83 protein-coding genes, 1 tRNA gene and 1 pseudogene (2 of these 85 only partly in view) are annotated in these 115,343 nt (G+C 67.9%); 55 read left to right on the top strand and 30 right to left on the bottom strand.

Annotated features, from left to right (window positions below; genetic code table 11):
* From AC3IMC_RS10095 to AC3IMC_RS10080, 4 genes are all read left to right on the top strand, one after another.
* Positions 1-348, top strand: the end of a protein-coding gene (locus AC3IMC_RS10095; protein ID WP_490918391.1) for a resuscitation-promoting factor. Its footprint begins 813 nt before the window's first position; only the last 348 of its 1,161 coding nucleotides appear in the window; the start codon falls outside the window, past its left edge; its stop codon occupies positions 346-348.
* A gap of 108 nt (positions 349-456) precedes the next feature.
* Positions 457-1,329, top strand: coding sequence for a 16S rRNA (adenine(1518)-N(6)/adenine(1519)-N(6))-dimethyltransferase RsmA (gene rsmA, locus AC3IMC_RS10090; protein ID WP_490918390.1), 873 nt, complete (start codon positions 457-459; stop codon positions 1,327-1,329).
* Positions 1,326-2,303: a 4-(cytidine 5'-diphospho)-2-C-methyl-D-erythritol kinase gene (locus tag AC3IMC_RS10085; protein ID WP_490918388.1), complete on the top strand. Its 978-nt coding sequence runs from the start codon at positions 1,326-1,328 to the stop codon at positions 2,301-2,303. The genes rsmA and AC3IMC_RS10085 overlap by 4 nt, the downstream gene beginning before the upstream one ends.
* Positions 2,304-2,337: 34 nt before the next feature.
* Positions 2,338-4,167 carry an ABC-F family ATP-binding cassette domain-containing protein gene (locus AC3IMC_RS10080; protein WP_490918387.1) on the top strand — a complete coding sequence of 610 codons (1,830 nt, stop codon included), beginning with the start codon at positions 2,338-2,340 and terminating at the stop codon, positions 4,165-4,167.
* Here AC3IMC_RS10080 and AC3IMC_RS10075 read toward each other — a convergent pair.
* Complete coding sequence (locus tag AC3IMC_RS10075) at positions 4,164-4,790, bottom strand: TetR/AcrR family transcriptional regulator (protein WP_490918385.1); 627 nt, start codon at positions 4,788-4,790, stop codon at positions 4,164-4,166. The genes AC3IMC_RS10080 and AC3IMC_RS10075 overlap by 4 nt on opposite strands.
* 135 nt (positions 4,791-4,925) lie before the next feature.
* Between AC3IMC_RS10075 and AC3IMC_RS10070 the strand changes: the two genes are divergently transcribed.
* The 9 genes from AC3IMC_RS10070 to sufU all read left to right on the top strand — a co-directional run bounded on the left by AC3IMC_RS10070 (position 4,926) and on the right by sufU (position 16,924).
* Positions 4,926-4,997 (top strand) — tRNA-Gln (locus AC3IMC_RS10070).
* A gap of 103 nt (positions 4,998-5,100) precedes the next feature.
* The gene (gene glmU / locus AC3IMC_RS10065; RefSeq protein WP_490918384.1) at positions 5,101-6,579 is read left to right on the top strand and encodes a bifunctional UDP-N-acetylglucosamine diphosphorylase/glucosamine-1-phosphate N-acetyltransferase GlmU; all 1,479 of its coding nucleotides are present in this window, start codon (positions 5,101-5,103) and stop codon (positions 6,577-6,579) included.
* Positions 6,580-6,582: 3 nt separating this feature from the next.
* Positions 6,583-7,563, top strand: coding sequence for a ribose-phosphate diphosphokinase (locus AC3IMC_RS10060; RefSeq protein ID WP_221383946.1), 981 nt, complete (start codon positions 6,583-6,585; stop codon positions 7,561-7,563).
* A 230-nt stretch (positions 7,564-7,793) separates the two neighbouring features.
* On the top strand, positions 7,794-8,417 hold the full coding sequence (locus AC3IMC_RS10055; protein ID WP_490918382.1) for a 50S ribosomal protein L25/general stress protein Ctc: 624 nt from the start codon (positions 7,794-7,796) through the stop codon (positions 8,415-8,417).
* 116 nt (positions 8,418-8,533) lie between these two features.
* The gene (gene pth / locus AC3IMC_RS10050; protein ID WP_490918381.1) at positions 8,534-9,130 is read left to right on the top strand and encodes an aminoacyl-tRNA hydrolase; all 597 of its coding nucleotides are present in this window, start codon (positions 8,534-8,536) and stop codon (positions 9,128-9,130) included.
* 115 nt (positions 9,131-9,245) lie between these two features.
* Positions 9,246-11,978, top strand: a complete 2,733-nt coding sequence (locus AC3IMC_RS10045; RefSeq protein ID WP_490918380.1) for a helix-turn-helix transcriptional regulator — start codon at positions 9,246-9,248, stop codon at positions 11,976-11,978.
* A 106-nt stretch (positions 11,979-12,084) separates the two neighbouring features.
* Positions 12,085-14,625 (top strand): LuxR C-terminal-related transcriptional regulator, encoded by a 2,541-nt coding sequence (locus AC3IMC_RS10040; protein WP_490918407.1) that lies wholly within the window; start codon positions 12,085-12,087, stop codon positions 14,623-14,625.
* A gap of 505 nt (positions 14,626-15,130) precedes the next feature.
* Positions 15,131-16,456: a SufS family cysteine desulfurase gene (locus AC3IMC_RS10035; RefSeq protein WP_490918378.1), complete on the top strand. Its 1,326-nt coding sequence runs from the start codon at positions 15,131-15,133 to the stop codon at positions 16,454-16,456.
* An 18-nt stretch (positions 16,457-16,474) separates the two neighbouring features.
* Positions 16,475-16,924: a Fe-S cluster assembly sulfur transfer protein SufU gene (gene sufU / locus AC3IMC_RS10030; protein WP_490918377.1), complete on the top strand. Its 450-nt coding sequence runs from the start codon at positions 16,475-16,477 to the stop codon at positions 16,922-16,924.
* 75 nt (positions 16,925-16,999) lie between these two features.
* On the opposite strand, the gene AC3IMC_RS10025 is transcribed toward sufU, so the two are convergent.
* From AC3IMC_RS10025 to AC3IMC_RS10015, 3 genes are read right to left on the bottom strand one after another with little or no spacing between them, the layout of a single operon-like run.
* A complete protein-coding gene (locus AC3IMC_RS10025) occupies positions 17,000-17,221 on the bottom strand; it encodes an SCO4848 family membrane protein (RefSeq protein ID WP_490918375.1) in 222 nt (73 codons plus the stop codon).
* Positions 17,222-17,224: 3 nt separating this feature from the next.
* On the bottom strand, positions 17,225-17,722 hold the full coding sequence (locus AC3IMC_RS10020) for a DUF2505 domain-containing protein (protein WP_490918374.1): 498 nt from the start codon (positions 17,720-17,722) through the stop codon (positions 17,225-17,227).
* Between the two features lie 43 nt (positions 17,723-17,765).
* Positions 17,766-19,271 carry an SDR family oxidoreductase gene (locus AC3IMC_RS10015; RefSeq protein ID WP_490918373.1) on the bottom strand — a complete coding sequence of 502 codons (1,506 nt, stop codon included), beginning with the start codon at positions 19,269-19,271 and terminating at the stop codon, positions 17,766-17,768.
* Positions 19,272-19,534: 263 nt separating this feature from the next.
* Between AC3IMC_RS10015 and mfd the strand changes: the two genes are divergently transcribed.
* Together mfd and AC3IMC_RS10005 are read left to right on the top strand one after the other, a co-directional pair.
* Complete coding sequence (gene mfd / locus AC3IMC_RS10010; RefSeq protein ID WP_490918372.1) at positions 19,535-23,179, top strand: transcription-repair coupling factor; 3,645 nt, start codon at positions 19,535-19,537, stop codon at positions 23,177-23,179.
* 6 nt (positions 23,180-23,185) lie between these two features.
* Positions 23,186-23,998, top strand: a complete 813-nt coding sequence (locus AC3IMC_RS10005) for a metal-dependent hydrolase (protein WP_490918371.1) — start codon at positions 23,186-23,188, stop codon at positions 23,996-23,998.
* A 76-nt stretch (positions 23,999-24,074) separates the two neighbouring features.
* On the opposite strand, the gene AC3IMC_RS10000 is transcribed toward AC3IMC_RS10005, so the two are convergent.
* The 6 genes from AC3IMC_RS10000 to nirB form a co-directional block, all read right to left on the bottom strand.
* The gene (locus AC3IMC_RS10000; RefSeq protein ID WP_221383935.1) at positions 24,075-24,338 is read right to left on the bottom strand and encodes a hypothetical protein; all 264 of its coding nucleotides are present in this window, start codon (positions 24,336-24,338) and stop codon (positions 24,075-24,077) included.
* A gap of 52 nt (positions 24,339-24,390) precedes the next feature.
* On the bottom strand, positions 24,391-25,116 hold the full coding sequence (gene deoC / locus AC3IMC_RS09995) for a deoxyribose-phosphate aldolase (RefSeq protein ID WP_490918370.1): 726 nt from the start codon (positions 25,114-25,116) through the stop codon (positions 24,391-24,393).
* A 115-nt stretch (positions 25,117-25,231) separates the two neighbouring features.
* A complete protein-coding gene (locus tag AC3IMC_RS09990) occupies positions 25,232-26,113 on the bottom strand; it encodes an FAD-dependent oxidoreductase (protein WP_490918369.1) in 882 nt (293 codons plus the stop codon).
* A 217-nt stretch (positions 26,114-26,330) separates the two neighbouring features.
* Positions 26,331-27,479, bottom strand: a complete 1,149-nt coding sequence (locus AC3IMC_RS09985; protein ID WP_490918368.1) for a uroporphyrinogen-III synthase — start codon at positions 27,477-27,479, stop codon at positions 26,331-26,333.
* Positions 27,480-27,493: 14 nt separating this feature from the next.
* Positions 27,494-28,528 carry a uroporphyrinogen-III C-methyltransferase gene (gene cobA / locus AC3IMC_RS09980; protein ID WP_490918367.1) on the bottom strand — a complete coding sequence of 345 codons (1,035 nt, stop codon included), beginning with the start codon at positions 28,526-28,528 and terminating at the stop codon, positions 27,494-27,496.
* A 2-nt stretch (positions 28,529-28,530) separates the two neighbouring features.
* The gene (gene nirB, locus AC3IMC_RS09975) at positions 28,531-31,173 is read right to left on the bottom strand and encodes a nitrite reductase large subunit NirB (protein WP_490918366.1); all 2,643 of its coding nucleotides are present in this window, start codon (positions 31,171-31,173) and stop codon (positions 28,531-28,533) included.
* A gap of 280 nt (positions 31,174-31,453) precedes the next feature.
* Here nirB and nirD point away from each other — a divergent pair, with 280 nt between their 5' ends.
* Positions 31,454-31,834 (top strand): nitrite reductase small subunit NirD, encoded by a 381-nt coding sequence (nirD, locus tag AC3IMC_RS09970; protein WP_490918365.1) that lies wholly within the window; start codon positions 31,454-31,456, stop codon positions 31,832-31,834.
* 77 nt (positions 31,835-31,911) lie between these two features.
* Here nirD and AC3IMC_RS09965 read toward each other — a convergent pair whose 3' ends face one another.
* Both AC3IMC_RS09965 and AC3IMC_RS09960 read right to left on the bottom strand, forming a co-directional pair.
* Positions 31,912-33,672 carry a phospho-sugar mutase gene (locus AC3IMC_RS09965; RefSeq protein ID WP_490918364.1) on the bottom strand — a complete coding sequence of 587 codons (1,761 nt, stop codon included), beginning with the start codon at positions 33,670-33,672 and terminating at the stop codon, positions 31,912-31,914.
* A gap of 59 nt (positions 33,673-33,731) precedes the next feature.
* Positions 33,732-34,550: a purine-nucleoside phosphorylase gene (locus AC3IMC_RS09960; RefSeq protein WP_490918363.1), complete on the bottom strand. Its 819-nt coding sequence runs from the start codon at positions 34,548-34,550 to the stop codon at positions 33,732-33,734.
* A gap of 105 nt (positions 34,551-34,655) precedes the next feature.
* On the opposite strand from AC3IMC_RS09960, the gene AC3IMC_RS09955 reads away from it, so the two are divergent.
* Positions 34,656-36,071, top strand: a complete 1,416-nt coding sequence (locus AC3IMC_RS09955) for an NAD(P)H-quinone dehydrogenase (protein ID WP_490918362.1) — start codon at positions 34,656-34,658, stop codon at positions 36,069-36,071.
* Between the two features lie 101 nt (positions 36,072-36,172).
* Here AC3IMC_RS09955 and AC3IMC_RS09950 read toward each other — a convergent pair whose 3' ends face one another.
* Positions 36,173-36,460, bottom strand: coding sequence for a hypothetical protein (locus AC3IMC_RS09950; protein WP_490918361.1), 288 nt, complete (start codon positions 36,458-36,460; stop codon positions 36,173-36,175).
* Positions 36,461-36,628: 168 nt separating this feature from the next.
* On the opposite strand from AC3IMC_RS09950, the gene AC3IMC_RS09945 reads away from it, so the two are divergent.
* Genes AC3IMC_RS09945 through AC3IMC_RS09925 form a run of 5 tightly spaced genes read left to right on the top strand, consistent with a single transcriptional unit; the run spans position 36,629 to position 40,087 of the window.
* Positions 36,629-37,387, top strand: coding sequence for a prolipoprotein diacylglyceryl transferase (locus AC3IMC_RS09945; RefSeq protein ID WP_490918360.1), 759 nt, complete (start codon positions 36,629-36,631; stop codon positions 37,385-37,387).
* Positions 37,384-37,737: a hypothetical protein gene (locus AC3IMC_RS09940; protein WP_490918359.1), complete on the top strand. Its 354-nt coding sequence runs from the start codon at positions 37,384-37,386 to the stop codon at positions 37,735-37,737. The genes AC3IMC_RS09945 and AC3IMC_RS09940 overlap by 4 nt, the downstream gene beginning before the upstream one ends.
* Before the next feature lies 1 nt (position 37,738).
* On the top strand, positions 37,739-38,092 hold the full coding sequence (locus AC3IMC_RS09935) for a hypothetical protein (protein WP_490918358.1): 354 nt from the start codon (positions 37,739-37,741) through the stop codon (positions 38,090-38,092).
* A 16-nt stretch (positions 38,093-38,108) separates the two neighbouring features.
* Entirely contained in the window at positions 38,109-39,695 is a 1,587-nt protein-coding gene (locus tag AC3IMC_RS09930; protein ID WP_490918356.1) for a radical SAM protein, read from the top strand.
* An 8-nt stretch (positions 39,696-39,703) separates the two neighbouring features.
* Positions 39,704-40,087 (top strand): hypothetical protein, encoded by a 384-nt coding sequence (locus AC3IMC_RS09925; protein ID WP_490918355.1) that lies wholly within the window; start codon positions 39,704-39,706, stop codon positions 40,085-40,087.
* 18 nt (positions 40,088-40,105) lie between these two features.
* On the opposite strand, the gene AC3IMC_RS09920 is transcribed toward AC3IMC_RS09925, so the two are convergent.
* The 3 genes from AC3IMC_RS09920 to AC3IMC_RS09910 are packed head-to-tail and all read right to left on the bottom strand — an operon-like array spanning position 40,106 to position 45,358.
* The gene (locus AC3IMC_RS09920; protein WP_490918354.1) at positions 40,106-41,668 is read right to left on the bottom strand and encodes an FAD-dependent oxidoreductase; all 1,563 of its coding nucleotides are present in this window, start codon (positions 41,666-41,668) and stop codon (positions 40,106-40,108) included.
* Positions 41,665-43,881, bottom strand: coding sequence for a molybdopterin oxidoreductase family protein (locus tag AC3IMC_RS09915; RefSeq protein WP_490918353.1), 2,217 nt, complete (start codon positions 43,879-43,881; stop codon positions 41,665-41,667). Before AC3IMC_RS09915 ends, AC3IMC_RS09920 begins: the two co-directional genes overlap by 4 nt.
* Before the next feature lies 1 nt (position 43,882).
* Positions 43,883-45,358, bottom strand: coding sequence for an MFS transporter (locus AC3IMC_RS09910; RefSeq protein WP_490918351.1), 1,476 nt, complete (start codon positions 45,356-45,358; stop codon positions 43,883-43,885).
* A gap of 279 nt (positions 45,359-45,637) precedes the next feature.
* Between AC3IMC_RS09910 and AC3IMC_RS09905 the strand changes: the two genes are divergently transcribed.
* Positions 45,638-47,044 carry an MFS transporter gene (locus tag AC3IMC_RS09905; protein ID WP_490918350.1) on the top strand — a complete coding sequence of 469 codons (1,407 nt, stop codon included), beginning with the start codon at positions 45,638-45,640 and terminating at the stop codon, positions 47,042-47,044.
* A gap of 134 nt (positions 47,045-47,178) precedes the next feature.
* Here the strand turns inward: AC3IMC_RS09905 and AC3IMC_RS09900 are convergent, their stop codons facing one another.
* The 6 genes from AC3IMC_RS09900 to AC3IMC_RS09875 form a co-directional block, all read right to left on the bottom strand.
* Positions 47,179-47,910 (bottom strand): glutamine amidotransferase, encoded by a 732-nt coding sequence (locus tag AC3IMC_RS09900; protein WP_490918349.1) that lies wholly within the window; start codon positions 47,908-47,910, stop codon positions 47,179-47,181.
* Between the two features lie 44 nt (positions 47,911-47,954).
* Positions 47,955-48,395, bottom strand: coding sequence for a YybH family protein (locus AC3IMC_RS09895; RefSeq protein WP_490918347.1), 441 nt, complete (start codon positions 48,393-48,395; stop codon positions 47,955-47,957).
* 14 nt (positions 48,396-48,409) lie between these two features.
* Positions 48,410-50,218 (bottom strand): acetyl/propionyl/methylcrotonyl-CoA carboxylase subunit alpha, encoded by a 1,809-nt coding sequence (locus tag AC3IMC_RS09890; RefSeq protein ID WP_490918346.1) that lies wholly within the window; start codon positions 50,216-50,218, stop codon positions 48,410-48,412.
* A 130-nt stretch (positions 50,219-50,348) separates the two neighbouring features.
* Positions 50,349-50,996, bottom strand: coding sequence for a Maf family protein (locus tag AC3IMC_RS09885; protein ID WP_490918345.1), 648 nt, complete (start codon positions 50,994-50,996; stop codon positions 50,349-50,351).
* Between the two features lie 9 nt (positions 50,997-51,005).
* The gene (locus AC3IMC_RS09880; protein ID WP_490918343.1) at positions 51,006-53,528 is read right to left on the bottom strand and encodes an MMPL family transporter; all 2,523 of its coding nucleotides are present in this window, start codon (positions 53,526-53,528) and stop codon (positions 51,006-51,008) included.
* A gap of 17 nt (positions 53,529-53,545) precedes the next feature.
* Positions 53,546-54,223, bottom strand: a complete 678-nt coding sequence (locus AC3IMC_RS09875; RefSeq protein WP_490918342.1) for a TetR/AcrR family transcriptional regulator — start codon at positions 54,221-54,223, stop codon at positions 53,546-53,548.
* 163 nt (positions 54,224-54,386) lie between these two features.
* On the opposite strand from AC3IMC_RS09875, the gene AC3IMC_RS09870 reads away from it, so the two are divergent.
* Positions 54,387-54,944, top strand: coding sequence for a hypothetical protein (locus tag AC3IMC_RS09870; protein WP_490918341.1), 558 nt, complete (start codon positions 54,387-54,389; stop codon positions 54,942-54,944).
* A 77-nt stretch (positions 54,945-55,021) separates the two neighbouring features.
* On the opposite strand, the gene AC3IMC_RS09865 is transcribed toward AC3IMC_RS09870, so the two are convergent.
* From AC3IMC_RS09865 to AC3IMC_RS09850, 4 genes are all read right to left on the bottom strand, one after another.
* Complete coding sequence (locus tag AC3IMC_RS09865) at positions 55,022-56,461, bottom strand: dicarboxylate/amino acid:cation symporter (RefSeq protein ID WP_490918340.1); 1,440 nt, start codon at positions 56,459-56,461, stop codon at positions 55,022-55,024.
* Positions 56,462-56,630: 169 nt separating this feature from the next.
* Positions 56,631-58,316, bottom strand: a complete 1,686-nt coding sequence (locus AC3IMC_RS09860; RefSeq protein ID WP_490918339.1) for a DUF885 domain-containing protein — start codon at positions 58,314-58,316, stop codon at positions 56,631-56,633.
* A gap of 36 nt (positions 58,317-58,352) precedes the next feature.
* Positions 58,353-58,583, bottom strand: a complete 231-nt coding sequence (locus tag AC3IMC_RS09855) for an acyl-CoA carboxylase subunit epsilon (RefSeq protein WP_490918406.1) — start codon at positions 58,581-58,583, stop codon at positions 58,353-58,355.
* A gap of 17 nt (positions 58,584-58,600) precedes the next feature.
* Positions 58,601-60,184 carry an acyl-CoA carboxylase subunit beta gene (locus AC3IMC_RS09850; protein WP_490918338.1) on the bottom strand — a complete coding sequence of 528 codons (1,584 nt, stop codon included), beginning with the start codon at positions 60,182-60,184 and terminating at the stop codon, positions 58,601-58,603.
* Positions 60,185-60,398: 214 nt separating this feature from the next.
* On the opposite strand from AC3IMC_RS09850, the gene AC3IMC_RS09845 reads away from it, so the two are divergent.
* The 20 genes and pseudogenes from AC3IMC_RS09845 to AC3IMC_RS09750 all read left to right on the top strand — a co-directional run bounded on the left by AC3IMC_RS09845 (position 60,399) and on the right by AC3IMC_RS09750 (position 97,923).
* Positions 60,399-61,286, top strand: a complete 888-nt coding sequence (locus tag AC3IMC_RS09845; RefSeq protein ID WP_490918337.1) for an SDR family oxidoreductase — start codon at positions 60,399-60,401, stop codon at positions 61,284-61,286.
* A 69-nt stretch (positions 61,287-61,355) separates the two neighbouring features.
* Entirely contained in the window at positions 61,356-62,264 is a 909-nt protein-coding gene (locus AC3IMC_RS09840) for a biotin--[acetyl-CoA-carboxylase] ligase (RefSeq protein ID WP_490918336.1), read from the top strand.
* Positions 62,257-62,853, top strand: coding sequence for a PH domain-containing protein (locus tag AC3IMC_RS09835; protein ID WP_490918335.1), 597 nt, complete (start codon positions 62,257-62,259; stop codon positions 62,851-62,853). Before AC3IMC_RS09840 ends, AC3IMC_RS09835 begins: the two co-directional genes overlap by 8 nt.
* Positions 62,843-64,030 (top strand): adenylate/guanylate cyclase domain-containing protein, encoded by a 1,188-nt coding sequence (locus AC3IMC_RS09830; protein WP_490918334.1) that lies wholly within the window; start codon positions 62,843-62,845, stop codon positions 64,028-64,030. Before AC3IMC_RS09835 ends, AC3IMC_RS09830 begins: the two co-directional genes overlap by 11 nt.
* A 589-nt stretch (positions 64,031-64,619) precedes the next feature.
* Complete coding sequence (locus tag AC3IMC_RS09825) at positions 64,620-70,373, top strand: Ig-like domain-containing protein (protein ID WP_490918333.1); 5,754 nt, start codon at positions 64,620-64,622, stop codon at positions 70,371-70,373.
* A 156-nt stretch (positions 70,374-70,529) separates the two neighbouring features.
* Positions 70,530-76,640 (top strand): Ig-like domain-containing protein, encoded by a 6,111-nt coding sequence (locus AC3IMC_RS09820; RefSeq protein WP_490918331.1) that lies wholly within the window; start codon positions 70,530-70,532, stop codon positions 76,638-76,640.
* 74 nt (positions 76,641-76,714) lie between these two features.
* Complete coding sequence (locus tag AC3IMC_RS09815) at positions 76,715-77,686, top strand: AAA family ATPase (RefSeq protein ID WP_490918330.1); 972 nt, start codon at positions 76,715-76,717, stop codon at positions 77,684-77,686.
* Positions 77,687-77,745: 59 nt separating this feature from the next.
* Positions 77,746-79,089, top strand: a complete 1,344-nt coding sequence (locus AC3IMC_RS09810; RefSeq protein WP_490918328.1) for a DUF58 domain-containing protein — start codon at positions 77,746-77,748, stop codon at positions 79,087-79,089.
* Positions 79,086-81,620, top strand: coding sequence for a transglutaminase-like domain-containing protein (locus AC3IMC_RS09805; protein ID WP_490918326.1), 2,535 nt, complete (start codon positions 79,086-79,088; stop codon positions 81,618-81,620). The genes AC3IMC_RS09810 and AC3IMC_RS09805 overlap by 4 nt, the downstream gene beginning before the upstream one ends.
* Positions 81,617-83,116: an RDD family protein gene (locus tag AC3IMC_RS09800; RefSeq protein ID WP_490918324.1), complete on the top strand. Its 1,500-nt coding sequence runs from the start codon at positions 81,617-81,619 to the stop codon at positions 83,114-83,116. Before AC3IMC_RS09805 ends, AC3IMC_RS09800 begins: the two co-directional genes overlap by 4 nt.
* Complete coding sequence (locus AC3IMC_RS09795; protein WP_490918323.1) at positions 83,113-84,045, top strand: PP2C family protein-serine/threonine phosphatase; 933 nt, start codon at positions 83,113-83,115, stop codon at positions 84,043-84,045. The genes AC3IMC_RS09800 and AC3IMC_RS09795 overlap by 4 nt, the downstream gene beginning before the upstream one ends.
* Positions 84,032-86,047: an FHA domain-containing protein gene (locus AC3IMC_RS09790; protein ID WP_490918321.1), complete on the top strand. Its 2,016-nt coding sequence runs from the start codon at positions 84,032-84,034 to the stop codon at positions 86,045-86,047. The genes AC3IMC_RS09795 and AC3IMC_RS09790 overlap by 14 nt, the downstream gene beginning before the upstream one ends.
* A complete protein-coding gene (locus AC3IMC_RS09785; protein ID WP_490918320.1) occupies positions 86,044-87,750 on the top strand; it encodes a serine/threonine-protein kinase in 1,707 nt (568 codons plus the stop codon). Before AC3IMC_RS09790 ends, AC3IMC_RS09785 begins: the two co-directional genes overlap by 4 nt.
* A 73-nt stretch (positions 87,751-87,823) precedes the next feature.
* Positions 87,824-88,527, top strand: a pseudogene (locus AC3IMC_RS09780) (hypothetical protein).
* Entirely contained in the window at positions 88,524-92,969 is a 4,446-nt protein-coding gene (locus AC3IMC_RS09775; RefSeq protein WP_490918319.1) for a type VII secretion EssC family protein, read from the top strand. The pseudogene AC3IMC_RS09780 and the gene AC3IMC_RS09775 overlap by 4 nt, the downstream one beginning before the upstream one ends.
* 121 nt (positions 92,970-93,090) lie before the next feature.
* A complete protein-coding gene (locus tag AC3IMC_RS09770; protein ID WP_490918317.1) occupies positions 93,091-93,693 on the top strand; it encodes a hypothetical protein in 603 nt (200 codons plus the stop codon).
* An 81-nt stretch (positions 93,694-93,774) separates the two neighbouring features.
* Complete coding sequence (gene ligA / locus AC3IMC_RS09765) at positions 93,775-96,084, top strand: NAD-dependent DNA ligase LigA (RefSeq protein ID WP_490918316.1); 2,310 nt, start codon at positions 93,775-93,777, stop codon at positions 96,082-96,084.
* The gene (locus AC3IMC_RS09760; RefSeq protein ID WP_490918315.1) at positions 96,081-96,890 is read left to right on the top strand and encodes an inositol monophosphatase family protein; all 810 of its coding nucleotides are present in this window, start codon (positions 96,081-96,083) and stop codon (positions 96,888-96,890) included. Before ligA ends, AC3IMC_RS09760 begins: the two co-directional genes overlap by 4 nt.
* A gap of 101 nt (positions 96,891-96,991) precedes the next feature.
* Complete coding sequence (locus AC3IMC_RS09755) at positions 96,992-97,495, top strand: GNAT family N-acetyltransferase (protein WP_490918314.1); 504 nt, start codon at positions 96,992-96,994, stop codon at positions 97,493-97,495.
* Positions 97,496-97,542: 47 nt separating this feature from the next.
* Positions 97,543-97,923 carry a RidA family protein gene (locus tag AC3IMC_RS09750; RefSeq protein WP_490918313.1) on the top strand — a complete coding sequence of 127 codons (381 nt, stop codon included), beginning with the start codon at positions 97,543-97,545 and terminating at the stop codon, positions 97,921-97,923.
* A gap of 11 nt (positions 97,924-97,934) precedes the next feature.
* On the opposite strand, the gene AC3IMC_RS09745 is transcribed toward AC3IMC_RS09750, so the two are convergent.
* Both AC3IMC_RS09745 and AC3IMC_RS09740 read right to left on the bottom strand, forming a co-directional pair.
* Positions 97,935-98,597: a response regulator gene (locus AC3IMC_RS09745; protein ID WP_490918312.1), complete on the bottom strand. Its 663-nt coding sequence runs from the start codon at positions 98,595-98,597 to the stop codon at positions 97,935-97,937.
* A complete protein-coding gene (locus tag AC3IMC_RS09740) occupies positions 98,590-100,362 on the bottom strand; it encodes a sensor histidine kinase (RefSeq protein WP_490918311.1) in 1,773 nt (590 codons plus the stop codon). The genes AC3IMC_RS09745 and AC3IMC_RS09740 overlap by 8 nt, the downstream gene beginning before the upstream one ends.
* 231 nt (positions 100,363-100,593) lie before the next feature.
* On the opposite strand from AC3IMC_RS09740, the gene AC3IMC_RS09735 reads away from it, so the two are divergent.
* The 5 genes from AC3IMC_RS09735 to AC3IMC_RS09715 all read left to right on the top strand — a co-directional run bounded on the left by AC3IMC_RS09735 (position 100,594) and on the right by AC3IMC_RS09715 (position 106,426).
* A complete protein-coding gene (locus AC3IMC_RS09735) occupies positions 100,594-102,063 on the top strand; it encodes a CitMHS family transporter (RefSeq protein WP_490918310.1) in 1,470 nt (489 codons plus the stop codon).
* 147 nt (positions 102,064-102,210) lie between these two features.
* Entirely contained in the window at positions 102,211-102,507 is a 297-nt protein-coding gene (gene gatC, locus AC3IMC_RS09730; RefSeq protein ID WP_490918309.1) for an Asp-tRNA(Asn)/Glu-tRNA(Gln) amidotransferase subunit GatC, read from the top strand.
* Between the two features lie 2 nt (positions 102,508-102,509).
* Complete coding sequence (gatA, locus tag AC3IMC_RS09725) at positions 102,510-104,093, top strand: Asp-tRNA(Asn)/Glu-tRNA(Gln) amidotransferase subunit GatA (protein WP_490918308.1); 1,584 nt, start codon at positions 102,510-102,512, stop codon at positions 104,091-104,093.
* Positions 104,093-105,601, top strand: a complete 1,509-nt coding sequence (gene gatB, locus AC3IMC_RS09720; protein WP_490918307.1) for an Asp-tRNA(Asn)/Glu-tRNA(Gln) amidotransferase subunit GatB — start codon at positions 104,093-104,095, stop codon at positions 105,599-105,601. Before gatA ends, gatB begins: the two co-directional genes overlap by 1 nt.
* A gap of 192 nt (positions 105,602-105,793) precedes the next feature.
* Positions 105,794-106,426 (top strand): hypothetical protein, encoded by a 633-nt coding sequence (locus AC3IMC_RS09715; RefSeq protein WP_490918306.1) that lies wholly within the window; start codon positions 105,794-105,796, stop codon positions 106,424-106,426.
* A gap of 57 nt (positions 106,427-106,483) precedes the next feature.
* On the opposite strand, the gene AC3IMC_RS09710 is transcribed toward AC3IMC_RS09715, so the two are convergent.
* Positions 106,484-107,395 (bottom strand): LysR family transcriptional regulator, encoded by a 912-nt coding sequence (locus tag AC3IMC_RS09710; protein ID WP_490918305.1) that lies wholly within the window; start codon positions 107,393-107,395, stop codon positions 106,484-106,486.
* Positions 107,396-107,537: 142 nt separating this feature from the next.
* Here AC3IMC_RS09710 and tdh point away from each other — a divergent pair, with 142 nt between their 5' ends.
* The 6 genes from tdh to AC3IMC_RS09680 all read left to right on the top strand — a co-directional run bounded on the left by tdh (position 107,538) and on the right by AC3IMC_RS09680 (position 113,966).
* Positions 107,538-108,584 carry an L-threonine 3-dehydrogenase gene (tdh, locus tag AC3IMC_RS09705; protein ID WP_490918304.1) on the top strand — a complete coding sequence of 349 codons (1,047 nt, stop codon included), beginning with the start codon at positions 107,538-107,540 and terminating at the stop codon, positions 108,582-108,584.
* Between the two features lie 9 nt (positions 108,585-108,593).
* Entirely contained in the window at positions 108,594-109,790 is a 1,197-nt protein-coding gene (locus tag AC3IMC_RS09700) for a glycine C-acetyltransferase (protein WP_490918303.1), read from the top strand.
* A gap of 54 nt (positions 109,791-109,844) precedes the next feature.
* Positions 109,845-110,990, top strand: coding sequence for an NAD(P)/FAD-dependent oxidoreductase (locus AC3IMC_RS09695; RefSeq protein WP_490918301.1), 1,146 nt, complete (start codon positions 109,845-109,847; stop codon positions 110,988-110,990).
* An 11-nt stretch (positions 110,991-111,001) separates the two neighbouring features.
* Positions 111,002-112,213, top strand: coding sequence for an imidazolonepropionase (hutI, locus tag AC3IMC_RS09690; protein ID WP_490918300.1), 1,212 nt, complete (start codon positions 111,002-111,004; stop codon positions 112,211-112,213).
* 99 nt (positions 112,214-112,312) lie between these two features.
* Entirely contained in the window at positions 112,313-113,101 is a 789-nt protein-coding gene (locus tag AC3IMC_RS09685) for a DeoR/GlpR family DNA-binding transcription regulator (protein ID WP_490918299.1), read from the top strand.
* An 85-nt stretch (positions 113,102-113,186) separates the two neighbouring features.
* Positions 113,187-113,966 carry a CPBP family intramembrane glutamic endopeptidase gene (locus tag AC3IMC_RS09680; RefSeq protein ID WP_490918298.1) on the top strand — a complete coding sequence of 260 codons (780 nt, stop codon included), beginning with the start codon at positions 113,187-113,189 and terminating at the stop codon, positions 113,964-113,966.
* A gap of 133 nt (positions 113,967-114,099) precedes the next feature.
* Here the strand turns inward: AC3IMC_RS09680 and AC3IMC_RS09675 are convergent, their stop codons facing one another.
* Positions 114,100-115,343, bottom strand: the 3' portion of a protein-coding gene (locus AC3IMC_RS09675; protein WP_490918297.1) for an HNH endonuclease signature motif containing protein. It continues 385 nt past the right edge of the window; the window shows 1,244 of its 1,629 coding nt (coding positions 386-1,629); its start codon lies beyond the right edge, outside the window; it ends in the stop codon at positions 114,100-114,102.

The raw sequence follows: 115,343 nt of genomic DNA, 5'->3' as shown, positions 1-115,343 counted from the left end.
GCTCAGCCCGTGACGGAAAAGGTCACCGTGGGCACCAAGGCCAAGCCGGCCGCGGAAGCTGCCCCGGCAGGCACCAACACCGGAGCCGCAGCGCCTGCCATGATGAACGAAGCCATGTGGGACAAGATTGCCCAGTGTGAATCCGGCGGCAACTGGAGCATCAACACCGGCAACGGTTACTACGGCGGCCTCCAGTTCGATATCCGCACCTGGATCGGATCCGGCGGCGGTGCCTATGCTCCGAACGCCAGCCTGGCCACCAAGGCCCAGCAGATTGACATCGCCAACCGGGTGTACGCCCAGCGCGGGCTGCAGCCCTGGGGCTGCGGCTGGGCAGCAAGCAGCTGATCCCTTCGGCATAGACCTTTAGACGGCAGTGGCCGGGCCCGTGGTTGCGGGCCCGGCCACTGCCGTTAAGCGGGCGGGCGGTGGCGCCGCGCGGGATAGGATACCTAGGTGACTGAACCCATCCCCGCCACGCCCGCCCCGCTGTTCGGTGCATCCGACATACGACGGCTGGCAGAGGAAATTGGGGTCAGGCCCACCAAGACACTGGGCCAGAACTTCGTCATCGACGGCAACACCATCCGCAGGATCGTCGCCGCTGCCGGCGTTCAGCCGCACGAAACCGTCCTCGAAGTCGGCCCCGGCCTCGGCTCGCTGACGCTCGGGCTGCTCGACGCGGCTGCCGCCGTCGTCGCCGTCGAAATCGATCCCGTGCTGGCTGCAAAGCTCCCGGAAACCGTTAGGGAATGGCGCCCGGCCGCGGCAGGATCCTTCCACCTGGTCCACGCCGACGCCATGAAAGTCACCGAGCTGCCCGTGGAGCCCACCGCGCTGGTGGCGAACCTGCCGTACAACGTGGCGGTGCCCGTGGTGCTGCATCTCCTGCAGCATTTCCCCAGCCTGCAGCACGGCCTGGTCATGGTGCAGGACGAAGTGGCGGACCGGCTGGCAGCAGGCCCCGGTTCCAAAACCTACGGCGTTCCGTCCGTCAAAGCCGCCTGGTACAGCCAGATGCGCAAGGCCGGCGTCATCGGAATGAACGTCTTTTGGCCCGCGCCGAAGATCCACTCCGGGCTCGTGGCCTTCACCCGGCGGGAGCCGCCGGCAACCAAGGCCACCCGGGAACAGGTCTTCGCAGTGGTCGACGCCGCCTTTGCCCAGCGCCGCAAGACACTCCGGGCCGCCCTTGCCGGATGGGCGGGCGGAGCGCCGGAAGCTGAGCGCTGCCTGCTCGCCGCCGGTGTCGACCCCACAGCCCGTGGCGAGGTCATCGACATCGCGGCGTTCGCAAGGATCGCGGAAGCCAAGGAAAACCGCCCGTGAGCGCGGGACGTGAAAGGGCGGGCACAGGGCGCTTCGCCGCCAGGACCGTCCGGGTCAAAGCCCCCGGCAAGGTCAACGTCTCGCTCTCCGTCGGCCCGCTCCGGCCGGACGGCTACCATTCGGTGGCCAGCGTGTACCTTGCCGTTTCCCTCTACGAAGAGGTCGCAGCGACCAGTACCGCCGCTCCCGGAATCACCATCAGCCTCAGCCCTGCGAGCACGCTGGACCTCGACGCCGTCGACATCCCCCTGGACAGCAACAACCTGGCCTACAAGGCGGCCGCCATCATGGCCGACGTCTCCGAGCATGCCACCGGCGTGCATTTGGAGATCACCAAACGGGTCCCGGTGGCCGGCGGGATGGGCGGGGGATCCGCGGACGCCGCAGCCACGCTCCTGGCCTGCGATGCCCTGTGGAACAGCGGACTGTCCCGGGAGGAACTTGCGCACCTGGCAGCGGAATTGGGCGCCGATGTGCCCTTCTCCCTCCTGGGCGGCACCGCCGTCGGCCTTGGCCTCGGTGACGAACTGTCCCCGGCGCTGGCCAAGGCACAGACCCACTGGGTGCTCGTGGTGGCCGACTACGGCCTCTCCACGCCGGAGGTTTACCGGACGCTGGACCGGTTGCGCGATGCCGAAGGGATCGGCGCCATGGAACCCACGGGCGTGGACCCCCAGCTCCTGACCGCCCTCCGCAGCGGCGACGCCGACTCCCTGAGCCGTGTCCTGGTCAACGACCTCCAGCGGGCCTCCATCGAACTGTCCCCGGCGCTGCGGGATACGCTGGGAATCGGCGAGTCCCACGGCGCCGTGGCGGGCATCGTGTCCGGTTCCGGCCCCACCGTGGCCCTGCTGGCTGACGGCTCCGCCGCGGCCGAAGCGCTGGCCGAGGACCTGCGGCACCACGGCCTGACGGCCCTTCCCGTCCATGGCCCGGTCCCCGGCGCACGCATCATCTCCGACACTCTCCTTTAGTTTCTTCCGGCCCGGCAGCAGAAAGCAGTTCCCTTTGGCACACCTTCTTGGCGGCGAAAACCTCACGGTCTCCTACGCAACCCGAACCGTCCTGGACGGCATCACCCTGGGGCTCGAAGAGGGTGACCGGATCGGCATGGTGGGCCGCAACGGCGACGGCAAGTCCACCCTGATGAGGCTGCTGGCCCTGCGCTCCACCCCGGATTCGGGCCGCGTCACCAAACGTGGAGACGTGAACGTGGGGTACCTGGACCAAAGCGATGTGCTCGACGGCGACCTGACAGTCGGCGCGGCCATCGTGGGCGACCAGGCGGACTACGAGTGGGCCCGGAATCCCCGCATCCGTGAAATCATGGGCGGCCTGGTGTCCGACGTCGACTGGCACGCCAACGTCCACGCACTCTCCGGCGGCCAGAAGCGCCGGGTGGCGCTGGCCAAGCTGCTCATTGAAGACCACGACGTCATCATGCTGGACGAACCCACGAACCACCTCGACGTCGAGGGCGTCGCCTGGCTGGCCCGGCACCTGAAGACGCGCTGGCGGGCCAACCAGGGCGCCTTCCTGGTGGTCACCCACGACCGCTGGTTCCTGGACGAGGTCTGCACCAAGACGTGGGAAGTGCACGACGGCATCGTGGACCCGTTCGAAGGCGGGTACGCCGCCTACGTGCTGGCCCGGGCCGAGCGTGACCGGATGGCCGCCGTGGTGGAGGGCAAGCGCCAGCAGTTGGTCAAGAAGGAGCTTGCGTGGCTTCGCCGCGGTGCACCGGCCCGGACCTCCAAGCCGAAATTCCGGATCGAGGCGGCCAACGCCCTCATCGCAGACGTCCCGGAGCCCAGGGATTCCACGGCGCTGAGCAAGATGGCCACGGCCCGGTTGGGCAAGGATGTCCTGGACCTGGAGCACGTCTCCCTCAATTTCCGGGATGGCGGCGAGGGCAGGAAACTTTTCGACAACATCACCCTCCGCCTGGCCCCGGGGGAGCGGCTGGGGCTGGTGGGTGTCAACGGCGCCGGCAAGACCACCCTCCTGAAGCTCCTGAACGGCGAGATTACGCCGGACGCCGGAAGGCTCAAGCGGGGAAAGACCGTGGTGACCGCCGTCCTCACCCAGGAGGTCAAAGAGCTCGACGACGTCGCCGACTTGCGCGTCATCGAGGTCATCGAGCGCGAAAAGCGTTCCTTTAATGTCGGCGGCAGGGAATTCACGGCTGGACAGCTGGTGGAACAGCTCGGCTTCACCAACCAGAAGCAGTGGACGCCGGTGAAGGACCTGTCCGGCGGCGAGCGGCGTCGCCTGCAGCTGCTGCGGCTGCTCGTGGGGGAGCCCAACGTGCTGATGCTCGACGAGCCCACCAACGACCTCGACACCGACACCCTTGCCGCCGTGGAGGACGTCCTGGACGGCTGGCCGGGCACCCTGGTGGTGGTCAGCCACGACCGTTACCTGCTTGAACGCGTCACCGACCACCAGATGGCGCTGCTGGGTGACGGCAAGCTCCGCGGCCTGCCCGGCGGCGTGGACCAGTACCTCGAGCTGCGGGAAGCCGCATTGGCCGGCTCCACCGTAGCCGGCGGCGGCAGCCCGGTCACCGGCGCGGCGCCGGCAGCAGCAGCGCCGGCCGTGTCCGGCCCCTCGGAGGCCGAAAAGCGGGAGGCCCGCAAGGCCCTCAACCGGATCGAACGGCAGCTCAAGAAGCTGGACCAAGAGGAAAAGAAGCTTCACGACCTGATGCTGAAAACCACCGAGGCCGGCGACTTCGACAAGCTCGCCGAACAAAACAAACAGCTCAAAGACCTGGCAGACGAAAAGGACGCCCTGGAAATGGAGTGGCTGGAGTCCTCAGAACTCCTCGGCGACTAGGGCTCCGACTGCAGCTCCGGCTCCTTTTTCAGGCCGGTCAGGCCGTTCCAGGCGAGGTTGACCAGGTGCGCGGCGACGGTGTGCTTGTCGGGCGTCCGGCTGTCCTGCCACCATTGGCCGGTCATGGCCACCATGCCGACGAGCATCTGGGCGTACATGGCACCGTCCTGCCCGCTGAAGCCGCGGCGGGAGAACTCGTCGGAGAGAATGTGCTCCACCCGGGCGGTCACGTGGGACAGCAGCGTGGAGAACGCGCCCTCCGGCTGGGATGGGGGAGCGTCGCGCATCAGGATCCGGAAACCCTCGGTCCGCTCTTCGATGTAGGTCAGCAGTGCCAGGGCGGCGCGTTCCACCAGGACGCGGGGCTTTGCTTCCTCTGTGAGGGCGGTGTTGACCGCGTCGAGCAGGATGTGGAATTCGTAGTCGACCACTTCGGTGTAGAGGCCTTCCTTGGAGCCGAAGTGTTCGTAGATGACCGGCTTGGACACGCCCGCGCACGCAGCGATTTCCTCGATGGTGGTCCCGTCCAGGCCGCGCACGGCGAAAAGCCCGCGGCCGACGTCGATCAGCTGGCTTCGGCGCTGCAGGCCAGTCATCCGCGTCCGCGGAAGGTTGTTGCTCACATTTCCATCATGCACCACCTGCCCGGGCCCGGTTTCCGGTGCGGCCGGCAGGGGGTGCAAGCCCCTTGGTCGCGCGCTGCCCTGAACCCATGGCAAAATAGGGACTTGTGCCCGGGCCTTGCGCCTACGGCACGGTCCGCTCTGGTGTAACGGCAGCACCCCGGCCTTTGGAGCCGTGGAGTATAGGTTCGAATCCTATGGGCGGAACTGCTGTGCGAGGAGCGTTCAGTAGGATGGCGCCCGGTGCGGGGCCGGCGAGCCGGCTGTACACCGCCAAGCGCCAGCACAACCAAGCAAGGAGAGCCCGTACGTGATCCCCGAGAATGCCGGCCCGGCCGCTGTAATCGTTCTGGCAGCAGGCGCCGGTACCCGGATGAAGTCGCGTACACCGAAGATCCTCCATGAAATCGGCGGGCTGTCCATGGTGGGCCATGCCCTCCGGGCGGCACGGAGCATCAGCCCCCAGCAGCTCGCCATCGTCGTGCGCCACGAACGCGACCTGGTCGCCGGGCACGTTTCCGCGCTGGATCCCAAGGCCGTCATCGTGGACCAGGACGACATTCCAGGTACCGGACGCGCCGTGGAGGCAGGCCTTGAGGCATTGGACGCCGAGGGGCACCTGACCGGCACCGTTGTGGTCACCTACGGGGACGTCCCCCTGCTCTCCGGCGAATTGCTCGCCGAACTCGTCGCCACCCACGAGCGCGAGGCCAACGCCGTCACGGTCCTCACCGCTGTCCTGGACGACGCAACGGGTTACGGCCGCATCCTCCGCGGCGAGGACGGCACCGTCACCGGGATCCGCGAGCACAAGGATGCCTCCGGGGACGAGCGGCTGATCCGCGAGGTCAACTCCGGCATCTACGCTTTCGACGCCGCCCTGCTGAGGGATGCGCTGGCCCAGGTGACCACGGAGAACGCACAGGGTGAGAAGTACCTGACCGATGTGCTGGCACTGGCGCGCGAGGCAGGCGGCCGGGTGGCCGCCGTCGTCACCGCCGACCGCTGGCAGGTGGAAGGCGCCAACGACCGCGTCCAGCTTTCCGCCCTCGGGGCCGAGCTGAACCGCCGCACCGTAGAGGCATGGATGCGGGCCGGCGTCACGGTAGTGGACCCCGCAACCACCTGGATCGACTCCTCCGTGACACTCGACGAGGACGTGCGGCTCCTGCCCAACACGCAGCTGCACGGGGCCACCACTGTGGCCAGGGACGCCGTCGTAGGCCCTGACACCACCCTGACGGACGTCACGGTCGGTGAAGGCGCACAGGTGGTCCGCACGCACGGTTCCGGCTCCATCATCGGCCCGCGCGCCGCCGTCGGCCCCTTTACCTACCTCCGTCCCGGCACGGTCCTGGGGGAGAAGGGCAAGATCGGCGCCTTCTACGAAACCAAGAACGTCACCATCGGCCGCGGCTCCAAGCTGTCCCACCTGGGCTACGCGGGCGACGCCGAAATCGGCGAAGACACCAACATCGGCTGCGGCAACATCACCGCAAACTACGACGGCGAGAAGAAGCACCGTACGGTGATCGGCTCAGGCGTCCGTACAGGTTCCAATACGGTCTTTGTTGCGCCGGTCACCGTGGGGGACGGCGCCTACAGCGGCGCCGGCGCGGTTATCCGCAAGGACGTACCGGCGGGAGCCCTCGCCATCAACGTGGCGCCGCAGCGCAACGCTGAAGGCTGGGTCGTAGCAAACCGGCCGGGCACCCGCTCCGCCGAACTGGCCCAGGCGGCCACCCAACACTCCTCAAGTACCCCGGCATCTACAGAAGAGGGCAAGTAACAAATGAGCGAAATTACGGCGCACGGCGAAAAGAAGCTGGTGCTCGCCACCGGGCGGGCCCACCCGGAGCTGGCGCGGGAAATCGCCAAGGAACTGGGCACCGACCTGCTGCCCGTGGACGCCTACGACTTCGCCAACGGTGAGATCTACGTCCGCGCGGGGGAGAGCGTCCGCGGAACCGACGCCTTCGTGATCCAGGCCCACCCCGCCCCGCTGAACAACCACCTCATGGAACAGCTGATCATGATCGATTCGCTGAAGCGGGCTTCCGCCAAGCGCATCACGGTGGTTTCGCCGTTCTACCCCTATGCCCGGCAGGACAAAAAGGGCCGCGGCCGCGAACCCATCTCCGCACGCCTGGTGGCCGACCTCTACAAGACCGCCGGCGCCGACCGCATCATGAGCGTGGACCTGCACACCTCCCAGATCCAGGGCTTCTTCGACGGTCCCGTGGACCACCTCATGGCCATCCCGCTGCTGGCCGACTACATCCGCACCCGCGTCGAAGCCGACAACATCACGGTTGTCTCCCCGGACACCGGCCGCGTCCGCGTGGCCGAACAGTGGGCGGAGCGCCTGGGCGGCGCGCCCCTGGCGTTCGTGCACAAGAGCCGCGACCTCACCGTGCCCAACCAGGCGGTCTCCAAAACGGTGGTGGGCCAGATTGAGGGCCGCACCTGCGTCCTCATCGACGACATGATCGACACCGGCGGAACCATCTCCGGAGCCGTCACCGTGCTGAAGAATGCCGGGGCCAAGGACGTCATCATCGCCGCCACCCACGCAGTCTTTTCCGATCCCGCAGCCCGGCGCCTCTCCGAATCCGGTGCACGCGAAGTGGTGGTCACCAACACGCTGCCGCTCACCGCATCCCAGCGCTTCCCGCAGCTGACCGTGCTGTCCATCGCCCCGCTGATCGCCCGCGCGGTCCGTGAAGTGTTCGACGACGGCTCGGTCACCAGCCTCTTCGACGGCAAGGCCTAAGCGACTCCTGACGCCGGGCCCGGGGATTTCAGGGAACGGGCCCGGCGCTGGTAGTCTTGTACCCGATACCTTGGCGAGGGAGAGCATAGCCTCCGTTATCGACTGGGTCTGCTTGTCCTTCCGATGAAGGACTGCCTTCTTGAAGGGCCGCCACAACCGGCCCGGCGTTGAAGGTCACACCAGACCTCCGCCCTTGCTGAACACACCGTTTAGTCTTCAAGGAGATATCCATGTCTGAGCAGAAGCTCGCAGCAGAACTGCGCACCGAATTCGGCAAGGGCTACGCCCGCCGCGCCCGTGCCAACCACCAGATCCCCGCGGTCATCTATGGCCACGGCGCAGAGCCCATCCACGTCACCCTGCCGGCCAAGGCCACCACCCTGGCGGTCCGCACGCCCAACGCCCTGCTGTCCCTGGACATCAACGGCGAAGGCCACCTGGCCCTGGTGAAGGATGTCCAGCGCGATCCCGTAAAGCAGATCATCGAGCACATCGACCTCCTGACCGTCCGCCAGGGCGAAAAGGTCACGGTCGACGTGCCGGTCCACGTTACTGGCGAAGCCGCTCCCGGCACCGTCCACAACCTGGAACTGGCCGTTGTGTCCCTCGAAGCCGAGGCCACCCACCTGCCCACGGCCATCGAGGTCAGCATCGAAGGCCGCGGCGCCGGCGAGCACGTCCACGGTTCCGACCTGGTCCTGCCCAAGGGCACCGTCCTCCTGACCGACGCCGAGGCCCTCGTGGTGAACATCTCCGAGGCCGTCGAGATCGTCGAGGAAGAAGAAACCGAAGCGGCAGCCGAAGGTGCAGCAGAGGAAGCTCCGGAAGCAGCCGAAGAGGCCGCAGCCGAGTAAGCACTTCCGCACTCATGCCGGTGGCCGGATCCCCCAGGGGTCCGGCCACTGCCATGTCAGCCCTGTCCGGCAGTGCAGTGCCCGTCCGCCCAAACCGCCCACCATAGGATTGATCCATGACTGACACCTGGCTGATCGTCGGCCTCGGCAACCCCGGAGTGCAGTACCAAGGCAACCGGCACAATATCGGCCAGATGGTCCTTGACGAACTCGCCGGCCGCATTGGCGCCGGGTTCAAGACCCACAAGGCCCGGGCGCAGGTCGTCGAGGGGCGCCTGGGGATCGGCGGCCCGCGGGTCGTCCTGGCGAAGCCCATGACCTACATGAACGTCTCCGGAGGACCCGTCGCCGGCCTGGCAAACTTCTTCGGCATCGCTCCGGACCATGTGGTGGCTGTCCACGACGAGATCGACATCCCTTTTAACACGGTGAAGTTAAAAATCGGCGGGGGCGAAGGCGGCCACAATGGCCTCCGCGACATCTCCAAGGCGCTTGGCACCAAGGACTACCATCGCGTACGCGTGGGTGTTGGCAGGCCTCCAGGCAGGATGGACACGGCCGACTTCGTCCTGCGCGATTTCGGTGCCGCCGAGCTGAAAGAGCTGCCGTTCTTGCTGGACGAGGCCGCCGATGCCGTGGAGTCACTGCTCCGTGACGGGCTCACGGCGGCCCAGCAGAAGTTCCACCCGGACAAATCCAGTCGTTTGCAATAAAAAACTTTAAGGTCCTTTGGCCTGTCTCGTTGTCTGCCCGGCAGGGTACTCTTCTTCCTATGCGGGGGAGCAATGGGGCTACATCCCGCTACTGCAGGATGTAGGGGATAAGTTCATGTCAATCGAGCCACTAAGCTGGGGACGTGGGTCAATACCTCCCGACGACGGGCTGCCCACGAAACCTTCCGCTCCGCCGGAGGGCAAATGGTCCGTGCCCGCCCGCAGCGCCAACCTCGAGGCCGTCCGCAGCGCGCTGACCAGCGAAAACTCCCTCGGTGTGGTGATCACCGGCGGCCGGGGCGTGGGCAAATCCTCCCTGGCCAGGGCCGCGGTGGCTGACCTCGGGCCGGATGTCTGGTCCCTGCAGCTTCGCACCGGCCCCTCCGGCTCCGCCACGCCGTACGGTTGCCTGTCCTTCCTGCTGGCCAGGCTGCCGCAGGCCTACATGGGCTCGCCCACCGCAATCCTCCGCGGCATCACCTCCCTCATCCGCAGCGACGCCGCCGGCAGGCCCTGCATCATCACCGTGGACACTTCCGGAAGCATCGACGACATGAGCGCGGGGGTGCTGCTGAACGTCATGCTCACCCGCACGGCCCGGATCATCGCAGTCGCGCCCAACTCCAGCGACCTGCCGGCCGACTTCCACTGGCTGCTGACTGAGCGGAGGCTGGCCGAGGTCCGGCTCAGCAACCTCAATGAACTGCAGACCAGGCAGGTCCTGCTGTCCCTGCTGGGGCACCGCGTCTCATCCTCGCTGGTTGCCACATTCCACCAGATGGTGGGCGGCAATCCGTTGCTGCTCAAGGCCCTGGTCACGGAGCAGCAACTGTCCGGCAACCTGGTGCTGTCCGATTCCGTGTGGACCCTCCGCGACAAGGTAGTGCTCGACGGCGCCGCCAGCCTTGATGACATCGTCCGGTCCCGCTGGTCACGCGAAGCACCGGAAACCCGTGAAGTGATCGAGATGCTGTCCTGCGCCCGGCGGGTGGAACTGTCAAGGCTCACGGCTGTCTACGGTGCGGACGTCGTGGCGGACATGGAAGACGGCGGTCTGCTGGAGATCGACGACTCCGACTGCCGCTGGGTTTCCCTGCGCGAGAAGTACATCGGTGACGTGGTCCGGACCTGGCTGAGCATTTCACGCCGCCGCGAGCTTCGCGCCGTCCTGCTGGGTGGCCAGGAGCCCGACCCCGCCACCATGACGGTGGAGGAGCTGATGTCCGCCGCCGCATGGACGCACGAGTGTGAGGCGGCGCTGAGCCCCGCGCTGGCGCTTGCGGCCGCGGAAGCTGCCGTGCAGCTCTTCGATCCCCGGTTCGCACTGACGTACGCGGACATGCTGCAACGGACCGACCGCCAGTGGGCGCCCGCGCAGCGGCAAAAGGCCGCGGCATACCTCCAGCTGGACATGCCGGTCCAGGCGCTCGCGGCACTGGACGACATCTCCCAGCCGGAGCTGGAAGCCCTGGATCTTGAAGAGTACGCCGAGGTCATCGCGGCCAAGGCACACGTCATGCTCAGGCTGCCCGCCCACGCGGCCAAGGTCCCTGACCTCCTCGCCTCGGCCCGGCAACGGCTCGACAAAGTGGGCCACCATGCAGCCTGGCCCGCGCCGGTCGCGGTGGCAGCGAACAGGATCGCGCTCAGCGAATTCGAGTACCGCGCCCACGCCGGCGACTTCACCGCCATGATTCCCGACCTGGAACGGGCGGCTGATCCTGCCCGGAACCCGGATACCGCGTTCCGGTTCCGCTCGGCCATCATCCTGATGGGCGCCCTGGCAACGACCGGCCGCGAAATGGACGCCCTGAGCCTGATGAGACAGCTCGGCGGCCAGATCAGCGACGCCTCGCATGTTGTTGGCCTCCGCGAGAGGTACGCGAAAGAGGCATACTTTGTCCTGCTGGTGGCCGGCCAGTGGCGGCGCTGCATCGACCTCCTCACCTCTACCGGCCAGGGACAGGCCAACGGCCTTCCGTACCGGAGTGCCGCCACGGAGTTGGCGGTAGGGATGGCCTATGTCTTCGCCGGCCGCGGGGAAGCGGCTTTGGAGCCCCTGATTTCGGCCGCCGCGCAGTTGGAGCTCCAGCCGGTCGAGACGGCGCTTCGCAGCGCGTATGCGGCTACCGCGCTGGCTTACGCCCAGACGGGCAACACGGCACAGGCGCGCAGATACCTCGGCAAGCTGCAAAGGACACCCGGAAAAGCAGGATTCGCTGCCGAAAGCATCATCGAGTTCTGCGCCCTCGTGGCAGGCCGGTGGCTGGGGGATTCCGAAGCCGTCACTACCCTGAAGCAAACGGCGCGCCGGAACATGGCAGCGGGGCGGTGGACCATTGCCGGCATCAGCTTGCTCGCAGCCACTGTTAACGGCAGCGACGCCGACTTCCGCCTGCTGGAGGAGATCGCCGGCCACCGGCAGGGCCCGCTGGCGGAAATCTCCCGGCTGACGGCCCTGGGGAGCAGGACGAAGGACGCCAAAGCACTCCTGGCCGGCGCCGAACTCGCTGCCACCCTCGAGCTGGACGCTGTCGAAGCCCGGTGCATGGCACTCGCGGTGGACTTCGCCCGCCAGGACGGGGACGCTGCGTCCGCCAGGACCGCCCAGGCCCGGCTCGACATCCTCGCCTCCACGGTGGCGAACCTGCCGATCGTGCCCAGCAGTGGCAGCCCGCTGCTGACCAGCCGCGAACGGCAAATTGCCCGCATGGCAGGCCGGGGTGCCTCCAACCGCGATATCGCCCTGGAGATGGGCGTATCAGTCCGGACGGTGGAAGGCCACCTGTACCAGGTCTTCACCAAGCTGGGCGTAACTTCCAGGGGTGATCTGACTGGACTCGTCTAACGGACACCGGCCCGCAGCGGCCCACCGGCTCCTCACCGGCCGCCGGGAACCGGTGGAACGGATCTGCAACATCATCCGCAGCGGCACAAGCCAGGCCGTCTTCGTCATGGCCGGACCGGGCGTCGGCAAGTCGTCCGTCACGGACGCTGTTACCGAGCGGCTCGCGGGCGAACTTAATGTCCTGCGGATCCACGCAAGTTCCGCGCTGTCCGCCGTGCCGTTCGGGGTGCTGACGCCTTACACAGGTGACCTCACGGCGGAAGAGTCAGTCTCGCCGGTGGCAGTTCTGCGGTCGATGTGGTCCTACTTTGAAAAGCTCAAGGCCGGCAACCAGGCGGGGGTCCTGCTGGCGGTAGATGATGCACACCAGCTGGACGACGCCTCGGCGGGCATCCTGGCGGACGTGATTTCAGCAGGCTGGGCCACCGTGCTGGCCGCTGCCAGCCCGCGCCCGGGCTTGCCGCAGCCCCTTGACCAGCTCTGGTACGACGGCCTCGCCGAGCGTGTGGACCTGCGCCCACTCAACCGGGAACAAATCGAAGAGGTCCTGGCCCATATCCTCGACGGCACCATTCCTGCCGCAACCGTCGACGCCGTCTGGAGCGCCTCCGGCGGCAATCCCCGCATCCTGGACGCACTGCTCCACGATGCCGCCGAGGCCGGCATCCTCGCCAAGCGCAACGGCATCTGGATACTTCTGGGCCCCCTGCCCGCGGACGGGCCCCGGCTCGCGAGCGTTGTTGCCAAGGACCATTTGCGCCGCAGTCCGGAGGAACAGGAAGCCCTCAAGCTCATTGCCCTTGCCGGGCCGGTGGGCCGCCGGGTCATTGAAGACATCAGCGGCGCAGCCCTGGTCAGGTCCCTCCTGGACCAGCAGATGGTGGTGGAGATGCCCGGAGTTCCCGCGGCGCTCAGCATCTGGAACGGCCTGTTCGGCAGTGCCATCCGGCACACCATTTCGGTGTCACGCAGCCTGCAATTGTTCGAAAAAGTCAAAGCGCACCAGGATCCAGGGCTCCTCCGGGGAGAGGGCCTGCTGCGGTCGGTGGAGTGGGCCCTGGAGTGCGGCCTCCGCCCGGACGACGACCAGATGCTGGCCGCGGCCAGGGAGGCACTGCAGAGGTTCCGCAACCACAGCGCACGTTCCATTGCGGCCCGGATCCACGATCCCTCGCTGCTTCCCCTCGCGCAGGCGATCCAGGCCCGCGCCCTCTACAATGAGGGCGCCTACGCGGACGCCGCCGCCCTCCTTGATGAATGCTGGCTGCACTTGGCTGATGATCCCCAGGGGCCGGCCATCCTGCTGCTCCGGGTCTCGGCCTGCCAGGCGGCCGGCCAGCCCCTGGCGGCGGTCGCGGAGGACGTCGGGAAGCTCGGCGCCGGTCCTGGCGGTGCGGCAGGCTGGCAGGAGGAACTGATGTGCATCCTGCGACTTGGCGCGGAGGTGGACTTTGAGGGGCTCAGCGGACGGGTTGCAGCTCTCCGGCAGTCATCCTCCGCGGACGATCACAGCGCCGATCCCTTGCTGGCCGTGGCGGAAGGCCTTTTGGCCCACGCCCTGGCCGCGGCGGGCCGCGCGGGCCAGGGCCTGGATGCTGCACTGCTGGCTGCCTCGGAACTGCCTCCCTTAACGGGCAGCCTTTTCTTCTTCCCCGAATTCGTGCTGGGCCGTCTGGTGGCCGGTTACCTGGCCATGGGCGAATGGGAGTCGGCTGAGCGGGAACTCGACAGCTACGCCGCCGGGCACCCGGCCGGTGCTGCCACGTTCAACGGGAGCCTCCAGGTTCTGCGCGGCTACTCGCTGCTGCGGCAGGGGAGGATGGAACGCGCCTACCAGGTCCTGCTGCCTGCGGTAGAGGCGCTCAGGCTCAATGATCCTCTGCAGCTGAACAGGTTCGGCTCGGCGTTGGGCTTCTATGTGGCAGCACGGCTCGGCGATGCGGAACAGGCCCGGCGCCTGGAACAGGATTACAAGGATGCCGTTGCCGGGGGACCTGCGCATGACTTCCTCGCCGAGGCGTACGCTGCCGCGGCAGCCGAGTACCTGGCGCGGGACGGCAAGGGCCTGGCTGCACTGCAAACCCTGATGACCACCCCTGAGGCAACCGCACGGGCAGGAAACCTGCTCGAGGTCCTGGCCATCTGCTGGGACCTGGGGGACCCTTCCGTGATCCCCATCATCCAAGAGGCAGCCCCGGGAGTGGAGGGACGCTGGGCCGAAGCCCTCCTGACCCTGTCCACCGCTTGGGAGAACGCTGACGGGGATGCACTGATGGCAACGGCTGCTTCGCTGGAGGAAGCAGGCTTTGCCAACCTCGCCCGTGAGGCTTACGCCCGTGCCAGCACCGTGCTGGAACAGTCCGGAGAACGTCGCCGCGCGCGGCAGGCCGTGGCCCAGCGCGAGCGGTGCGACCACGAACTGGGCGAACGGTTCCGCGAAGGCCGCTTCATCGCGGCGGCTCCTGCCGTCCATCTCACCCGCCGCGAACAGGACATCGTGGAGTTGGCGGTGCAAGGCCTGACGGACCGTGAAATTGCCCAGCGGCTTATGGTTTCCGTCCGGACTGTGGAGGGGCACCTTTACCGCACCTATGTAAAGCTCGGCGTGCGGAGCCGTGACGAGCTGGAGTCGGCCCTGCCCCGGTAGGGCCGGGCACGACAGACCCGGCCTCCGCCGCCAGCGCGGCCGGCAACAGCCCCTGCTGTCATGCCCCGCCCCAACGCCGCTCCCATGCCCCTTGGGCACCGCCGCGGCACTCGACTGAAGGCCGCGCGCGCCAGGCACCGGTTGTTGCGTAGCAGTGTCCGTGCACCCGGTAGTTCGCCGCCCCGGATTCGAGTACACCCTACTCGTGTACCACCGGGCGCCGCAGGCTTTACTTAAGGAGGCAAAGCAAAGCGGCAGCCGCCGCGGAGCAGGCCAGGAAAACCAGCAAGGCCCCATCAACTTCCGGTCCTTCGGGACCGGGCATAGACGGGGCCGGCGACGTTAGAGTCTTCTGAGACCGAGACTCTCCCCCCAGCCGTCGCCGGTCCCTTTGCTCCCTCGGCCGAAGCCCGGGGTGGTAGTGGCGGCCGCCCTCCCGGGCGGCCGCCACAGCCATGCTGTGGGACAATTGAGTGTCACCCGTTGGCAGCTCAAGGAGTTCGTTTTGGCCGTAGTATCAACGCCAGCCACACTGGAACGTGCCGTACCGGTCATGGATAACGCCGAGGTGCTGCGCATCCGCAACGACTTTCCGGTCCTCAACCAGCTGGTCAACGGACAGCCATTGGTCTACCTCGATTCCGGTGCCACGTCGCAAAACCCGGTGAGCGTGATCGAGGCCGAGCAGGAATTCTACGAGCAACGCAATGCTGCGGTGCACCGCGGCGCACACCATCTCGCCGTGGAGGCCACCGAAGCCTTTGAAGACGCCCGCCAGACCATCGCCGACTTCATCGGCGCGGACTACGAAGAAACGGTCTGGACCTCCAACGCCACCGAGGGCCTCAACCTGGTGTCCTACGCGCTGTCCAATGCAGGCCTGTGGGCAGCGCAGGGACGCGGGGACAGCCGGCTCAAGGACCTCGCCCTGAACCCAGGGGACGAGATCGTGGTGACCGAAATGGAGCACCACGCCAACCTCATTCCCTGGCAGGAACTGGCCTTCCGCACCGGCGCGACGCTCCGCTACATCCCCATCGCCGACGACGGCAGCCTTCGCATGGACCTGGCCGCGGACGTCATCGGACCGCGTACCAAAGTCCTGGCCTTCACCCACGCCTCCAACGTCCTGGGCATCATCAACCCGGTACAAGAGCTGGCTGCCCTGGGCCGGGCCGCCGGAGCCCTCGTGGTCCTCGATGCGTGCCAGTCAGCTCCGCACCTGCCGCTGGATGTCAAGGAACTGGACATCGACTTCGCCGTGTTCTCCGGGCATAAGATGCTGGCGCCCACCGGCATCGGCGTGCTGTACGGCCGGCAGGAACTCCTTGACGTCCTGCCGCCGTTCCTGACCGGCGGCTCCATGATCACCACTGTCACCATGGAACGTGCCGAGTATCTCCCGGCGCCCCAGCGCTTCGAAGCAGGCACGCAGCGCATTTCACAGGCGGTGGCCTTGGCGGCGGCGGCCAACTACCTCACCGAAACAGGGCTTGACCGCATCCACCGGTGGGAAGCGGAGCTTGGCCAGCGCATGGTTGCGGGACTGGAGTCCATCGCAGGTATCCGCGTGCTGGGACCGGCCGCGGGACAGGAGCGCATCGGGCTCGCCGCGTTCGACGTCGAAGGCGTGCACGCCCACGACGTGGGCCAGTTCCTGGACTCGCAGGGGATCGCCGTGCGTGTGGGCCACCACTGCGCCCAGCCGCTGCACCGGCGGCTGGGACTGACCGCCACCACCCGGGCCAGCGCTTATCTTTACAACACCACCGACGACGTGGACCGTTTCCTTGACGCCGTCGCCGGCGTCCGTGCCTATTTCCGCGCCTAACCGACGAAGGTCGAATCCATGAGTCTTGACCAGCTGTACCAGCAGATCATCCTTGACCACTCCAAAGCCCGCCACGGCAGCGGCCTCGCGGAGACCCAGGCACCCGAGGGCGCCTCCACGGGCCAGTCGCACCAGCTCAACCCGGTGTGCGGGGACGAAGTCACGCTCAGGCTCGCTGTGGAGGACGGCAAGGTGGCGCAGGTTGCCTGGGATGGAGCCGGCTGTTCCATCTCCATGGCGTCGGCCTCGGTCCTTACCGACCTCGCCGAGGGCCTTACCGTGGCGGAGCTGCACGAGGTGATCGACAGCTTCCGCGACGTCCTCCGCTCACGGGGAAAGGTGCACGCCGACCCGGAGCTCCTGGGCGACGCCGCCGCCTTCGAAGGCGTGGCCCGCTACGCTGCCCGGGTCAAATGCGCCATGATCTCCTGGGTTGCCGCTGAGGACGCGCTCAACCAGGCCGCCTGAGCAGGACAGCAAACAGCCCGGGCCCTCCTTCAACAGAAGGAGGGCCCGGGCTGTTTCGTGTGCAAAACGCCTGGCTCAGGAGAGCAGCCCGAGGATGCCGATCACCGCAGTGGCGAGTCCAAGCACCATGGAAATGCTCACCAGCACCACGTGGACGGTCAGGAACCTGGTCGCCTTGCCGGCGGCGTCGCGGGCACGCGGATCCTTCATCACCCGGCGCAGGAACTGCGGCCAGACCACCAGCGACCAAACGCCGGCGACAATCAGGACCAGCGCCGGGAAGACGGGAAGCACCATGGATTAGTGGCTTTCCAGCCAGGCCTGGGCCTGCTTTGCCTGCAGGTCCAGCGCCTTGGCCACCATCGGCTCGGCGGCGTCGGCGATCTTGCCGCCCAGGAACGGCACGGAGGACTTGACTTCGCCTTCAAGCTCCACGCGGGTTCCACCGGCCTCGGCCACCAGCCGCTGTACGGCAGTGACATCCACCGGTGCGCCGGCGACCTTCAACGTAATGTTGCTCTGGCGCGAACCATCGGCGGCGGGGGCATCCCAGCTTTCCACCTGCGTCACCTTGAGGTGCTCACCGACGAACTTGCGGGCAATTTCCGGCAGCCGGGTGGTGGGGAGGGTGCGTACCGACGTCGCGCTGAAGGCGCCGGCAACGTCGCCCTCCACGGTGAAGGATTCCAGGTCGCCACCCACAAGCTGGCTGACGTGGCGCTGGAAGTCCTCGTTGACCAGCACGGCAGCAACGCTGTCGACGGAGTGGGGAAGGGTGGTGGTTGCGCTCAGCGCCATGGGTCCTCCTGGGACGTGGGGAACGGATTAAGCCTCCAACATCCTACGGGGTCATCTGTGCCCGGTCCGCATCGGCCAGCTTCTGTGCCGCCGCGGTGATGTTCCGGGCCATGGCCGGGAAGATCAGGCTGTGGAAGGGCAGGACGGCGAGCCAGTAGAGCCGTCCACTGAGTCCTTTCGGGAAGAAGATGGCGCGCTGCCGGTAGCGGCTGCCGGTGCCGTCGGGCTCCACGGAGAGTTCCAGCCAGGCGCGGCCGGGCGCGCGCATTTCGGCGCGCAGCCGCAGCAGCCGCCCGTGCTCGATCCGTTCCACGCGCCACCAGTCCACCACTTCGCCAAGGGCGAGCGTGTGCGGATGGCGGCGGCCGCGCAGCAGGCCCGCCCCTCCGGTGAGCTTGTCCAGCCAACCGCGCACCTGCCAGGCCAGGGGCAGCGAGTACCATCCGTTCCTGCCGCCGATGCCCTCGATCACGGTCCAGACATGGGCAGGATCCACGTTCCCGTGGAAGGTGCGTTCATCGATGTAGACCTTGTGCCCGGCCCAGTCGGGGTCGCTGGGCAGCGGATCGGAGGCCACCCCCGCGTTCGCCCAGGTCGTTTCCACCTGGCCGTCGCGTTCCTTGCCCAGCGCCAGGGCGACGGCCGTGCGGTAGGGGGTCAGGCCGCCGTCGGGCTGCGGAATGTACCCGTCAATGTCATGCTCGTTGGACACCGCATCATGCTGCAGTGACTGGACCAGGGGCACGGCCATGGACAGCGGGATGGGCGTGGTCAGCGCCACCCACAGTCCCGCCAGTTTGGGCGCGGGCACGGGAAGCGCCAGCACCACACGGTACGGCAAGCCCGCCTCCGCAGCGTATTCCTTCATCATCCCGGCGTAGGTGAGCACCTGCCGGCAGCCTATGTCGAAGGTCCGGTTGATGTTGCCTTCCAGGGAGGCAGCCTCCACGAGGTAGTAAAGGACATCGCGCACGGCGATCGCCTCGATCCTGTTCCGCACCCAGCTGGGCGCCGGCATCAGCGGCAGAGTCTCGGACAGGTGGCGGATCATCTCGAAGGAGGCGGAGCCTGACCCGATCACCACCCCGGCCTGGAACACGATGGCGTCAACGGGGCTCTTGAGGAAGACCTTGCCGACGGCTTCCCGTGAACGCATGTGGGTGGAAAGCTGCACGCCCTGGGGGTGCAGCCCGCCCAGGTAGACGATCCGGCCCACGCCGGACGCCGCGGCAGCCTCCGCGGCCGTCCTGGCCATCGCCTGTTCCTTCGCCTCGAAGCCGGCACCGGCGGCCATCGAGTGCACCAGGTAGTAGAAAACGTCGACGCCGGCCAGCGCTTCACGGAGGGCGCCGCCGTCGTCGAGGCTGCTTTGGACCACCTCCACCTTGTCCCGCCACGGCACCCCGGCAATCTTGTCGGGCGAGCGCACCAGCACTTTGACAGTGTGCCCGGCCTCGAGCAGCTTGGGCACCAGGCGGCCACCGATATACCCGGTGGCCCCGGTGACGAGGACGGTCTTCGGCGAAGGCTGGACATTGCTTCCGGTCATGCTGGCTCCTGTTCGTCGCAATTCCTGGCCATCCGGCCCCAGGTCGTCATTGGGGGTTCGGCGCGGCAGCCCGCCCGGACGGCCGCGCCGCCGGAATAGTGCCCGGTCCTGCCAGCCTACTGACTGGATACAGCCAGCGCCGCTGCCGCCCGCTCCGGGATGTCATTGCTGCGCGGTAGGCTGGGTGTACCCGGGATTCGCAGCGAATTTCGGGTTTTCGCGTTGCCTGCTCTCCTTCGATGAACACCACAGGAGCTTCTGCCATGAGTCTTCCGGGCCAGCCCGCCGCCACTCCATCGCTGGACGGACTGCGCCGCGCCCTGGCGCATGACCAGACCTTCGCCCGCGTCCGCGCCGAGTCCGCCCGTGGCTTCGCCGTCCGCGGCCAGGACTACCAGATCAGTGCGCCCGCAGGGCTGCGTCCGGTGCTGCTGGCGGAGATGGCTGACGGGCTCGCGGCCGCAGCCGGGGACGCGGAGCCGGGCGTGGTGCTGGCCGTGACCGCCACCGGACGGGAAGCCGAAGACCTGTCCGCCGCCCTTCGCGCCTACCTGCCCGCTGACTCCGTGGCCGAGTTCCCCAGCTGGGAAACCCTGCCGCACGAGCGGCTGTCACCGCGCTCGGACACCGTCGGCCGCCGGCTGTCCGTGCTGCGCCGGCTGGCGCATCCGGCAAGTTCGACGGCGGCCCGGCTGCGCGTCGTCGTCGCGCCCGTCCGCGCCGTGGTCCAGCCGGTGGTGGCAGGCCTGGGTGATCTGGTCCCTGTCACGTTGAAGGTGGGCCAGGACGTCTCCTTCACCGAGGTGGTGAAGAGCCTTGCCGACGCCGCCTACGCCCGCGTGGACATGGTGACGCACCGCGGCGAGTTCGCGGTCCGCGGTGGCATCATCGATGTGTTCCCGCCCACGGAGGACCATCCCATCCGCGTGGAGTTCTTCGGGGACGAAGTGGACCAGATGCGCTGGTTCGCCGTCGCGGACCAGCGCTCGCTGTCTGCGCCCGGCATCCACCACCCCACGGAGCTGCACGCCCCGCCCTGCCGCGAAATCCTCATCACGCCGTCCGTAATGTCCCGCGCCGCGAAACTGAAGGCCCAGCTTCCGGCCGCGGCGGACATGCTGGAAAAGATCGCCGGCGGCATCGCGGTGGAGGGCATGGAATCGCTGGCGCCGGTGCTGGTGGATGCCATGGTTCCGTTCGTGGACCAGCTGCCCGCCGACTCCATCGCCGTCGTGATCGAACCGGAAAAAGTCCGCACCCGCGCGCACGACCTCGCCGCCACCAACGAGGAATTCCTCGAGGCGGCCTGGTCCACGGCGTCCGACGGTGGTGCGGCACCTTTGGACCTGAGCGCACAGGCCGCGGAGGCGTTGCATTCCGCCAGCTTCCGCTCGCTGGCTGAAACCCGCAGTTCGTCCCTGGCGCACGGCGTGTCCTGGTGGTCGATCACCTCGCTGGCGCAGGACGCGGAACTGCTGCCCGAGATTGACGTGCTGAACCTGCACGCCCGGGAACCGCGCGGCTACCAGGGCGATGTGGCGGAAATGATGGACTTCATCGGCTCGCACGTACGTGACCAGTGGCGGATCGTGGTGGCCACCGAAGGTCCCGGCCCTGCCCAGCGCCTGGCGGAGCTGTTCCATGAAAACGACATCCCGTGTGCCCGGGTAGACAGCCTGGACCACGAACCCCAGGCGGGCATTATCGAGGTGACTACTGCCGCCGTCGGACGCGGTTTTGTCCTGGACGGGCTGAAACTGGGCCTGCTCACCGAAGCCGACCTGCTGGGCCGTACTTCCGCCGGGTCCACGAAGGACATGCGCAAGATGCCGTCCAAGCGGCGCAACGCGGTGGACCCGCTGCAGTTGGTGGCTGGTGATCACGTGGTCCATGAACAGCACGGCATCGGCCGGTTCGTGGAACTGATCCAGCGCAAGGTGGCAGGCGGCGGCGTCCGTGAATACCTGGTGCTCGAGTACGCGCCGGCAAAGCGGGGCGCCCCGGGCGACCGCCTCTTCGTCCCCACGGACCAACTGGACCAGGTGACACGGTACGTGGGCGGCGACACTCCGGTCCTGAGCAAGATGGGCGGCGCGGACTGGGCCAGCACCAAGTCCAAGGCGCGCAGGGCGGTCAAGGAGATCGCCGGTGAGCTCATCCGGCTGTACTCGGCCCGGATGGCCTCCCGCGGCCACGCGTTCGGCCCGGACACCCCGTGGCAGCGCGAACTCGAGGAAGCCTTCCCGTACGTGGAAACCCCGGACCAGCTGACCACCATCAACGAGGTCAAGGCGGACATGGAACGGGAGATCCCCATGGACCGCCTGGTGTCCGGCGACGTTGGCTACGGCAAGACCGAGATCGCGGTGCGCGCCGCCTTCAAGGCTGTCCAGGACGGCAAGCAGGTGGCGGTGCTGGTGCCCACCACGCTGCTGGCCCAGCAGCACTATGAAACCTTCACTGAGCGGTTCTCCGGCTTCCCGCTGCGGGTCAAGCCGTTGTCCCGCTTCCAGTCGGCCAAGGAGGCCAAGGAGACGGCGGAGGGCGTCAAGAGCGGCGCCGTGGACGTAGTGATCGGCACGCACCGGCTGTTGTCCAAGGACTTCGAGTTCAAGGACCTGGGCCTGGTGATCGTGGACGAGGAACAGCGGTTCGGCGTGGAGCACAAGGAAGCGCTGAAGAAGATGCGCACCAACGTGGACGTGCTGGCCATGAGCGCCACCCCGATTCCCAGGACACTGGAAATGTCCCTCACCGGCATCCGGGAGACCTCCACCCTGGCTACTCCGCCGGAGGAACGCCACCCGGTGCTGACCTACGTGGGCCCGTACACGGACAAGCAGACCACCGCGGCAATCCGCCGAGAGCTGATGCGCGAGGGCCAGGTGTTCCTGGTGCACAACCGGGTGTCAACCATCGAGCGGACCGCGGCGAAGATCCGCGAGCTGGTCCCCGAGGCCCGGGTGGAGGTAGCCCACGGCAAGATGTCCGAAAGCCGCCTGGAGCAGATCATCGTCGACTTCTGGGAGCGCCGCTTCGACGTCCTGGTGTGCACCACCATCATCGAGACGGGGCTGGACATCTCCAACGCCAACACGCTGATCGTGGACGGGGCGGACAAGTACGGCCTGTCCCAGCTGCACCAGCTCCGAGGCCGCGTGGGCCGTGGCCGTGAACGTGCCTATGCGTACTTCCTCTATCCGTCGGAGAAGCCGCTGGGCGAGGTGGCTCTGGAGCGCCTCAAGGCCGTCGCCGCACATAACGAACTGGGCGCCGGCATGCAGCTGGCCATGAAGGACCTGGAGATCCGCGGCGCGGGCAACCTGCTGGGCGGTGAACAGTCCGGCCACATCCAGGGTGTGGGCTTCGACCTCTACATCCGCCTGGTGGGCGAGGCCGTAGCCGACTTCCGCGGCGAAGCCGAAGAGAAGGCCGCGGAGATGAAGATCGAACTGCCCGTGAACGCGCACCTGCCGCACGACTACGTTCCCGGCGAGCGGCTTCGGCTGGAGGCCTACCGGAAGCTCGCGGCGGCCCTCACGAACGAGGCCATCGACGAGGTCCAGGCCGAACTCGTGGACCGGTACGGCGAACTGCCGCTGCCGGCCCAGAACCTGGTGGCCGTGGCGAGGTTCCGGGTCGCCGCCCGCGAAGCCGGGCTGTCCGACGTCGCGCTGCAGGGCAACTTCATCAAGTTCTCGCCTGCCACCCTGCCGGAATCCAAGACCATGCGCCTGAACCGGATGTACCCGGGCTCGCAGTCAAAACCGGCACTGGATGCCGTGCTCATTCCCAAGCCCAAGACCGCGCGGATCGGCGGCCGGGACCTGCAGGACGCCGAGATCCTGGAATGGGCCAACGGCGTGATCCGGAACATCTTCTCCGACGCACCGCTGGCGGTGGGGTAGCAGGTGATGGGAGGACACCACGCCGCGTCGGGGGCCGCGGCGTGGGTAGCTGTTGCGTCCACCGGCCCCTACACCCTGGGCTGGTACCCGCTCGACCCCACGGGCATCCTCATCGGCGGGATGGCTACGGCAGGGACGGCACTGGTGTGCGACTGGGACCACCGGTCCAGCACCGTGGCCCATGCACTGCCTCCGCTGTCCAATGTCATCGCGCGGGGCATCGAGAACGCCAGCGGCGGGCACCGGCAGGGAACCCACTCCATCCTGGGCGCCGCGGCCTTCGTCTTCCTGGCCGGCCTGGCATCCCAGATCCACATGGACACCGCCTGGGGCCGGCTCTCAGTGGGCGCGGGCTTGCTGTGCATGTTCCTGATCAACATTGCCGCCAAGGCGCTGAAGCTCTTCCCCAAAAGCGGTTTCATCTCCAACTGGGTCTTCGCCCTGGCCATGGCCGGCCTGGTGACGGTGTACGCGCCGGAGCAATGGACCTGGCTGCCCATGTCGATGCTGATCGGCGTAGCGGTGCACATCGTCGGGGACCTCATCACCACCGGGGGAGTGCCGTTGCTCTGGCCGCTGGTGGTCAAACCGCCCAAGCTGCTGCGCCGGATGCCCCTGCTGCGGAACGTGTGGCGGGCCAACGGTGCGCTGTCCGTACCCCTCCTGGGCCGGGCCGGGTCCAAGCGGGAATGGCTGGTGCTGATCCCGGTCAGCGCATATGCCATGGTGGGCCTGTGCATGGCCGGGTGGTCCATGGCGCAGCACCACTGGCCGGCGGTGGCGGCCGCCGCCGGGGCCTGGCTGCGGCTCTGGTTCTAGCGGCAGCACCCAGGACGGACAGCAAAAGACCCGGACAGTGCGAAGTGTCCGGGTCTTTCAGTCTGTTGCTGGGGGCTTAGTGCTCGCCTGCGGAGTCCGAGCGGCCCAGGAGGGTCTGCGGGATCCAGAAAGCCAGGGCAAACAGTCCGAGGCACACAGCCATCGGCCAGGGGTTGCCCAAAGAGAGGAAGGACAGCGAGTAGATGGAACCCAGGAAGATAGCCATGTGGATGACAAAGAGGACAATGCTGCCGGAGAGCTTGTTCTCGTTCTGCGGGGTCCGGACGTAGCCCTGGTTCGACGTAGTGTCCTGGCTGGACGCATTAACCTGGCTGGACATGTGTTCCTCCTCGGCCCCGCGGGGCTCAATCTGTGGCGGCTTTCCGTTCCGGTCAGTATGCGGCTGAACCCTGTTCACCCTTGACGATGGCAATCCCGGAACTCGCGCCAATTCGTGTTGCACCTGCAGCAATCATAGCCTGAGCGTCAGCCAGGGAACGCACCCCGCCGGACGCCTTGACGCCCACCTCCGGGCCTACGGTCCTGCGCATCAGGGCCACATCCTCCACGGTGGCGCCGCCGCCATTGAACCCGGTGGACGTCTTCACGAAGTCAGCACCTGCATCCACGGCAGCCTGGCAGGCCAGCACCTTTTGCGCGTCCGTCAGCAGTGCTGTTTCGATAATCACCTTCAGGATGGCGCCGCCCTCGTGGACGGCCTCGGCCACGGCGGCGATGTCCTCCACCAGGGCGCCCTTGTCATCGGCCCGCGCCGCGGCAATGTTGATGACCATGTCCACCTCGCCGGCACCGTCCAGCACGGCTCCGCGGGCCTCGAACGCCTTGACGTCGGTGGGGGTGGCGCCCAGCGGGAAGCCCACCACGGAGCATGTGAGGACCCCCGAGCCCTTGAGTGCGGTGGCGACGGTCTTAACCCAGATGGGGTTGACGCAGACGGATTTGAAGCCGTACTCGGCCGCCTCGGCGCAGACCTTCAACACATCGGCTTCGGACGCCTCTGGCTTGAGCAGGGTGTGGTCGATGTACCGGGCGATGTTTCCCGGGCCGGCCGCGGCCGCGGTCCCGGCAGTGGCGGAAGGGGTGGCTTCGTTGCTCATGATGGTCCTCTCGAAGGGCCTCGTGGGCCCGGCGGGTGTCCTTGACTCGTCTCGGGAACCATCTTGTCACAGCAGGCCCGCCCCTCAGCGGCGTCTGGCCCGGGCAGCCTACGGCTCAGGCGGCCGCCTGCAGGGCCCGTGCGCCCGAGGGCGCCGTGGCAGGTGACGCCGAAACAGCGGTCAACAATTCCGTGGCGCAGGCTCCAGCGGCGGAAGCTGCCGCCACCAGCAGGCCCAGGCGGACGCCGTCGAACGCTGCGGCGTCCCCTATCGCCCAGATGCCGGGCACGGACGTGCGGAAGTCCTTGCTGATGACGATGCCGCCGCTGGCGGCAGTCGCCAGGCCGGCCGTGGCCGCCAGGCTGTCCAGGGACACGCGCTCCTCGGCCAGGACCACCAGGTCCCCGCTCATGCTGCTTCCGTCCTCGAAGACCACCGCGGACGCCGCGAGCCCCGGGACGGATTTTGCGGGGACGACGGCGGCGGGCCGAGCGGTGGTGCGGATGGGCCGGACGCCCTTGGCGCGGAGCACCGCTTCGGCCTGCCCGGCTGCTGCCCCGTTGCCCACCAGGATGCCCAGGGGCCGGCGGCCGAGTTCCCTTGCGACTTCCTGGACGGCCTCCGCGATGCGTGGTGCGTCGTCGATCGTGGAGTAGTTCAGGCACTGCGAGGCGCCCTCGACGGGGCTGGCTACAGGGGCGGAGCCGGTGGCGATGACCAGCTGGTCGTAGCCGAACTCCATGCCGTCCGCGGTGGCCACCGTGCGCCCCACGGCGTCTAGGTGGCTGGCAGGCTGGCCGAAGCGAACGGACACCTGGGGCAGCATGGCCAGCTCCAGCAGCTCCTCCGGCGCGTCGTCGCGGTTGCTCAGGACCGTGATGGTCCCGGCAAACTGTGCCCGGGACAGTTGCGCCACCAGGGCCTGTGCTGCGGGGCCGGCCCCGGCGATGACGATGCGGGTGGCGGTGGAGGTGGAGGAGGGTGCCGGAGCGGACATGTGCTGGCCCTTTCGCTGGCGGCCGGTGGATCGGCCGGGACTTCGTGATGGAACCCAGCGTAGGGGCCTGCTTTTTCGGTTGTGTTACCCGTCCATTGCCGTTTGGCACGGCCGTGTTCGCCAGTATTTACCGGCCGGTAACAGAACCCGTGACCCACCTCTCATCCGGCCGGTGGCGGACACATTCGGGCCGCTGGACCAGTGCGTGGCGTTACAGCTAGACCCGGATCCGGTAGCCCCGCTTGACCACCGTTTCTATGAGCTTGCCGTCGGGCAGCGAGGACCGGAGTCGGCTCACCGTCATGTCCAGGGCGTGGACGGAGCCGCGCAGTTCCAGCAGGTCGGACAGCGATTCGCGGGACAGGACGGCCCCGCCGGCGCCGAGCAGGGCGCGCAGGAGCAGCAGGGGAGCGGGCGCCAGTTCCACGGGCTGGCCGTCAATCCGGAGGCTGCGGCCGCGAAGTTCGATGTTGCCGGACCTGGTGTCCAGCCGCCGGACATGGTTCAGGGCCAGGTGCTCGCACACCAGCCGGATCAGGGCGCCCATGCGGAACCGTTCAGGAATCAGGGGCGTGACACCGGCGTCGAGCAGGGGCTGCGCGGTCACCGGCCCCACCACGGCGGTGGTGACATTGGTCTTCAGGCTGTCGATCAGCTGCTTGTACAGGCCCATCTCGTGCGCGGTGCTCCACAGGGCATCGACGGCGGGCGCGCTGGTGAAGGTGAGGACGTCCAGGTTTCCGCTGCACACTGCCTCGATGAGGCGGGGGAGCTTATCCTCGCCGTCGGGCTTCACCCAGCGGTAGGGCGTGACGGTCAGGACGGTGGCGCCGGACATGCGCAGGCGCTCCAGCTGCCGGACATCCGTATAGCCGTGCAGCTGCACGGCCACTGTCTTGCCCCGCACACCCTCGGCGAGCAGCATGTCCACCAGCGTTGCCGTGGTCTCGTCACTGCTGATTCCGACGTCGGCCAGTCCGGCCGCGCGCACGGCGCCCCGGGCTTTGGGGCCGCGGACAAACATCCGGCAGGCACCCAGCGTTTCGAGGAGTTCATCGCCGATGCCGAAGGAGTCTGCGGCCTCGCACCAGCGGCGCATGCCGTAGGCGGTGGTGGCGATGCAGAGGTCCGGCCTGGCAGCGATGATGGCCCGGGTGTCCTCGATGAGGCGCATGTCTTCCTGCACGGGGGCGATCTTCAGGGCAGGGGCGTGCAGCACCTCCGCGCCCCGGCGTTCAAGCGCATCAATCAGGTCCTGGGACCGCCGGTCCGAAGTGACGCCGATGCGGAATCCCTCCAGGGGTGCGTCCGCTGCGTCTGGCGATTCTTCGACCTGGGCGGATTCGGCCGGTGCGAGTGCATTCATGGAGGTCAATCCTTTCACGAGCCCAGCAGCGAGGCCGCCAGCCTGTCCAGGTCGGCGGCGGCCCCGGCGTGGCCCTGGTTGGCCTCAGCCACCCGCACCACCTCGCCGATGACGAGCACTGCCGGGTTGCTGCAGCCGGCGGCGGCGGACGTGATGGTGCCAAGGTCCGCGATCGTGGTGCGCTGTCCGGGACGGTAGCCCCGCTCCACCACGGCCATGGGCATGTCCGGGCGCATTCCTGCGCGGCGGAGCCCTGCGGCCAGCTGGTGGAGCGTTCCGATCCCCATCAGGACAACGATGGTTCCGCCCAGGCCTGCGAGGTGCTGGTGCTCCTTCTCGGTCAGCGGGGCGTGCCCGGAGACCACGGTGAACATGTGGCTGACTTCACGGTGGGTCACGGGGATCCCGGCGGTCGCGGGCACCGAGATGGCGCTGGTCACCCCGGACACTACCTGCACCTTGAGCCCGGCTGCCACGCAGGCGGCCACTTCCTCGCCGCCACGGCCGAAGACGTAGGGATCGCCGCCCTTGAGCCGGACCACGTTGTTGCCCGCCAGTGCGCTTTCGACCATGAGCTTTTCGATGTCCGACTGGCCCACTTTGTGATGTCCGGGCTTCTTTCCAACGTCCACCAGCTCAGCGGTGGTGAGTTGTGGCAGGTCCTGGCAGGGGGCGAGCCGGTCGAAGAAGACGACGTCGGCGTCGCGCAGCGCCTTGATGGCGGCAACGGTGAGCAGGTCCTTGGTGCCCGGCCCGCCGCCTACGAGGGTGACGTGTCCGGCGGGGCCGGCGGCCGGTTCGGCAGCGACGGGGATGCCCGCGGCGCGGCAGCGCTCCAGCAGGGCACCCCAGCCGGGCTGCCCGTCGTCGACGGCCGCCACCAGGAAGGGCTTCTCCGGCAGGGGGCCGTCATGGCCGGCGCCCTGCGGGGTGCTCAGGCGGTAGACGACGGCGCCCGCGGCTTCGTAGCGGCGCACGGCCTGCCGCGCGGCAGTGTCCGTGCCGGTGACCAGGACGTCCCGGCCCGTGAGGTCGATACTGAGCTGCATGGTTATGCCTCGTTCCCGTTGGGTTCCTGCGAGCCGGAGCGGACCGGGATGGAGGCACCGATCAGCACCTTGCCCTTTTCCTCGGCGGTGGCGGGCCGCATCTGGCCGCGCTCGTCGGGGACAAAAGTGATGGAGTCGTCCTTCTGGTCCGGGGCGTTGACGAAGGAGCGGAACCGGCGGAGCCGCTCGGGGTCCTTCAGGGTGTCGGCCCATTCATCGACGTAGGTGTCCACATGCTTGGCCATGGCGGCCTCCAGGTCCTCGGCGATGCCCAGGGTGTCCTTGACCACCACGTCCTCGACGTGCTTGATGCCGCCGTCGAGTTCTTCCTGCCACCGCGCGGTGCGCTGCAGCCGGTCCGCGGTGCGGATGTAGTACATGAAGTAGCGGTCGATGTACTTGATCAGGGTTTCGTCGTCCAGGTCCTTGGCAAGCAGCTGGGCGTGTGCCGGGGTGGCGCCGCCGTTTCCGCCGACGTACAGGTTCCAGCCGTCCGCGGTGGCGATCACGCCAACGTCCTTGCCGCGGGCCTCGGCGCACTCACGGGCGCAGCCGGAGACACCCATCTTCAGCTTGTGCGGGCTGCGCAGGCCCCGGTACCGGAGTTCGAGCTTGATGGCCATCGCCACGGAGTCCTGGACACCGAAGCGGCACCACGTGGAACCGACGCAGGACTTCACGGTGCGCAGGCTCTTGCCGTAGGCCTGGCCGGATTCGAAGCCGGCGTCCACCAGTTCCTTCCAGATTTCCGGGAGCTGCTCCAGGCGGGCGCCGAACATGTCGATCCGCTGGCCGCCGGTGATCTTGGTGTACAGGCCGTACTTTTCGGCGACGGCGGCGATGACGCCGAGCTTCTTCGGCGTGATCTCACCGCCGGCGATGCGGGGGACCACCGAGTAGGTGCCGTCCTTCTGCATGTTGGCCAGGGCGCGGTCGTTGGTGTCCTGCAGGGTGCCGCGGCCGGCGTCCAGGACGTAGGCGCTGTTCTGGCTGGCCAGGATGTTGGCAATGGTGGGCTTGCAGATGTCGCAGCCGGCGCCGGTGCCGTACTTCGCCATGATCTCCTCGAAGGAGGTCAGCTCCAGGACGCGGATGGCGTCGAACAGTTCCTGGCGGGACAGCTCGATGTGCTCGCACAGGGCCTTGGAAACCTCGACGCCGGACTTGGTCAGCTCGGTCTCCAGCAGCTTTTTCAGCATGGGCACGCACGAACCGCACTGGGTGCCGGCGCGGGTGCAGCCCTTCAGCTCACCGAGCTCCTGGACGGGGGCGTTGCCTTCGCAGGCGCCGCAGCCGTTGATGGCGTCGCGGATGCTGCCGGCGGTGACGTTGTTGCAGGAGCACAGGGTGGCATCGTCGGGGAGCTCGGTTTCGGGCGCTTCGCCACCGCCTGCCGCACTGAGGAACGCGCCGGGCTCGGCCGGAAGTTCGCGGCCCAGGAGCGGGCGCAGGCTCATGTACGGTGACGCGTCGCCGACGAAGATGCCGCCCAGGAGGGTCTTGGCGTCGTCGGTGGTGACGATCTTCTGGTAGACGCCCCGGGCGGGGTCGGCGTAGACGATCTCGAGGGCGTGTTCGGTTTTGGCGAAGGCGTCACCGAAGCTGGCAACGTCAACACCGGAGAGCTTCAGCTTGGTGGCAGTGTCGAAGCCGGGGAAGGTGGCGTCGCCACCGTGCAGGCGGTCGGCGACAATCTCCGCCATGGTGTTGGCGGGTGCCACCAGGCCCAGGCACATGCCGCCGAAGTTGGCCACTTCGCCGATGGCCCAAATGCCCGGCACCTCGGTGGCGCAGTAGTCGTTGATGACCACGCCGCCGCGGGGGCCCAGGCTGAAGACCTGCTCTTCGCCCTCGGCGGTGCGGAAGAGTTCGTCGCGGGGCTTGACGCCGATGGCCACGATCACGAGGTCGGCCGGGATGATGCGTTCGTCGGCCATCAGCACTCCGGTGACCTGGCCGTCGTCGTCCGTCAGAATCTCCGACGGGAAGACGCCGCCGTGCACCTCGAAGCCCTTCGCCTCGATCAGGCGGCCCAGCGCCTGGCCGGCACCCTCGTCCAGCTGGGTGTTCATGAGCCAGGGAGCCCCGTTGATCACCACGGGGGTGGCACCGAGCTGCTCGGTGCCTGCCGCCGATTCGAGGCCCAGGAGGCCGCCGCCGATGGTGACGGCGTTGATCTTGCGGCCAAGTTTTTCCGTCAGCTCTGCAATCGCCTTGTTGATGGCCCAGACGTCCTCAAGGGTCCGGTACACGTGAGCGTGCTCCGCACCCGGGAGCGGCAGGCGCGCTGCGTCCGAACCGGTGGCAACCACCAGTTCGTCGTACTCATAGGCGTTCCCGGCCGCGGTTTCCACCGTCTTTGCCTCTGCGTTGATCTTGACCACGCGTTCCCCGGTCTTCAGGGCCAGTGAGCCGTGCTCCCACATGGAAGCCGTTCCCAGGGTGAGGTCCACGCCGGTGTCGGTCAGGGCTTTGGAGAGCGCCACGCGGTCGTAGGGGAGGTGGGCTTCCTCGGTGAGGACCGTGACATGCCAGCCGTCGAGGCCGCGGGCATGCATGGCGTCCGCAAAACGGTGGGCCGCTGGGCCGCCGCCGGCGACGACGATGCGGCGCGGAGTCTCTGTGCTTGAAGTCTGTTCGGTCACTGTGGGCCTTTCGCATGGGCCGCAGACGGTGCTCTGCAGCTTGTGCATCCAGCCTAGGGAGGGGCAGTTTCGCCTCAGTTTCCCAATTGTTTCGCCAACTTAACTTCTGCATCACGAACGCATTTCCGGCCGGGTTAGCTCTCTTTTACCCGCCGGATACATTCACCGCACCCGGTTGAAACACCCGGAGCCTAGCGTGGGACACGGCCGCAACGACAGCTGCTGCCAGGACAACAAGCGATAACAAGCACAGGAAAACAGGCACAGGAAGGAGCCGGACATGACGGCAACACTGGAACTTGGGGCGCTCGCCGCCGAATCAGACCTCGCCGGACTCGAAACCGGCTGGCACCGTGTTTGCGCCGTGGAGGACCTCGAGCCTGCATGGGGTGAAGCCGCCCTGGTGGACGGACGCCAGGTTGCCCTCTTCCGCACCGGTCCCGGCGAGGTTTTTGCCGTCGCGCACCGGGACCCTGCCACCGGCGCGCACGTGATGGCCCGTGGAATCCTGGGTTCGAAGGGTACCCGTCCCACCATCGCCTCACCGCTGCACAAAGAGGTCTACGACCTCGAGACCGGCGAATGCTTCAGCACCCCCGGTCTTCGTCTGGAGGCATTCCGCACCCGCATCGCCGATGGTTTCGTCGAGGTGGAGCTGTAGCTCATCCCGGATATCAAAAAGGGGCGCCGGCGGCGCCCCTTTTTCTGGTTTAAGGCTGGCCCGGATGTAGAGCCAGGTCAAAGCCCCAGCGCTTCGCTGACGTCGCGCAGGACCTCGTCCAGCGCAGCGCGTGCCGCCTGGCGTGCGGCAGGCAGCTCTGCGGCGGACGCGGCGTGCTCAATAACTTCCAGGTAGCACTTGAGTTTGGGCTCCGTGCCGCTGGGCCGGATGATCACCCGGGTCAGGTTGCGGGTGACGTAGAGGAGCCCGTCGGTGGGCGGCAGCTGGTCGCTGCCTTCGGCGAGGTCGGTGAAGACCTCCACCGCCGAGGAGCCGAATGATTCCGGCGGGGAGACCCGCAGCCGGTTCATCATGGCGTCCAGGAGTCCCAGGTCCGCCACCCGGATGCTCAGCTGGTCGCTGGCGTGCACGCCGTGCTGCAGGTACAGCTCATCCAGGGTGTCGAAGACCGTCCTGCCCTCCGCCTTCGCCGCAGCGGCGAGTTCGGCGATCAGCACGGCTGCCGAGATGCCGTCCTTGTCCTTGACCAGGTCCGGGGCGACGCAGTATCCCAGCGCTTCTTCATAGCCGTAGACCAGTCCCGGCACCCGGGAGATCCACTTGAAACCGGTCAGCGTTTCCGTGTGGGCGAAGCCGGAAGCGGCGGCAATCCGCGCCAGCAGCCGGGAGGACACGATCGAATTGGCGAACACGCCCTTGCTGTCGGCGTCGGGGCCGGCGCTCACGGCGCCCCCGCCCGCCGCGAGCCTGGCGGCTATGTGCGCCCCCAGCAGTGAGCCAACCTCATCGCCGCGGAGCATGCGCCAGGCGCCGGTGTCCGGGTCCTTCGCAGCAACGGCAGCCCGGTCCGCGTCGGGGTCGTTGGCGATGACGATGTCGGCGTCCAGCCGGGCGGCGGTCTCCAGGGCAAGATCCAGCGCACCGGGTTCCTCCGGGTTCGGGAAGCTCACGGTGGGGAAATCAGGGTCGGGTTCGGCCTGGTCGGCCACGACGGTGACATCCGCGAAACCTGCCGCGTTCAGAACCTCAAGGGCTGTGCCGCCGCCTACGCCGTGCAGCGGGGTGAGGACAATGCGCAGGTCGCGTGCCGGGAAGAGGTCCGCCCTGGCGAGTGCCGCCGCCGCCTTCCGGTAGCCGGCCGCCAGCGAGCCGTCCAGGACGGTCCAGCCCTCCGCTGCCAGCGGGATGGATTCCACCGGCCCCACCGCGCTGATCCGCGCGGCGATCTGTGTGTCGTAGGGCGCCACGATCTGCGCCCCGTCCCCGTCGGAGCCCACGGCGTGCCGGCCCAGGTAGACCTTGTATCCGTTGTCCTGCGGGGGGTTGTGGCTGGCGGTGACCATCACGCCGCCGTCGCATTTGAGGGCGCGGACGGCGTAGGCCAGGACGGGGGTGGGGAGTGCTTCCGGAAGCAGGAACGCCTCGACCCCCGCCGCGGTGAAGATGGCGGCGGTCTCTGCGGCGAAGATGTCCGAGTTGTGCCGGGCGTCATAGCCGACGACGGCGCGCGGCCGGGTGCCGGGGGCGGCCGTGGCCACGGCGTCGAGCAGGAAGGCGGCGAGGCCCGCCGCGGCGCGGCGCACCACCATCCGGTTCATCCGGTTCGGCCCGGGGCCCAGCGCTGCGCGGAGCCCGGCGGTGCCGAACTGCAGCGTGCCGCGGAAGCTGTCTTCCAGTTCCTGCCGGGCAGCCAGGTCACCGTCACCGGCGAGCCGGACGAGCTCCAGCAGTGCAGCTTCCGTTGCGGGATCCGGGTCTTGGGCAGCCCATTCGCGGGCTTCATCGAGCAGGCGAACATCGGCTTCGGAAGACGTCATGGGCATAACGCTATCGTCATTACCCGTCCCGCACCTGCAAGCGCAGGCCCTGTCGGGGCCTAGAGCTTGGCGATGATGTCTGCGAGCAGCCGGGAAATCCGGGGGCCCGCCGCCTGGCCCGACTCGATGACTTCCTGGTGGCTGAGCGGCTGGGGGCTGATGCCGGCCGCGAGGTTGGTGACCAGCGAAATTCCGAATACTTCCATCCCCGCATGCCGCCCGGCGATCGCCTCAAGGGCCGTGGACATGCCGATCAGGTCCGCGCCGATCCGCTTGGCGTACTGCACCTCCGCGGGCGTTTCGTAGTGCGGGCCGGGGAACTGTGCGTACACGCCTTCGTCCAGGGTGGGGTCCACTTCGCGGGCCAGGCCGCGGATCCGGGGGGAGTACAGGTCTGTCAGGTCAACGAACGTGGCACCCTCCAGCGGAGAGGCCGCGGTGAGGTTGATATGGTCCCGGATCAGCACCGGGGTGCCGGGCGCCCATGCTTCGTTGAGTCCGCCGCAGCCATTGGTGAGGACCAGCGTTCCGCACCCGGCGGCTCCCGCGGCACGGATGCCGTGGACCACTGAGCGCACGCCCTTGCCCTCGTAATAGTGCGTCCGGGCGCCCAGGACCAGGGCCCGCTTTCCTGCGGCGGTCAGGACGGAGCGGATGGTGCCTACGTGGCCTTCCACGGCGGGCGCGTGGAAGCCGGGGACTTCCTCGGCGGACAGGGTCGCGGTGGTGTCGCCGATGAGGTCGGCGGCCTCGCCCCAGCCGGAGCCGAGCACGAGTGCGACGTCGTGGCGGTCCACCCCGGTTTCCTCGGCGATGTAGTCGGCGGCGGCGCGGGCGGCAGCGAACGGGTCCGTGTTCAGGAAGTCTGTTGTACTCACCAGTAAAAGGTATCCTGCCTGCCCGTGTTGCCCCCGTCACGGCAGGCTCCCGGGGAGCCCGGTTTTCTTGGTGGTCCGGGCGGTGATGGACCAGAATGGGTGATTGTGACTACGCATCCAGACTTCAGCTCACCCCGGATCGCAATCCTTGGAGGTGGTCCGGGTGGGTACGAAGCCGCCATGGTGGCCGCCTCGCTCGGGGCGACGGTCACCATCATCGAACGCGCCGGCCTGGGCGGATCCGCAGTGCTGACCGACGTCGTGCCGTCCAAAACGCTCATTGCCACGGCGGACCTGATGACCCGCGTTGCCGAGGCCGGGGAGCTGGGAGTGAAGTTCGACGTCGACGACGGCGACTTTGTGCCGGTGATGCGCGCCGACCTCAAGCACATCAACGACCGCCTGCTCAACCTGGCCCGCAGCCAATCCCGGGACATCCGCGACGCCCTGGACAAGCAGGGCGTGCGGATCATCGCCGGATCCGGCCGGCTCCTGGACAACCACACCATCGAAGTGATCACGGTGGACGGCACCGAGACGGTCGAAGCGGACACCATCCTGCTGGCCGTTGGCGCGCACCCGCGCGAGCTGGAAACGGCCCGGCCGGACGGTGAACGCATCCTGAACTGGACACAGATCTACAACTTGGACGAGCTTCCCGAGGACCTCATCGTGGTGGGGTCGGGCGTGACCGGCGCCGAATTCGCCTCCGCCTACAACGGCCTCGGTTCCAAGGTCACGCTGATCTCCAGCCGCGACCGGGTCCTGCCGGGCTCGGACGTCGATGCCGCCGTCGTCCTCGAGGAAGTCTTTGAACGCCGTGGCGTCCGGGTCCTGTCCCGTTCCCGCGCCCAGACCGTGGAGCGCACGGACGACGGCGTGCGGGTGACCCTGGGCGACGGCACGACCGTGACCGGCAGCCACTGCCTGCTCTGCCTCGGTTCCATCCCCAACACGGCTGGCATTGGCCTGGAAGAGGCCGGGGTCGCCGTCAGCGAAAGCGGCCATATCAAGGTCGACGGCGTCTCCCGCACCAGCGCCCCCAACATCTACGCCGCCGGCGACTGCACCGGTGTCCTGCCGCTGGCGTCCGTGGCGGCCATGCAGGGCCGCATCGCCGTGGCGCACTTCATGGGCGACGTCGTGACGCCGCTCAAGCTCCACCAGGTGGCATCGAACATCTTCACCTCGCCCGAGATCGCGAACGTGGGTGTGTCGGAGGCCGAGATCGAGTCGGGCAAGTACCAGGGCGACGTCATCAAGCTGTCGCTGCGCAGCAACGCCCGTGCCAAGATGCGCAATGCCAAGGACGGGTTCGTCAAGATCTTCGCGCGGAAGGGCTCCGGTACGGTGATCGGCGGCGTGGTGGTAGGCCCCAACGCCTCCGAGCTGATTTTCCCGATCGCCATCGCGGTGAAACAGAAGCTGCACGTGGACGACGTCGCCAGCACCTTCACGGTCTACCCGTCGCTGACCGGATCGATTTCCGAGGCTGCCCGCCGGCTGCACGTGCACATGTAGCAGGTCCCCGCACCCGGGGGCATGTGATCCCAACGGTACGGCCGGGAATTTCCAGCAGGAGATTCCCGGCCGTGCCTTGGTCCGACGCTAAGGCACTTCCTCTATTTCAGTGGCAGGTTGTTCGGGTTGCAGAGCACACCGGGCCGCTCTATGTTTGCCTGGTCTGTCGGGTCGATCGCACCATTGCTGACCAGTTGCCCGAAGGACTGTACCCGTCCGCCTTCCGGATATTCAGCGTCCGGCGTGTCGTTCAAACCGGAGAACGAGCAGATGGACTTGGCGTGGTCGGGACCTTTTTCAATCTGTCCGGCAGCCAAGGCAGGGCCGGCGCCCATTCCGATCAGCGCGACCGTGCAGGCGGCGGCACTGAGTAATGACTTCTTGTGCATAGCTTTCCTCGATTTCCAGAAGTTCCATAAATTCGGGACCAGGCCCGTGCCGGGAACATTACGGTGGCTTGGCTACCACCGGAAGGCTGCCATGAATGCCCTGTGGAAACCCGCAGGGGTCCTCGTGGTGCATCGGTGCGGTACGGAGGCCGCTGCTACACTCTGCCCATGATCGGGCTTCCCTTTGCGGGAAACGCGCTGGTGCATGGCGGCATGGTAGGGCTGGGAATCCTCGCGGCCCTCCTGTTCTACGCCTATGAGAAGCGCCGCCGCGGCCTCACCGACCCCCGCTTGTGGCCTATTGCCGGGTTCGCCGTGGCTTTCGGGGCCGTTGGTTCCAGGGTGCTCACCTGGGACATTTCGCGCCAGGTTTCACTGGCCGACTGGTGGGGCAATGGCGACCGCAGCATTCTCGCCGGCCTGGTGGGCGCCTGGTTTGGCGTCCATCTGGGCAAGCGCCTGACGGGCTACAAGGACTCCACCGGGGATTTGCTGGCGCCCGCGGTCGCCCTGGCCATGGTGATCGGACGCGTCGGCTGCCTGCTCACTGAACTTCCCGGCACTCCGACCGGGATGGCTTGGGGGATTGTCCTCACCCCCGCGCAGGCTGCACTTACAGGCGCCCCGGCGGGAATGCCGCTTCATCCGTCTTTTGCCTACGAGATTGTCTTCCATCTGGCCGCCTTCGCCCTGATGTGGCGTTTCCGCGACCGGCTGCCACATCCAGGCGACCTTTTTATCTGCTTCGTCAGCGCTTACGCGGTGTTCCGGTTCCTTGTCGAGTTTGTCCGGGGCAACGAGGTGCTCTGGTGGGGGATGAGCCGTCCGCAGTGGTTCCTGCTGGCAGTACTGCCCCTGCTCGCCTGGCGGATAAGGCGCGTCTTCAGCTCACCGCTCCGCCCCGAGATGGAAGGAACCGCAGCATGAGTGGAAACACGCCTGACGTTCCGAATATCCCGCCGCCACCGCGGGAGAACGAACAGGACAGCGAGCCGCGGGGCGGCTCGCTGGGGATAGGGGCCGTGGTTGGCGCTGTGGTGCTGTACGCGGTCTACGTGCTGGGAACGATGGCCCAGGGGCCCTACGCCTGGTCCGCGAGCTTGCTCGCCGTGCCGGCCCCTTTCATCCCCATCATCCTTTACCTGGCCGTGGCGATCGCGTTCGCAGTAAGGCGCCGGACGTCGCTCTGGGGGGCAGGGCTGCTGATCGGCCTGGGCGCGTTTATCCTGCTCGGCGGGGGCCTCTGCATCAGCTTCCTTGTCCAGGCCCGGGCATGACATGAACGATGCCCCCGAACTTCCACCGGCAGGGGAACGGCAGGCCGGCGAACCGCAGCCCGGCGAACCGAAGATCGGGTCCGTAGGAGCGGGAGTCCTGGTCGGTGGATTTGCCCTCTATGCGCTCTACATCAGCGCAACACTTCCCCTCGGCGGGCCCACTATGTGGTCCTCCAGCTACCTCAGCGGCCCGCTGGCGTTTGTACCCCTTGCCTATTACCTGCTGATGGCTATCCTGCTGGCGGTCCGGCGGCGAACCTCGCGGCTGGGCACGGGGCTGCTGATTGGGTTCGGCATTTTCACACTACTCGGCGGGGGACTGTGCGTCGGTGCCCTCGTGCAGGCCGGAATCTGAGAAAGGGCGCTGATCAATGGGAACTCGGGAGCTGCCAGGACCGGGCCAGCCGCTGCGCGGCGACAGGATCCACCGCTACGTCACCGCGTTCTGCCCGCACTGCCATGAGACGAACCCGCCGCTTGCACAGGTGCGCCGGTTGTCGGGAGCACTGCTGGTCCGGGACGGTCGCGTCTGGCTTGAACGGGGCTGCCCGGACCATGGCCTGGTGCGGACTCTGTACGACGAGTCACCGGAGATCCTGCGCTACCTGGAGAAGTGGCAGGCGCCCACCAAGCAGCACGTACCGGACCAGCCAGACAATTTCCGCCCCGTGCCTGAGGCATACGCGTATGGGCTCCCCGCCCTGCAGACCCAGCACACCTGCATCCTGCTCCAGGACGTTATCGAGCACTGCAACCTGCGGTGCCCCACCTGTTTCACCGCCTCCGGCCCCCAGCTGCAGGGAGTAGCGCCGCTCGCCGAGGTGCTTGGGAACGTTGATACCCGCCTGGGCCGGGAGAACAACCGCCTTGATGTGCTGATGGTTTCCGGTGGCGAGCCGACGCTCTACCCGTACCTGGAAGAACTGCTGGACGAGCTCGTCGCCCGGCCGATCGTGCGCATCATGGTGAACAGCAACGGCCTGCTGATCGCCACGGACGATGAACTGCTTGCCCTGCTCGCACGGCACCGGGACAGGGTAGAGGTGTACCTGCAATACGACGGGTCTTCCCGGGAAGCGTCCATATACCACCGTGGCGGCGACCTGACCCGCTACAAGGATGCGGCGATCTCTCGGCTCTCCGAGGCCGGCATCTTCACCACCCTGACCATGACCGCTTCCCTTGGCGTCAACGACGGCGAGATCGGCGACGTGGTGATGCGGGCACTGGAGACTCCGTTCGTGGGCGGTGTGTCGCTGCAGCCAGTCTTCGGTTCCGGCCGCGGGCACGGCATAGATCCGATGGAACGGCTCACCCACACAGGCGTCCTGGACAGGCTGGCCGGGCAAACCGGAGGGGTCGTCTCGTGGCACGACCTCACCGCCCTGCCGTGCTCGCATCCGCACTGCGCGTCGGTGGGCTACATGCTGAAAGACGACGCCGGGGCCTGGCGTTCCCTGGCAGCATTGATCGGTCACGACCAGTTGCTCGCCTGGCTGGAGCTCAATCCGGAGAGCATCGCGAACAGGATCGCCGACAGCGCTATCCCGCTGGAGTTGCGGAACCTCATGAAGAGCACGTTGCTGGACTTGCTGAGCGAGCAGTCATCGCTGTCCCATCCGCGGACAACGGAACTCTGGAAGAACATTTGCACGCAGTGTGACCTGGGCATCGGGACGCTCACCACCCTGGCTTCGGGCAAACTGCCTGGCCAGCGGCAGCGCCTGCGCCGGCTTCTCGCCGAGCGGGTCACCCGCATCATGGTCAAGCCCTTCATGGATATCTCCACCATGATCGAGGAACGGCTCACCCAATGCTGCGTCCACGTGGGCACCAAGAGCGACGCCGGTAATCACCAGTGCGCGCCGTTCTGCGCCGTCCAGGCATGGCCCGCGCTTGCCAGGCAACGGATGAGTACGGCAACGGGCGCGCGCTTGCTCCCGGTGCGCCAGCTGTAGGAGGATCTGTGGACCCTGATTCGGACGCCCGCCGCATTGCCGCCGGGACCCCGCCGTCGCAATTCATTGGCGGCAGGCACCTGCGCTCCTCCGCAAACCCCGCCGGACACCAGGATGCAGCCGGGGGCGGCACGAAGGAGCCACCCTTTGATCCGCTCCGGCTCTGCATCTTCGCCACCGTCGCGCTGCTCGGGTGGCTGGCCGGCCCGATTGCGTTGGTCGTCTTTGCCGGCATCGGATTTTTGGGGTACTGGAAGGCGCGCCGGCGTGGCCTGGAAAGATCGAAGTGCTTCCTGCGCGATACACGGCTGGTGCTGGCTTACCTGGGTGTCCTCCTGGCCGCCGGCGTTTGGGGCGCATACCTGCTGGCGGGCCAACTGCTGGACTTGTGACGCGGCACTACCTCCTGGTCAGGCGGCCGCCACCGCCTGGAAGTGCCGTTCTATCAGGCCCTTGATGTCCTCGTGGCAGCCGCCGCACCCTGTTCCTGCCCGGGTGGCCTTGGACACCTCCGCCACGGTGGAGCAGCCTTCCTCCACCGAGTCCTGGATGGTGGCGCCGCTGACTCCGGCGCACCGGCACACTGTTCCCGCGGGATCGGCGGCAGCAGCACCAGGCAGCTGGTCCGGTCCGTCGAGGCGCAGGAGCAAAGACCGGTCCGCGGGCAGCTCGGCGCCGCGTTCGAAGAGCCCCACCAGCTCGGCGGCCGTGCGTGGCATGCCCACTGCCACCAGGCCTTCCAGCACGCCGCCGCGGGTGGTCATCTTGATGTAGCGGCCATGCTCCGGATCAGCCCACTGGGCCACCTGCAGGCGCGGCCGCCCGTTCGCGGCGCCGGCGGTCAGGGCCTCCTCGTCCCAGGGATCGGCGCTGTTGTCCCCGGCCACGGCCATGTTCAGGCCGCGCGCCTTCAGCACGATCACGCCGGGCTGTTCTGCTGGCAGTTCCGGCAGCAGCCCGGCCTCTTCGGCCAGGTCCGATGCCAGGAACGTGAGGTATTCGGCCAGCCATTCGGCCTGCCGCCATCCCGGCCCCACCAGTCCCGAAGGACCCTTGGCATTGCGGCAGGTGGCGCAGCCGGGGTCGGGGCAACGCACCTCGGCGCAGTCGCCAATGGCGAAGATGTGCGGCTCATGGTGGGCGCGCAGGCGGTGGTCCACCAGGATCCCGGCGCCCGTGGACAGCCCGCAGCCCTCAGCCAGCTCCGTCCGGGGACGGACGCCGCATGAGATGACCAGGAGGTCGCCGTCAATCGCGGACCCGTCGTCGAGCAGCAAGGCCGAGAAACCGCCGTCGGGCGCATTGTGCTCCACCCCCGTGGAGCGGGCGTTGCCGGCCATCCGCACGCCGCAGCGGCGCAGGCCCGCGGCCAGGACGGCCCCGCCGCCGCGGTCGATGTTCCGGCCCAGCGGATGCGGCCCGTTGTGGACCACCGTGACCGTGGCGCCTTCCTCGGCCGCCGCAAGTGCGGTTTCCAGGCCCAGGACCCCGCCGCCGAGCACCACCACGCGCTTGCCGCCGGCCACGGCGCGGCGGAGGACGCCGGCGTCGCGGAGGTCGCGAAGAGCCGTGACGCCGGCGGGCAGCACGGGCGAGGAGGGGTCGGGGTTGATGCCGGTGAGGTTGGGGATGACCGGGCGCGACCCCGTGGCGAAGACCAGGCGGTCGTAGTGCACGGGCCCGCCCTCGGTGAGCAGGACCTGCTGCCGGGCCCGGTCCACTCGCCGTACCCGGACGCCGAGCCGGACGTCCACGCCGTCGGCAGCCAGTGCGGCGGCGTCGGCGAGTGCCAGTGCGTCCGCCGTGGTGCGGCCTACGCCCAGGTCGGCGACGAGGACCCTGTTGTACGCCGCCTCCGGCTCTTCACCCAGCACCGTGAGCCGGACGGTCCCGCCGCGCACTGCGGGCAGGAGTTCGTCCACCAGCCTGGCGGCCACCGGGCCGAATCCCACGATGACAATCTGCTCGGTCATGAGGCCTCCGTCGTTTGAAGCATGCGGGCGGAAACGGGTGGGGCCACGGGCCGGACCCACACGGTGTTGAACTTGAACTCGGGCATCCCGGAGACTGGGTCCGTGGCGGCTTCCGTGAGGCGGTTGGCGCTTTCAAGTTCCGGGAAGTGGAAGGGCAGGAACACTGTTTCGGGACGGATGGCGGTGCTCAGTTCCGCCCGGCACACCACCTCGCCGCGGATATTGGACACGGAGACCAGCGCCCCGGCGGTGATGCCCATTGCCTCCGCGGCCGAGGGGTGTATCTGGACTGTCGCCTCGGGCCGGGTGGCCAGGAGTTCGGCGACCCGGCGGGTCTGGGCCCCGGACTGGTAATGCTCCAGGAGCCGGCCGGTGATGAGGGTCATGGCCCGGGCGGCGGGGGCTGTGCCGTCTCCTGCGGGGGGTGCGGCAGGAGTACGACGGCGGCGCGGCGCCACGGGGACCAGGACCGCCTTGCCGTCGGGGTGCGCGAAGCCGTCCCGGAACAGCCGCGGAGTTCCGGTGCTGCCGGCAGGGAAAGGCCAGTAGGCGGCGTCACCGCGGTCCAGCATGGCGTAGTCGATGCCGGAGTAGTCGGCCAGGCCGCCAGCGGAGGCGAGGCGGAGTTCCTCGAAGACTGTTTCCGGGTCTTCGCTGTAGGTGGAGGGGGCGTCCAGCCGCTCCGCCAGCCGTGCCATGATCCACAGTTCGCTGCGGGCACTGGCGGGTGGGGTGATGGCGCGCCGCCGCCGCAGGACCCGGCCCTCCAGGTTCGTCAGGGTGCCTTCCTCCTCGGCCCATTGCAGTACCGGCAGGATGAGGTCCGCCTCTGCCGCCGTCTCGGACATGAAGAAGTCGCAGACCACCAGGAAGTCCAGGCTGCGCAGGCCCTTGATGACCTCATTGGCGTCGGGGGCCGCAACCGCAATATTGGAGGCGTGGACGAAAAGGCACCGGACGCCGTCGGGCTTTCCGAGCGACTGCAGCAGCTGCACGGCGGGCAGGCCGGGACCCGGGATCAGTTCCTCCGGAACGCCCCAGACGGCGGCCATGTGGGCGCGGGCGGCCGGATCGGTGATCTTGCGGTAGCCGGGCAGCTGATCCGCCTTCTGGCCGTGCTCGCGGCCGCCCTGGCCGTTGCCCTGCCCGGTGAGGGTGCCGTATCCGCTGCGGGCCGAACCAGGCAGGCCCAGCAGGAGGCTGAGGTTGATCGCCGCGGTGGCGGTGTCGGTGCCGTCCACGTGCTGTTCCACGCCCCGGCCGGTGAGGATGTAGCTTCCGCCTGCACGGGCACCTGCGGCCAGCCGGCGGGCAGTTTCCCGGATCAGGTCGGCCGGGACTCCGGTGAGGGACTGGACGCGTTCGGGCCAGAACGCGTTGACGCTTCGGGCCACGGCGCTGTAGCCCGAGGTGCGTTCCTCGATGAAGGCGGTGTCCGCCAGGTGTTCGTGGATGACCACGTGCGAGAGTCCCAGGAGCAGGGTGAGGTCGGTGCCGGGGAGGGGCTGCAGGTGGATTCCGCCGCCGTCGGCCGTGAAAGCAGCCGTGGCGGAGCGTCGGGGATCCACCACGATGAGGCCGCCGGCGTCGCGGGCACCCTGCAGGTGCTGCACGAAGGGCGGCATGGTTTCGGCCACGTTGGAGCCCAGCATCAGGATGGTGCTGGCGGAGTCCAGGGCTTCCAGGGGGAACGGCAGGCCCCGGTCCACGCCGAAGGCGCGCATGCCGGCGGCGGCTGCTGAGGACATGCAGAACCGGCCGTTGTAATCGATGCGTGAGGTGCCCAGGGCCAGCCGGGCGAACTTGCCCAGCTGGTAGGCCTTTTCGTTGGTGAGCCCGCCGCCGCCGAAAACACCGACGGCGTCCGCGCCGTGGCCGGCGCGTGCATCCCTGACCGCGGCGGCGGCGAGGTCCAGCGCGGTGTCCCAGCTGATGGGACGGTGGACGCCGTCGGGGCCCTTCAACAGGGGTTCGGTGATCCTGCCCGCGTGGTTCAGGAGGGTGGCGGAGGTCCAGCCCTTCCGGCACAGGCCGCCGCGGTTGGTGGGGAAGTCGCGCGGGCTGACCTCAAGCGGTGCCCGGACGGGTGCCGGTAAAACGGGCGCGGCGCCCGGCCCAGGCTGGGAAGCCGGGGCCGGGTCCGCCGGGGACGTCAGCGTCATGGCGCACTGCAGGGCGCAGTAAGGGCAGTGCGTGTCGGCGCTTGTGGTCATGTTAGACGTGTCCCATCGCGTTTCGGTTGGCCTTGCGGAGGTAGCAGGCCCAGCAGACAACGAGCATCACGGCGTAGGCGCCGACGAAGCCGTAGAAAGCCGGGGTGTAGGAACCGCTGGCGGTGTTGGAAGCGTTCAGCACCTGGGGGATCACGAAGCCCCCGTAGGCTCCGATGGCGGAGATCAGTCCGAGGGCCGAGGACGCCAGCCGCTGGGTGGCCTGGGAGCTGGCGCCGGAGCGGGCGGCACGGCTGGATGTGGCGAAGATGACCGGGATCATCCGGTAGGTGGCCCCGTTGCCGAAGCCGCTGGCGGTGAACAGCATCAGGAAGAGCACCAGGAAGAGCCAGAAGTTCTTCAGCGGCAGGGTCCAGATCATGGTGAGCGTGATGACCGCCATGGAGGCAAATGCCGCCACGGTCATCCGGGCGCCCCCCATCCGGTCCGCCATGCGTCCGCCGTAGGGGCGGGCCAGTGAGCCGACCAGCGGGCCGAGGAACGCCAGGGAGAGCGCCACGGTTCCCACCGCGATGGAGGAGAACGCCGGGAAGTAGTCCTTGATGAGCTTGGGGAAGACGCCTGCGAAGCCGATGAAGGAGCCGAACGTGCCGATGTACAGCAGCGCCATGATCCACAGGTGCGGCTCCTTGAGTGCTGCAACAGAACCTGCCACGTCACCCTTGGCACTGGTGAGGTTGTTCATGTACTTGAAGGCACCGAAGGCGGCCAGCAGGATGAAGGGGACCCACATCCATCCGGCCATGGGGAGGTTGACGGTGCCGGCGGCCAGCAGGGTGATGACGATCGGCACGGCAAGCTGTGCGACGGCGGCGCCCAGGTTGCCGCCGGCGGCGTTCAGTCCCAGCGCCCAGCCCTTTTCCCGGGCCGGGTAGAAGAAGGTGATGTTGGCCATGGAGCTGGCGAAGTTACCGCCGCCGAAGCCCGCCAGGGCCGCCACGAGGAGCATCACGCCGAACGGGGTTTCCGGATTGGAGACGCACAGGGCCAGCCCAATGGAGGGGATCAGGAGCAGCAGGGCGGAGACGATGGTCCAGTTGCGGCCGCCGAAGCGGGGGACCATGAAGGTGTAAGGGATGCGCAGGGTGGCACCCACCAGGCTGGGCATCGAGATGAGCCAGAAGATTTCCGAGGTGGAGAAGGTGAAGCCGGCGGCGGGAAGCTGGACCACCACGATGGACCAGAGCTGCCACACGACGAAGCCGAGGAACTCGGCGAAGATGGACCAGTTCAGGTTGCGGCGCGCGATGGACCGGCCGGCGGTTTCCCACTGTTCCTTGTTCTCGGCATCCCAGTTGGCGATCCAGCGGCCGGTGCGGAATTCAAGGACGGGGGCGTCTGTGGTGCGGGTAGAGCCGGGCTGTGCGCTGGCTGATGCGGCAACGGCTGCGGGCCCTGCGGCGTCATCCAGGTCAAGGGAATTGCCGGGGGCGGCATCAACGGTGCGGTCAACAGTCACGGGTTACCTCCTTTGGGGGGATGTTGTTCCTCCACGGTAGGTACGGCGCGTTTCACGGACAGTCGATGTTTGTTTCGGCACTGTGACTTTTGCCTATCCGGCATTCCGGACCCCCGTGAGGCCCAGTGACGGACCATCAGGTGAGACGCACAACACAGGTCCGCATAGTGGACCATTCGTCCATTGACTGGACGTGGGGAAGTAAGATCGGACTCTAACTACTTGAGCCGGGAGGCAATCCTGCCTGGGTCCCGGCCGGTCTCACGAAAGCGTTAACCTATGCCATCCACCGATACCACCGCGCTGTCTGCGCGCCAGCCGGTGAACTCCCGCGGCCGCGTCATCGTGGCGAGCCTGATCGGCACCACCGTGGAGTTCTACGACTTCTACGTCTATGCCACGGCCGCCGTGCTGGTCTTCCCGAAGCTTTTCTTCCCCAGCGCGAACGAAACCACCCAGCTGCTGAGCTCCTTCGCCGTCTTCGGCGTAGCCTTCATTGCCCGCCCCCTCGGCTCGATCGTCTTCGGGCACTTCGGCGACAAGTTCGGCCGCAAGGGCACACTGGTGGCTTCACTGTTGACCATGGGCATCGCCACTTTCCTCATCGGCTGCCTTCCCACTGCCCTGGTTCCGGGCTGGGAGTTCTGGGCTCCGGCCCTGTTGGTGGTCATGCGCTTCGCGCAGGGCCTGGCGCTCGGCGGCGAATGGAGTGGCGCCGCGCTGCTGGCCACCGAGAACGCCCCCGCCAACAAGCGCGCCATCTACGGCACCTTCCCGCAGCTGGGTGCCCCGATCGGCTTCATCATCGCCAACGTCATCTTCCTTGTTGCCAGCTACACGCTGGCCCCGGAGGCCTTCCAGGCGTGGGGCTGGCGCGTGCCGTTCCTGCTCAGTGCCGTCATGGTGATCCTGGGCCTCTACGTCCGGCTCAAGCTGATCGAGACCCCCGCCTTCACCAAGGTGGTGGAATCCAACGAGGTGGCCAAGCTGCCCCTGGGCCGCGTCTTCAAGGGCAGCTGGCGCCAGCTGATCCTGGGCACCTTCATCATGCTGGCCACGTACGTGCTCTTCTACCTGATGACCACGTTCACGCTCACGTACGGCACGAAGCCCACCTTGGAGGGTGCCAAGGCCGCGGCCGAAAAGGCCGGCAAGCCCATGACTGAAGCAGCCGCCGCCGCGTTCGTTCCCGGCCTGGGCTACAGCCGCAACGACTTCCTCTGGATGCTGATTGCCGGCGTCGTCTTCTTTGGCATTTTCACCCTGGTTTCCGGACCGCTGGCCGAAAAGTACGGCCGGCGCAAGATGCTCCTCGCCGTCACGGCAGGGATCTTCGTCTTCGGCCTGCTGTTCGTCCCGCTGTTCAGCGGCGGCTTTGTGGGAACCATGGGCCTGCTGGTCATCGGGTTCTCCCTCATGGGGCTTACGTTCGGACCCATGGGAGCGCTGCTGCCGGAACTGTTCCCCACCAACGTGCGGTACACCGGCTCGGCCATCAGCTACAACTTCTCCAGCATCCTGGGCGCCGCCGTTGCACCGTTCATCGCCGTTGCCCTCTGGGAAACCGCCAAGGGCAGCCCCGTCCTGGTGGGCATCTACCTGACCGCCATGGCGGTGCTGACGCTGATCGCGCTGTTCCTGACCCGCGAAACCCGCGACGTGGACTACGAGAACAACGTGGCCTGACGCACGCGCGTGCATTCCAGCCCAGTTAGTGGCTGACATGCCCGGCGCCGCCCTGCAACGACGGGGATGGCGCCGGGCATGTGCGTTAAGTGCCCGGAGGTAACAGGGCAGGAGTGCACGAGGGCATGGTCCGTTCAGCGGGCGTACCGGGCCACGAAGTTCTTCAGGATGTTCATCGGCGCCGTGACCGTGAACCGGCGGGCGGCCGCCATCAGGTCCTCCGCGGACTCGGGCGGGAAGTAGCCGGCGTGCCGGTAGATGTCGATGCGGGTGCAGAGGCCTTCCGCGTCCAGTTCGGGGTGGAACTGGGTGGCATATAGGTTGGTGCGGATCCGGAACATCTGCACCGGGCAGGCGGCCGAGCGTGCCAGCAGCACGGCATGCGCGGGCAGCGAACTGCAGGCCTCCTTGTGGCCGGCGAAGGCGGTGAAGGTTTGGGGCATGCCCTGAAGGATGGGGTCCTGCAGTCCGGCGTCGGTCAGGCTGATCTCCACGGCCGCGAGCGGCTCGCCGTAGGTCCGGTCGATCACGGCCCCCTGGTGCCGGCCCAGCGTCCCCACCCCGTAACAGGCGCCCAGGAAGGGAAAATCGCGGGCCACCAGCTCGTCCAGCAGGCCAGACAGTTCCTTCTCCACCCGGTGCTGGACGGGGCTCTTGCTGTCCGGCGGGTCGCTGGAGGTGAAGGGGCTGCCGCCCACGATCACGCCGGAATACCCGGAGAGGTCGAGCTCCGGCAGGGGAGCCGCTTCGAGCCGGATCCGCCGGAGCTCCCGTTCCTCCAGGCCGCCGTACCTCAGGTACGCGGCGTACTCATCCTCGGCGGCGGCGTCCTCGGCGCGGGAGGCCAGGAGCAGGAAAGGCAACACGTGCTAAGTGTGCCTGCTGTTCCCGTCCTGTGCCAGCAGTTGGGTCAGCTGGCCGCGGGCTGGGTCAGGGACCGGCGGGACTGGGGCCGCGCCGCCGGGTCCGCATGGCGGTGCACCAGCTTCCAGTAACCCTCCTCGCGGCGGAAGATGCTGGTGACCCGGAGTGCGAATTCCTCGGTGGCGGCCGCTCCGTCCAGCCGGGCCCGGAAATGTTCGGTCTCCAGCAGGTAGGCGGTGTCGCGGGCCGTGTACGAGGTCACGGTGTCGAAGCCCAGCATTTCGCCGTCCTGGAACTGCCGCGCGGCCTGGTCCAGACGTGCCTCCACCTGCGCCCAGCCGCGGGCGATGCCGCCGAACGGGTTGGCCAGGGTGACGTCGTCCGCCCTGGAGTACAGGTCCTTGACCGGGCCCGGGTTGCCCCGGGTGATCTCGGGAACCGCCAGGTGGTAGCGGTCCACTTCTTCCTGGAAACTTGGTGCGAGCATGCCTGTGGCGCTTCCTAGTCTTCGATCGTGGCGATGATGGCGCCGGCGGAGACCGTCTCGCCGGCTGCCGCCGCCAGGCCCGTGATGGTTCCGGAGCGGTGCGCGGTCAGCGGCTGCTCCATCTTCATTGCCTCGAGGACCACCACCAGGTCGCCCTCGGAGACCACGTCGCCGTGGGACACCGCGACCTTCACGATGGTTCCCTGCATCGGCGAGGTCAGCGCGTTGCCGGTGGCAGCGGCAGGGCCGGCCGAGCGGGAGCGTTTCTTCGACTTGCCGGGCTTGCCGGCAGCGGCAACAGCAGTGCCCGGTGTACCCAGGGACGCGGGCAGGACCACTTCAAGGCGCTTGCCGCCGACTTCGACCACCACGCGCTGGCGCTCCTCGGCGGACTCGCCTTCGGCGGTGCCGTCCGGCGTCCAGACCGGCAGGTTGTTGCTGAACTCGGTTTCGATCCAGCGGGTGTGGACCTTGAACGGCCCTTCAGCGGGTGCAAAGGCGGGGTCGGTCACCACTGCGAGGTCGAACGGGATCACGGTGGGGATGCCCTCCACCACCATCTCCTCGAGGGCGCGGCGGGCGCGCTGCAGGGCCTGCGGCCGGCTGGCGCCGGTGACGATGAGCTTGGACAGCATGGAGTCGAAGTTGCCGCTGATGACGTCGCCCTGCTCCACACCGGAATCCACCCGGACGCCGGGGCCCGTGGGGTTCTTCAGGACGCGGAGGGTGCCGGGCGCCGGCAGGAAGTTCCGGCCCGGGTCCTCGCCGGTGATGCGGAATTCAATGGAGTGCCCGCGCACCTCGGGATCGCCGTAGCCGAGCTCCTCGCCGCGGGCCAGTCGGAACTGCTCGCGGACCAGGTCGATGCCGGTGACTTCCTCGGACACGCAGTGCTCCACCTGGAGCCGGGTGTTGACCTCCAGGAACGAGATGGTCCCGTCCTGGCCCACCAGGAATTCACAGGTGCCGGCGCCCAGGTAGCCGGCCTCCTTCAGGATGGCCTTGGAGGATTCGTAGAGGCGGCGGTTCTGGTCCTCGGTGAGGAACGGGGCCGGCGCTTCTTCCACGAGTTTCTGGTTGCGCCGCTGCAGCGAGCAGTCGCGGGTGGAAACCACCACGACGTTGCCGTGGGCGTCGGCCAGGCACTGGGTTTCGACGTGGCGGGGAGCATCCAGGAAGCGTTCGATGAAGCATTCGCCGCGGCCGAAGGCCGCTGTGGCTTCACGGACGGCGGATTCGTAGAGTTCGGGGATTTCCTCGCGGGTGCGGGCCACCTTGATGCCGCGTCCGCCGCCGCCGAAGGCCGCCTTGATGGCGACGGGCAGTCCGTGCTTGTCCACGAAGTCCAGCACCTCGTCCGCGGACTCCACGGGGTCGGCCGTGCCGGGAACCAAAGGGGCGCCTACTTTTTCGGCGATGTGCCGGGCCTGGACTTTGTCGCCCAGGGCGGAGATGGCTTCGGGGGAGGGGCCGATCCAGGTGATGCCGGCCTCGATCACGCGGGCGGCGAACTGGGCATTTTCGGCCAGGAACCCGTACCCGGGGTGGATGGCGTCCGCGCCGGACTGGCGGGCGGCATCGATGATCTTGTCCATCACCAGGTAGGACTCGGCGGCTGTGCTGCCGCCAAGGGCATAAGCCTCGTCAGCCAGGCGGACGTGCAGGGCGTCGCGGTCCGGGTCGGCGTACACCGCTACCGAGGCGATCCCCTCATCCCGGGCCGCCCGGATGATCCGAACGGCGATTTCGCCGCGGTTGGCAATCAGCACCTTTGTGAGGCTCGGCTGCGTGGTTCCTGCGGACTGCTCCAAATTTGCTGACAAGGCGTCTCCTTCTTTCCTTCAGGGAGCCTAGCGCGGTTTTGGAGGTTCCGCCGATATTACTTGCGGAATCCGCGTGTAAACCGGTCCTCCTTTGTAGGGAAGCTACAAGCGGTTCCGAAAAAGGGCGCCTTTACCGCGGCGGCCAGAGGTCCGTGATGCGCACGTTGGCGGCCGCCAGCAGGCCCCGGAGCGTGGAGACGGACAGGCCGACGACGGCGTGCGGGTCGCCGTCCACCTTCCGGATGAAGGCCCCGCCCAGGCCGTCGATAGTGAAGGATCCGGCGCAGTGCAGCGGCTCGCCCGTGGCGATGTAGGCATCGATCTCGGCGGCGTCCATCTCCTGGAAGAAGACCTCGGCGGAGGCGACCGCCCCCAACGTGGCGCCCGATCCCTCGGCGTCCCCGCCGCCGTCGGCCTCCGTGTCCCGGCAGTCCACCAGCCAGTGACCCGTGTGGAGAACCCCCGTGCTGCCGCTCATCCGCAGCATCCGTTCGCGCGCGACGTCGGGCGTGTAGGGCTTGCCGTGCGCCTCGCCGTCGAATTCGAAGACGGAGTCGCAGCCCAGCACCAGGGCACCCTCGGCTTCCGGCAGCGACGCCACGGCCTCCGCCTTGGCCCGGGCCAGCAGCAGCGCGGTGTCGTGCGGGTCGGTGACGCCGTACCGTTCCTGGACGGCGGCCTCGTCGACGTCGGACACCAGCACGGTGTGCCGGATGCCGGCCTCGGCCAGGAGCTTGGTGCGGGCGGGGGACTGGGAAGCGAGAATCAGGCGGACCACGGGTTCAGCCTAGTGGACCAGCTCGGCGGACGCCGGAACAGCCTGGCCGCGGTTGAGCTTGGCGCCCTCCACGTCCACGTCCGGCAGGATCCGGTCCAGCCAGCGCGGCAGCCACCAGGATTTACTGCCCAGCAGGTACATGACGGCCGGGACGATGGTCATGCGCACCACGAAGGCATCGAACAGGACCCCGAAGGCCATGGCGAAGCCCAGCGGCCGGACCATGGTGAGGTGGCTGAAGATGAATCCGGAGAAGACGCTGACCATGATGATCGCCGCGGCGGTCACCACGGCGGCGGCGTGCCGGAAGCCCACCCGGACCGCTTCCTTCGCCGTGGAGCCGTGCATGTAGGCCTCGCGCATGCCGGAGGCGATGAACACCTGGTAGTCCATGGCCAGGCCGAACAGCACACCGATCAGGATGATCGGCAGGAAGCTCAGCACCGCACCCGGGTTCGCGACGTCGAAGATGCCGCCCAGCCAGCCCCACTGGTACACGGCCACCACGGCGCCGAACGCCGCGGACAGGGACAGCAGGAAGCCGCCCGTGGCCAGCAGCGGGACCACGATGGAGCGGAACACCAGCAGCAGCAGGATCAGGGAAAGTCCGACGACGATCGCGAGGTAGGGCGGCAGGGCGTCGCCGAGCTTGGTGGAGACGTCCACGTTGCCGGCAGTCTGCCCGGTCAGGCCCATGGCCACGTCATAGTCGGCCTTGATGCCGCCGTTGAGGCCACGCAGTTCGGATACCACCTGCACCGTGCTGGCGCTGGCGGGGCCCTCCTTGGGGATGACCTGGAAGACGGCGGTGCGGCGGTCTTTGCTGAGCGCCACCGGTACGGCGGCCACCACGTTGTCCACGGCGCGGAGCCTGTCCGCGATGTCGTACTGCAGTTTCTGCGCCTGGGCTTCGTCCAGGTTGGCTGGGAACTCGCCGACGGCCACGATGGGGCCGGTGACGCCTTCGCCGAAGCTGCGGGCGGTCAAGTCGTAGGCCTGGTACGCCTCGGAATCCACGGGCTCGGAACCGCCGTCGGGAAGGGCCAGCTGCAGCTGGGTGGCGGGAAGGGCCAGGGTGCCCAGGAGGAGGACACCGGCCACCAGGGCTGCCCACGGGTGCCTGGTGACCAGGCCGCCCCAGCCCCGGGTGCTGCGTTCGCGGTCGATGGCGTCATCTGCCGCTTCGTGGCCGGGCTCGGCGTTGTGCGCCTCGGCCTTTGCCCAGGCCCGCTTGGAGATGATGCGGCGACCGATCAGGGACAGCATGGCCGGGGTCAAAGTGATGGCAACGAGCACGGCCACGGCCACGGTCCCCGCGGCGGCAAGGCCCATGACGGTAAGGAAGGGAAGCCCCGGGACCACCAGGGCAGCCAAGGCAATGATCACGGTAAGCCCGGCGAACACCACCGCATTGCCGGACGTGCCGTTCGCCCTGGCCACGGATTCCTCCGGATCCATGCCGGCCAGGAGCTGGGTCCGGTGCCGGTTGACGATGAACAGGGAGTAGTCGATGCCCACGGCGAGGCCCAGCATGAGGGCCAGCATGGGGGAGATGGAACTCATGTCAAAGAGCCCGGAGAGGGCGAACGTGATGCCGACGCCGACTCCCACGCCGATGATGGCCATCAGCAGCGGAAGCCCGGCGGCAACCAGGGTGCCCAGCATGAGGATCAGGACGAGGGCGGCCACGGCGATGCCGACAACCTCCGCGGTGCCGAACAACGCCGAGATGTCCTCGGTGATCTCCTTGCTGGCAAATGCCGTAACGCCTGCCGAGGATGTTTGGTGCGCGATCTCCTGTACCTGCTTGCGCACCGTTGGCGCCAGCCCGTTGATGGAGGTGTTGAACTGCACCTGGGCCACGGCCGCATTATTGTCCTCGGAAACGAAGCGGATGGCGGAGGCGGCCTGGGCCTGGCGCTTGCCGAGTTCCAGCTTGGCCTTGTTGGCCTCCAGTTCCTGGGTGCCGGCGTCGAGCTTGGCCTGGCCGGCCGCCAGCGCTGCCTTCTGCTGGCCCAGCTGCGCGTCGACCAGGGCTGCCGGCGCGCCGGCAGCGGTGAGCTGCTGCTCGGCTGCGGCCAGCTGTGCCTTCCCCGCTTCCAGCTGCGTCCGTGCGGCATCAAGCTGCGCCTTGCCGGCTGCCAGCTGCTGCTCGCCGTCGGTAACGGCCTTGCCGGCCTGGTCCACCTGTGCCTGGGTGGCGAAGGGATCCACGGTGCCACGGACCTCGGGAAGGGCCTGGAGCTTCTTCAGCGCATCCGACACCGCCGTCCGGCTCGCATCCGTAAAGCCGCCGCTGGGGGCTTCGAAGACGATCGTGGCGCTGCCGCCGGACGCCGAGGGCAGCTCCTGCTTGAGCTTGTCCGCGATCCGCTGGGTTTCGGTCCCCGGGATCTGGAAGTTGTTGGACAGCGTGCCGTGGAACGCTGCCGCTGAGCCGCCCACGGCCACCAGTATGGCGAGCCAGAGAGAGATGACCAGCCAGCGGTGGCGGTAGGAGAACTTGCCGAGGCGGTAGAGGAGGAGTGCCATGCGCAGAGCCGATCTGATCAGGAGGAACGGGAAGCGGAAAGGAATGCAGGATTGGTGAAGCCGGCGCCCAGCAGGGCCATGGAATCGATGAGCAGCTGGCGGAGCTCTGCCAGGGAGGCGGGGGACAGGTCCGGCCCGCGCCGGTTGAACCAGACCTCCATGGCGGCTTTTCCGCAGGAGATGATGGACCCGGAGAGTGCATGGACGTACAGGTCCTCCTGCTCGCCGCGGCTGCCCCCCAGCCGCTCCCGGGCGACGTCGAACACCTGGGCCCTGCAGTGGTCCCAGGCCTCAAGCTCGCTGTGCTGCATGAGCGGGCTCTGCTGGGTCAGGGTGAACAGCTCCGCCAGGGGGGCCACGGCTTGAGGGTCGGCGAGGGCGGTCAGGGCCGCCTGGGCTGACTCGAGCAGCGGTTCGTCCGCGGGCCGAAGCCGCAGCTGCTGGATGGCATTGTCCAGGAAGCCGTGCACGATGGAGGCGAGGGCGGCGTCCGTACTGGCGAAGTAGTTGAAGAACGTACGGCGCGAGATCCCTGCAGCGTCCGCTATGTCCTCCACAGTGAAGTTCCCCGGGCCCTTGGCGCGCAGGAGCCCGAGGGCGGCGTCCGTAATGGCTTGCCGGGTGGCGGCCTTGTTGAGTTCGCGGCGGGAAGGTGCGGCAGGTCCGGCCTCGCCTGCCGGAGTGGGGGAGGTCACGGGATTACACTACGTGCAACTTTGCACTCTGCGCAACTTAAATTCACAGCAGAACGAAAGGTTCCCAACAGGCTCTCCAGAAGCTGGCTGCCGATGCTGGACATGTCTCGAAAGAGGCAGACCACCCGCCGTCAAGCGACGGCCCATCGAGGAGACAGAGAAGATGACACGCACGAAGAAAATGACCCTGGGCCTGTCAGCGGCTGCGCTGGCACTGGCAGGCGGGATCGGGGTGGCCGGCATGGCCTCCGCCACCACCACCGCGCCCACGCCGGCACCGAGCACGAGTTCCAGCGCCCCGGCCGATGGCAGCACCGCGCCGGACGGCATGGGCAGGCACGGTGGCCGCGGTGGCCACGGTCCTGTCCAGGCTTCCGAGCTGGCAGCGAAGCTGGGCGTCGATGAGGCCAAGGTGACCGATGCGTTGAAGGCCTTCCGCGAGGCCAACAAGCCCGCCACGCCACCGGCGGAGGGCCAGAAGCCGGACCCGGCCGAGCGCGAGGCGGCGCTGGCCAAATCACTGGCCGAATCTCTGGGAATCGACGAGTCGACGGTGACCGCAGCCCTGCAGGAGCTGCGCACCGAGGAACAGGCTGAGCACGCCGCCGAGCTCAAGACCCGGCTGGACAAGGCCGTGGCGGACGGCAAGCTGACACAGGCTGAAGCGGACGCCGTCACCAAGGCCGTGCAGAACGGCATCATCGGAGGCGGCGGGCGTTAAGGCAAGAAGCCCCCGGGAACCTGAGGAGTTCAGATTCCCGGGGGCTTCACGGAGCACCCTGCGGTTACCGGTGCAGGCTAGGCCTTCGCATCCTGCAGTTCGCGTGTTGCGGTATCGGCGCTGTTTCCGTCGGTGGCGGTGCTGTCGCCCGCCGCGTCCTCGTCAACGAAGGGGGTGCCGTTGCGGGGCGCGTTGTAGAGCGACTCGTCCAGGATGCCCTGGCGCTTGGCCACGAGGGTGGGGACCAGGGCCTGGCCTGCCACGTTGACGGCGGTACGGCCCATGTCCAGGATGGGGTCGATGGCCAGCAGGAGGCCGACGCCGGCCAGCGGCAGCCCCAGCGTGGAAAGCGTCAGCGTGAGCATAACGACGGCGCCCGTGGTTCCGGCGGTTGCCGCGGAGCCCAGCACGGAGACCAGGGCAATCAGCAGGTACTGGCTGAAGTCGAGCTGGATGCCGAAGAACTGGGCCACGAAGATGGCAGCGACGGCCGGGTAGATGGCCGCGCAGCCGTCCATCTTGGTGGTGGCGCCCAGCGGGACGGCGAAGGAGGCGTACGCGCGGGGGACGCCCAGGCTGCGCTCGGTGACACGCTGGGTCAGCGGGAGGGTTCCTACCGAGGAACGCGAGACGAAGGCCAGCTGGACGGCGGGCCACACGCCGGAGAAGTACTGCTTGATGGACAGGCCGTGGCTGCGGACCAGGACGGGGTAGACCGCGAAGAGCACCAGGGCCAGGCCGATGTAGATGGCGACCGTGAACTTGCCGAGCGAACCGATCGTGTCCCAGCCATAGACGGCCACGGCGTTGCCGATGAGGCCGACGGTGCCCAGCGGCGCGATCCGGATGATCCACCAGAGGACCTTCTGGATGACGGCCAGGGCGGACGCGTTGAGCTTGAGGAAGGGCTCTGCGGCCTTGCCCACCTTCAGGGCGGCGACGCCCACGGCAATGGCGATCACCAGGATCTGGAGGACATTGAAGCTGACGGATGTGGTGACGGTGCCGGACTCGGCAACGGTGGAGCTGGCGCCCAGGCCGAGGAAGTTCTTGGGGAACAGGCCGATCAGGAAGGACCACCAGTCACCGGACTTGCCGGAGTATTTGGCCTCGCCGGTAATCCCCGTGTTGGCGCCGGGCTGCAGCAGGACGCCCAGGCCGATGCCGATCAGCACGGCAATGAGCGACGTGATGGCGAACCACAGGAGCGTGTTCCAGGCCAGCCTTGCGGCGTTGGACACCTGGCGGAGGTTGGAGATGGAGCTGACGACGGCCGTGAAGATCAGGGGGACGACGGCGGTCTGCAGCAGGGAGACGTAGCTGGAGCCGATGGTCTGCAGCGTTGCCCCGAGGCCGTTCGGGTTGGCCTTGGTGCTGCCGGTGTACTTGGCCAGCAGGCCAAGACCCAGGCCCACGATGAGGGCGGCGATGATCTGGAAGCCGAAGGAGCCGGCCCATTTGGGCAGCTGGAATCCGGTCTTTCCTGCGGAGGAAGGGGTGTTTGTCTGAGTGCTCACCAGAACAAGCTAGACGGCGTGCACATACCACGTCGAAAGAACATTGAGAAATATTACGTCAGGCAAAAATACGCACCATCTGGAAAACGGCGCAAAATCAAGCATTCCAGCACCTTTTGTTACTTATTCCCGGCGGGGATGTGCTTAATGTCTCGCGGAGGAGGGCGCGTTACCTCAGCAGCGCCCGCCGCAGCGTGTCGAGCCCCACGGAGCCGATGTTCAACGCGTTGGTATGGAACTCCTTCAGGTCGAACCCGGGCCGCGCTTCAAGTTCGGCGCGGATCTGTTCCCAGAGGCGCTGGCCGACTTTGTAGGAGGGGGCCTGCCCGGGCCAGCCGAGGTAGCGGGTGAATTCGAAGTTGAGCTGGCCTTCGCTGATGGGCAGGTTCTGCTGGAGGAACGCGTAGCCCTTGTCGGCGGTCCACGTGCCGGAGCCCCACTTTGCCGGCATCTCGAGCTCGAGGTGGACGCCGATGTCGAAGACGACGCGCGCGGCGCGCATGCGCTGCATGTCCAGCATGCCCATGTGGTCGCCGGGGTCGTTGAGGTAGCCCAGCTCCTGCATCAGCTTTTCTGCGTAGAGTGCCCACCCTTCGCCATGGCCGGAGGTCCAGCACACGTTCCGCCGCCACTTGTTCAGCAGTTCGCGCCGGTAGGTGGCGGTGGCTATTTGCAGGTGGTGGCCGGGGACGCCTTCGTGGTACACGGTGGTGGTTTCCGCCCAGGTGGTGAACGTGTCCTCGCCGGCGGGGACGGACCACCACATGCGCCCGGGCCGGCTGAAGTCCTCGGACGGGCCCGTGTAGTAGATGCCGCCCTCGTCCGTGGGGGCGATCCGGCATTCGAGTTTCTTCATGACGTCGGGGATGTCGAAGTGAACCCCTGCCAGCTCCGCGATGGCCTTGTCGGAGAGTTCCTGCATCCAGGTCCGCAGGGCGTCAGTGCCCTTGAGCTGCCGGGCGGGATCGTTGTTCAGGATCTCCTTGGCTTCGGCGATGGTGGCGCCGGGCTTGATCGTGGCGGCCACCTGTTCCTGTTCCGCGATCAGCCGGTCCAGTTCCTGCACGCCCCAGGCATACGTTTCCTCAAGGTCCACCTCGGCGCCCAGGAAGGAGCGGGACGCCAGGGCGTAGCGGGCCTTGCCGACCGCATCTTTTTCCGGCGCGGCGGGCAGCAGTTCGGTGCGGAGGAACTCCGCCAGCCGGGTGTAAGCGTCGCGGGCGGCGCCAGCGCCGGCGTCGAGCCTGTCCTGCAGGGCGGCGGGCAAGGGCCCGGCAGCGGTGGCGGCACCTGCCGCGAGTTTGGCGAAGAAGCCGTCCGGCGCCGCGTACTTAACGACCTGTTCAATGACAATCCGCACCTGGCGTGCTGCCGCTACCTTGCCGGCGTCGCGGGCCATGCGCAGGGATTCCATGTAGCCGTCCAGTGCCGCGGGAACATTGTGCGCGCGTCCGGCGATGTGCTCCCAGTCCCGTTCGGTGGCTGTGGGCATGAGATCGAAGATGGCGCGGATGTCCTGGGCGGGCGAGGCGATGTTGTTCAGCTCCGCGTATTCCCATCCGGAGGCGTGGATGAGCAACTGCAGGCCCAGGCGCTCCCGCATGGCGTCCAGGGTGACGGCGTCCACGTCATCCTCCGGCTCCAGGCCCTCCAACGCGGCCAGGGCACCCCGCGCGGCCTCAGCGAATCCGGCGATGCCCGCAGGGGAGAAGTCCTGGTATTCCGTCTCATGCCCGGGCAGGCCGAGGGTGGTGGCAAGCGTCGGGTTGAGCCGGATCAGGGTGTCCGTGTAGGCGTCTGCGACGGCGTCGATCCGGGTGTGCGGACGGGAAGCGGGGGCAGTCTCGATAGTCACCCCCTGAGCCTAACGCCGGGAGTGCTCGGGGCCCTGCTAGCGGCCGCTGCGTTTCCAGGCTCCCGGTCCCGGCGTGGGGGCGAGGCGCAGCTGTTGCCTGCGCACCCAGTGCCGGACGCTCGGTGCGCCTGCCGTGGCAGGGGCCGGGACGCCGAGGGAAAGAACGACGGCGGTCAGGGCGGCGAGTTCCTCGGCGTTCGGCTCCCCTTTGACAACAGAGAGCAGGGGAGCGGCCTGGGCTTCGGACGCCTCGACCGCCTCCGGCATGCGATCCTGTGCCGCGGTCACAGCGGGATGTTCCCGTGCTTCTTGGCGGGGAGGCTGGCGCGCTTGTCGCGCAGTGCCCGCAGTCCCTTGATGATCTGGATGCGGGTATCGGAGGGGGCGATCACGGCGTCCACGTAGCCGAGTTCGGCTGCCTGGTAGGGGTTCAGGAGCTCTTCCTCGTACTGCCGGATGACTTCGGCGCGCCGGGCCTCGACGTCCCCGCCGTTCTCGGCGACTGCAGCGAGGTCACGGCGGTAGAGGATGTTGACGGCACCCTGGGCGCCCATCACGCCGATCTGCGCTGTGGGCCAGGCCAGGTTCAGGTCGGCGCCGAGCTTCTTGGAACCCATCACGATGTAAGCCCCGCCGTAGGCCTTGCGGGTGATCACGGTGAGCTTGGGGACGGTGGCTTCGGCGTAGGCGTAGAGGAGCTTGGCGCCGCGGCGGATGATGCCCTGGAATTCCTGGTCCTTGCCGGGCAGGAAGCCGGGAACGTCAACCAGGGTAATGATGGGGATGTTGAAGGCGTCGCAGTGGCGCACGAAACGGGCTGCCTTCTCGGAGGCGGCGATGTCCAGGGTCCCGGCGAACTGCAGGGGCTGGTTGGCCACGATGCCCACCGTGTGGCCCTCCACGCGGCCGTAGCCGATCATCACGTTGGGGGCGTACAGGGCCTGCATCTCCAGGAAATGCCCGTCGTCCACGATCTGCTCGACGACGGCGCGCATGTCGTAGGGCTGGTTAGCGGAATCCGGCACCAGCGTGTCCAGGGCGAGGTCGTCGTCGTCGATCTCAAGCTCCTGCTGGTGGCCCAGCACGGGCGCCTCGGACAGGTTGTTGGACGGCAGGAAATCCAGCAGTTCGCGCACGAACTCGATGGCGTCGGTTTCGTCGGAGGCAAGGTAGGTGGACGTGCCGGTGGTGGCGTTGTGCTGCCGGGCGCCGCCCAGTGTTTCCATGTCCACGTCTTCGCCGGTGACGGTCTTGATGACGTCCGGGCCGGTGATGAACATGTGCGAGGTCTTGTCCACCATCACCACGTAGTCGGTGAGCGCGGGGGAGTACGCGGCGCCCCCGGCGGAGGGGCCCATGATGAGCGAGATCTGCGGCACCACGCCGCTGGCGTGGACGTTGTTGCGGAAGATGTCCGCGAACATGGCCAGCGAGGCAACGCCTTCCTGGATGCGGGCGCCGCCGCCGTCCAGGATGCCGACCACGGGGCAGCCGTTGCGCAGCGCGAACTCCTGCACCTTGACGATTTTTTCGCCGTTGACCTGGCTCAGCGATCCGCCGTAGACCGTGAAGTCCTGGCTGTAGACGGCCACCAGGCGGCCGTCCACGGTGCCGTAGCCGGAGACCAGGCCATCACCGAGCGGCTTCTTCTTCTCCATGCCGAAAGCGGTGGACCGGTGCACCGCCAGGGCGTCGAATTCGACGAACGAGTCTTCGTCGAGCAGGAGCTCGATGCGCTCGCGGGCTGTGTTCTTGCCGCGGGCATGCTGCTTTTCGATGGCTTCAGCGCCGGAGGGCTGCTCGGCACGCGCCTGGCGGTCGCGGAAATCGGCGATCTTTCCCGCTGTCGTTGTCAGATCGTGGCTCATCAAGTGTCTCCGGCTCTGTAGCAGATTGGTTCTGTTCGCTGGCGGGTCCGGCGCTGCGGAGATTAAGTAGCATCCACACAAAAGACGAACCCTGGTGGCAAGTCTAGTGACGGTTTGGGCGCCCACAGCTGTAGGGAACCTACAATTTTCTGCTGATCCGGCAACCCGCGGGCGATGTTACTCGGTAGTAACTTACCTGGGTTACAGTGTTTCCATGATTTCAAGCGATGACGCTTTGCCCGCTTCCGGCAGCCCGTACCAAGCCTCCGGCACCCTCGCCGGACGTACGCTCCTGATCTCCGGCGGAAGCCGCGGCATAGGCCTCGCCATTGCCAGGCGTGCTGCCCGGGACGGGGCCAACATTGTGCTGCTGGCCAAGACCGGGGAACCGCACCCCAAGCTGGCAGGCACGGTATTCACGGCGGCCGAGGAACTGGTGCAGGTCGGCGGCCAGGCGTTGCCGCTGGTGGGGGACGTCCGCCGGGACGAGGATGTGGCAGGGGCGGTGGCGGCGGCCGTGGAGCGCTTCGGCGGCGTCGACATCGTCGTCAACAACGCCTCCGCCATCGACTTGTCCACCACCGATAGCGTGGACATGAAAAAGTACGACCTGATGCAGGACATCAATGTCCGCGGCACCTTCCTGCTGTCCAAGCTGGCGCTGCCCGCACTGCGCGCCTCGGCGCAGCCGCACATCCTGACGCTCTCGCCGCCGCTTAACCTCGACCCCCGCTGGGCGGGCAAGCACCTTGCCTACACCATGGCGAAGTACGGGATGAGCCTGACGACGCTGGGCCTTGCCGAGGAACTGAAGGAGGACGGCATCAGGGTCAATTCGCTGTGGCCATGCACCTTGATCGACACCGCAGCCATCCGGAACATGCCCCACGGCGCCACCATGGTGCTGGCCGCCCGCGGGCCGCAGATCATGGCCGATGCCGCCCACGCGGTGCTGACGGGCGGCAACCTCCATGCCGGCGCGGCGGCCACCGGGAACTTCTACACGGACGAGCAGGTCCTGGCGGCGGCAGGAGTGGCCGATTTCCGCCCGTACAGCCTTGGCGCGCCGGAGGACCAGTTGGTTCCGGACATCTTCCTCTAGCGCCTTCCGCCAGCGCCGGCGCCCGGACGGTGCTGCGCCCGGCGGGATTTGGCTCGGTAGGATTTAGCTATGGACGACGCACACGCACCGGGCACCCCCCTGGACAGAAGCGACCTGGCCGACGAGCGCTTCCTTTCGGCTGTGGGGATTCCCCGGATCGACGTGGTTGACTCCACCGGCTCCACGAATGCCGATCTCCTCCGCGCCGTCGCGGTCGAGCCCGCGGCCTGGCCGGACCTTTCCGTCCTCACCGCCGAATACCAGACCGCCGCCAGGGGGCGCCTGGACCGGCGCTGGGAAGCGCCGCCGCTGAGTTCGGTGTCCGTCTCCGTGGTCCTTCGCCCCGCCAACGCCGACCGCAGGCCCCTTCCCACCCACAGCTACTCCTGGCTGTCCCTGATCGCGGCCCTGGCGTTGCGCGAGACCCTCCTGGAAACGGCAGGCCTCCCCGCCGAACTCAAGTGGCCCAACGACGTCCTGGTGCGGGGACGCAAGATTGCCGGCATCCTGGCCCAGCTTGGTCCGATGGCGGACGGCAGCGTCCCGCCGGTGATCCTTGGTACCGGGCTGAACGTGACCCTGGGCGAAAAAGACCTGCCGGTCCCCACGGCGACGTCCGTGCTCCTGGAAGGCGCGCGCACCACGGACCGCACCGCCCTCCTGAAGAGCTATCTGTCCCACTTCGCGGTCCTGTACCGAAGCTTCTGCAACGCCGACGGCGACCCCTCCGCGGGCCTGGCAGGGGGCCCCTCACTGCACAAGCGGGTGGAAGCAGCCATGGTCACACTCGGCAAGCAGGTGCGGGCACAGCTTCCCGGCGACCACGAGATCATCGGACATGCCACCAGGCTGGACGACTACGGTTCCCTGCTGGTGGTGGACAAGGACTCCCACGAGCACGTGGTGACAGCGGGGGACGTGGTGCACCTGCGGCCGTGGAGTGCGCCCGAAGAACCCGGCGAAGGCGGTTATGCGTAAAGGCCTCGTCCCGGGCGAACAAGTCATCGTTACCACCCGCCCGCAGCCGAGGAAACTCGCCGGAGCAGCCCTGGCCTTCGTGCTGGCACCGGCACTGGCCGCCTTCGCTTCCGCATGGATCATCCGCGGCGGCGCCCGCGCGGTGCTGGGCCTCGGTGCCCAAGGGACACCCTGGCTGGTGACCGCCTGCATCGCAGCGGCCGCAGCGGTGTGGCTCGGCTACTGCCTGCCCCGGCTGCTCCGCTGGCAGGGCACGCGGTACACGCTGACCAGCCGGCGGATGGTTGCCCGCTACGGGATCCTCAACCGCCGGGAGCAGCAGGTCAATCTCGCGTCGGTGCGCAACCTGAGAGTCCACGAGACGCTGCTGCAACGCCTGGTACGGTCCGGGAATATATCCTTGGAAACCGGGTACCAGGGCGTGGTGGTCTTCCGCGACGTGCCCGAGGTCTCCAGGTTCCGGGACTTTATCCTCGACGCCATCGGGGAACTGCCGGACGAACACGACGCTGGGCCGGATGCAGCGGGGCAATACCCAGCCGGCGCTTTACCGGAAAGTTTGAGAGAAGGTGGACGGGATGAACGATGAGGACCAGCAGGAACGCATGAACAGCATCACCCCTGACGCCCGCCCCCTTGACACGGCCTCCTTTGAATACTCCGCGACGACGCCGGAACCCGCCGCGCCGCCCGGGATGGACAGGCATCCCGCCACGGGCGCCATGTCCGCCGAGCGGCTGGCCATGAAAGCGCTCGAGGCCCGGCTCCTCGGCGGCGAACGCAAGCTTCGCCGTCGTGAAGTCGCTGCCGGTGCCGGCCTCTCACTGCTCTCTGCTCGGAAACTCTGGCGCGCCCTTGGGTTTCCCAACTTCGGGGACGAGGACGTGGCCTTCACCGAACGCGACCAGGCGGCCCTGTCCACCGTGGTGGACCTGGTCCGCGCCGGCAAGCTGACCGAAGAAGCGGCGATTTCCGTCACCCGTGCCATCGGCCAGATGACCGACCGCATGGTGGTCTGGCAGATCGAGGCCCTCGTGGAAGACATGGTCCACGAGCAGGGCGTCACGGACGCGGTAGCCCGCAAGCGCCTGGTCAACGAACTTCCCGCCCTGGTGGACGCACTCGAGGAGGTGCTGGTCTACTCGTGGCGCCGCCAACTTAATGCCGGAGTCCAGCGGCTCGCGGTGCGGGCCGAGGCCGGTCTGCAGGCAAGCGAAGAGGGCCGGGAGGGCGACGAGGATGACGCGCCGCTGCCCCTGGCTCGCGCGGTCGGCTTCGCCGACCTGGTCTCCTACACCAGCCTGTCCCGCCGGATGAATGAGAAGACCCTCGCCCGGCTGGTCCAGCGCTTCGAAAACAAGTGCGCGGAAATCATCTCGGTGGGTGGCGGCCGGTTGGTCAAGACCGTCGGCGACGAAGTCCTCTACATTGCCGAGACCCCCGCGGCCGGCGCCGAGATTTCGCTGGCGCTGGCCGAGGCCTTCACCGAAGACGAGATCCTGCCGGAAGCCCGCGTGGCGATGGTCTGGGGCCGCATCCTGTCCAGGCTCGGCGACATCTACGGCCCTACCGTCAACCTCGCCGCACGCCTGACAAGCCTTGCCGATCCGGGCACCGTCCTGGTGGACTCCATGACGGCGTCGGCCCTGGAACACGACGAACGGTTCATCATGATCCCGCAGCCGCCGGAAAACGTCCGCGGTTTCGGCGAAATCCGGCCGGTCCGCCTGACGCGCGGCCGCGGCAGGGGCCTGGTTCTGGATTAAGGAATCCTGGACCAGGACTTCCAGGCTGGAAACAAGGCTGCTGTGTCAACCGTCACCGCTGCAGTGAATTTATCCACTTGTTGGTGCATTGGCGGTATTGTTGTGGTGCCCGGCTCCTGAGGAAGCCGGCCACCGGCTACGGGCCACATATTTTCGGGGGATTCAAGGAATGACACGTCGCGGGCAAACGCGCGCCCAAGGCCCGGCCACAGGTGTCCCCGCATGGCGCCGCCTGCTGCGTTCCCGCCGCCTTGGTGGGATGGCGTTTGGTGTTGTTTTGGCTGTTGTGGTGACGGGTGCTGTGTTGTATCCGGGGTTTAAGACCACTGAGGTGGAGTTGAACGACGGTGGCGTGTGGGTGGTCAGTAAGTCGAAGAATGCGGTGGGGCGGTTGAATTATCCGTCGCGTGTTTTGGATGGGGCGGTGACGCCGGCGTCGGCGACGTTTGATGTGTTGCAGCATGCCGGTGAGGTGTTTGTTGATGATGAGGCTGGTTCGACGTTGAACCAGGTGTCGCCGGCGAATATGCGCCTGGGTGGGGATAAGCAGTTGCCGGGGGCTGCGGATGTGAGTTTTGGGGCGCGGACGATGTCGGTGACGGATGCTGCGTCGGGGAAGGTGTGGGCTGTTTCGCCGTCGACGGTGAATGGTTTTGATCGGGAGTCTTCGGAGCCGGTGTTGGTGGGTTCGGAGGGCACGGTGTCCGTGGTGGGTTCTGATGACCGGATTTATTCGGCGGATCCGAAGACCGGGACGGTGACGGTGACGGGGGTGGATGCCGACGGTGGGGTTGCGTCGTCGGAGTCGGATACCTGGGCTGAGCTGAAGGGGGCGGGGGATCTGCAGATGACGGTGGTGGGGGACCGGCCGGTGGTGTTGGATGCTGCGGCGGGGAACCTGTTTTTGCCTGGTGGTAAGCGGCTGCGCCTGGAGGATGCGCGGGATGCGAAGTTGCAGCAGGCGGGGCCGGGCAGTGAGTTCGTTGCCGTCGCCACAAGGAAGGCGTTGCTGAAGCAGCCGTTGGATGGCGGGGCTGCGAGGACGGTGTTGTTCGACGGTGAGGGTGTTCCGGCGGCTCCGGTGCAGTTGGGTGGGTGTGTGCATGCGGCGTGGTCGGGTGCGAACAAGTATGTGCGTGATTGCGTCAATGATGGTGATGACAAGAACGTTGAGGTGCCGAAGGCGAGTGCGTCGCCGTCGTATGTTTTCCGGGTGAACCGGGATCTGGTGGTCCTGAATGATGTGAACTCGGGGAATGTGTGGCTGGTGAACCAGAACATGCAGCTGGTCAACAACTGGGACGACGTCATCCCACCCAAGGAAACCTCGGACGACGCCGACAAGGACTCCGCTGACGAAGTCCAGCAGACGGTCCTGCCGGACCGCACCAAACCCAACAGCCCGCCCCTGGCCCAACCCGACAGCTTCGGGGTGCGCGCCGGGAAGACCACTATCCTGCCCGTCCTGGACAACGACTCCGACCCCGACGGCGACATTCTCACCGTCCGGACGCCGGACCCGCTCAAAGCCGGCGTGATTACCCCGGTCTACGGCGGCACTGGCTTCCAGGTCAGCGTCGGGGCGGACAAAACCGGCTCGGAAACCTTCAAGTACACGGTCGACGACGGCCGCGGCCTTTCCGCCTCCGCCGACGTCACGCTCAACATCGTCCCGCCGGGGGAGAACTCCGCCCCGCGGCAAAAACCGAACCGGAACACCACCCTGGTGGTCCAGGCCGGCAAGAGCGTCAGCCAGAACATCCTGCCCGACTGGATCGACCCCGACGGCGACGACCTGTTCGTCGTGGGTGCCGCAGGCAGTGATCCCCGGGACCAGGTCAAAGTCCGGCCCGACGGGCTGCTCAGCTTCCAGGACTTCGGAGCCGAACCCGGCCGCAAAACCGTCACGGTCACCGTCTCGGACGGCCGCTCCACCACCGAAGGCAAAGTCACCGTCGAGGTGCGTCCGCCCGGTGCCCTGCCGCCAATCGCCAACGCGGACCACCTCGTGGCCGTCGCCGGGGTGGACACGGTGATCACCCCGCTGAAGAACGACTCGGACCCGCAGGGCGGTGCCCTGCGGCTCGCCCAGGTCACCCCGGACGGCAACTCGACCGCCACCATGGGCGCCGACCAGCAATCGTTCACGTTCAACTCCACCGCGGTGGGCGCCCACTACGTCACCTACCTCGTCACCAACGGACCCGCCAGTGCCCAGCAACTGGTGCGCGTCGACGTCGTCCCCGGCGGCGGCGACGGCGCCCCGGTGGCGGTCCGCGATACCGCGCTCCTGCCCAGCGGCGGCAGCGTGCTGGTGGACGTCCTCGGCAACGACTCCGACCCCTCCGGCGGTGTCCTGGTGGTGCAGTCAGTGACCGCTGCGGACGGGCTGCCGCTGAGCGTCGCCGTCCTTGACCACTCCGTCGTCCGGATCACCGATGTCCGCGCGCAGGGCCAGCTGACGGTCACCTACACCGTCTCCAACGGCAAGTCCTCCGCCACCGGCGAAATCGCCGTCCTGGTGGTCCCCGCACCCGCCAAGCTGCAGGCGCCACAGGCAAAACCCGACGAAGCCACCGTGCGCGCCGGCGACGTCGTCACCATTCCCGTCCTGGACAACGACACCGATCCCAACGGCGGAAGGCTCGTCCTGGAACCGGAACTGGCGCAGCAACCGGATGCCGCCGACGGCCGTATCTTCACCTCGGGCCAGTCCATCCGGTTCATTGCCGGGGACGCACCCAAGACCGTCTACGCCATCTATAAAGTCACCAATGAATCCGGACAATCGGACTCCCAGCAGGTGTCCATCCGGATCCGTGCCCGCGACGACGAACTCAACACCCGGCCGGAACCGAAGAACCTCACCGCCCGGGTGGTGGCAGGCATGACGGTGCGCATCCCCGTCCCCCTGGACGGCATCGACACCGACGGCGACTCCGTCCGGCTGACCGGGGTGGACAAGCCTCCTGCGATGGGCACTGCCGTGGTCAAGGACGGCTACCTCGAATTCACCGCCGCCGGCAACGCCGCCGGAACGGACACCTTCACCTACCGGGTCCAGGACCGCATCGGCGCCGAAAACACCGGCACCGTGATCGTCGGCATCGCCCCGCAGGAAGCCAACAACCAAAAGCCCATCGCCGTTGACGACGCCGTCGATGTCCGTCCCGGCCGGAAGATCGCCGTTGACGCCCTCACCAACGACTCCGACCCGGACGGCGACCCGATCAGCCTGGTATCCAACGGCTTCGAGGCGCGCCCGGACCTCGCCGTGGAAGCAGCCGACGGCGGCAAGGTGCTGCTCACGGCGCCGGCCCAAGCAGGCAACGAAAGCGTCAGCTACAAGATCCAGGACGACAAGAAATCGCAGGCCGGAGCCGTGATCCGGGTGAAGGCCACCCCCGACGCTGCGCTGAAAATTCCGCTGGCGAAGGATGACGTGGTCACCCCGGCGGAGACCCTCGGCAAGTCCGCCGTTGATGTCCCGGTGCTCAAAAACGACGCCGACCCCGACGGCGTCGCCTCCGAGCTGAAGATCACCCTGCCCGACGGCAACCCCAACGCGCGCGCCACCGGCGACGGCACTGTCCGGGTCACGCTGGCGCCCAAGGACCAGCTGGTGCCCTACACCGTTACCGACATCGACGGTCAAAGCGCGACGGCGGTCATCTGGGTCCCCGGGCAGGGTGAACAGCACCCCACCCTGGCCAGGACCGACGTCGTTGAAGTGATGTCCGGCAAGGAAACCACCCTGGACCTGGCGGACTATGTCCGGGTCCGGGATGGCCGCACGCCCCGCATCACGCAGGTCGACAAGGTCCGGGTCCAGGGCGCCGAGGCAGACAACGTGGTGGCAGGAAACGGCAGCGCCCTGCGCTATGCCGCCCTGAAGGACTACGTGGGCCCCGGGTCGGTCACCTTCGAAGTGACCGACGGGACCGGACCGGACGATCCCGCCGGCCTGAAGTCCACGCTCAGCATCATCACCAAGGTCATCCCGGACCCGAACGCCAACCACCCGCCCACCTTCAGCGGCGCCACCCTGGATGTGCCCAAGGGCGAATCCGCCACCCTGGATTTGGGAAACCTCGCCAAGGACGTGGACTCCGGCGACCAGGACAAACTCAAGTTTGAACTCGACGGCGCAGTGCCCGACGGCTTCACCGCGAGTGTGGACAAGGCCGTGCTGAAGGTTACTCCGGACCCCGCCAAAGCCGCCGGCTGGAAGGGAAGCATCCCGCTCAAAGTCACCGACGGCCGCTCCGAACCCGTCCGGGCCACCGTCGCCGCCACAATGGTGGCCTCCAACCGGCCGCTGCCCGTGGCCAACGAGGACGTGGTGGACAAGGCGAATGCCGGCAAGTCAGAAACAGTCAACGTCCTGGCCAACGATTTCAACCCGTTCCCCGAGGCCGCCCTGCGGATCACCGCCGCAACAGTGGAAACCGGCTCTGCCGCAGGTCAACCGGCCGTATCAGGCGACTCCATCACCGTCACTCCCGCCAGCGGTTTCAAAGGCGTGATGGTGGTGCGGTACACGGTCATGGACAAGACCGACGACGTGTCCCGGCAAACTGACGGCAGGATCCGGATCACCGTCCGCGACCGGCCTGACGCGCCGTCAGCGCCTACGGCAACCGACGTCCGAAGCAGGACAGCGGTCCTCAAATGGACACCGCCGTCGGACAACGGCGCCCCCATCACCAAGTACACCGTCCGCTCCGCCAACGGCTTCAGCCAGGACTGCGCCACCACCACCTGCACGCTGAGCGGGCTGACCAACGACGTCAAATACGTCTTCACGGTCACCGCCACCAACGAAGTCCGCGAATCCGACCCCTCGCCGGCATCCAACGAAATCCGCCCGGACGAGAAGCCCTCGCCGCCGGACGCCCCAACGGTCAAGGCGGCGGACAAGACCATGGACATCGCGTGGTCCGCCGCCAGGACGGAAGGCTCGGCGGTGAAGAACTACAACCTGGAGATCTCCCCGCCGCCGGCCAACGGGGTGGCGGTCAAGAACGGCGTGGCCGGCCTCAACTACACCTGGACCGGGCTCACCAACGGGGTGCGGTACAAAGTCCGCGCCCAGGCCGTCAATGAACTCGGCCCGTCCGACTGGGGCCAGTACTCCGCCGAGGACAATCCGGCCGGTGTCCCCGCAGCACCGGGAGCGCCGACGACGTCCGTGGCGTCCGCCGTGGGAACCTCCAACCAGATCAGGGTGGATTGGAAAGAACCCAACACCAACGGTGACCCGATCCGGAACTACTACGTCACCATGAGCGGAGGCGGCGGTGCAGACCAGACCCAGGCGGTGGCCGGTACGGTCCGCACTGCCAACTTCACCGCCAACAACTCGGAAGCGTCCTACACCTTTACCGTGCAGGCAGAGAACAAGGCCGGCAGGGGCGCCGTGAGTGCTCCCTCGGCACCGCGCCGGGCCACGGGCAAGCTTGGCCAGGTCTCCGGCGTCACCGCGACCGAAGCCAACACCGGCGGAGCCGGCCGCTCCGTCACCATCGACTTCCGCGAGCTCACCTCCGCCGAACGAAACGGCTCAACGTACGCCGAAGTCAGCTACACCTACCGTGCCAGCACCGGCCAGTCCGGTCCCATCAGGCCGGGACAGACCGTCGGCGGGTTCACCAACGGCGATGCCACTGCGATCACCGTGATCGCCAATTCGTCCGTTGCACCAAGCTCGGACGCCAGCACCGCGGACACTGCGAACCCCTACGGTTCACCCGGCACGCCCTCCGCGTCCGGTGCCGACGGTGCCGAAAACCAGAAGAGCCTGACCCTGAGCTGGGCATCGCCGCCTGCCGGCAGCTACGACATCGCCTACACCCAGATCAGGATCGACGGCGGCGGCTGGGAACGCGTGGCGGCCTCCGGCAGCCGGACGATCAACACCGCAGGGTTCAACGAACGGCACTCCATCGACGTCCAGACCGTCAACTCGCGCGGCACCGGTGGCCCCGTCGCCTCAGCGTCGGCACAATCAGGAGCGGCCAAGACGCGCTGGACCACCCGGCTCAGCAGCGGCATGGACCGCAGCTGCACCGACCTGCCCGGGGCCACGTCCTATGACCCCGTCGCACACACGTGCGACGGCCAGAGCGGCTACGACCGGCCCTGGATGTCCCAGTACGACACCTTCGACGTGATGTGCTGGAAGCCCCATGGCACCACCTACAGCGGCGACGGGCAGTGGTACTACATCATGCGCGGTTCACCGAACGCGACGCGGTGGATCCAGTCACTGCACACCACCATCGGTTCGCCCGCGCAGAGCGGGGTGCCGCTGTGCACCTTCCCGACGGGAGCGACGCCATAGGCGCCGGCGGCCGGTGGGCGGACCGGCATGGGATAGAGCTCCCCATCGCGGGGGCTTGTGGGGCTTCGGTACGCTTGCCCGGGGGAAAGAAAGCCTACTGCCTGTCCTGCGAACAGGCCGCCATCTGGCTACACAATCTGAGGGAAAAGTAACGCTGTGACAACTCTGCTGGGGAAGCTTGGGCTGAAAAAGCGACATAGGAAAGCCGTCGGTGGGATGGCGTTTGGTGTTGTTTTGGCTGTTGTGGTGACGGGTGCTGTGTTGTATCCGGGGTTTAAGACCACTGAGGTGGAGTTGAACGACGGTGGCGTGTGGGTGGTCAGTAAGTCGAAGAATGCGGTGGGGCGGTTGAATTATCCGTCGCGTGTTTTGGATGGGGCGGTGACGCCGGCGTCGGCGACGTTTGATGTGTTGCAGCATGCCGGTGAGGTGTTTGTTGATGATGAGGCTGGTTCGACGTTGAACCAGGTGTCGCCGGCGAATATGCGCCTGGGTGGGGATAAGCAGTTGCCGGGGGCTGCGGATGTGAGTTTTGGGGCGCGGACGATGTCGGTGACGGATGCTGCGTCGGGGAAGGTGTGGGCTGTTTCGCCGTCGACGGTGAATGGTTTTGATCGGGAGTCTTCGGAGCCGGTGTTGGTGGGTTCGGAGGGCACGGTGTCCGTGGTGGGTTCTGATGACCGGATTTATTCGGCGGATCCGAAGACCGGGACGGTGACGGTGACGGGGGTGGATGCCGACGGTGGGGTTGCGTCGTCGGAGTCGGATACCTGGGCTGAGCTGAAGGGGGCGGGGGATCTGCAGATGACGGTGGTGGGGGACCGGCCGGTGGTGTTGGATGCTGCGGCGGGGAACCTGTTTTTGCCTGGTGGTAAGCGGCTGCGCCTGGAGGATGCGCGGGATGCGAAGTTGCAGCAGGCGGGGCCGGGCAGTGAGTTCGTTGCCGTCGCCACAAGGAAGGCGTTGCTGAAGCAGCCGTTGGATGGCGGGGCTGCGAGGACGGTGTTGTTCGACGGTGAGGGTGTTCCGGCGGCTCCGGTGCAGTTGGGTGGGTGTGTGCATGCGGCGTGGTCGGGTGCGAACAAGTATGTGCGTGATTGCGTCAATGATGGTGATGACAAGAACGTTGAGGTGCCGAAGGCGAGTGCGTCGCCGTCGTATGTTTTTCGGGTGAACCGGGATCTGGTGGTCCTGAATGATGTGAACTCGGGGAATGTGTGGCTGGTGAACCAGAACATGCAGCTGGTCAACAACTGGGACGACGTCATCCCACCCAAGAACGAATCCGATGACCAGGACCAGGAATCGGCGGACAACAACACCATCAACGTCCTGCCGGACCGCACCAAACCCAACCGGCCGCCGGAAACCAAGCCCGACGCCGTCGGTGTGCGCCCAGGCCGCACCACCATCCTCAGCGTTTTGGACAACGATTCAGACCCCGACGGCGACGTCCTGACCGCAGCCGTGGGCGACTCCGGGCCCAAGTCCGGGACGCTGGAAAACATCTACGGCGGGACAGCCTTCCAGATCACCGTTCCGGCTGACGCCAAGCCCGGTACCGAAACCTTCAATTACAGCGCCTCCGACGGCCGCGGGTTGTCCGCCACGGGACAGGTCACCCTCAGCGTGGTGGGCCCGGACGAGAACAAGCCGCCGAAATTCAAGCGTGGCGAAGACACCACCATGCTGGTGGAACAGGGCAAGACCGTCAGCCAGAACATCCTGACGGACTGGATCGACCCCGACGGCGACGACCTCGTCCTGCTGGACGCGAAGGCCGACAACGACCAGGACCAGGTGAAGGTGCGGCGCGACGGCCTGCTCACCTTCCAGGACTCCGGCGCCACCGCCGGCAAAAAGAACGTCCAGGTCACCATCTGGGACGGCCGCGCCACGGTCACCGGCAAGGTTGTGGTCAATGTCCAGCCGCCCGGAGCCCTGGCGCCCGTGGTCAACGCCGACCACGTCACTGCCGTGGTGGGCCAGGACCTGGTCATCTCGCCGCTGAAGAATGACGTCGACCCCAACGGAGGCGCCCTCCGCCTGGCCCAGGTGGAAGCCAACGGCCCGGCCGAGCTTGGCCCCGTCACCGACGGCGGAACGTTGACGTTCCGCAGCAGCACCCCCGGACCTGTCTACCTGACGTACATTGCCAGCAACGGTCCCCAGAGCAGCCAGGGGCTCATCCGGGTCGACGTCGAATCCGGCAACGACGGCGGCGACCCCGTTGCCGTCCATGACGTGGCCCTGATGCCCACGGGCGGAAGCGTGCTGCTGGACCCCCTGGCCAACGACTCCGACCCCTCCGGCGGCGTCCTGGTGCTGCAGTCCGTGAAACTGCCGGAGAACGCCACGGTGTCGGTTAGCGTCATCAATCACAGCGTCCTGCGGATCACGGACATCCTGGGCACCAAGGACCCGGTCCTGTTCGAATACACCATGTCCAACGGCAGGAAATCCGCCACCGGAAGCGTTTCCGTCGTGCCTGTCCCGGCCCCGGCCGTCGTCGAAGCGCCGCAGCCCAAGCCGGACGAAGTCAACGTCCGCGTCAACGACGTGGTCACCATCCCGGTCCTGGACAACGACACCCATCCGCAGGGCCAGGAACTGACCGTTGACCCCGTGCTGCCGCAGGCCGTAGACCCGGCGGACGGCAAGAGCTTCGTCTCCGAGAACACGCTGCGCTTCATTGCGGGCAGCCAGCCCAAGACCGTGCGCGCCATCTACAACGCCGTGGACCCGCAGGGCCAGAAGAGCGCGGCCGCGGTGACCATCCACATCCTGCCGCTGGAAGGCGCCGAGAACTCCCGGCCCCAGCCGCGCAACCTCACCGCAAGGGTGGTGGCGGGCGGCACCGTCCGGATCCCGGTACCGCTGGACGGGATCGACCCCGACGGCGACTCCGTTCAGCTGACCGGCATCGACAGCACCCCGGCCATGGGAACCGCGACGGTAGGCAGCAACTTCATCGACTTCACCGCTGCCGGGGACGGCGCCGGAACCGACACCTTCCGCTACAAGGTGGTTGACCGCCAGGGCGCCGTGAACACCGGCACCGTGACCGTCGGTGTCGCGCCGCGCGGTGACATGAACCAGAAGCCCACCCCGGTGGATGACGAGGTCCGGGTCCGCCCGGGCCGGCAGATCGCAGTGGACGCGACGGCGAACGACACCGATCCCGACGGTGACCGCATCCGCATCCTCACCGACGGCATTGAAGCCGATCCGGCGCTGCAGGCGACGGTCAGCAAGAACAGCGGCCGCATCATCCTGCTGGCCCCGAACGAGGCCGGAACGGTCAACGTCCGCTACACAGTTGCCGATGACCGGGACGCCTCGGCCCAGGCCACCATCCGCTTGGTGGTTGACAATGAGGTGCCGCTGAAGGCCCCGATCGCCCGGGACGACAGGGTGACCTCCGCCCAGACTATGGGCAAGACCGCCGTCGATGTTCCCGTCCTCAAAAACGACGAAGACCCGGACGGCGTGGGGGAGAACCTCAAGATCAGCACCGACGCCGCTACGGCCCGGCCCGGGGGCAGCGGGAATATGCTGGTGGACCTCACCGAGCAACCCCAGCTCATCCCCTACACCGTGGAAGACGTGGACGGACTCAGGTCCACGGCGGTCATCTGGGTGCCCGGCCTTGGCCAGCAGGTGCCCACCCTGGCCAAGGACGAGGTCCTTGAGGTGGTCGCCGGACAAACCGTCAACGTCGACCTGAAGGAGTGGGTCAAGGTCCGGGATGGGCGGTCGCCCCGCCTGACCCAGGCTGACCGGATCAAGCTCATCGGGGCCGACGGCGGCAACCCCGTGACGGGGGACGGCACCGGCCTGAAATACACTGCCGGCGCCGACTACGTCGGGCCAGGCTCGCTGACCTTCGAAGTGACCGACGGAACCGGGCCGGATGATCCCGCCGGCCTGAAGTCCACCTTGAGCATCCGCACCAAGGTCCTGTCGGATCCCAATAAGAACAACCCGCCGGAACTGCTCGGCGCCAACGTGGACGTCCCCAAGGGCGACTCCGCCGGCACCGACCTCGGCAAGCTGACCTCCGATCCGGACCAGGACGACGTCGGGAAGATGAAGTATGAGCTGGTGGGCGCCCCACCCGGCGGCTTCAACGCCCGCATTGAAGGAAAGACGCTGAAGGTGTCGGCCTCCGATTCCGCCGCCACTGGAACCCGCGCCGCCGTACAGGTCAAGGCGACGGACCCCAGGGGACTCGAAGCCACGGCCACCTACCAGCTCACGGTCACCGCCTCCAACCGGCCCAAACCGGTGGCGAACGACGACGTCGAAGCCAACGCCGCGGCCGGCAAACCGGTCACCATCAATGTCCTGGCAAACGACGCCAACCCCTTCCCGGAGACGCCGCTGAAGATCATCGCCGCCAACACCGAATCCGGCAGCGGCAACGTGGGCGTGGAAGGTGATTCGGTGACGGTCACTCCGGCTCCCGGCTTCACCGGGACCCTGGTGGTGGCGTACACCGTGGAGGACAAGACCGGGGATGCGTCACGGCACGCCACTGCGCGGGTCCGGCTCACCGTCAAGGACAAACCGGCGGCACCCACCACGCCCCAGGCGCAAAGCGTGGGCGACCAGACCGCGTTGCTCATCTGGTCCGCGCCCTCGGACCGGGGCTCCGCCATCACCAAGTACACCGTGTACGGCGAAGGCGGCTTCCGCCAGGACTGCCCGGCCAACACCTGCACCCTGAACGGACTGACCAACAACACCACCTACCATTTCCAGGTCACGGCCACCAACGAGTTCGGTGAGTCCGACAGGTCCCCGGCCTCTGCTGATGTGCGGCCTGACGTGAAGCCGGATACGCCGTTGGCCCCGTCGCTGAAGTTCGGTGACAAGCAGCTGACAGTCAACTGGACCGCTCCCGCCAGCAAGGGCTCCCCGGTCAAGTCCTACGACCTGGAAATCTCGCCCGCACCTGCGGGCCAGAACGCCCAGATCCAGGGCCTGACCTCGGTCAGCTACGTGTGGAAGGGTCTGCAGAACGGCGTGTCCTACAAGGTCCGGGTCCTGGCCCGCAACGACGCCAAGGACCCGTCCGAGTGGAGCACCTACTCTGCGGCCGAGGTACCGGCAGGTGTTCCGGCCACGCCTTCGGCGCCTACGGCGTCGCAGGCGGCGTCCGTGGGCTCGCAAAGCCAGCTGAAAGTCTCTTGGTCCGCGCCCAATAACAACGGAGACGCAATCTCCGGCTATACCCTGGCAACCCTCCGCGGCGGTGCCGTGGTGGCAAGCCAGCAAGTTGCCGGAACCTCGCAGAACGTCACGGTGGACAACTCGGAGACCAACTACACCTTCACGGTTTCGGCTACCAACAAGGCCGGTACCAGCGCCACCAGTGCACAGTCGGCGGCGATCCGTGCCGTGGGCAAACCGGGCATGGTGAGCAGCGGAAGCGTGGCGCCCACCGGTACAAGCGGGCAGCTCAAGGTGACGTTCACGCCCCTCACGGAGGCCCAGCGCAACGGCTCCACCGCCGGTGAAATCGTCTACTCCTATAACGCCGACGGCAGGAGCGGTCCCATCGCGGCCGGCGGCGGCACTATCGGCGGCATGACCAACGGCCGGGACATCACCGTGACCATCATCGCCACGTCCACCAAAAACAATGTTTCCGGCGACGCCAGCGCCATCGGCAGCGGGAACCCGTACGGGCCGGCGAACGCACCGAACGTCAATGGCACTACCTCGGCAAAGGGCGACGGCCAGGTGCACTGGACCTGGAACGACCCCAACACCAACGGCCGGCCGCTCAAGTACTACGAGGTCAGCATGGACGGCGGGGGCTGGCAGAACGTCGGGACTGCAAACAGGTTCGATGCCGGTGCCGGTGGCTGGGACCAGAGCCACAGGCTGCGCGTACGTGCCGTGACCGTGGTGGACGGTGCCATCGGCGGACCCGCCACGTCCACGTCCGGCGCCGACCCGACCCCGCCTCCGCCCACGTCCTGGAACGTCACCGCCAGCCCGGTCCGCAGCTGCACCGAGCCCCGCAAGGGCACGGACAGCTATGTTGCCGGGAACCCGTCCCAGTGCACCGGCGAGGGAATCTGGCTCGACGCCGGCGCCTACTCCCGGGCCGACCGCTACCAGGTCTGGTACAAGACCTCGAACAACCCCAGCGGCATCTGGTACCACCTCAGCGAGGGGATGGCAGCGGGCAACTGGCTCCGCTGCGATACCTCCAATGTCGGGTGCAACCCGCCCGCCGGGATGCCCAACCGCTAACCGACCAACCGCAACGCAGCCGCGGGGCCCGCCGGGCCCCGCGGATAACCTGACCACAGCAAAAGGAACCAACCATGACCATGACCACCGAGCAGGCCGCGTGGTTTGCCGACACGTTCGAAAAGCTCGTTGCCAACGTCGGCCAGGCAGTGCTGGGCAAGGAACACGTCATCCGGCTGACCTTCACCGCCATGCTGGCCGAGGGGCACGTTTTGTTCGAGGATGCACCCGGCACGGGCAAGACCTCCCTGGCCCGGGCCCTGGCCGCCACCGTGCAGGGCTCCAACAACCGCATCCAGTTCACCCCTGACCTGCTGCCTTCCGACGTGACCGGCGTGACCATCTACGACCAGAAGACGCAGAAATTCGAGTTCCACAAGGGCCCGATCTTCAACAACATCGTCCTGGCCGACGAAATCAACCGCGCCTCGCCCAAGACGCAGTCGGCGCTGCTGGAGGTCATGGAGGAATCCCGGGTCACCGTGGACGGCGTCACCTACTCGGCGGGCCGCCCCTTCATGGTCATGGCCACCCAGAACCCGATCGAGCAGGCCGGCACCTACCGCCTTCCCGAGGCCCAGCTGGACCGCTTCCTGATCAAGACCTCCATCGGCTACCCGGACCACGCCTCCACCGTCCGGCTCCTGGGCGGGTCGAACCTCAAGGACCGGTCCAAGGAACTGAATGCCGTCATCACCACGCAGGCGGTGGCAGACATGGCTGACCTCGCGGCCACCGCCCACGTGGACACCGCGGTGCTGGAGTACATCTCCCGGCTGTGCGAGGAGACCCGGAACGCGCCGGAGACCCGGCTCGGTGTTTCCGTCCGCGGCGCCCTGGCCATGGTCCGGGCCGCCAAGGTCTGGGCAGCATCGCAGGGACGGAACTTCGTCCTGCCGGACGACATCAAGGAACTGGCGGCAGTGGTGTGGACCCACCGGTTCGTCATGGACCCGGAGGCCGAATTCTCGGGCGCCACCGCCGAAGCGGTGCTGGCCAGGATCCTGGCCGACGTCGCCGCCCCGCAGCAGCGCACCAACGCCTGACCCGCCGGGCACGCGGCCCCAGCACAGTCCATTCCAGCGCAACAACGAAGGCACACCCTATGTCCGACGGCACGTCCAGCGGCACCCCGCTGACCTGGCTCGCGGAGCGACTCCAGCAACCCTTCCACCGGAACGGCCGGCCCACCCGCCTGCACCCCGCGGCCGTGTGGGCCGAGGCCAGCAACACGGCTGCCCTTGCCCTGACGCCTGCATGGCACGCCGTCCGGGACACCTGGCTCAAGTACGCCTGGCCGGTGCTGTCCGTGGTCAGCATCCTCGGCTGGTCGGTCCTTGCCGCCGCCATCCTGCTCTGGGCAACCGGGCAGGCATTCGGGTGGCAGGAAGCCACGGCAGCGGCCATCGCGGCGTTCGCCATGTTCATCATCGCGGTGGCCTTCATCCTGGGACGCTCGTCCTACGGGGTGGTGCTGGACCTCGCCCGGACCCGGGTGGCAGTGGGGGACAGCGCCGTCGGCAGCATTGCCGTGTCCAACATGTCTGCCCGGCCGCTGCTGCCGGCCGCCCTGGAGCTGCCGGTGGGCAGCACCACTGCCGTCTTCCACCTTCCCCGGATGAAACCCGGCCAGGTCCACGAGGACCTGTTCACCATCCCCACCGCCCGGCGCGCCGTCATCGTGGTGGGGCCGGTACGCTCCGTCCGGGCAGACCCCCTGCACCTCCTGCGCCGCCAGGTTCTGTGGACGGACCCGGAGGACCTCTTCGTACACCCCCGCACCGTTGCCCTGGCCGGTTCCGCCGCAGGTTTCATCCGGGACCTGGAAGGCATGCCCACCACGGACCTGTCCAGCGCCGACGTCTCCTTCCATGCCCTGCGCGACTACGTTCCCGGCGATGACCGCCGGCACATCCACTGGAAGACCACCGCCCGCACCAACAAGCTGATGGTGCGCCAGTTCGAGGAAACCCGCCGCGCCCACCTGGCCATCTCGCTGTCCATCAACACCGAGGAATACGCCTCCGAAACCGAATTCGAAATGGCCATCTCCGTGGCCGCCTCCATCGGACGGCAGGCCATCCGCGAGCAGCGCGAACTCGACGTCCTCACCCAGAAAGGGCCGCTGCGCTGCGAAACCGGGCGCAACATGCTCGACGACATGACCCGGATTGTGGGGGCACCCATGCGGCGCACCGCCGTCGACCTTGCCCGGACCCTGGCGGACACCGTCCCCAACGCCTCCGTGGTGTTCTTCGTGGTAGGGAGCAACGTCACCGCCACCCAGCTCCGCTCCGCGGCAGCCTCGGTCCTGCCCGGCGTGCGCAGCCTGGCGGTCCGGGTGGAAGCCGGCGCAGCACCCACCCGCGCCAACATCGCGGACCTGACCGTCCTGACGCTCGGTGACCTGAGCGACCTTGCCATCGTGCTGAGGAAGGCGGCCGCATGAGCACCGCAACGGGCACCTCCCCACACCTGCAGCCCCCGCGGACCCGTACCAGCCGCAAAGCCGCCAGCAGGGACTCCCTTTTCGCGGACGGCCAGCCGCCGTGGCACTTCCTGCTCGACGCCGGAGCCCTGGTGGTCCTGCTGGGGCTCGGCCTGCTCGGCTTTGGACTGAGCTTCGGCGGGGACCCCTACTACTTGCTGTCGGGATTCGGCGGCATCATCCTGGGCCTGGCAATCGGCGCAGCCAACGCCCACCTGCGGCTGGGGCTGCTGATCACCAGTGCCCTGGCCCTCGGCGTGTACCTGGTCCTGGGAACCTGGCTGGCCGTCCCCGACGCGGCGATCGCCGGCTTCGTGCCCAGCCTGGAGTCCCTTCGGACCCTGCTCCTGGGCATCGTGTTCGCCTGGAAGGACATGCTCACCGTAGGGGTCCCGGTGGGAACGGCGGGCGGTGTGCTCATCGTCCCGTTCCTCAGCAGCCTCGTGACGGCGCTGGTGGCAGCGGTCCTGACCTGGCGGGCCAGAAGCCCCTACTTGCCCCTCCTGCCGGTCCTGGTCCTCTTCGTCACCGGAATCGCTTTCAGCACCAACGCCGCGTTCCTGACGCTGGAGCGGGGGATCGGCCTGACGGTCCTGGGCATCGCCTGGGCCACCTTCCGCCGCGATGCCCTGCGCCGGAACAACACCCGGCGCGTGTCCGTCAACTCTCCGCAGACCGACTCCGCAGCTGCCCGGCGCGCCAGGATCCGGAGGCTGGGCATGGCCGCGGGCGTGATCGCGCTGAGCGTCGGCGTCACGGCAGTGTCTGCCCCGCTGGTGAGCGCCGGCGACGAACGGAAGGTCCTCCGGAACGTGGTGGTCCCGCCGTTCGACCCCAAGGACTACATCACGCCCCTGGCCAGCTTCCGTACCTACGTGAAGGACAAGAAGGACGACACCCTGTTCGTGGTCAAGGGCCTGCCACGGGACGGCCGGGTGCGGCTCGGCGCCCTGGATGCCTTCAACGGCACCAACTACAACATGGATCCGAACGGTTCCGGCAACTTCAGCAAGGTGGGGGACGCCAAATCCATCAACACCCTCGCCGATGCCTCCGGCGTGGTCCCAACGAATGACTACTCGATCAGCATCAGCATCGAGGACTACCAGGGCTACTTCGTTCCCGGTGGCCGCAAGACCACCGGCATCAGCTTCGGCCAGGGTGGCTCCGCCGCGGCCTCCGGCCTCTACTTCAATGCGGGCACGGACACGGCCGTGACCACCAAGGGGCTGTCACGAGGCGATTCCTACAGCGTCCAGGTGTCCGACCCCGTCAGGCTCGAACACGGCCAGCTGACGCAGTACGACTTCGCGAAAGTCTCCCTGCCGGATCCGCTGGAGGTACCACCGGTGGTCGGCTCCCAAGCCAACGACCTGTCCGCGGATGCGCCCACGGCCATCGACAGGGTCCGCCAGATCGAGGCGCACTTCCAGAAGACCGGCGCCTTCAGCAACGGGCTGGTGAGCGAGGGGCAGCTGCCCAGCGTCTCGGGCCATGGGTCAGCGCGGATCCGGAACCTGTTGACGGCCAAGCAGATGCTCGGCGATGACGAGCAGTACGCCGTCGCCATGTCCCTGATGCTCCGGCACCTGGGCATCCCGTCCCGCGTGGTGATGGGGTTCTACCCGGAACCGACCAGCCCCGAAAACGGCGCCGGCGAGGTGAAGATCACCGGAAAGGACGTCCACGCCTGGGTGGAGGTCGCGTTCGAGCGGGTGGGCTGGGTCAGCTTCGACCCGACGCCGCCGAAGGACAACATCCCCATCCCGCCGGACCCCGAAAACAAGTCCAAGCCCAAGCCGCAGGTGTTGCAGCCGCCGCCCCCGCCGCAGGAGCCCGCGGACCTGCCGCCGGACTCCTCGCCCGACGCGCTGGACGCGGACCAGAAGAAGAACAACCCATGGCTGTTCTGGGGCGCCCTCCTGGGTGCGCTGGGCGTCGTGGCAATCCCGCTGGCGATCCTGGCCCTGCCGCTGCTGCTGATCGCTTTGCTCAAGGCACGACGCCGGAAGTCGCGTTTCAGCGACGGCCATCCGGCCCAGCGTGTGGGCGGAGGATGGAGCGAGGTGGTGAGCCTCGCCACCGACCTGGGCGCCGCCGTCGACACCCGCTCCACGCGGCGCGAGAGCGCTGCCGTGCTGGCCGAGGCGTTCCCGGCGACCCAGGGCACCACCACCATGCTGGCGCGCCGGGCAGACGCCTCCATTTTCGGCGCCGGGGAGCCCACCGAGGAAGAAGTCCGCGAGTACTGGACCATCGTTGACGGTTCCCTCAAGGAAATGACCTCCTCCATGGGCTTCTGGCGCCGGCAACAGGCACGGTTCTCACCGCGCTCGCTGCTGGCCGATGCCCGAACGGCAATGGACTCCGGCAAGGGGTTCAGGCTGCGCGGTACCCGCCTGGCGCTGCCGACGGTGCCCGGGATCCTTGCCGCGCGCCGCCGTCGAACGTCCGGCAGTTCCACGCCGCCGCAAGGACATAGCCAGCCGTGACCTCCGACGCCGAACGCTGCCCGCGCTGCCACCAGCACGTCCGCGCGGGTGCCACCTTCTGCACTGCCTGCGGCGCGCCGCTGCCCAACCGGGCGGCGCGCCGCCCCCGCACTCCCGGCCCGGACGGAAACGCCAGCTTTGACGCGGCACAGGGAGCGGGGCCCGCGCATGCACCGGGGATTCCCGGTACTATCCCGGTAGTGGAAAGGCCCCCGGCAGTCCAGCCGGCAGGCTTCGCAGCCGCTCCAGGGGGAGGAACGGGAATGGCAGTGAACCTTCAGCTTGTTCCGGCTACGGCGGGCAAGCGCCTTGGTGCTGCCGTCATCGACTGGCTGCCCGCCCTGGCCGTACTGGTGGTGACCTTTGCCATCGGCTTCGCCGGAATCACCCGGACCCGAAGCGGCGGGTTCATTGTCTACGACACCTCCTCCCTGGTGCTGTTCGGCGGCATCGGGCTCGGCGCGACCCTCGTGTACCTTTTTGTGCTCCTGGGGCTGGAGGCCCGCACCGGCAAGACACCGGGCAACCTGCTCATGGGGATCCGCAGCGCCGATAAGGACGGCTACGCGCCCGGCGCCGGCGGTGTCTTCCTGCGCGGACTGATCACCGGCGCCGGTGTCCTGCTGGCCGTGGTGGCCGCGGTGCCCGTGGTGGTTTTCAGGTGGTTCGATGCCGCGCTGTTCATCCTTGGTCCGCTGCTCCTGCTCGGTGCGGCGTGGGCTGTGCTGGTGGTGGTCTCCAACCGGTGGGACAAGGACGGCGGCCTGCGCGGCTGGCACGATGCCGCCGCCAAGACGCTGGTCTTCGACGTCAAGGCCGGCCGCGACCCGATCACCACGGGCGGCATCCAGGGCCCCTACAGCTTCGCGCCGCTGGACCTTCCGCCCGTCCAGCAGGTGGTGTCCCCGGTGGCAGGCGCATCCCAGGCTCCGGTTTCCCATACTCCGGTTTCCCATACTCCGGGTCCCCAGGCCCCGGCATTCCGGCCGGTTCCCCGCAACGCCCCTGCGCCGTCCGCGACCATGCCGTCCCAGACGATGCCCTACACCAGCCCCGCATCCTTCGCGCCGGCAAGCCCGGCTGCGCAGGCTTCCCCGGCACAGCACGTTGACGACGACGTCGAGCGCACCCAGGTGCGCCCCGGTTCCGGCGGCCCCGCCCCCATGGCGGTCCTCCGGATCCGGCTGGACGACGGCCGCGACTTCCAGCTTGACCGCAGCGTCTTGGTGGGCCGCAACCCGGTGGGGCAGGCCGGCGAGCAGCACGCGCAGCTGCTGGCCGTGGACGACCCCGGACGCTCGATCTCGAAGACCCACCTGCACCTGCTCACCGACGGTGCAGGAATCTGGGTGACCGACCGCCAGTCAACCAACGGCAGCGCCGTGACCACCCCCGACGGCCTGCGCACCACCCTGGTGCCCGGCGTCCCCACCTTTGTCACCCCGGGATCCAGCGTGCATTTTGGAGACCGTACCTTTTACCTAGGACAGGCATGAATCAGCACCCCGCCAGTGTTCCCCCCACCACCGAGCCGGGGCCGGGCCCCAGCCTCACCTACGGCTACGGGACGGACCGGGGACTCCGCCGGGAACTGAACGAGGATTCCTATATCGCATCCGACCCCATCTTCGCGGTGGCGGACGGGATGGGCGGCCACGAGGCCGGCGAGATCGCCAGCGGGCTGTGCGTGCGCGCCCTGGCGGCCATGCCGCAGCTTGCCACGGGGGAGCGGAGCATCACCGCTTCCGTGCTCCAGCAGTACCTGGTGCGCGCGGACAACTCCATCCGCGAAGCCACCGGAGCCCGCGCGGGCACCACACTCAGCGGGGCGGTCGTAGTGGAGCAGATGGGCATGCCCTACTGGCTGGTCATGAACATCGGCGACTCCCGGACGTACCGGCTCAGCCAGGGACGGTTCGAACAGATCAGCGTGGACCACTCCGAGGTCCAGGAGCTCGTGGACGCCGGGGAGATCACGGCCCAGGAGGCCACCGTCCACCCCCGCCGGCACGTGGTCACCAGGGCCCTGGGAACCGGGGACGAGACGGAAGCGGACTACTGGCTCCTGCCAGTGGAGGAAGGCGACCGGCTCCTGGTCTGCTCTGACGGACTTACGGGGGAGCTCGGCGACGAGGAAATCTTCGGCATCCTGAGTACAGTGGCACAGCCCCAGGACGCGGTGGATGCGCTCATCCAGGCCGCCCTCCGCAGCGGCGGCCGCGACAACGTCACCGCCATCGTGGTGGACGCCCGGAACGTGGCGAACGACGACGGAACCGGCACCACCGCGCCCCGCTACGGCTCCGACGAGGGCGACGAGGTCACGCTGCCGCGTCCACAGGCCACGGCCGTGACGCAGCCCCTGCCCGAACAGGACGCCGCTGGCGCCAGCCAGGACGGGGAGTTGGGCGATGACCGCCGCTAGCTACGTTCCCGGCACCTGGCTGGGCGTCGTCCGTTCGCAAACCGCTGTGCTCCTGGGGCCGGGGACGCCGCCGGAACTGGCCGGGGCAGTATGGGACCTGCTGGCCGGCCGGCCGGCGGTCCACGAGGTCCTGGCCGCAGTGACCAGCAGCTCCGGCGGTTCGCTCGCGAAGATCCCGCCATTCGGCATTCTGGACTTCGACGGGCCGCTGCGCGTCTTCCTGCGCGGCGACCTTGAACTCACGGTGGACTCGCCCGACGGGCCGGTTGAGCTCGACGGGCGCGACGTGACCACCTGGAACGAGCGCAGGTTCGCCGCTCCGGGCGGCTGCCGTCTGGCAATCGCCGACGCCGGGGTGCCGGGCCAGCCCGTGTTGCCGCTGGGCGAAGGCGTGGTGTTGCTGCAGGCGCTGGCACTGAACGCCCAGTCCGGTCCCGCCGCCGTCGGCGCAGCCCCTGCTGCCGTTTCTGTCCCGGCCGCGTCACCGGCTCCGGAGGGAGCAGTGTTTGCAAGCGTCCCGGAAACGGCGGAATTTTCCGACGGCGGGACACCCTTGCCGGGTGCTGCCGGGCCAGGTGTTGCTGAGGTGGCGGATGGCCGCAGCGCGCCTGTGCCCGCCGCAGCTGTTCCGGAGGAGGACCTGCCGGAGATCACCCTCCTGCCCGAGCATGGAGTGTCCGCCGAAACAGTGGTGGGCGTGCTCGACGACGACATGGACTTCGGCGAGGACGTACACGCTGGCCCCGGCGAAGGAGACGCTGCCGCAGGCCGGGAAGGCCAGGAGGACGCGTCCCCGGACCAGGCAGCCGCAGCCGCACCATCCGCAGGGGCCGCCGCACAGCAAACTCCCGTGAACGAGCAGACCACCTCCTACGACCACCTTTGGGACCGTACCGTCATGCGGAACATCGAGGATGCCGCCGTCCGGGAGGATCCCGAAGCTGATGCCGCCGAAGGTTCAGGACAGGCCGTTGCCCTGCCCGCCGCCGGCCCACAGGATGCCCTGGAGCCGGCGCATGCCCTGAAGCCGGCACAAGGGGAACAGGTGGACGGCACAGCCTCCGGGAACCAACCGGGCGATGGAATTCCGCAGGCGGACGAAGCCAGTGCCGGCACCGACGGTGCCGTCGCCGGAACACACGCGTCCCGGGTGGAGGGGGTTAACCCCGAGAGCCAGCAGGCGGCAGAGGCAGGCGGGAATGCTGCTCCCCGTCCTGCCGCAGGCGTGCTGATCGACTCTGTTCCGTGGCGCACCGGCGGGAGCTCCGACCCGGCGCCGTCTCCTGCCCCGGCCCCGCCGGCACTGCCCACCCCGCCAACACCGGGCACCCCAGCAACACCGGGCACGGCGCCAATACCGGGCGCCCACGGGGGCGTGCCAACGCGCGGTTCTGACGCGGCCCCGGACGCTGGCCCAGGCATTGAATCAGGCGTCGAGCTGGATTTCGACCCCGACCACGACGGCCAGACCGTCATGAAGGGAAGCCTTCCGGGCCTGTCCGGACAGCAGCGGCCAGCCGCCGCCCGGGTACCCGACGACGCCGGCGGTCCACTGGTGCTGGCACGGGTATGCGCGCAGGGCCACCCCAACCCGCCGACGGCCGCCCAGTGCGCATGCGGTGCCGCCCTCCTGCCTGACGCCGTGCAGGTGCCCCGGCCCCGGCTGGGGCGCATGCGGCTGTCCACGGGCGAGCTGCTGGACCTTGACCAGTCGATGGTGATTGGCCGCCAACCGTCCGTGTCCCGGGTGCAGGGTGGGGTCATGCCCCGCCTGGTGCAGGTGGCCAGCCCCGGCGGCGACATTTCCCGGTCCCACGTCGAAGTGCGGCTCGAAGGCTGGCACGTGATGCTCTGTGACCTGAAGGCCACCAACGGCACTGTCCTGGTCCGCGAAGGGCAGCCCCCGCGGCGGCTGGCCCAGAACGAGATGGCCATCCTGCTCGACGGCGATATCGCCGAGCTGGGCGAGAACATCTCACTGCGTTTTGAGGAGATTCCGTGAGTTCCAAACGGCCAGTAGCGCCGCCGCCCCGCATTCCGGGGTTCACCTACATCAGCCTGCTGGGTTCCGGCGGATTCTCCGACGTCTACCTCTACGAGCAGGACAGGCCGCGCCGCAAGGTGGCCGTCAAGGTGCTGCTCTCGGACCTGAAGACCGAGGGCGCGCGCCGCCGCTTCGAGTCCGAGGCCAACCTGATGGCCCAGCTGTCCTCGCACCCCTACATCGTGACCATCTTCGAAGCGGAAGTCACCGACGATGGGCATTCCTACCTGGCCATGGAGTACTGCTCCCGGCCCAGCCTGGACGTGCGGTACCGCCGCCAGCGCTTCAGCGTGGACGAGGTCCTGGCCGTCGGCATCCAGGTGGCCTCCGCCGTCGAAACCGCCCACCGGGCCGGCATCGCCCACCGCGACATCAAGCCCGCCAACATCCTCGTCACGGACTACAACCGGCCCGCGCTCACCGACTTCGGTATCTCCGGCACCCTTGCCGGTGACAGCGACGACGACAGCGGCATGTCCATCCCGTGGTCCCCGCCGGAACAGTTCCGGGACGGCAGCGTGGACGGCGTCATGGTGGACGTCTGGGCCCTGGGCGCCACGCTGTATACACTGCTGGCCGGCCGCTCGCCCTTTGTGATGCCCGGCGCCGACAACTCCCAGCGCGAACTGATCAACAGGATCAGCAACGTGGCACTGCCGCGGCTGGGCCGGGCGGATGTGCCCGAATCGCTGGAACTGGCGCTGGCCACCGCCATGGCCAAGTCGCCGCAGTCCAGGTACTCCTCGGCGCACGCCTTCGCCCTGGCCCTGCAGCGGATCCAGGCCGAGCTCAACCTTTCCGTCACCCCGTTCGAAGTCCTGGAGGAGCCCCAGCAGGAGGAGAGCCAACCGGACGACGGGACCGAGGACACCCGCGTCCGCAGCATCGCCGCGATCGACCCCGAACGCACCGGCAGCGCCCCGACCTTCCCGGCACGGACCGGCCCCAATGGACCCGCCCGGGAGGTCCCGGCGTCGCGCGTTGCCCCGCCCGCCGCCGGGCCGCCTGCGACGGACGAGCGCGGCACCCGCACAGCGCACGACCGCGGCAGCCGCGCAGCGCACGACGGCGGCCCCCAGGAATGGGCGCAGGCGACGGTCCTGCGCAGCGTTGGCGGCGGCGCCCCGGCGGCTGCCGAGGCGCCGAACGACGGCTATTCCGCGGACACGACCATCCACCGTCCCGCCCGGGTGGAGGAACCCGTCGAGGACGAGCGCTCCGGCGCGGACCATGGCAAGCGCAACCTCTGGCTTGCCATCGCCGGCGGCACGCTGCTGGCGCTCGCCGCCGTCGTTGGCCTGGTGGTGGCCAACGCCGCGCCCGGCACCCCCAAGACAGTGGCCACCCAACAGGTGAGCAAACCGCCGGCGGACGCCCTGGACAACGGCACGGTGCCCGACGTCGAAGGCCTCGCCGGCACCATCGCCGCCGACGGCAACGCATCCTTCACTTGGACCAACCCGCAGCCCAAGGACGGCGACAGCTACAAGTGGCGGGTCTACACCATCGGCGGCGGGGGAGAGTTCCAGGCCATTGCCCAGCCGCCGGTGAAGGTCAAGGCCAACCCCTCGGGGCAGACCTGCGTCCAGGTCATGATCGTCCGCTCAGACGGCGCGTTCTCGCCCATGGAAGCGGCATCGATCGCCTGCGCCGGCCCATGAGCCGGCCACCGGCACCACGACATCACCAGCACTCCGGCTACCGGAACAGTTCTGCCCTGAGGAGGCACAGATCATGGGGGATCTAGCAATAGATTTCTGTGGCGAATGGTACGAGCCATCGGACGAGGACGTTTTCAACATCGGCCGCGAAGGCGACCTCGAAGTGGACGACAACCCCTACCTCCACCGGCAGTTCCTGCAGGTGGCCCGCTACGACGGCATCTGGTGGCTCAGCAACGTCGGCAGCATGCTCTCCGCCACCGTGGCGGACGCCTCCGGCGGGATGCAGGCCTGGCTTTCGCCCGGCGCCCGGATTCCGCTGGTTTTCAGCCACACCAACATCATCTTCACGGCCGGGCCCACCACGTACGAGTTCGCCGTGCACCTGAAGACCCGTCCTTCCGCCAGGAGGCGCGCGAGGGTACCAGCAGCGGTGACACCACCATCGGTCCGGTGGTCTTCACCGACGCCCAGAAAGCGCTCATCGTCGCGCTTGCCGAACCGGTGCTCCGCCGCGAAGGCACCGGTTTCAGCACCATCCCGTCCTCCGCCACGGCCGCCAAGACCCTGGGCTGGGCGCTGACCCGCTTCAACCGGAAACTGGACAACGTCTGCGACAAGCTGGACCGGGTGGGCGTCGTGGGACTGCGCGGGGGAGGCGGCAAGCTCGCCACCAACCGGCGCGCCCGGCTCGTGGAGCACGCCGTGACCACCCACCTGGTGACCGCCGATGACCTGTACCTGCTGGAGAAGATGAGGGGCGTGGACGAAGGATGAGGATCCGGCTGACACTCCGCCGGGAACCCGCCGACGCCAAGGACCTGGCCGTCACGGTTGACGGCCTGGCCACCGTGGCGGATATCGCCACCATCCTGTGGGCCGCCGACCCGGACCGCAAGGGAACCCCGGCACCGGAGAACCTCTCCCTGCGCATCGACGAAGCATTCGTCGGCGCAGGCATCAGCGGCAACGTCCTGGACCGGGAGGACAACCTGCTGGAGTCTGGCCTGCGTCCTGGTTCCGTGGTATCGCTGGCGCAGGTCAGCGGGCAGTTCCACGAGCCGGGCGCCAGCCGGGGGCCCGCCGCCGCCACGCTGCGGGTCCTGTCCGGGCCCGACGTCGGCCGCGAATTTTCGCTGCCCACCGGCACCAGCTACATCGGCCGGGACAGGGACGTGGACATCCGCCTGACGGACCCGCTGACCTCCAAGCGGCACGCCCGCATCACGGTGGCCGAGGGCATCGAAATCGTGGACACCAACTCGGCCAACGGGCTCCTGATGGACGGGCTTCCCGTCACCCGGGCAACCCTGAACTCCTCCGACACGGTGACCCTGGGCGACACGACCGTGACAGTGGTTCCCCTGGGGCATAACCAGGCGGCAGCGCCGACGTCGCCCCTGGTCAACTTCAACCGGTCCCCGCGCGTGGTTCCCCGGTTTGAACCGGCCAAGAGGGTCCTGCCCGCCGGGCCCAGGCGCCCCGAGGACCACCCCTTCCCGTACATCATGCTGGTGGCGCCCCTGATGATGGGTGCCATCATTTTTGCCGTCACGCAGAACATGCTCTCGGTGGTGTTCATGATGATGATGCCGCTGTTCATCGTGGGGCATTACGTGGACCAGAAGATGCGGACCCGGAGCCAGCAGAAGGAACAACTCAAGCAGTTCCGCGCCTCCATGGCGGCGATCCGCCAGGACCTGACCGGGCTGCAGCAGGTGGAACGGGCCGTCCGGCTGCAGGAAGCGCCGTCCGTCAGCGACACCGTGGACGCCATCTACAAGCTCGGACCGCTCCTGTGGACCCACCGGCCGGAGCACAACACGTTCCTGGGGCTGCGGTTCGGGCTGGGGACCGCGCCCTCCCGGGTCCCGCTCGAAGAACCGTCCAGCAACGACACCGAAGTCCAGTACAGCCGCGAAATCCAGGACTGCCTTAGTCAGTTCAGCGAGATCGAGGGCGTCCCGGTGGTCTCCCAGCTGCGCACGTCCGGGGCTTTGGGCATCGCCGGGGCCCGCGGCCTGGTGGACGATGTTGCCCGCGGCATGGTGCTGCAGCTGGTGGGCCTGCATTCACCGGCCGAGGTGGTCCTGACTGCCATCACCTCCGCCCAGTCGCGTGAACGCTGGAACTGGCTGCAGTGGCTGCCGCACGTCGGCTCGGGCCACAGCCCGCTTGCCGGTGACCACCTCGCCGCCGGATCCGCCGGCGGTTCCTCCCTGCTGGCACGCCTCGAGGATCTGGTGGAGGCCCGCGAAGCCGCCGCCAAACGGCCGGGCCCCGAGCTGCGGCCCGGCCTGGACCCGGCCAAGCACGAGGTGGAGGAACCGGTCCTGCCGGCCGTCCTGGTCATCGTGGAGGACGACGCCCCCGTGGACCGCGGCCGGCTCACCCGGCTGGCCGAACGCGGACCCGATTCCGGCGTCCACGTCCTGTGGGTGGCCACCGACCTCCAGGCCCTTCCTGCCGCCTGCCGCGACTTCATGGTGGTGGACGGTGACCACGGCACCACCACCGGGCAGGTCCGCCTGGGCCGCCACACCTACCCCGTCAGCTGCGAAAGCGTGGACGCGGACCTCGCAGGGCAGCTTGCCCGGATGCTGGCACCAGTGGTTGACGTGGGCAAACCCGTCAACGATGACTCCGACCTGCCGCGCGCGGTGTCCTACGCCACCCTGATCGGCAAGGACTTCCTGGACAACCCGCAGGCCGTGGCCGAACGCTGGACGGAAAACAACTCCGTGCATGCCAGCGCCGTGCCAAACCGCAAGGACAACGGCACGCTGCGCGCCCTGGTGGGCTCCAAGGGCATTGAGCCGCTGTACCTGGACCTGAAGAACGAAGGGCCGCACGCCCTGGTCGGCGGTACCACCGGTGCGGGCAAGTCCGAGTTCCTGCAGTCCTGGGTGATGGGCATGGCCGCCGCCTACAGTCCCGACCGGGTCAGTTTCCTGTTCGTCGATTACAAGGGCGGCGCCGCTTTCGCCGACTGCATCAACCTGCCCCACACCGTGGGCCTGGTGACCGACCTTTCCCCGCACCTGGTGCGGCGGGCCCTGACATCGCTGCGCGCAGAGCTTCACTACCGTGAACAGCTGCTGAACCGGAAGAAGGCCAAGGACCTGCTGGCGCTCCAACGCGAGGCGGACCCTGATGCGCCGCCGTACCTGATCATCATCGTCGACGAGTTCGCAGCCCTGGCGAACGAGGTGCCGGAATTCGTGGACGGCGTGGTGGATGTCGCCGCCCGCGGCCGCTCCCTGGGCCTGCACCTCATCCTGGCAACCCAGCGTCCCGCCGGCGTCATCAAGGACAGCCTCCGGGCCAACACCAACCTGCGCGTCGCGCTGCGGATGGCCGACGAGGACGATGCCACGGACATCCTGGGCGTCCCGGACGCCGCCTACTTCGATCCCGCCATCCCGGGCCGCGGCGCGGCCAAGACCGGGCCGGGCCGGATCCAGGGCTTCCAGACCGGCTACGCCGGCGGCTGGACCACGGACAAACCCCAGCGGCCACAGGTCGACATCGTGGAAATGGCGTTCGGGTCCGGAGCCAGCTGGGAAGCGCCGGCGCCGGAAAAACCGGTGGCCGCCGAACCCGCCGGCCCCAACGACATCGCCAGGATGACCACCAATATCGTCCGGGCCGCCGACGCCCTGGCCATCACCCCGCCCCGGAAACCGTGGCTGGACGAACTGGCCAAAACCTACGACTTCTCCAAGCTGCCCAACCCCCGGACGGACGAACAGCTGCTGCTGGGCGTCGCCGACGACCCCGTGCACCAGGACCAGCCCACCGTGTTTTACGAGCCGGACAGGGACGGCAACATGGCCATCTACGGCACCGGCGGTTCCGGCAAGTCCGCGGCCCTGCGCGGCATTGCGATCGCCGCTGCCGTGACGCCGCGCGGCGGCCCGGTGCACGTGTACGGCATCGACTGCGGCTCGGCCGGCCTGCGGATGCTCGACGAACTGCCCCACGTGGGTGAAATCATCGACGGCGACGACGTCGAGCGGGTCGGGCGGCTGCTGCGCCTCCTGCGCGACGTCGCTGAGCAGCGCGCGGCCAGGTTCGCCGAGGTCCGGGCCTCCACCATCGTGGAGTACCGCAGGCTCGCCAACCGGCCGGACGAGAAGCGGATCTTCGTGCTGGTGGACGGCATGTCCGCGTTCCGGGAAGCCTACGAGCACAGCAAGCTCTCCGGGCTCTGGGACATCTTCCTCCAGCTCGCCACCGACGGCCGCACCCTCGGAATCCACCTGGTGGTGACCGGGGACCGGCCCAGCGCCGTCCCCGCGTCGCTGCTCGCCTCGATCCAGCGCCGGCTGGTCCTGCGCCTGTCCTCGGAGGACGACTACATCTCCCTGGACGTGCCCCGCGATGTCCTGTCCGCCACATCTCCTCCGGGCCGCGGGCTGCTCGACGGGCTTGAGGTCCAGCTGGCCGTCCTGGGCGGCAACTCGAACCTGGCCCTGCAGGCCCGCGAAGTGCACAAGCTCAGCGAAGCGATGCTGCGCCAGGGGCTGGACACGGCACCCGGAATCGAACGCCTCCCGGAGCAGGTGGACCTGGACGTCCTGCCTGCCGGCACCGCGGACCTGCCGGTCATCGGCGTGGACGACGAGTCCCTGCAGCCGGCCGAAATCATGGCCCGTGGTCCGCTGCTCCTTGCCGGCCCGCCGGGTGCCGGACGCACCGTGGCCCTGGTGACCCTTGCATATGCCTTGCGCCGTTCCAACCCCGGAACAGAGCTGATCTACCTCGGGTCCCGCCGGTCCGCCGTCGCATCCCTTCCCATCTGGAGCCGCTCCGTGGTGGGGCCGGACGACTTTGCCGAGGTGGTGGAGGACCTGGTGGAACATTCCACCGGGAACCCCGGTGCGCTTGCGTTCTTCATCGAAGGGCTCACCGAGTTCACCGACACCATTGCGGAGTCCGGGATGGCGCAGCTGGTGACGGCGTCACTTAAGGCAGACCAGTGGGTCATCGGCGAGTCGGAATCCTCCACGTGGTCCTCCGCCTGGCAGCTTGCCCAGCCGTTCAAGTCCGGCCGGCGCGGCCTGCTGCTCAACCCCGGCGATATCGAGGGGGACAGCCTGCTGAACACGTCCTTGGGCCGGGTTAGCCCGGACTTCATTCCCGGCCGCGGGTACATAGTGGGGCGCGGCAAAGCCCGGAAGATCCAGGTGGCGCTGCCGCCGGAAAACAGGGACTGAAGGGTACCAAACCCGGCGGCCGCAACGTCACCGGATTTGCGGCCGTCCGGAAGGTATAGAAGACTCGTGCGGGACCCAGAAGGCCGCGGACGGGGGGATCCGTGGGCGTCGAAAGGTAACAATGCCCCCCTCCTCCCCAGCAATCCCGGCTGTCCCCGCAGCCCTGTCCGCCGCGGTCCTCGCGCTCGCCATGGGGCTGCCGTCGGGTGCGCCCGCGGTGGCCGAGTCGCCGGACCCTGCCCCCGCCGCCACCTCAGCCGCGCCGACCCCCACCACGGACACGGCTCCGGACAGGACGGCAGACGCCCGGCCGGACAAGCCAAAGTTCACCGATCCGCCCGGGCAAGGCTCCCCGGTCCAGCCGCCGGAACAGCCCGCGGATCCCGGCACCCCGGCGCCGTCAACCACCAGCAAACCGCGGACGGCGCAGCCCGCCCCGGCCCAGCCGGACCCCGCTGCGCCCAGTGAGCCGGCAGCCGACGCCACCCCGACCGTGCCCGCCACGTCCGCAACGGAACAGCCGTCCACGCCGGCCGCACCGTCGTCGGAATCCAACTGGAACAAGCCGGTCAGCAGGTCTCCCAGCCAGGCCGGCCGCCTGGAGCGCTCCGGCGCATCAGGCAGCGATGCCCCCAGCCTGGCCGTTCCCGCCGGCATCCTGCTGCTCAGCCTTTCCGCAGGTGCCTTTGCCTGGTGGGGCAGGAACAGGCTACGGGCGCACTGACAAGCCCGCACCGCGCGCAGGTGGCAGGGTGCAGGCTGGCCCTGCCAGCTGATTGTCGGGGGCGTAGGGCAAGATAGGTCTGTGAGCACAGGACCAGGCCCCGCAAAGACCGACACCCGTACTGCAACGCCGGACGAACCGGAAACCGTCCCGGCCGAGTCCGTCCGTGAGGAATACGAAAACCTTGCGGACCTCGTGCGGAAGTACCGCTTCGCGTATTACCAGGAGGATGAGCCCCTGGTGTCCGATGCCGAGTTCGACACCCTCTTCCGCCGCCTCGAAGAGATCGAGGCGCTGCACCCCGAGCTGGTGGCGAACGATTCCCCAACCCAGGAAGTGGGCGGCGAGGTCTCCGCCGCGTTCGCGCCCGTGGAGCACCTGCAGCGGATGTACAGCCTGGAGGATGTTTTCTCGCTCGAGGAGCTTGAAGCCTGGCTCAACAGGGCCGAGGCCAGCGTCGAGAAGCTGGGCGACGGGGCCGCCAGGGCCGCATGGCTGACCGAGCTGAAAATCGACGGCCTGGCCGTCAACCTGCTTTACCGCGAGGGAAAGCTGGTGCGCGCCGCCACCCGCGGCGACGGAACCACGGGCGAGGACATCACCCACAACCTGCTGACCATCCAGGAGATCCCAAGGGACCTGCGCGGCACCGGTTTCCCCGCCGAGATGGAAGTGCGGGGCGAAGTGTTCATCCCGTCCAAGGCGTTCGCGGAGTTCAACGAGGCACTGATCGAAGCCGGCAAGGCGCCGCTGGCCAATCCCCGGAACGCGGCCGCCGGTTCGCTGCGGCAAAAGGACCCGGCCGAGACGGCCAAACGGCCATTGAAAATGTTCGTCCACGGCATCGGCGCCCGCGAAGGACTCCAGTCCCGCAGCCAGTCCGAAACGTATGAACTCCTCAAGGAATGGGGCCTGCCGGTCAGCCCCTACTTCGAGGTGCTGCAGGGCCGGGAGGAAATCCTCGGCTTCATCAAGCGGTTCGGCGACCAGCGCCACAAGCTGCTCCACGAGATCGACGGCATCGTCATCAAGGTGGACGATTTCGCCACCCAGCGTGCCCTGGGCTACACCACCCGCGTCCCCCGCTGGGCCGTGGCCTACAAGTATCCGCCGGAGGAGGTCCACACCAAGCTGCTGGACATCCAGGTCAATGTAGGCCGCACCGGGCGGGTGACTCCCTTCGGCGTGATGGAGCCGGTCAAGGTGGCCGGTTCCACCGTGGAGATGGCCACCCTGCACAACCAGGACGTAGTGAAGGCCAAAGGCGTCAAGATCGGCGACATCGTCATCCTGCGGAAGGCGGGGGACGTCATCCCCGAAATCGTGGGCCCGGTCCTTGCCCTCCGCGACCAGCAGGACCCGCCGGTGCGGGACTTCGTGATGCCCACCGAATGTCCGTCCTGCGGCACGCCGCTTGCCCCGGCCAAGGAAGGGGACGTGGATGTCCGCTGCCCCAATTCCAGGTCCTGCCCGTCCCAGCTCCGGGAGCGGGTGTTCCATGTGGCCGGCCGCGGCGCGTTCGACATTGAGGCCCTGGGCTGGGAGGCGGCCATCGCCCTCACCCAGCCGGCTGAACCCGAGGTGCCGCCGCTGACCTCCGAAGCCGGGCTCTTCGACCTCACCCCGGAGGACCTGGCCGGCGTCCGCATCCGGCGGGAGAAAAAGTCCAAGGGCGTTCCCACCGGCGAGTACGAACTGGTGCCCTACTTCTACAGCAAGGGCACCGCCAAGTCGCCGTCCAAGCCCACCGCAACGACGCAGAAACTGTTCAAGGAACTGGAAAAGGCCAAAACCCAGCCGCTCTGGCGTGTGCTGGTGGCCCTTTCCATCCGGCACGTAGGGCCCAGGGCATCGCGTGCCCTGGCCCAGGCGTTCGGCAGCATGGACCGCATCCGGGCAGCGTCGGAGGAGGAACTGGCCCACGTTGACGGCGTGGGGCCCACCATCGCCGCCGCGCTCAAGGAATGGTTCGCGGAAGACTGGCACGTGGAGATCATCGACCGCTGGGCCGCCGCAGGAGTCCGCATGGAGGACGAACAGGACGAGTCCATGCCGCGCACCCTTGAGGGGCTTACCGTGGTGGTCACCGGCTCGCTGCCCAACTTCAGCCGGGACGAGGCCAAGGAAGCCATCCTGCTCCGGGGAGGCAAGGCTGCCGGCTCCGTGTCGAAGAACACCAGCTACGTCGTGGCGGGGGAAAGCGCCGGCAGCAAGCTGGACAAGGCGGAGCAGCTGGGCGTCCCCGTGCTGGATGAGGACGGCTTCCGGCAGCTGCTCGACGGCGGACCCGCCGCCTTGGGGTCCGCAGCAGCCCAAGGGGCAGATGCGGACGCGGATGACGACGGCAGCGAGGAGGCCGCCATCCCGGCCGCAGTTGAGGAAACGGCATGAGCACCCCTGCCGAACTTCTGGAAGTGGCAAAGCAGGCAGCGGCCGCGGGCGCCAAAGTGCTTGCGGGCCGGACAGCGGAGGGCCTGGACGCCAGCAACAAGGGGGCTGCGGGGGACTGGGTCACGGCCTTCGACCTGGCCGCGGAAAACGCCGTGCGTGAGGTCATCATGGCGTCGCGTCCGGCGGACAGCATCACCGGCGAGGAGCACGGAACCACCCGTCCGGCGGATCCCACCGGCTACCGCTGGTCCATTGACCCTTTGGACGGCACCACCAACTTCATCCGGAACATCGTCTACTACGCCACTTCGGTGGCCGTCGCGGATGCCGACGGCGTCTGGCTGGCCGGCGTCGTCAATGCTCCGGCGCTGCGTCGGGTGTACTACGCTTCCCGCGGACAGGGCGCCTGGCTGGAGGAAGGTGGCACCGTGACGCGACTGGAAGGCCCCGACTCCGGCCGAACGGGCCAGATCCTGGCCACCGGGTTCAGCTACGATCCCGCCGTCAGGGCCGAGCAGGCCTCAGCCCTCGCCGGGCTGATGGACGGTTTCGCCGACGTCCGGCGGCTCGGTTCGGCGGCCCTTGACCTGTGCATGGTGGCTGACGGCACCCATGACGCCTACGGCGAGCGGGGGCTTAACGAGCACGACTTCTCCGCCGGTGCGCTGATTGCCGAGGAAGCCGGCTGCTGGGTCCGGCGGCCACGGCTGACCAGTCCCCTCGCCGGCGGGCCCACCGACGACGAGCGCCTGGACGCCTGGACGTGTGCCGCCAGCCTGGAACTGTCCGGCAAGTTCCCGCTCTGACCGGTCGCAACGGAAGCCCGGGCCATGGCGGTTCTGATAGTTCGGTCACGGAAAGCACGGTTTGCCGCAGTAGGGGCGTAAACCGCCACTACCATTGATGGGTGCAGCCGCAGATCACCATCCGTCCCGCCGTCGAGGCCGACTTCCCAGCCATTGCCCGCATCACCCGGGACTCCTACCTCTCCGCCGGCTACTTCGACGACGCCGCACACCCCTACATGATGAAAATCATGGACGTGGCCGCTCGCGCGGCACAGGCCACCATCTGGGTAGCCGAACGCCGGAGCACCGTCATCGGCTCGGTAACGCTGGCCGTTGCAGGCCAGCCGTACGCGGACATCGCGCAGCAGGACGAGCTCGAATTCCGCATGCTGGTGGTGGACCCCGCGGTTCAGCGCAGCGGCGCAGGCCTGGCGATGGTGGACGCCATCCTCAACCATGCCAGGACCCTGCCCGGTATCCGTGGGGTGGCCCTGACCACGGGCGAAACGTGGGAAAGCGCCCATGGCCTGTACCGCAAGACGGGCTTCCAGCGGGTGCCGCACCGTGACTGGTTCGTACCCGGAACCGACACAAAACTGTTGGTTTACCGGCGCGACCTGTAGCAGCCCTACAGTGGTGGCGACCCATTCCAGTTTTGAAAGGCCCACCCATGCGCAAAACCTTCGGCACCGGCTCCGTCTGGGAACAGACCCTTGGCTACTCCCGCGCCGTCCAGGTGGACAACACCCTCTACATCTCAGCCACCGCCGCCAGCGGTGACGAGGGCATCGTCGGTGATGACTTCTACACCCAGACGCAGTACATCCTGCAGAAGCTCGGCAAGGTCCTGGCCGACGCCGGCTTCGGCTACGGGGACGTGGTGCAGTCCAAGCTGTACCTGACGGACATCAGCAAGTGGGAGGAAGCCGGGAAGGCCCACGGCGAAGTGTTCGGCGAGATCCGCCCCACGCTCTCCCTGGTGCACGTGCTGCCGTTCCTGGATCCCAAGATGCTCGTCGAGATCGAGCTCGTCGCCCAGAAGAGCGCGTAGTTTTCCCTGCGTTACCTTGCCGGCAGGCCGTATCGGTGCTCCGGCCTGCCCGTGGTTCCGTAGCGCAGCTGGATGTCCACGGCGCCGTCGTCCGCCAGCGAGGACAGGTAGCGCTGCGCGGTGGCCCGCGAGACGCCCACGCGCGCGGCCACCTCGGCGGCTGAGTACTGCTCGCCAGGGGCCAGGGACTCCAGCACCGCCGCTTCGGTTGCAGAGCGGGGTTTTGACGACGGCGTGACATCGCCGGGGATCAGCGAACGTTTCGCCCGTTCCACCGCCTCCTGGTCCAGCGCACCCGGCTGGCCCAGGAGGCGCCGGTACCGGGTGTAGGAGCGCAGCTGCTGCGACAGCGACTCAGCGGTGAAGGGCTTCAGCAGGTAGCCCAGGGCGCCGCGGCGGAAAGCCACCCGGACGGACGCGGCGTCTGAGGCCGCGCTGAGGATGATCGTGTCCACGTCCAGTTGCTGCAGGAGGTCCAGGCCGGACGCATCCGGCAGGTAGACGTCCAGCAGCGCCAGGTCCGGGCGCAGGCTGTGGATGGCCTGCAGTGCCAGGGACGCCGAGCCGACGGGGGACAGGGCGAGGAACCCTGCCACCGAGTCGACATAGGCGGCGTGCAGCTTGGCCACGTGGAAGTCGTCATCAACGATCAGGACCCGAAAATCCTCAGCCATTCCCATCCTTTCCGGCTTCCCCCAAGATCTTGGCGGCGGGGTTTCCCGCCGTTGTGTGCGGCAGGGTGGCCATGAACACCGCTCCCGGCCCGCCCCTGGTCCCGCGCTCCAGCACCTTGACGTCGCCGCCGCGGCGGCGGGCCAGCTGGCGGGCCAGGGCCAGTCCGAACCCTTGCCCGCCCCCGGCGCGGTTGTATCCGGAAAGCGCGCCGGATGCGGTGGTGAACCCTTCGGCAAACACGCCCTCCGGATCGGTCCCCTCGGCCAGGCCGTCACCCGAGTCTGCCACCACCACGTGCAGCGTACCGCCGTCGTCGCCCGGCTCATCCAGCACCTCAAGCTCAACCCAGCGGTCGGTCGCCGACCCCGCGACTGCGGCGTTGACGGCGTTGTCGATCAGGTTGCCCAGCACCGTGGTCACGTCCTGGGCTTCGGTGACGTACCCGCGGACGAGCGTTTCCGGCCCGATCCGAAGGGCCACGCCGCGCTCGTCCGCCTCAACACCCTTGGCGCCAACGAAGGCCTGCAGGTACGGGTCCTGCAACAGCTCGGCCTGGTCCACCGGGAACTTCAGCGGTCCCGTGGCCGCGAGCCGGGCCAGGTAGTCCCGTGCCTCCTGGTGCTGGCCGATGCCCAGGAACCCGGCGAGGGTGTGCAGCTGGTTGGCGAACTCGTGCCGCTGGGCGCGCAGCGCGGTGGACATGGTCCCCACCGCGTCCAGCTGGCGGGTGAGCTCCTGCAGTTCCGTGCGGTCCCGGAGCATGATCACCCAGCCCAGGTCCTCGCGTCGGTGCACCGCCTTGCGGGCATTCACCACCAGCACCCGCCCGCCGGCAACGAGCTCCAGGGCATCGGCACCGGGAGGCATGCCTGCACCTGGACCCGCGGAGCCTGGACGCGCGGAGCCGGGCCGGGTCAGAACCTTCAGCTGCTCCGGTAGGGGAGCTTCGTCCCACGGCCTGCCGGAGAGGTCGGGAAGGCCCAGCAGCCGCTGCGCCGCTGCATTGAAGACGCTGATCCTGCCGTCGGCACTGACGCCGATCACGCCGTCGTCCACGCCCTGCAGCACCGCCACCTGGTCATGCACCAGCGTGCTGATCTCCTCCGGCTCCAGCCCCAGGGTGAGGCGCTGGAGGCGGCGGCGCAAAAGGAAGGACCCCAACACCCCGGCCAGCAGGGCGCCGGCGGCCGTCAACGCCACCGGGCCGATGTCACGGGCCACGCTCTGGCCCACCGTCTCCATCGAATAGCCCACGCTGACCTCGCCCACCACCGTCGTGGTGCCGGGTGCGTACACCGGAACCTTTGCCCCGGCCGAGGGGCCCAGCGTTCCGGTGTTCCGGGTGGTGACTTCCTGCCCGGAGAGCGCCTCCGACGGGTCCGTGCTGACCTTCTCGCCGAGCCGCTGGGGATCCGGGTGTGCCAGCCGGATCCCGGTTTCATCGGTGATCACCACGAACAACGCTCCGGTCCTGGTCCGCGCTGCCTCGGCGGAGGCCTGGAGCGGGCCGGCCAGCAGCTCGGACGCCGGGGGAGTGCCGGGCTGTGCGCTGATGGCAAGGACGTCGGCGCGCACCTCAGGGTCCGAGGCGACGGTCCGGGCCAGCGTCAGCGCCTGGTTTTCCGCGTCACTTCCCACCCGGTCGTAGGTGAGCCAGGCGTGCACGGCGGCGCTGAGCAACACCACCAGCAGCACCACGGCCAGCTGCAGCAGGAGCGTCTGGGTGGAGAACCGCAGCGGCTGCCGGGACACGGATCGCTGCATTCATCCTCCTCGACGGGGTGTGGGACGGGCTGGTGTGCACTTGTCGTGCGCTCCAAGGGTGCCGTTATGGCACGAAAAGCGCGAAAAACCCGGTGAGCACAATGAGCAAAATGCTCCCAATAAGCAGTATGCCAATCAATTGAGCCAAAGGCGCTGCCGTGACGGACGCCACCCTACAGTCTGTAGCACGCATCACAACGCTGTGGTGCCGTTCACAAGAAGGAGCCGGCTGTGCTGGTAATACTTGGATTCGCCATGATCGCGGTATTCATGGTGCTGATCATGACGAAGAAGTTGACGCCAGTGCTGGCGTTGATCATCGTCCCCACTGTTTTTGGCCTTTTCGCCGGGGCCGGCCTCGGCATCGGCGACATGGTGATGGACTCCATGAAGTCCATGACGTCCACAGCGGCCCTGCTGATGTTCGCCATCATCTACTTCGGCCTGATGATCGACGTCGGACTGTTCGACCCTCTGGTCAAGTTCATCCTCCGGAAGCTGGGCAACGACCCCGCCAAGGTTGTCCTGGGCACCGCCATCCTGGCGGCCGCCGTGTCACTGGACGGTGACGGATCCACAACGTTCATCCTCACCACCGCCGCCATGCTTCCGGTCTACCTGCGCCTGAAGATGAGCCCCGTGGTCCTCACCTGCGTGGCCGGCCTGGCCAACGGCACCATGAACATCCTGCCCTGGGGCGGTCCCACGGCCCGCGCCGCCACCGCCCTGAAGATCGACGTCAACGACGTCTTCGTCCCCATGATCCCGTCCCTGGTGGCCGGCCTCGTGGTCGTGTTCGCCTTCGCCTGGCTGCTGGGCCTGCAGGAGCGCAACCGCCTGCGTGCCACCGCACCGGAGATCTGGGGGGTGCCTGACACTGCAGAGGAGTTCGACGGCGGCACCCCGGCAGGAGGAAATGTCGGCTCCGGTGCCGGAACCGCCCGCGGTCGCAACGGCGTCAATCCCGGCGGAGCAGCCCCCGCTGGTGGTTCGGTGGCAGTCCTGGAACGCACGGAAGCCTTGGTGGACGAACACGACTCGGCCATGGCGGACACTGCGCTGGACCCCAACCGCAGCACCCTGCGGCCCAAGTTGTTCTGGTTCAACCTGGCCCTGACCGTCGCCGTGATGGTGGTGCTCGTGGCCAACGTCGTCCCGCTGCCGTTCGTGTTCATGGTGGGGGCCGCCGTCGCCCTGCTGGCCAACTTCCCGAAGGTCAAGGACCAGGGCACGCAGTTGCTGGCACACGCACCGTCCATCGTGGCCGTGGTCAGCATGGTCATGGCCGCCGCCGTCCTCACCGGCGTGCTGAAGGGCACCGGCATGGTCGAAGCCATGTCCGCATGGCTGGTCCAGATCATCCCGTCCTCCATGGGCCCGTTCATGGCCGTCATCACCGGGGTCCTGAGCATCCCCATGACGTTCTTCATGAGCAATGACGCCTTCTACTTCGGCGTCCTGCCGGTCCTGAGCGAGACCGCCGCCCACTACGGTGTCGGCGCCGCGGACATGGCCCGTGCCTCCATCACCGGCCAGCCGTTCCACCTGCAGAGCCCGCTGGTTCCGGCCATCCTGCTGCTCGTCTCGCTGGCCAAGGTGGACCTCGGTGACCACCACAAGAAGGTGCTTTGGCGCACCGCCGTCATTTCCCTCGTAATGCTGGGCGTCGGCATGCTGACCGGAGCCATCGGTATCGGTTAGTCTGTAGCTGCCTGCGCTCCCTGTCCCAGCGGCAGGACCAGGCATCGAAGGTGCCCGTCTGACGCCCGCTGGGGGCCGTCAGACGGGCATCTGCGTTTCCCCACTAGACTGGATCGGAAAACAATTCGAACTTTGCAGGGGAGATCCATGGCTGCGATCAACCGGGACGACGTGGCGCATCTGGCGCGGCTCGCCCACATTGAGATGAGTGCCGAAGAGCTGGACAGGATGGCCGGCGAACTCGCCGTCATCGTCGATTCGGTCAAGTCCGTCAGCGAGGCCGCCGGGGATGACGTCCCGGCCACCTCCCACCCCATTCCGCTCAGCAATGTCTTCCGCGAGGACGTGGTGGGGCACACGTTCACGGCGGAACAGGCACTCTCCGGCGCCCCGGATTCCGAAGAGAACCGTTTCAAGGTCCCGGCCATCCTGGATGAGGCATAACCATGACTGAACAGAACCCCACCGGCCTCAGCGCCGACGCCCTGATCCGCCTGTCCGCCGCGCAGCTGGCTGAAAAGCTCGCGGCCGGCGAGGTCACCTCCGTCCAGGCCACCCAGGCCTACCTGGACCGGATCGCCCAGGTGGACGGCGGCGAACGCGGCGTCAACGCGTTCCTGCACGTCAACGCCGACGAAGCACTCGCCGTCGCCGCCGAGGTGGACGCCATCCGCGCCGCCGGCGGTGCCGAGGCCGAAGCCCTGCACGTCCTGGCCGGCGTCCCCATCGCCGTCAAGGACCTCATCGTCACCATCGGCCAGCCCACCACGGCCGGTTCGAAGATCCTCGAGGGCTGGCACAGCCCCTACGACGCAACCGTCGTGGAGCGCCTGCGCGCCGCGAAGATGCCCATCCTCGGCAAGACCAACCTGGATGAGTTCGCCATGGGCTCCTCCACCGAGCACTCCGCCTACGGCCCCACCCGCAACCCGTGGGACCTGGACCGGATCCCCGGCGGCTCCGGCGGCGGCTCGGCTGCTGCTGTTGCCGCGTTCGAGGCACCCCTGGCCCTGGGCACGGACACCGGCGGATCCATCCGCCAGCCCGGCGCCGTCACGGGCACCGTGGGCGTCAAGCCCACCTACGGCAGCATCTCCCGCTACGGCGCGATCGCCATGGCGTCCTCGCTGGACCAGATCGGCCCGGTCACCCGGACGGTGCTGGACTCCGCACTGCTGCACCAGGTCATCGGCGGGCATGATCCCCGCGATTCCACCTCCCTGCCCGAACCCCTGGCCGACCTCGTGGCCGCCGCCAGGACCGGCAATGTCGAAGGCCTGCGGATCGGCATCATCAAGGAACTGCACGGCGAGGGCTACCAGGCCGGGGTGGAAAACCGCTTCAACGAATCCCTGGAGCTGCTCAAGGAAGCCGGCGCCGAAATCGTCGAGGTTTCCTGCCCCAACTTCCAGTACGCCCTGGGCGCCTACTACCTGATCATGCCGTCCGAGGCGTCCTCCAACCTCGCCAAGTTCGATGGCGTCCGGTACGGCCTGCGCGTCCTGCCCGAGGAAGGGCCCATGACCATTGAACGCGTCATGGGTGCCACCCGCGCCGCCGGCTTCGGTGACGAGGTCAAGCGCCGCATCATCCTGGGCACCTACGCGTTGTCCGCAGGCTATTACGACGCCTACTACGGCTCGGCACAGAAGGTGCGCACCCTGGTCCAGCGCGACTTCGACGCCGCGTTCACGGTGGCCGACGTGCTGATCTCGCCGACCGCCCCCACCACGGCTTTCCGGCTTGGCGAGAAGCTGGACGACCCCCTGGCGATGTACCTCAACGACGTCGCCACCATTCCCGCGAACCTAGCCGGCGTACCCGGCCTGTCGCTGCCCGGCGGCCTGGCGGACGAGGACGGGCTTCCCGTCGGCATCCAGCTGCTCGCGCCGGCCCGCGAGGACGCCCGCCTGTACCGCGTGGGCGCCGTCCTTGAATCGCTGCTTGAGGCCAAGTGGGGCGGGCCGCTGCTTGCCCAGGCCCCCGAACTTGCCGCTTCAGCGCCCCTCGAAACCCAGGAGGCAAAATAATGAGCACTGACCACGTCCTGAGCTTCGAAGAGGCCATGGAGAAGTACGATCCCGTCCTCGGGTTCGAGGTCCACGTGGAGCTCAACACCAAGACCAAGATGTTCTCCTCCGCGCCCAACGTGTTCGGCGACGAGCCCAACACGAACGTCAACGAGGTGGACCTCGGCATGCCGGGTGTCCTGCCGGTGGTGAACAAAACCGCCATCGAGTCCTCCATCAAGATCGGCCTTGCGCTGAACTGCAAGATCGCGGAGTCCTGCCGCTTCGCCCGGAAGCAGTACTTCTACCCGGACACCCCCAAGAACTTCCAGACCTCCCAGTACGACGAACCCATTGCCTATGACGGCTACCTGGACGTGGAACTCGAGGACGGCACCGTGTTCCGCGTGGAGATCGAGCGCGCGCACATGGAGGAGGACGCCGGCAAGCTGACCCACATGGGCGGTGCCACCGGCCGGATCCAGGGCGCCGACTTCTCGCTGGTGGACTACAACCGCGCCGGCGTGCCGCTGGTGGAGATCGTGACCAAGCCCATCGAGGGCGCCGGTTCCCGAGCCCCGGAACTGGCCAAGGCGTACGTGGCTGCCGTCCGCGAGATCGTGAAGAACCTCGGTGTTTCCGATGCCAGGATGGAACGCGGCAACGTCCGCTGCGACGCCAACGTCTCGCTCCGCCCGCACGGCCGCGAACGCTTCGGCATCCGCTCCGAGACCAAGAACGTGAACTCGCTGCGCGCCGTCGAACATGCCGTCCGCTATGAGATCCAGCGCCACGCCGCCGTCCTGGACGCCGGCGAGCCCGTGGTCCAGGAAACCCGCCACTGGCACGAGGACACCCGCACCACCACTTCCGGCCGTGCCAAGTCCGACGCCGACGACTACCGCTACTTCCCGGAACCGGACCTCGTCCCCGTGGTCGCCTCCCGCGAATGGGTCGAGGAGCTGCGCGCCACGCTGCCCGAGCCGCCGGCGGAGCGGCGCAAGCGGCTGAAGGCTGACTGGGGCTACTCCGACCTCGAGTTCCGCGACGTAGTGAACGCCGGCGTCCTGGACGAGATCGAGGAAACCATCGCTGCCGGCGCCTCCGCTTCGGTGGCCCGCAAGTGGTGGATGGGCGAGATCGTGGGCCGCGCCAAGGCCGCGGACGTTGACCCCGGCCAGCTCGGCGTGCAGCCGGCCACCATCGTGGAACTGGCCGGCATGGTGGAAGCCGGCAAGATCAACAACAAGATGGCGTCCCAAGTGCTGGACGGCGTGCTCGCCGGTGAAGGCACACCGGAGGAGATCGTCGAAAAGCGCGGCCTCGCCGTCGTGTCCGACGACGGGCCCCTGCTCGAAGCCATCGACGCCGCACTCGCGGCCCAGCCGGACGTCGCGGACAAGATCCGCGGCGGCAAGGTGCAGGCCATCGGCGCGATCGTGGGCGGGGTCATGAAGGCCACCCGCGGCCAGGCCGACGCCGGCCGCGTACGTGAACTGATCCTGGAGAAGCTCGGCGTCACCGTCTAGCGTTTCCTCCCGGTCCGGGCCGCAGCCAGCGCTGTTGGGTTTTCCAACGGCGTTCGCTTCGGCCCGGATTCGCGTTAACCACGGGTACGCAGGCCGCGGCGCCCCAAAGTACGCGTGGCCGCTGACGCCCGGCAGACTTACACTGGAGCCCACGGGGCGCCGGTGCCCCGGCAGCGTGCGGAAGGAACAGCCATGGCGGTCCGGGAACCAATGACGATGCGCAGGGCGGCACTTGCCGGTGCGGTAGCCCTGGCGCTGACCGGGACCGGTGCTGCGCTGGCCTGGTCCGCCACAGGCGGGCCCACACCGAGCCCATCACCCTCACAGTCATCACCATCGGCGCCGGGTAATTCAGGCAACGCTCCCGGACACAACAAGCCTGACAAGCAGGACCGTAAAGCCCAGCGGCCGCAGCCCCTGCATGGCGAAGGCGTGGTGAAGAACCCCGACGGAAGCTTTCAAACCGTGGTGGAACAGCGCGGCACCGTGGAAGCTGTCACCGACACGGCCATCACCGTCAAGAGCGAAGACGGATATTCCAGGACGTACACCGTCAACGGCGACACCAGGATCATCAGCATTCCCGCCCCGGCTGCCGAAGGGACAGGGGATACGGGCGGTTCAGGAGCAGCGGGCGACGACGGCAGGCGGCTTAAGCCCACGGAAGGAACCATCACGGATATCGCCGCCGGCGACACCGTGCGCATTGCCGGCGTCAAGGACGGCGATACGGCCACGGCCAAAAGGATCGTCAAGGGCGCCGGTGACGGCCCGGGCCTTGGGCTGGGCCGTGGCCATGGACACGGCAAGGGCCACAACATGTAGGTTGCCGCAAGTGTCGTTGTGAACGTCCAAAACGAGACTTGGTGCTAGTCAGTTGGGTCAGCCCTGCTGCACCAGCCCCGCCATGATGTCCTCCAGTGACTCACAGACCATGACGACGGACCTCCGCTTCAGGTTCTCAGGCCTGGCCAGCAGGTCGATCCGGCGGCGGGTGCTGATGCCTTCCAAGGGCCGCAAAACGATGTCCCGGTTGAGGACCGGTCCCGCGGTGTACCGGGGCAGCAGGCCCACCACGCCGCCCGTTGCCACGAGGGCTGCCACTGTGGAGTAGTCGTTGATCCGGTGGACGATGTTCGGCTCCCGGCTGGACACTGCCGCAATGGCGGCCAGGACATCGGCGGGGGAGTAGCCGGGGTGGCTGGTCACCCATGCCTCGCCGCCGACGTCGTCCGCCGTCACAGCGTCCTTCCCGGCCAGCGGGTGCGCCGCGGGCAGGGCCACGTCCAGCGGTTCGTGCGCCAGGGGGATCACGGCCACGCGTTCGGCGGGCCAGCGCGGGCTGTGGTCCATGCGGTGGGCCAGTACCAGGTCATACCGGGCCGTCAGGGCGGGGAAGTCCTGCTGGGCAACATCCTCGTCGGACAGTTCGATCCGCGGGTGCCCGGGCCGGTCCAGCATCCGCGCCAGCGGCGCGAACAGGGCCTGCCCCGCGCTGTGGAAGCCACTGACCGTCACCCTCCCCGCCTGCGAGCCGTGATAGGTGCCCAACGCGCTGCGGGCCTCGGCCATGGCACTGACGACGGCGGCGCCGGCGTCGGCAAGCACCTGGCCGGCCTCCGTGAGGACCAGATTCCGGCCCTCCTTGCGCGTCAGCGGCACCTCGACGGTGCGCTGCAGGTGGGCCAGTTGCTGCGAGACCGCCGATGGCGTGACCATGAGGGTATCGGCCACGGCCTTCACGCTGCCGAGTGCACCCAGTTCCCGCAGGATCTCGAGCTGGTGAATCTCCATGACGCAAGTCTATGCGTAAGTTCTGCCTACATCGTTGATTGAGAAAATTCCTGTTGTGCTAATGAATTTAGGGGGCTCTAATGAGGAGGACAGTACCCCTGCCGAAGCAGGGAAAAGCGCAGCACAACAACTAAGGAAGCCAATGAAGGCCCTGTACAAGCCCGGTCCGCAGGCCGGCTTCGAGATGGTGGACCGGCCCGAACCCGAGGCCGGCCCGGCGGACGTCAAGATCCGCGTCATGACCACCGGCATCTGCGGCACGGACCTGCATATCCGGTCCTGGGACTCCTGGGCCCAGGGGATGATCGAGGCTCCCCTCATCGCAGGGCATGAATTCTACGGCGAAGTGGTGGAAGTCGGCTGGGAGGTCCGCGACGTCAAGGTAGGCGACAGGGTTTCCGGCGAGGGCCATATCGTCTGCGGCATCTGCCGGAACTGCCGCGCGGGGCGCCGGCAGATGTGCATCCACACCGTCAGCGTCGGAGTGCAGCGTGACGGCGCCTTCGCCGAGTACGTGGTGATCCCCGAAACCAACGTCTGGGTCCACCATGACCCTTCCGTCACGCCCGAACTTGGCGCCATCTTCGATCCTTTCGGCAACGCCACGCACACGGCCCTGAGCTTTCCGCTGGTGGGCGAGGATGTGCTGATCACCGGCGCGGGTCCCATCGGACTGATGGCCATCGCGGTGGCCCGGCATGCAGGCGCACGCAAGATCGCCATCACGGATGTCTCCCGGCCCCGCCTGGAACTGGCCCGGCAGCTTGGCGCCGATCTTGCCATCGACGTCTCCACCACCCGGGTGCGCGACGCCCAGCGTGAGCTGGGCATGCGCGAAGGCTTCGACGTCGGAATGGAGATGTCCGGCCATCCCTCCGCCCTGCCTGAGATGATCGACAATATGAACCACGGCGGCCGGATCGCCATGTTGGGCCTGCCCAGCCAGGAGATCACCATCGACTGGGGCAAGGTGGTCACGCACATGCTCACGCTCAAGGGCATCTACGGCCGGGAAATGTATGAAACCTGGTACGCCATGAGCGCCATGCTGTCCTCCAACCCGGTGCTGCACGCCGGAATCTCCGCCGTGGTCACCGACACCCTTCCGGCCACGGAATGGGAGAAGGGCTTCGATATCGCCCGCAGCGGCGGAGGCGGCAAAGTTGTCCTTGACTGGACCCGACTGTAAGGAACCACCATGTACAACTCCATCAAGGACCAGCTGCGCGAAGAGCTGGACGACATCCGCACCGCGGGGCTTTACAAGACCGAACGCGCCATCACCTCGCCGCAGTCCAGCCACATCACTGCCGGCCGGATCGGGTCCCCGGGTGCTGACGTGCTGAACTTCTGCGCCAACAACTACCTGGGCCTGGCGGACCACCCGGACATGATCGGCGCGGCCAAGGCGGCCCTGGATGAGCGCGGCTTCGGCATGGCCAGCGTCCGCTTCATCTGCGGCACCCAGGACCTGCACCTGGAACTCGAAGCGAGGGTGTCGAAGTTCCTGGGCACCGAGGACACCATCCTGTTCTCCAGCTGCTTCGACGCCAACGGCGGCGTCTTCGAATCCCTGTTCGGCGCGGAGGACGCCATCATCTCCGACGCCCTCAACCACGCCTCCATCATCGACGGCATCCGCCTGTGCAAGGCCCGCCGCTACCGGTACGCCAACCAGGACATGGCGGAGCTCGAGGCGCGGCTGCAGGAAGCGCAGGATGCCCGCCGGAAGATCATCGTCACCGACGGCGTGTTTTCCATGGACGGCTTCCTGGCCCCGCTGGAAGCCATCTGCGACCTCGCCGAGAAGTACGGTGCCCTGGTCATGGTGGACGACTCGCACGCCGTCGGCTTCATGGGTGCCACCGGTGCCGGCACTCCGGAACACGCCGGCGTATCGGACCGGGTGGACATCTACACCGGAACGTTCGGCAAGGCCCTGGGCGGAGCGTCCGGCGGATACGTGTCCGGCCGCAGCGAGATTGTCGCCATGCTCCGGCAGAAGGCGCGGCCCTACCTCTTCTCCAACTCTGTGGCCCCCGCCATCGTCGCCGCCACGCTCAAGGCCCTGGACCTGGTGGAGAACTCGGCCGACCTGCGGCGCCGGCTATTCGAGAACGCGGCGCTGTTCCGCCGCCGGATGACGGAGGAAGGGTTCGACCTGCTGCCCGGCGAGCACGCCATCGTTCCGGTCATGTTCGGCGACGCCGTCATGGCCGCCAGGATCGCCGACGGGATGCTGCAGCACGGCGTGTTCGTCACCGCGTTCAGCTTCCCGGTGGTTCCGCGGGGTGCCGCCCGGATCCGCGTCCAGCTATCGGCCGCGCACTCAGCGGACGACGTCGAAGCGTGCGTGCGTGCCTTCGTTGCCAGCCGTGCCGAGATGGAAGGCTGAGGGGCTTTTCGGCAGGCGGGTTCCAGCAGGCCGAAACTCTGTCAGGATGGACCGATGGCAGCTCATTACGATGTCCTGATTGTGGGCGGCGGCATTGCCGGCCTGTCCCTGGCGTCCGCCCTGGCCGGCCGTTGCAGCGTTGCGCTGGTGGAGGCTGAACAGGAGCTGGCGTACCACACGTCCTCCCGTTCGGCCCGCCAGCTGATTCCCAGCTACGGGCCGCCGGTGGTGCAGGAACTCACCCTGCGGACGCTTGAACTGATCGCCGCCCGCGACAAGGAACTGCCCGGGCCTGTCCTGGTGCCGCGCAGCTTCATGCTCGTCGGCTCGGCGGCCGATGTGGCTGCGGAGGCCAGTGGCCACATGCAGCCGATCACCGTGGACCGCGCGGTTGAGTTGTGCCCGGCGCTGGTGCCGGGCACCTTCGAGGCGGCGGGGCTGGACACCGGCTCGTTCGGCTGCAACGCGCCCTTGCTGCTGGAGGACCACCGGGAGCGGGCGGCCTCCGCCGGAGCGGACATTATCACCGGCGCCCGGGTCCACTCGGCGCAGCGGCTGGGTTCCGGATGGCAGGTGGGGGCGGGTGCTGAGGGTTTCGAAGCGGGCGTCCTGGTCAACGCCGCAGGTGCCTGGGCGGACGAACTCGCGGTGCTCAGCGGCGTGGAGAAGCTGGGGCTGCAGCCGTACCGGCGCACCGCGGCGATTGCCGCCGTCGGGCATCCCCTGCCGCTGTCCAGTCCGATGGTGGCCGCGGCAGACAACTCCTTCTACTTCCGGCCCGAAGGGGCGGACGTGCTGATTTCACCGTCGGAAACCGAACCCAGCGGCCCGGAGGATGCCCGGCCCCGGCCCGGGGATGTGGAGCGTCTGGTGGAACGGCTGAATTCGATGACGCGCCTCGGGATCACCGGGATCCGCCGCGCATGGACCGGACTGCGTACGGAGGCCGCGGATGGCGTGCCGGTGGCAGGGTTCGACGCCGAAGCGCCCGGCTTCTACTGGCTCGCCGGGCAGGGCGGGTACGGGTTCCAAACGTCCTCAGCGATCGCCGAGCTTGCCGCGGAGCAGATCCTTGCGGGGCAGGGAACCTCAGGCGGGCCGGGTTCCGCCGGGCCGGTCACGGCTGGCACGGACTCCGCGGGTCCGGAATCCCGGACAGCGCAGGCCCTGGCCGCCACCCGCTGGTCGATCCGGCGCTGAAGAATGGTTCCATGAGCACCCTGATCACGAATATTGCCGAGCTGATGACGCAGGACCTGGAGCACCGGGTCCTGAAGGATGCCGCGGTGGTGATCGAAGGGGAACGCATCTCGTGGATCGGTGCCGCGGCCGACGCACCCGCCGCGGATGACGCCGTCGACGCCGGGGGGCGGGCCATGCTCCCGGGCTGGGTGGACTCCCATACCCACCTGCTTTTCGCCGGTGACCGGACGGCGGAGTTCGAAGCGCGGATGGCAGGGGAGTCCTATTCGGCCGGCGGAATCGCGGTGACCATGAACGCCACCAGGGCAACGGCGGATTTCGACCTCACGCGGTTGGCGATGGGCAGGGTGGCTGAGGCCGTCTCGCAGGGCACGACGTTCCTGGAAACCAAGACCGGCTATGGCCTGGACGTGGAACACGAGGCCCGCAGTGCCCGCATCGCATCGACCGTTGCAGACCAGGTGACCTTCCTCGGCGCCCACCTGGTCCCCGCCGGGCAGGACGCCGGCGCCTATACCGACCTGGTGTGCGGACCCATGCTCGCCGCTGTCCGCCCGTATGTCCAGTGGGCCGACGTCTTTTGCGAGGAAGGTGCCTTCACGGCCGAACAGTCCCGTCGGGTGCTCCTCGCGTGCCGGGACGCCGGACTGGGCCTGCGGGTCCACGGAAACCAGCTCGGCGAGGGCCCCGGCGTGCAGTTGGCCGTGGAGCTGGGCGCGGCGAGCGTGGACCACGTCAACTACCTGGCCGCGCAGGACGTCAAGGCCCTGGCTGCGTCCTGGTCGGGCTGGGACCCCGCCACCGGAACAGGGGAGCGCGGGACCGTGGCCACAGTCCTTCCCGCCTGCGACCTCTCCACCCGCCAGCCGCTGGCACCCGCCCGTGCCCTCCTGGATGCGGGCGTGCAAGTGGCGCTGGCGTCCAACTGCAACCCGGGAACGTCTTACACCAGCTCCATGGCCTTCTGCGTCACCACCGCAGTACTGCAAATGAACCTGAGCGTGCACGAGGCCGTCCGCGCGGCGACCTACGGCGGTGCACTCGCGCTCCACAGGGAGGCCGGCCCCGACGCCGACGGCGAACACGCCGTAGGATCCATCGCCGTGGGACACCGGGCGGACCTCCACCTGCTGAACGCACCCTCTGCCACGCATCTCGCTTACCGCCCGGGGATGCCGTTGACGTACGCTGTGTGGCGGGCAGGAGTCAGGGCGCGGTAACAGTCACAGCTTGTTTTGACGTTTTTTGATTATTTTCGCTGGGTTATAATCATCAAGCGTCATCGGAAGCGGTGGCTGGACTATCGAAAGGCCCCCTGCATGACCCGTACCGACCGGCTCACGGCGATTCTCGACCTGCTGGCCCGGACGGGACAGGTGGAGGTGGACGAGATCGTCAGCACCCTCAACGTCTCGCCTGCCACTGCCCGCCGCGACCTCGACAGCCTCGCCAAGCGGCGCCTGCTCACCCGCACCCGGGGCGGCGCAACCACGGGCGCCCTCGCGTACGACCTGCCCGGCCGTTACAACCGGGATGACCACGCCGAGGCGAAGGAACAGATTGCCCAATGCGCCTCGGCACTGATCAGGCCGGGCGCTGTCATCGGCCTGTGCGGGGGCACCACCAGTACGGCGCTCGCGCAGATCCTGGCCACGCGCGAAGACCTTAACGCACCTTCCAACCAGCCCACCCTCACTGTGGTTACGAATGCGATTAACATCGCCGGGCAGTTGGCGGTGCGGCCCAACATCAAAGTCATGGTGACCGGCGGGATCCTCAACCCACGGTCCTATGAACTGGTGGGTCCCTATACGGACATCATCATGCAGAAGGTGGTGCTGGATATCGCCTTCATCGGAGTCAACGGGATCGATCCCGAAGTGGGCCCTACCAATACGGGGGAGGGGGAGGCCTCGGTCAACGCCCTGCTGGCAAGCCGCGCCCGGGTCTCCTATGTCATCGCCGACTCCTCGAAGGTGGGTGTCCGGGCCTTCGCCACCATGGACGGCTACAACTTCACCCGGCTGATCACCGACTCCGGCATTTCACCCCGCGACAAGGCAGCCTTCGAAGCCAACGGCACGGAAGTGATCGTCGCACAGGCCTGACTCGTTGGGTACCCGGCTGCCGGCAGATTCACCAGGCGGGCAGTTCCATCAGGCCGAATCCAGAAACTGCAGGCAAGATGGGAACATGCTGGTTCCTGCCCGCCGTCGCCTGCGGCTCGAAGTCTGGATAGTCCTGGGCTTGTCCCTGGGGCAGTCCGCCGTCTATTCCGTGGTGCAGTTGCTGGACAAGATGACCCGGGCGCCGCTGGCCCAGGGCACGTCCACGCTGAACCGGTCGCAGAGCACGCGCGAGTACTTCGACCTGACCTACCAGCTGTTGGACATCGTTTTCGCCCTGGTGCCCGTCATGCTGGTCCTCTACTTCCTTACGGACCATCGCCAGGTTGCCACGGGCGATGCCGGCAGCCCGGGCTCCGCATTCCGGAAACTTGGGTTCAACTTCGCACGGCCGGGGAAGGATGTGCTGCAGGGGCTGGGGCTGGCAGCGCTGATCGGTATTCCATCCCTGGGGCTCTACGCCGCGGGCCGGGCGCTGGGAATCACCACCGCCATCATCCCCAGTGGCCTGGATGCCTACTGGTGGACCGTCCCTGTCCTGATCCTGTCCGCCGTCCGGCACGGCATCGTGGAGGAAGTCATTGTGGTGGGCTACCTCCTGGACCGTTTCGGGAAGTTCGGCTGGAGCACGCCCTTGGCCATCGCCCTGAGCTCGCTGCTCCGCGGAAGCTACCACCTGTACCAGGGCTTCGGGCCCTTCATCGGCAATGCGGTCATGGGGGTCGTCTTCGCTTGGATCTACACCCGCACCAGGCGCGTCATGCCGCTGGTCATCGCCCACGCGCTGCTCGACATCGTGGCCTTCGTCGGGTTCAGCCTCTTTGGCAAGGCAGTGGGGCTGGGGTAAGGCGCGTCGGCGGCGATGAATATCCCGCCGCCGGACTTCTGTGCACTGTCACCCAAGCAACGCTGCGCCACCCAAGCAACGCTGCGGGCACCACGCGGCACGCTTCGCCCCGCGATTCGCCATCTGCCGGCGCTCAGCCTTGGGCCAAGAGCAACCACCAGTCCGACTGAGGGTCGGGCGGCAACACGAACGGCAGGGCGTAGAACTCCTCCCATAGCGGATCTGAGGGGCAGAAGTGATGAGGGTCGAGCAGATTCCCTTCGGGTGGCTCTTCGGGTGGCGGGTCGGGCCACTCCGGCACTTCTCCGGGCGACCCAGTGCGCAGTGCATCGGGTGGCCAGTGTGTTGGTTCTGGGTCGTGTTGTTCGGCTGGGTAGTGGCGGCCGGTTGGGGAGGTCCAGCCGGGTGGTTCGTTGGTGGTGGCGGGGGTGGGGGTCCAGCCGGTGCTGTGTTTGAGGCGGTGGTGTTTGGGGCAGAGTTGTCCCAGGTTGGCGGCGCCGGTGGTGCCGCCGTTCTGCCAGGCGGTGAGGTGGTCGGTGTCATTGTCCAGTGATCGGTTGCTGCAGCCGGGGAAGGTGCACTTGCCATCCCGCATCCGGATCCACCGCTTGACTGCCTCCGGGAGCCGGTAGCTCTTCCGCCCGATCTCCAGTGGCGCCCCGTCCCTGGGGTCGACGAGGACACGGTAGAACGAGTCGGCGCCGTCGGCGAGAAGTTTGCGGGCCATGGAGGCCGGGATCGGTCCGTGGCCGTCGAGGATCGCGGGTTCGTCGGTGACGCCGAGGGCGGAGAACACCGGAACCATCACCAGCACGTCGGCCCTCGGGACGGGGACCTGGCCGAGGGCCGTGGTTCCTGGTTGCGGGGAACTGCCATCGCCGAAGCCCGTGTCGCCGGAGCTGACGGTTCCGTCGCCGAGGAGCACGCTGGCGGCGATGTCGGGGCGGAGTTGGGTGATGGTGCGGGGTTCGGTGGGGCCTTGGAGGCCGCGGGCGATGGCGGTGGTGCGGTTCCAGATCGCGCTGGCGGTGTCGCCGGGCAGGTGGAGCGTGATCCGGGCCATGCCGTCCCGGTCGGGCCGGTATTCCATGCGCCGGTCGGAGATCCCTTTGGCGTGCCGCTTCTCCAAAGACTCGGGGTGGTGGCGTTCGCGCCAGGCGCGGGCTTTGGCACGGAACCGTGACGGGACCAGCTTCCCGGGGGCGGCGCCGCGGGCCGGGTTCGGGGCGTCGGGGTCGAAGAAGTGCGCCACAAGCGACGCAGCACCGGCTGGGCTGAGGCCGTCGGTTTCATCCACGATGACCTTGGCGTGCTGCCACGACACCGTCCCGGCAGCCAGTGCGTGCATGACCGGCGGCAGCGCGCAGACCTGCTGCG

The organism is Arthrobacter sp. E70, from assembly GCF_058266945.1.
This window is presented reverse-complemented; position numbering and strand designations above follow the sequence as displayed.

Bases quoted from the DNA above. Each gene is read 5' to 3' on its own strand.
- AC3IMC_RS10060 (WP_221383946.1), top strand. From the start codon at position 6,583: ATGAGCGAAATTACGGCGCACGGCGAAAAGAAGCTGGTGCTCGCCACC.
- AC3IMC_RS10055 (WP_490918382.1), top strand. From the start codon at position 7,794: ATGTCTGAGCAGAAGCTCGCAGCAGAACTGCGCACCGAATTCGGCAAG.
- pth (WP_490918381.1), top strand. From the start codon at position 8,534: ATGACTGACACCTGGCTGATCGTCGGCCTCGGCAACCCCGGAGTGCAG.
- AC3IMC_RS10045 (WP_490918380.1), top strand. From the start codon at position 9,246: ATGTCAATCGAGCCACTAAGCTGGGGACGTGGGTCAATACCTCCCGAC.
- AC3IMC_RS10040 (WP_490918407.1), top strand. From the start codon at position 12,085: ATGGCCGGACCGGGCGTCGGCAAGTCGTCCGTCACGGACGCTGTTACC.
- sufU (WP_490918377.1), top strand. From the start codon at position 16,475: ATGAGTCTTGACCAGCTGTACCAGCAGATCATCCTTGACCACTCCAAA.
- AC3IMC_RS10025 (WP_490918375.1), bottom strand. From the start codon at position 17,221: ATGGTGCTTCCCGTCTTCCCGGCGCTGGTCCTGATTGTCGCCGGCGTT.
- AC3IMC_RS10020 (WP_490918374.1), bottom strand. From the start codon at position 17,722: ATGGCGCTGAGCGCAACCACCACCCTTCCCCACTCCGTCGACAGCGTT.
- AC3IMC_RS10015 (WP_490918373.1), bottom strand. From the start codon at position 19,271: ATGACCGGAAGCAATGTCCAGCCTTCGCCGAAGACCGTCCTCGTCACC.
- mfd (WP_490918372.1), top strand. From the start codon at position 19,535: ATGAGTCTTCCGGGCCAGCCCGCCGCCACTCCATCGCTGGACGGACTG.
- AC3IMC_RS10005 (WP_490918371.1), top strand. From the start codon at position 23,186: ATGGGAGGACACCACGCCGCGTCGGGGGCCGCGGCGTGGGTAGCTGTT.
- AC3IMC_RS10000 (WP_221383935.1), bottom strand. From the start codon at position 24,338: ATGTCCAGCCAGGTTAATGCGTCCAGCCAGGACACTACGTCGAACCAG.
- deoC (WP_490918370.1), bottom strand. From the start codon at position 25,116: ATGAGCAACGAAGCCACCCCTTCCGCCACTGCCGGGACCGCGGCCGCG.
- AC3IMC_RS09990 (WP_490918369.1), bottom strand. From the start codon at position 26,113: ATGTCCGCTCCGGCACCCTCCTCCACCTCCACCGCCACCCGCATCGTC.
- AC3IMC_RS09985 (WP_490918368.1), bottom strand. From the start codon at position 27,479: ATGAATGCACTCGCACCGGCCGAATCCGCCCAGGTCGAAGAATCGCCA.
- cobA (WP_490918367.1), bottom strand. From the start codon at position 28,528: ATGCAGCTCAGTATCGACCTCACGGGCCGGGACGTCCTGGTCACCGGC.
- nirD (WP_490918365.1), top strand. From the start codon at position 31,454: ATGACGGCAACACTGGAACTTGGGGCGCTCGCCGCCGAATCAGACCTC.
- AC3IMC_RS09965 (WP_490918364.1), bottom strand. From the start codon at position 33,672: ATGACGTCTTCCGAAGCCGATGTTCGCCTGCTCGATGAAGCCCGCGAA.
- AC3IMC_RS09950 (WP_490918361.1), bottom strand. From the start codon at position 36,460: ATGCACAAGAAGTCATTACTCAGTGCCGCCGCCTGCACGGTCGCGCTG.
- AC3IMC_RS09945 (WP_490918360.1), top strand. From the start codon at position 36,629: ATGATCGGGCTTCCCTTTGCGGGAAACGCGCTGGTGCATGGCGGCATG.
- AC3IMC_RS09940 (WP_490918359.1), top strand. From the start codon at position 37,384: ATGAGTGGAAACACGCCTGACGTTCCGAATATCCCGCCGCCACCGCGG.
- AC3IMC_RS09935 (WP_490918358.1), top strand. From the start codon at position 37,739: ATGAACGATGCCCCCGAACTTCCACCGGCAGGGGAACGGCAGGCCGGC.
- AC3IMC_RS09930 (WP_490918356.1), top strand. From the start codon at position 38,109: ATGGGAACTCGGGAGCTGCCAGGACCGGGCCAGCCGCTGCGCGGCGAC.
- AC3IMC_RS09920 (WP_490918354.1), bottom strand. From the start codon at position 41,668: ATGACCGAGCAGATTGTCATCGTGGGATTCGGCCCGGTGGCCGCCAGG.
- AC3IMC_RS09915 (WP_490918353.1), bottom strand. From the start codon at position 43,881: ATGACCACAAGCGCCGACACGCACTGCCCTTACTGCGCCCTGCAGTGC.
- AC3IMC_RS09905 (WP_490918350.1), top strand. From the start codon at position 45,638: ATGCCATCCACCGATACCACCGCGCTGTCTGCGCGCCAGCCGGTGAAC.
- AC3IMC_RS09895 (WP_490918347.1), bottom strand. From the start codon at position 48,395: ATGCTCGCACCAAGTTTCCAGGAAGAAGTGGACCGCTACCACCTGGCG.
- AC3IMC_RS09880 (WP_490918343.1), bottom strand. From the start codon at position 53,528: ATGGCACTCCTCCTCTACCGCCTCGGCAAGTTCTCCTACCGCCACCGC.
- AC3IMC_RS09870 (WP_490918341.1), top strand. From the start codon at position 54,387: ATGACACGCACGAAGAAAATGACCCTGGGCCTGTCAGCGGCTGCGCTG.
- AC3IMC_RS09855 (WP_490918406.1), bottom strand. From the start codon at position 58,583: ATGCCGGAGGCGGTCGAGGCGTCCGAAGCCCAGGCCGCTCCCCTGCTC.
- AC3IMC_RS09850 (WP_490918338.1), bottom strand. From the start codon at position 60,184: ATGAGCCACGATCTGACAACGACAGCGGGAAAGATCGCCGATTTCCGC.
- AC3IMC_RS09845 (WP_490918337.1), top strand. From the start codon at position 60,399: ATGATTTCAAGCGATGACGCTTTGCCCGCTTCCGGCAGCCCGTACCAA.
- AC3IMC_RS09840 (WP_490918336.1), top strand. From the start codon at position 61,356: ATGGACGACGCACACGCACCGGGCACCCCCCTGGACAGAAGCGACCTG.
- AC3IMC_RS09835 (WP_490918335.1), top strand. From the start codon at position 62,257: ATGCGTAAAGGCCTCGTCCCGGGCGAACAAGTCATCGTTACCACCCGC.
- AC3IMC_RS09830 (WP_490918334.1), top strand. From the start codon at position 62,843: ATGAACGATGAGGACCAGCAGGAACGCATGAACAGCATCACCCCTGAC.
- AC3IMC_RS09825 (WP_490918333.1), top strand. From the start codon at position 64,620: ATGTCGGTGACGGATGCTGCGTCGGGGAAGGTGTGGGCTGTTTCGCCG.
- AC3IMC_RS09815 (WP_490918330.1), top strand. From the start codon at position 76,715: ATGACCATGACCACCGAGCAGGCCGCGTGGTTTGCCGACACGTTCGAA.
- AC3IMC_RS09810 (WP_490918328.1), top strand. From the start codon at position 77,746: ATGTCCGACGGCACGTCCAGCGGCACCCCGCTGACCTGGCTCGCGGAG.
- AC3IMC_RS09805 (WP_490918326.1), top strand. From the start codon at position 79,086: ATGAGCACCGCAACGGGCACCTCCCCACACCTGCAGCCCCCGCGGACC.
- AC3IMC_RS09795 (WP_490918323.1), top strand. From the start codon at position 83,113: ATGAATCAGCACCCCGCCAGTGTTCCCCCCACCACCGAGCCGGGGCCG.
- AC3IMC_RS09790 (WP_490918321.1), top strand. From the start codon at position 84,032: ATGACCGCCGCTAGCTACGTTCCCGGCACCTGGCTGGGCGTCGTCCGT.
- AC3IMC_RS09775 (WP_490918319.1), top strand. From the start codon at position 88,524: ATGAGGATCCGGCTGACACTCCGCCGGGAACCCGCCGACGCCAAGGAC.
- AC3IMC_RS09770 (WP_490918317.1), top strand. From the start codon at position 93,091: ATGCCCCCCTCCTCCCCAGCAATCCCGGCTGTCCCCGCAGCCCTGTCC.
- AC3IMC_RS09760 (WP_490918315.1), top strand. From the start codon at position 96,081: ATGAGCACCCCTGCCGAACTTCTGGAAGTGGCAAAGCAGGCAGCGGCC.
- AC3IMC_RS09750 (WP_490918313.1), top strand. From the start codon at position 97,543: ATGCGCAAAACCTTCGGCACCGGCTCCGTCTGGGAACAGACCCTTGGC.
- AC3IMC_RS09745 (WP_490918312.1), bottom strand. From the start codon at position 98,597: ATGGCTGAGGATTTTCGGGTCCTGATCGTTGATGACGACTTCCACGTG.
- AC3IMC_RS09740 (WP_490918311.1), bottom strand. From the start codon at position 100,362: ATGCAGCGATCCGTGTCCCGGCAGCCGCTGCGGTTCTCCACCCAGACG.
- gatC (WP_490918309.1), top strand. From the start codon at position 102,211: ATGGCTGCGATCAACCGGGACGACGTGGCGCATCTGGCGCGGCTCGCC.
- gatA (WP_490918308.1), top strand. From the start codon at position 102,510: ATGACTGAACAGAACCCCACCGGCCTCAGCGCCGACGCCCTGATCCGC.
- gatB (WP_490918307.1), top strand. From the start codon at position 104,093: ATGAGCACTGACCACGTCCTGAGCTTCGAAGAGGCCATGGAGAAGTAC.
- AC3IMC_RS09715 (WP_490918306.1), top strand. From the start codon at position 105,794: ATGGCGGTCCGGGAACCAATGACGATGCGCAGGGCGGCACTTGCCGGT.
- AC3IMC_RS09710 (WP_490918305.1), bottom strand. From the start codon at position 107,395: ATGGAGATTCACCAGCTCGAGATCCTGCGGGAACTGGGTGCACTCGGC.
- tdh (WP_490918304.1), top strand. From the start codon at position 107,538: ATGAAGGCCCTGTACAAGCCCGGTCCGCAGGCCGGCTTCGAGATGGTG.
- AC3IMC_RS09700 (WP_490918303.1), top strand. From the start codon at position 108,594: ATGTACAACTCCATCAAGGACCAGCTGCGCGAAGAGCTGGACGACATC.
- AC3IMC_RS09695 (WP_490918301.1), top strand. From the start codon at position 109,845: ATGGCAGCTCATTACGATGTCCTGATTGTGGGCGGCGGCATTGCCGGC.
- hutI (WP_490918300.1), top strand. From the start codon at position 111,002: ATGAGCACCCTGATCACGAATATTGCCGAGCTGATGACGCAGGACCTG.
- AC3IMC_RS09685 (WP_490918299.1), top strand. From the start codon at position 112,313: ATGACCCGTACCGACCGGCTCACGGCGATTCTCGACCTGCTGGCCCGG.
- AC3IMC_RS09680 (WP_490918298.1), top strand. From the start codon at position 113,187: ATGCTGGTTCCTGCCCGCCGTCGCCTGCGGCTCGAAGTCTGGATAGTC.